The sequence below is a fragment of the Streptomyces kronopolitis genome (genome assembly GCF_050953795.1).
GTDB lineage: Bacteria > Actinomycetota > Actinomycetes > Streptomycetales > Streptomycetaceae > Streptomyces > Streptomyces kronopolitis_A.
Genome location: NZ_CP191850.1, coordinates 2,000,547 through 2,113,771 on the forward strand (window position 1 = coordinate 2,000,547; position 113,225 = coordinate 2,113,771).

General features: G+C 72.8%; 103 protein-coding genes and 1 riboswitch (2 of these 104 cut by a window edge). Of the genes, 43 read left to right on the forward strand and 60 right to left on the reverse strand.

What is annotated here, in order from left to right; genetic code table 11:
* From ACQP17_RS08730 to ACQP17_RS08745, 4 genes are all read left to right on the forward strand, one after another.
* Positions 1-76: the 3' end of a hypothetical protein gene (locus ACQP17_RS08730; RefSeq protein WP_006606380.1), read on the forward strand. The gene continues 158 nt to the left of window position 1, outside the view; only the last 76 of its 234 coding nucleotides appear in the window; its start codon lies off the left edge, out of view; it ends in the stop codon at positions 74-76.
* Positions 77-190: 114 nt separating this feature from the next.
* Positions 191-1,132 carry an SURF1 family cytochrome oxidase biogenesis protein gene (locus tag ACQP17_RS08735; protein WP_433855755.1) on the forward strand — a complete coding sequence of 314 codons (942 nt, stop codon included), beginning with the start codon at positions 191-193 and terminating at the stop codon, positions 1,130-1,132.
* Positions 1,133-1,186: 54 nt separating this feature from the next.
* A complete protein-coding gene (locus tag ACQP17_RS08740) occupies positions 1,187-2,971 on the forward strand; it encodes a glycoside hydrolase family 15 protein (RefSeq protein WP_433855756.1) in 1,785 nt (594 codons plus the stop codon).
* 4 nt (positions 2,972-2,975) lie between these two features.
* Positions 2,976-3,731, forward strand: a complete 756-nt coding sequence (locus ACQP17_RS08745; protein ID WP_433855757.1) for an SDR family oxidoreductase — start codon at positions 2,976-2,978, stop codon at positions 3,729-3,731.
* A gap of 46 nt (positions 3,732-3,777) precedes the next feature.
* On the opposite strand, the gene amaP is transcribed toward ACQP17_RS08745, so the two are convergent.
* From amaP to ACQP17_RS08770, 5 genes are read right to left on the reverse strand one after another with little or no spacing between them, the layout of a single operon-like run.
* Positions 3,778-4,383: an alkaline shock response membrane anchor protein AmaP gene (gene amaP, locus ACQP17_RS08750; protein ID WP_433855758.1), complete on the reverse strand. Its 606-nt coding sequence runs from the start codon at positions 4,381-4,383 to the stop codon at positions 3,778-3,780.
* A gap of 6 nt (positions 4,384-4,389) precedes the next feature.
* Complete coding sequence (locus tag ACQP17_RS08755; protein ID WP_433855759.1) at positions 4,390-5,067, reverse strand: DUF6286 domain-containing protein; 678 nt, start codon at positions 5,065-5,067, stop codon at positions 4,390-4,392.
* The gene (locus tag ACQP17_RS08760; protein ID WP_433855760.1) at positions 5,064-5,447 is read right to left on the reverse strand and encodes a hypothetical protein; all 384 of its coding nucleotides are present in this window, start codon (positions 5,445-5,447) and stop codon (positions 5,064-5,066) included. The genes ACQP17_RS08755 and ACQP17_RS08760 overlap by 4 nt, the downstream gene beginning before the upstream one ends.
* Before the next feature lie 3 nt (positions 5,448-5,450).
* Positions 5,451-5,648 carry a hypothetical protein gene (locus tag ACQP17_RS08765; protein ID WP_364884203.1) on the reverse strand — a complete coding sequence of 66 codons (198 nt, stop codon included), beginning with the start codon at positions 5,646-5,648 and terminating at the stop codon, positions 5,451-5,453.
* 36 nt (positions 5,649-5,684) lie between these two features.
* The gene (locus ACQP17_RS08770) at positions 5,685-6,143 is read right to left on the reverse strand and encodes an Asp23/Gls24 family envelope stress response protein (protein WP_433855761.1); all 459 of its coding nucleotides are present in this window, start codon (positions 6,141-6,143) and stop codon (positions 5,685-5,687) included.
* A 221-nt stretch (positions 6,144-6,364) separates the two neighbouring features.
* Here ACQP17_RS08770 and ACQP17_RS08775 point away from each other — a divergent pair, with 221 nt between their 5' ends.
* Complete coding sequence (locus ACQP17_RS08775) at positions 6,365-7,105, forward strand: hypothetical protein (protein ID WP_433855762.1); 741 nt, start codon at positions 6,365-6,367, stop codon at positions 7,103-7,105.
* A gap of 66 nt (positions 7,106-7,171) precedes the next feature.
* Here ACQP17_RS08775 and ACQP17_RS08780 read toward each other — a convergent pair whose 3' ends face one another.
* The 6 genes from ACQP17_RS08780 to ACQP17_RS08805 all read right to left on the reverse strand — a co-directional run bounded on the left by ACQP17_RS08780 (position 7,172) and on the right by ACQP17_RS08805 (position 14,491).
* On the reverse strand, positions 7,172-7,951 hold the full coding sequence (locus ACQP17_RS08780; RefSeq protein WP_364884195.1) for an enoyl-CoA hydratase/isomerase family protein: 780 nt from the start codon (positions 7,949-7,951) through the stop codon (positions 7,172-7,174).
* A 112-nt stretch (positions 7,952-8,063) separates the two neighbouring features.
* Entirely contained in the window at positions 8,064-8,285 is a 222-nt protein-coding gene (locus ACQP17_RS08785) for a helix-turn-helix domain-containing protein (RefSeq protein ID WP_006606369.1), read from the reverse strand.
* Positions 8,286-8,620: 335 nt separating this feature from the next.
* Positions 8,621-10,219: a ribosomal protection-like ABC-F family protein gene (gene abc-f, locus ACQP17_RS08790; protein ID WP_433855763.1), complete on the reverse strand. Its 1,599-nt coding sequence runs from the start codon at positions 10,217-10,219 to the stop codon at positions 8,621-8,623.
* A gap of 778 nt (positions 10,220-10,997) precedes the next feature.
* Entirely contained in the window at positions 10,998-12,452 is a 1,455-nt protein-coding gene (locus tag ACQP17_RS08795; protein ID WP_433855764.1) for a hypothetical protein, read from the reverse strand.
* Positions 12,453-12,609: 157 nt separating this feature from the next.
* Positions 12,610-13,737 (reverse strand): alpha/beta hydrolase, encoded by a 1,128-nt coding sequence (locus tag ACQP17_RS08800; RefSeq protein WP_433855765.1) that lies wholly within the window; start codon positions 13,735-13,737, stop codon positions 12,610-12,612.
* A gap of 85 nt (positions 13,738-13,822) precedes the next feature.
* Complete coding sequence (locus ACQP17_RS08805; RefSeq protein WP_364877245.1) at positions 13,823-14,491, reverse strand: class II aldolase/adducin family protein; 669 nt, start codon at positions 14,489-14,491, stop codon at positions 13,823-13,825.
* Between the two features lie 326 nt (positions 14,492-14,817).
* Here ACQP17_RS08805 and ACQP17_RS08810 point away from each other — a divergent pair, with 326 nt between their 5' ends.
* From ACQP17_RS08810 to cobC, 9 genes are all read left to right on the forward strand, one after another.
* Complete coding sequence (locus ACQP17_RS08810; RefSeq protein ID WP_433855766.1) at positions 14,818-16,134, forward strand: anion permease; 1,317 nt, start codon at positions 14,818-14,820, stop codon at positions 16,132-16,134.
* 22 nt (positions 16,135-16,156) lie between these two features.
* Positions 16,157-16,393, forward strand: coding sequence for a hypothetical protein (locus tag ACQP17_RS08815; protein WP_433855767.1), 237 nt, complete (start codon positions 16,157-16,159; stop codon positions 16,391-16,393).
* Positions 16,394-16,640: 247 nt separating this feature from the next.
* Positions 16,641-16,792, forward strand: a riboswitch (cobalamin riboswitch).
* A 136-nt stretch (positions 16,793-16,928) separates the two neighbouring features.
* Positions 16,929-17,924 carry a cobalamin biosynthesis protein gene (locus tag ACQP17_RS08820; protein WP_433855768.1) on the forward strand — a complete coding sequence of 332 codons (996 nt, stop codon included), beginning with the start codon at positions 16,929-16,931 and terminating at the stop codon, positions 17,922-17,924.
* Positions 17,925-17,982: 58 nt separating this feature from the next.
* Positions 17,983-19,590, forward strand: a complete 1,608-nt coding sequence (locus ACQP17_RS08825) for a cobyric acid synthase (protein ID WP_433855769.1) — start codon at positions 17,983-17,985, stop codon at positions 19,588-19,590.
* A 55-nt stretch (positions 19,591-19,645) separates the two neighbouring features.
* Positions 19,646-21,775 carry a putative cobaltochelatase gene (locus ACQP17_RS08830; protein WP_433855770.1) on the forward strand — a complete coding sequence of 710 codons (2,130 nt, stop codon included), beginning with the start codon at positions 19,646-19,648 and terminating at the stop codon, positions 21,773-21,775.
* On the forward strand, positions 21,775-22,371 hold the full coding sequence (cobO, locus tag ACQP17_RS08835; RefSeq protein WP_364877234.1) for a cob(I)yrinic acid a,c-diamide adenosyltransferase: 597 nt from the start codon (positions 21,775-21,777) through the stop codon (positions 22,369-22,371). The genes ACQP17_RS08830 and cobO overlap by 1 nt, the downstream gene beginning before the upstream one ends.
* Positions 22,372-22,396: 25 nt before the next feature.
* A complete protein-coding gene (locus ACQP17_RS08840; RefSeq protein ID WP_433855771.1) occupies positions 22,397-23,788 on the forward strand; it encodes a cobyrinate a,c-diamide synthase in 1,392 nt (463 codons plus the stop codon).
* On the forward strand, positions 23,785-25,257 hold the full coding sequence (locus tag ACQP17_RS08845) for a cobalamin biosynthesis protein (protein WP_433855772.1): 1,473 nt from the start codon (positions 23,785-23,787) through the stop codon (positions 25,255-25,257). The genes ACQP17_RS08840 and ACQP17_RS08845 overlap by 4 nt, the downstream gene beginning before the upstream one ends.
* Positions 25,258-25,259: 2 nt before the next feature.
* Positions 25,260-26,351 carry an Rv2231c family pyridoxal phosphate-dependent protein CobC gene (cobC, locus tag ACQP17_RS08850; protein ID WP_433855773.1) on the forward strand — a complete coding sequence of 364 codons (1,092 nt, stop codon included), beginning with the start codon at positions 25,260-25,262 and terminating at the stop codon, positions 26,349-26,351.
* A gap of 169 nt (positions 26,352-26,520) precedes the next feature.
* Here the strand turns inward: cobC and ACQP17_RS08855 are convergent, their stop codons facing one another.
* From ACQP17_RS08855 to ACQP17_RS08890, 8 genes are all read right to left on the reverse strand, one after another.
* Positions 26,521-27,588, reverse strand: a complete 1,068-nt coding sequence (locus tag ACQP17_RS08855) for an SCO1860 family LAETG-anchored protein (RefSeq protein ID WP_433859856.1) — start codon at positions 27,586-27,588, stop codon at positions 26,521-26,523.
* 229 nt (positions 27,589-27,817) lie between these two features.
* Positions 27,818-28,387, reverse strand: coding sequence for a hypothetical protein (locus ACQP17_RS08860; protein WP_433855774.1), 570 nt, complete (start codon positions 28,385-28,387; stop codon positions 27,818-27,820).
* On the reverse strand, positions 28,384-29,820 hold the full coding sequence (locus ACQP17_RS08865) for an ATP-binding protein (protein WP_433855775.1): 1,437 nt from the start codon (positions 29,818-29,820) through the stop codon (positions 28,384-28,386). Before ACQP17_RS08865 ends, ACQP17_RS08860 begins: the two co-directional genes overlap by 4 nt.
* Positions 29,817-30,509, reverse strand: coding sequence for a winged helix-turn-helix domain-containing protein (locus tag ACQP17_RS08870; RefSeq protein ID WP_433855776.1), 693 nt, complete (start codon positions 30,507-30,509; stop codon positions 29,817-29,819). Before ACQP17_RS08870 ends, ACQP17_RS08865 begins: the two co-directional genes overlap by 4 nt.
* A gap of 123 nt (positions 30,510-30,632) precedes the next feature.
* Positions 30,633-31,244, reverse strand: coding sequence for a GerMN domain-containing protein (locus tag ACQP17_RS08875; RefSeq protein ID WP_433855777.1), 612 nt, complete (start codon positions 31,242-31,244; stop codon positions 30,633-30,635).
* A gap of 82 nt (positions 31,245-31,326) precedes the next feature.
* On the reverse strand, positions 31,327-32,577 hold the full coding sequence (locus ACQP17_RS08880; RefSeq protein WP_433855778.1) for an acyltransferase family protein: 1,251 nt from the start codon (positions 32,575-32,577) through the stop codon (positions 31,327-31,329).
* Positions 32,578-32,687: 110 nt separating this feature from the next.
* The gene (locus ACQP17_RS08885) at positions 32,688-33,500 is read right to left on the reverse strand and encodes an SGNH/GDSL hydrolase family protein (RefSeq protein ID WP_433855779.1); all 813 of its coding nucleotides are present in this window, start codon (positions 33,498-33,500) and stop codon (positions 32,688-32,690) included.
* Positions 33,501-33,653: 153 nt separating this feature from the next.
* Positions 33,654-34,745, reverse strand: coding sequence for an amidohydrolase family protein (locus ACQP17_RS08890; protein ID WP_433859857.1), 1,092 nt, complete (start codon positions 34,743-34,745; stop codon positions 33,654-33,656).
* A 587-nt stretch (positions 34,746-35,332) separates the two neighbouring features.
* On the opposite strand from ACQP17_RS08890, the gene ectA reads away from it, so the two are divergent.
* From ectA to thpD, 4 genes are all read left to right on the forward strand, one after another.
* Positions 35,333-35,899 carry a diaminobutyrate acetyltransferase gene (gene ectA / locus ACQP17_RS08895; protein WP_364877214.1) on the forward strand — a complete coding sequence of 189 codons (567 nt, stop codon included), beginning with the start codon at positions 35,333-35,335 and terminating at the stop codon, positions 35,897-35,899.
* A gap of 136 nt (positions 35,900-36,035) precedes the next feature.
* Positions 36,036-37,304, forward strand: a complete 1,269-nt coding sequence (gene ectB, locus ACQP17_RS08900) for a diaminobutyrate--2-oxoglutarate transaminase (RefSeq protein ID WP_433855780.1) — start codon at positions 36,036-36,038, stop codon at positions 37,302-37,304.
* Positions 37,305-37,358: 54 nt separating this feature from the next.
* Positions 37,359-37,775, forward strand: coding sequence for an ectoine synthase (locus ACQP17_RS08905; RefSeq protein ID WP_006606340.1), 417 nt, complete (start codon positions 37,359-37,361; stop codon positions 37,773-37,775).
* A gap of 92 nt (positions 37,776-37,867) precedes the next feature.
* On the forward strand, positions 37,868-38,767 hold the full coding sequence (gene thpD, locus ACQP17_RS08910; protein WP_433855781.1) for an ectoine hydroxylase: 900 nt from the start codon (positions 37,868-37,870) through the stop codon (positions 38,765-38,767).
* Positions 38,768-38,894: 127 nt separating this feature from the next.
* On the opposite strand, the gene ACQP17_RS08915 is transcribed toward thpD, so the two are convergent.
* The 5 genes from ACQP17_RS08915 to ACQP17_RS08935 form a co-directional block, all read right to left on the reverse strand.
* The gene (locus ACQP17_RS08915; RefSeq protein WP_433855782.1) at positions 38,895-39,962 is read right to left on the reverse strand and encodes an alkene reductase; all 1,068 of its coding nucleotides are present in this window, start codon (positions 39,960-39,962) and stop codon (positions 38,895-38,897) included.
* A gap of 130 nt (positions 39,963-40,092) precedes the next feature.
* On the reverse strand, positions 40,093-40,581 hold the full coding sequence (locus ACQP17_RS08920) for a hypothetical protein (RefSeq protein ID WP_433855783.1): 489 nt from the start codon (positions 40,579-40,581) through the stop codon (positions 40,093-40,095).
* Positions 40,582-40,704: 123 nt separating this feature from the next.
* Positions 40,705-41,766: an aminotransferase class V-fold PLP-dependent enzyme gene (locus tag ACQP17_RS08925; RefSeq protein WP_433855784.1), complete on the reverse strand. Its 1,062-nt coding sequence runs from the start codon at positions 41,764-41,766 to the stop codon at positions 40,705-40,707.
* 87 nt (positions 41,767-41,853) lie between these two features.
* A complete protein-coding gene (locus tag ACQP17_RS08930) occupies positions 41,854-42,564 on the reverse strand; it encodes a class I SAM-dependent methyltransferase (RefSeq protein WP_433855785.1) in 711 nt (236 codons plus the stop codon).
* Between the two features lie 73 nt (positions 42,565-42,637).
* On the reverse strand, positions 42,638-43,099 hold the full coding sequence (locus ACQP17_RS08935) for a hypothetical protein (RefSeq protein WP_433855786.1): 462 nt from the start codon (positions 43,097-43,099) through the stop codon (positions 42,638-42,640).
* A gap of 227 nt (positions 43,100-43,326) precedes the next feature.
* Between ACQP17_RS08935 and ACQP17_RS08940 the strand changes: the two genes are divergently transcribed.
* Entirely contained in the window at positions 43,327-44,094 is a 768-nt protein-coding gene (locus ACQP17_RS08940; protein WP_433855787.1) for a helix-turn-helix domain-containing protein, read from the forward strand.
* A 147-nt stretch (positions 44,095-44,241) separates the two neighbouring features.
* Positions 44,242-44,913: a class I SAM-dependent methyltransferase gene (locus ACQP17_RS08945; protein WP_433855788.1), complete on the forward strand. Its 672-nt coding sequence runs from the start codon at positions 44,242-44,244 to the stop codon at positions 44,911-44,913.
* 254 nt (positions 44,914-45,167) lie between these two features.
* Here the strand turns inward: ACQP17_RS08945 and ACQP17_RS08950 are convergent, their stop codons facing one another.
* Complete coding sequence (locus ACQP17_RS08950) at positions 45,168-46,712, reverse strand: aldehyde dehydrogenase (NADP(+)) (RefSeq protein WP_433855789.1); 1,545 nt, start codon at positions 46,710-46,712, stop codon at positions 45,168-45,170.
* Between the two features lie 151 nt (positions 46,713-46,863).
* Between ACQP17_RS08950 and ACQP17_RS08955 the strand changes: the two genes are divergently transcribed.
* The 6 genes from ACQP17_RS08955 to ACQP17_RS08980 all read left to right on the forward strand — a co-directional run bounded on the left by ACQP17_RS08955 (position 46,864) and on the right by ACQP17_RS08980 (position 52,673).
* Positions 46,864-47,634: an IclR family transcriptional regulator gene (locus tag ACQP17_RS08955; protein ID WP_433855790.1), complete on the forward strand. Its 771-nt coding sequence runs from the start codon at positions 46,864-46,866 to the stop codon at positions 47,632-47,634.
* Positions 47,635-47,776: 142 nt separating this feature from the next.
* On the forward strand, positions 47,777-49,057 hold the full coding sequence (locus ACQP17_RS08960; RefSeq protein ID WP_433859858.1) for a sensor histidine kinase: 1,281 nt from the start codon (positions 47,777-47,779) through the stop codon (positions 49,055-49,057).
* A gap of 41 nt (positions 49,058-49,098) precedes the next feature.
* On the forward strand, positions 49,099-49,809 hold the full coding sequence (locus ACQP17_RS08965; RefSeq protein ID WP_433855791.1) for a response regulator transcription factor: 711 nt from the start codon (positions 49,099-49,101) through the stop codon (positions 49,807-49,809).
* A gap of 148 nt (positions 49,810-49,957) precedes the next feature.
* On the forward strand, positions 49,958-50,230 hold the full coding sequence (locus ACQP17_RS08970) for a GlsB/YeaQ/YmgE family stress response membrane protein (protein WP_329152244.1): 273 nt from the start codon (positions 49,958-49,960) through the stop codon (positions 50,228-50,230).
* A gap of 73 nt (positions 50,231-50,303) precedes the next feature.
* Positions 50,304-51,551 carry a TerD family protein gene (locus tag ACQP17_RS08975; protein ID WP_433859859.1) on the forward strand — a complete coding sequence of 416 codons (1,248 nt, stop codon included), beginning with the start codon at positions 50,304-50,306 and terminating at the stop codon, positions 51,549-51,551.
* Between the two features lie 276 nt (positions 51,552-51,827).
* The gene (locus ACQP17_RS08980) at positions 51,828-52,673 is read left to right on the forward strand and encodes a class I SAM-dependent methyltransferase (protein ID WP_433855792.1); all 846 of its coding nucleotides are present in this window, start codon (positions 51,828-51,830) and stop codon (positions 52,671-52,673) included.
* 54 nt (positions 52,674-52,727) lie between these two features.
* Here the strand turns inward: ACQP17_RS08980 and ACQP17_RS08985 are convergent, their stop codons facing one another.
* Both ACQP17_RS08985 and ACQP17_RS08990 read right to left on the reverse strand, forming a co-directional pair.
* On the reverse strand, positions 52,728-54,179 hold the full coding sequence (locus ACQP17_RS08985) for an alkaline phosphatase PhoX (protein ID WP_433859860.1): 1,452 nt from the start codon (positions 54,177-54,179) through the stop codon (positions 52,728-52,730).
* Positions 54,180-54,380: 201 nt separating this feature from the next.
* Positions 54,381-55,895: a hypothetical protein gene (locus ACQP17_RS08990; protein ID WP_433855793.1), complete on the reverse strand. Its 1,515-nt coding sequence runs from the start codon at positions 55,893-55,895 to the stop codon at positions 54,381-54,383.
* A 274-nt stretch (positions 55,896-56,169) separates the two neighbouring features.
* Here ACQP17_RS08990 and ACQP17_RS08995 point away from each other — a divergent pair, with 274 nt between their 5' ends.
* The 3 genes from ACQP17_RS08995 to dapA all read left to right on the forward strand — a co-directional run bounded on the left by ACQP17_RS08995 (position 56,170) and on the right by dapA (position 59,404).
* A complete protein-coding gene (locus tag ACQP17_RS08995) occupies positions 56,170-58,011 on the forward strand; it encodes an endonuclease/exonuclease/phosphatase family protein (RefSeq protein WP_433855794.1) in 1,842 nt (613 codons plus the stop codon).
* A gap of 126 nt (positions 58,012-58,137) precedes the next feature.
* Complete coding sequence (locus ACQP17_RS09000; RefSeq protein WP_167511565.1) at positions 58,138-58,287, forward strand: hypothetical protein; 150 nt, start codon at positions 58,138-58,140, stop codon at positions 58,285-58,287.
* 151 nt (positions 58,288-58,438) lie between these two features.
* A complete protein-coding gene (gene dapA / locus ACQP17_RS09005) occupies positions 58,439-59,404 on the forward strand; it encodes a 4-hydroxy-tetrahydrodipicolinate synthase (RefSeq protein WP_364877185.1) in 966 nt (321 codons plus the stop codon).
* Here the strand turns inward: dapA and ACQP17_RS09010 are convergent.
* The 12 genes from ACQP17_RS09010 to ACQP17_RS09065 all read right to left on the reverse strand — a co-directional run bounded on the left by ACQP17_RS09010 (position 59,316) and on the right by ACQP17_RS09065 (position 69,378).
* Positions 59,316-60,326, reverse strand: coding sequence for an EI24 domain-containing protein (locus ACQP17_RS09010; RefSeq protein ID WP_433855795.1), 1,011 nt, complete (start codon positions 60,324-60,326; stop codon positions 59,316-59,318). The genes dapA and ACQP17_RS09010 overlap by 89 nt on opposite strands.
* A 152-nt stretch (positions 60,327-60,478) precedes the next feature.
* Positions 60,479-61,492 (reverse strand): 2,3,4,5-tetrahydropyridine-2,6-dicarboxylate N-succinyltransferase, encoded by a 1,014-nt coding sequence (gene dapD / locus ACQP17_RS09015; protein WP_433855796.1) that lies wholly within the window; start codon positions 61,490-61,492, stop codon positions 60,479-60,481.
* 135 nt (positions 61,493-61,627) lie between these two features.
* Positions 61,628-62,167: a TetR/AcrR family transcriptional regulator gene (locus ACQP17_RS09020; protein WP_433855797.1), complete on the reverse strand. Its 540-nt coding sequence runs from the start codon at positions 62,165-62,167 to the stop codon at positions 61,628-61,630.
* Positions 62,167-62,487 (reverse strand): DMT family transporter, encoded by a 321-nt coding sequence (locus ACQP17_RS09025; RefSeq protein WP_364877177.1) that lies wholly within the window; start codon positions 62,485-62,487, stop codon positions 62,167-62,169. The genes ACQP17_RS09020 and ACQP17_RS09025 overlap by 1 nt, the downstream gene beginning before the upstream one ends.
* A gap of 127 nt (positions 62,488-62,614) precedes the next feature.
* Entirely contained in the window at positions 62,615-62,950 is a 336-nt protein-coding gene (locus ACQP17_RS09030) for a metal-sulfur cluster assembly factor (protein WP_364877175.1), read from the reverse strand.
* Positions 62,947-63,405, reverse strand: a complete 459-nt coding sequence (gene sufU, locus ACQP17_RS09035; protein ID WP_189099799.1) for a Fe-S cluster assembly sulfur transfer protein SufU — start codon at positions 63,403-63,405, stop codon at positions 62,947-62,949. The genes ACQP17_RS09030 and sufU overlap by 4 nt, the downstream gene beginning before the upstream one ends.
* Positions 63,406-63,459: 54 nt before the next feature.
* Positions 63,460-64,716, reverse strand: a complete 1,257-nt coding sequence (locus ACQP17_RS09040; protein WP_433855798.1) for a cysteine desulfurase — start codon at positions 64,714-64,716, stop codon at positions 63,460-63,462.
* Positions 64,713-65,477, reverse strand: coding sequence for a Fe-S cluster assembly ATPase SufC (sufC, locus tag ACQP17_RS09045; protein ID WP_336049433.1), 765 nt, complete (start codon positions 65,475-65,477; stop codon positions 64,713-64,715). The genes ACQP17_RS09040 and sufC overlap by 4 nt, the downstream gene beginning before the upstream one ends.
* 7 nt (positions 65,478-65,484) lie before the next feature.
* Positions 65,485-65,802 (reverse strand): non-heme iron oxygenase ferredoxin subunit, encoded by a 318-nt coding sequence (locus ACQP17_RS09050; protein WP_433855799.1) that lies wholly within the window; start codon positions 65,800-65,802, stop codon positions 65,485-65,487.
* On the reverse strand, positions 65,799-67,019 hold the full coding sequence (gene sufD / locus ACQP17_RS09055) for a Fe-S cluster assembly protein SufD (protein WP_364877169.1): 1,221 nt from the start codon (positions 67,017-67,019) through the stop codon (positions 65,799-65,801). Before sufD ends, ACQP17_RS09050 begins: the two co-directional genes overlap by 4 nt.
* Before the next feature lie 71 nt (positions 67,020-67,090).
* Positions 67,091-68,512, reverse strand: coding sequence for a Fe-S cluster assembly protein SufB (gene sufB / locus ACQP17_RS09060; RefSeq protein ID WP_364877167.1), 1,422 nt, complete (start codon positions 68,510-68,512; stop codon positions 67,091-67,093).
* A complete protein-coding gene (locus ACQP17_RS09065; protein ID WP_364877165.1) occupies positions 68,509-69,378 on the reverse strand; it encodes a helix-turn-helix transcriptional regulator in 870 nt (289 codons plus the stop codon). Before ACQP17_RS09065 ends, sufB begins: the two co-directional genes overlap by 4 nt.
* Before the next feature lie 300 nt (positions 69,379-69,678).
* On the opposite strand from ACQP17_RS09065, the gene ACQP17_RS09070 reads away from it, so the two are divergent.
* The 3 genes from ACQP17_RS09070 to ACQP17_RS09080 all read left to right on the forward strand — a co-directional run bounded on the left by ACQP17_RS09070 (position 69,679) and on the right by ACQP17_RS09080 (position 72,621).
* The gene (locus ACQP17_RS09070) at positions 69,679-70,641 is read left to right on the forward strand and encodes an ABC transporter ATP-binding protein (RefSeq protein ID WP_364877163.1); all 963 of its coding nucleotides are present in this window, start codon (positions 69,679-69,681) and stop codon (positions 70,639-70,641) included.
* Between the two features lie 88 nt (positions 70,642-70,729).
* On the forward strand, positions 70,730-71,518 hold the full coding sequence (locus ACQP17_RS09075) for an ABC transporter permease (RefSeq protein WP_433855800.1): 789 nt from the start codon (positions 70,730-70,732) through the stop codon (positions 71,516-71,518).
* Positions 71,519-71,619: 101 nt separating this feature from the next.
* The gene (locus ACQP17_RS09080; protein ID WP_433855801.1) at positions 71,620-72,621 is read left to right on the forward strand and encodes a COX15/CtaA family protein; all 1,002 of its coding nucleotides are present in this window, start codon (positions 71,620-71,622) and stop codon (positions 72,619-72,621) included.
* Here ACQP17_RS09080 and ACQP17_RS09085 read toward each other — a convergent pair.
* The 3 genes from ACQP17_RS09085 to ACQP17_RS09095 all read right to left on the reverse strand — a co-directional run bounded on the left by ACQP17_RS09085 (position 72,594) and on the right by ACQP17_RS09095 (position 75,183).
* Positions 72,594-73,640, reverse strand: a complete 1,047-nt coding sequence (locus ACQP17_RS09085) for an amidohydrolase (RefSeq protein ID WP_433855802.1) — start codon at positions 73,638-73,640, stop codon at positions 72,594-72,596. The two genes, ACQP17_RS09080 and ACQP17_RS09085, sit on opposite strands and share 28 nt — an antisense overlap.
* Positions 73,641-73,772: 132 nt before the next feature.
* A complete protein-coding gene (locus ACQP17_RS09090) occupies positions 73,773-74,153 on the reverse strand; it encodes a hypothetical protein (protein ID WP_433855803.1) in 381 nt (126 codons plus the stop codon).
* A gap of 46 nt (positions 74,154-74,199) precedes the next feature.
* Positions 74,200-75,183: a heme o synthase gene (locus tag ACQP17_RS09095; protein ID WP_433855804.1), complete on the reverse strand. Its 984-nt coding sequence runs from the start codon at positions 75,181-75,183 to the stop codon at positions 74,200-74,202.
* Positions 75,184-75,652: 469 nt separating this feature from the next.
* On the opposite strand from ACQP17_RS09095, the gene tkt reads away from it, so the two are divergent.
* The 5 genes from tkt to pgl are packed head-to-tail and all read left to right on the forward strand — an operon-like array spanning position 75,653 to position 82,263.
* Complete coding sequence (gene tkt / locus ACQP17_RS09100) at positions 75,653-77,773, forward strand: transketolase (RefSeq protein WP_433855805.1); 2,121 nt, start codon at positions 75,653-75,655, stop codon at positions 77,771-77,773.
* 34 nt (positions 77,774-77,807) lie between these two features.
* Positions 77,808-78,926 (forward strand): transaldolase, encoded by a 1,119-nt coding sequence (gene tal / locus ACQP17_RS09105; RefSeq protein WP_433855806.1) that lies wholly within the window; start codon positions 77,808-77,810, stop codon positions 78,924-78,926.
* A gap of 6 nt (positions 78,927-78,932) precedes the next feature.
* Positions 78,933-80,465, forward strand: coding sequence for a glucose-6-phosphate dehydrogenase (gene zwf, locus ACQP17_RS09110; RefSeq protein WP_433855807.1), 1,533 nt, complete (start codon positions 78,933-78,935; stop codon positions 80,463-80,465).
* A complete protein-coding gene (opcA, locus tag ACQP17_RS09115) occupies positions 80,462-81,484 on the forward strand; it encodes a glucose-6-phosphate dehydrogenase assembly protein OpcA (protein WP_433855808.1) in 1,023 nt (340 codons plus the stop codon). Before zwf ends, opcA begins: the two co-directional genes overlap by 4 nt.
* Entirely contained in the window at positions 81,481-82,263 is a 783-nt protein-coding gene (gene pgl, locus ACQP17_RS09120) for a 6-phosphogluconolactonase (protein ID WP_364877144.1), read from the forward strand. Before opcA ends, pgl begins: the two co-directional genes overlap by 4 nt.
* Positions 82,264-82,356: 93 nt before the next feature.
* Here the strand turns inward: pgl and pgi are convergent, their stop codons facing one another.
* The 12 genes from pgi to ACQP17_RS09180 form a co-directional block, all read right to left on the reverse strand.
* Entirely contained in the window at positions 82,357-84,012 is a 1,656-nt protein-coding gene (pgi, locus tag ACQP17_RS09125) for a glucose-6-phosphate isomerase (protein WP_433859861.1), read from the reverse strand.
* A gap of 288 nt (positions 84,013-84,300) precedes the next feature.
* Complete coding sequence (locus tag ACQP17_RS09130) at positions 84,301-84,636, reverse strand: RNA polymerase-binding protein RbpA (protein WP_006606296.1); 336 nt, start codon at positions 84,634-84,636, stop codon at positions 84,301-84,303.
* A gap of 155 nt (positions 84,637-84,791) precedes the next feature.
* Positions 84,792-85,028: a preprotein translocase subunit SecG gene (secG, locus tag ACQP17_RS09135; RefSeq protein WP_189099770.1), complete on the reverse strand. Its 237-nt coding sequence runs from the start codon at positions 85,026-85,028 to the stop codon at positions 84,792-84,794.
* Positions 85,029-85,168: 140 nt separating this feature from the next.
* Complete coding sequence (gene tpiA / locus ACQP17_RS09140) at positions 85,169-85,924, reverse strand: triose-phosphate isomerase (protein ID WP_433859862.1); 756 nt, start codon at positions 85,922-85,924, stop codon at positions 85,169-85,171.
* 38 nt (positions 85,925-85,962) lie between these two features.
* Complete coding sequence (locus ACQP17_RS09145; RefSeq protein WP_433855809.1) at positions 85,963-87,165, reverse strand: phosphoglycerate kinase; 1,203 nt, start codon at positions 87,163-87,165, stop codon at positions 85,963-85,965.
* A 113-nt stretch (positions 87,166-87,278) separates the two neighbouring features.
* Positions 87,279-88,283, reverse strand: a complete 1,005-nt coding sequence (gene gap / locus ACQP17_RS09150) for a type I glyceraldehyde-3-phosphate dehydrogenase (RefSeq protein WP_189099766.1) — start codon at positions 88,281-88,283, stop codon at positions 87,279-87,281.
* A 312-nt stretch (positions 88,284-88,595) separates the two neighbouring features.
* Positions 88,596-89,585: a DNA-binding protein WhiA gene (gene whiA / locus ACQP17_RS09155; RefSeq protein WP_018091880.1), complete on the reverse strand. Its 990-nt coding sequence runs from the start codon at positions 89,583-89,585 to the stop codon at positions 88,596-88,598.
* Complete coding sequence (locus ACQP17_RS09160; RefSeq protein ID WP_433855810.1) at positions 89,576-90,640, reverse strand: gluconeogenesis factor YvcK family protein; 1,065 nt, start codon at positions 90,638-90,640, stop codon at positions 89,576-89,578. The genes whiA and ACQP17_RS09160 overlap by 10 nt, the downstream gene beginning before the upstream one ends.
* Positions 90,637-91,581: an RNase adapter RapZ gene (gene rapZ, locus ACQP17_RS09165; protein WP_364877135.1), complete on the reverse strand. Its 945-nt coding sequence runs from the start codon at positions 91,579-91,581 to the stop codon at positions 90,637-90,639. The genes ACQP17_RS09160 and rapZ overlap by 4 nt, the downstream gene beginning before the upstream one ends.
* The gene (uvrC, locus tag ACQP17_RS09170) at positions 91,578-93,674 is read right to left on the reverse strand and encodes an excinuclease ABC subunit UvrC (RefSeq protein ID WP_433855811.1); all 2,097 of its coding nucleotides are present in this window, start codon (positions 93,672-93,674) and stop codon (positions 91,578-91,580) included. The genes rapZ and uvrC overlap by 4 nt, the downstream gene beginning before the upstream one ends.
* A gap of 416 nt (positions 93,675-94,090) precedes the next feature.
* Complete coding sequence (locus ACQP17_RS09175) at positions 94,091-94,942, reverse strand: hypothetical protein (protein ID WP_433855812.1); 852 nt, start codon at positions 94,940-94,942, stop codon at positions 94,091-94,093.
* A gap of 421 nt (positions 94,943-95,363) precedes the next feature.
* Positions 95,364-95,777, reverse strand: a complete 414-nt coding sequence (locus ACQP17_RS09180; RefSeq protein WP_433855813.1) for a Rieske (2Fe-2S) protein — start codon at positions 95,775-95,777, stop codon at positions 95,364-95,366.
* Between the two features lie 375 nt (positions 95,778-96,152).
* Between ACQP17_RS09180 and ACQP17_RS09185 the strand changes: the two genes are divergently transcribed.
* The gene (locus ACQP17_RS09185) at positions 96,153-97,199 is read left to right on the forward strand and encodes a LacI family DNA-binding transcriptional regulator (RefSeq protein ID WP_433855814.1); all 1,047 of its coding nucleotides are present in this window, start codon (positions 96,153-96,155) and stop codon (positions 97,197-97,199) included.
* Positions 97,196-98,194: a carbohydrate kinase family protein gene (locus ACQP17_RS09190; RefSeq protein WP_433855815.1), complete on the forward strand. Its 999-nt coding sequence runs from the start codon at positions 97,196-97,198 to the stop codon at positions 98,192-98,194. Before ACQP17_RS09185 ends, ACQP17_RS09190 begins: the two co-directional genes overlap by 4 nt.
* A gap of 135 nt (positions 98,195-98,329) precedes the next feature.
* Here ACQP17_RS09190 and uvrA read toward each other — a convergent pair whose 3' ends face one another.
* Positions 98,330-101,323, reverse strand: a complete 2,994-nt coding sequence (uvrA, locus tag ACQP17_RS09195; protein WP_433855816.1) for an excinuclease ABC subunit UvrA — start codon at positions 101,321-101,323, stop codon at positions 98,330-98,332.
* A 263-nt stretch (positions 101,324-101,586) separates the two neighbouring features.
* On the reverse strand, positions 101,587-102,321 hold the full coding sequence (locus tag ACQP17_RS09200; protein WP_433855817.1) for a TetR/AcrR family transcriptional regulator: 735 nt from the start codon (positions 102,319-102,321) through the stop codon (positions 101,587-101,589).
* A gap of 58 nt (positions 102,322-102,379) precedes the next feature.
* On the opposite strand from ACQP17_RS09200, the gene ACQP17_RS09205 reads away from it, so the two are divergent.
* The 3 genes from ACQP17_RS09205 (at position 102,380) to ACQP17_RS09215 (ending at position 105,477) form a co-directional block, all read left to right on the forward strand.
* On the forward strand, positions 102,380-103,939 hold the full coding sequence (locus ACQP17_RS09205; RefSeq protein ID WP_433855818.1) for an FAD-dependent monooxygenase: 1,560 nt from the start codon (positions 102,380-102,382) through the stop codon (positions 103,937-103,939).
* Between the two features lie 128 nt (positions 103,940-104,067).
* Complete coding sequence (locus tag ACQP17_RS09210; protein ID WP_433855819.1) at positions 104,068-104,811, forward strand: maleylpyruvate isomerase family mycothiol-dependent enzyme; 744 nt, start codon at positions 104,068-104,070, stop codon at positions 104,809-104,811.
* Between the two features lie 9 nt (positions 104,812-104,820).
* Positions 104,821-105,477 (forward strand): MBL fold metallo-hydrolase, encoded by a 657-nt coding sequence (locus tag ACQP17_RS09215; RefSeq protein WP_433855820.1) that lies wholly within the window; start codon positions 104,821-104,823, stop codon positions 105,475-105,477.
* A gap of 85 nt (positions 105,478-105,562) precedes the next feature.
* Here ACQP17_RS09215 and ACQP17_RS09220 read toward each other — a convergent pair whose 3' ends face one another.
* The 4 genes from ACQP17_RS09220 to uvrB all read right to left on the reverse strand — a co-directional run bounded on the left by ACQP17_RS09220 (position 105,563) and on the right by uvrB (position 111,913).
* Complete coding sequence (locus ACQP17_RS09220) at positions 105,563-106,546, reverse strand: TerC family protein (RefSeq protein ID WP_433855821.1); 984 nt, start codon at positions 106,544-106,546, stop codon at positions 105,563-105,565.
* Between the two features lie 214 nt (positions 106,547-106,760).
* On the reverse strand, positions 106,761-108,857 hold the full coding sequence (locus ACQP17_RS09225; RefSeq protein WP_433855822.1) for a TerD family protein: 2,097 nt from the start codon (positions 108,855-108,857) through the stop codon (positions 106,761-106,763).
* Positions 108,858-108,959: 102 nt separating this feature from the next.
* Positions 108,960-109,538, reverse strand: coding sequence for a TerD family protein (locus ACQP17_RS09230; RefSeq protein ID WP_364877110.1), 579 nt, complete (start codon positions 109,536-109,538; stop codon positions 108,960-108,962).
* A gap of 242 nt (positions 109,539-109,780) precedes the next feature.
* Positions 109,781-111,913 (reverse strand): excinuclease ABC subunit UvrB, encoded by a 2,133-nt coding sequence (gene uvrB / locus ACQP17_RS09235; RefSeq protein WP_433855823.1) that lies wholly within the window; start codon positions 111,911-111,913, stop codon positions 109,781-109,783.
* Between the two features lie 571 nt (positions 111,914-112,484).
* On the opposite strand from uvrB, the gene ACQP17_RS09240 reads away from it, so the two are divergent.
* Positions 112,485-113,225: the 5' portion of a glycerophosphodiester phosphodiesterase gene (locus tag ACQP17_RS09240; RefSeq protein ID WP_433855824.1), read on the forward strand. Its footprint extends 144 nt past the window's final position; the window shows 741 of its 885 coding nt (coding positions 1-741); the start codon lies at positions 112,485-112,487; the stop codon falls past the right edge of the window.

Sequence of the window (113,225 nt, forward strand, 5' to 3'; positions counted from 1 at the left end):
GGCCGACCAGAAGTGGTACTGCGGCGCCCACTGCGCCCGCTCCGACGGGAGGGTGGGCATCGTCGACCGGGTGTGAGCCGGCGGAGCCGGGGGCCCGGTAAGCCCGCGGGCGGGGGCCGGCGGGACCGCCCGGCGGACCCGGCGGCCCCCGCCGCCCCGGGGCCGGGGCGCCCCAGGTACCGTCGGAGCCGTGTACCGCTTCCTGTTGTCCCGGCAGTGGGTGATCGTCACCCTCGTGGCTCTCGTGCTGATCCCCGTCATGATCAAGCTGGGCTTCTGGCAGCTCCACCGCCACCAGCACAAGGTGGCGCAGAACCAGCTCATCGCGAAGAGCCTGGCGGCCCGCCCGGTCCCGGTCACCGACCTGACCGCCCCCGGCCGGACCCTCCCGCGGCACGACATGTGGCGCACGGTCACCGCCACCGGCACCTTCGACACCGCGCACGAGGTCGTGGTCCGCCAGCGCACCGCCGCCGACGAGCAGAGCATCGGCTACTACGTCCTCAGCCCGCTGGTGCTGGGCGACGGCCGGGCCGTGCTGGTCAACCGCGGCTGGATCTCGGCGGGCGACGACCTCACCAAGTTCCCGGACGTCCCGGCCGCCCCCAGGGGCAAGGTCACCGTGACCGGCCGGATGATGGCCGACGAGACCACCGCGTTCAGCGGGATCAAGGACACCAAGGGCCTGCCCCCGCGCCAGATCATGCTGATCAACAGCGAGGAGCAGGCGAAGCGGGTCGGCCGGCCGACCCTCGGCGGCTACATCGAGCAGACCGGGCCCAAGCCGGCCGGCGGCTCTCCGGAGCTGGTCCCCGAGCCGGACCACGACTCCATCGGCCCGCACATGGCGTACGCGGTCCAGTGGTGGCTGTTCGCGGCGGCGGTCCCGGTCGGCTGGATCATCCTCGTCCGCCGTGAGCGCCAGGACCGCGCGGAGGCCGCGGCCAAGGAGGCGCGGGAGGCCGCCGAGCCCCGCGAGAGCGACGACGCCGGGAACGGCGCGGACGGCACGGACGGCAACGGCGAGGACGGCCGGACCGGCGCATCCGACGAGATCGGCGAGACCGCCGGGACCGCCGAGCGCACCGAGGCCGCCGCCACCGGCGAGGCCCCCGCCGCCGCCCGCGGGTAGCCCGGACAGCCGCCCCACCGCGTAGCGCGGGCGCCGGGCGGGAAGATCCGAGGCGTGCATCCACATATCGAGGACTACGCGCTCATCGGCGATCTGCAGACCGCCGCCCTCGTCGGCCGCGACGGCTCCATCGACTGGCTGTGCCTGCCCCGCTTCGACTCCGGCGCCTGCTTCGCGGCGCTCCTGGGCGGCAAGGGCAACGGCCACTGGCGGGTGGCCCCCCGGTCCGAGGAGGCGACCGCGCAGCGCTCCTACCGCGGTGACTCGCTGATCCTCGACACGGTGTGGGAGACCCCCACCGGCAGCGTCCGGGTGGTCGACTTCATGCCGCAGCGCGACCGCGCGCCCGATGTCGTACGGATCGTGGAGGGCCTGCGCGGCAGCGTCGAGATGCGCAGCGAGCTGCGGCTGCGTTTCGACTACGGGCGGGTGGTGCCCTGGGTGCGCGCCGCGGAGGGTGCCCGGGTCGCGGTCGCCGGGCCGGACTCCGTCTGGCTGCGCACCCCGCCGCAGAGCAGCACCTACGGCAAGGACTTCAGCACCCGCTCGGACCTCACCGTCGCCGAGGGCGAGCAGGCCGCGTTCGTGCTGACCTGGCACCCCTCCCACGAGCCGCGGCCGACCCCGATCGACCCGTACACGGCGCTCCAGGACACCCTGGACGACTGGCACGCCTGGTCGGGCCGCTGCCGCTACAACGGGCCCTACCGCGAGGCCGTGATGCGCTCGCTGATCACCCTCAAGGCGCTCACCTACGCGCCGACCGGCGGCATCGTGGCGGCCCCCACCACCTCGCTGCCCGAGGAGCTGGGCGGCGTGCGCAACTGGGACTACCGCTACTGCTGGCTGCGCGACGCCAGCCTCACCCTGAACTCCCTGCTGTCCGCCGGCTATCTGGAGGAGGCCGGAGCGTGGCGGGACTGGCTGCTGCGGGCGGTGGCCGGCGCCCCCGACGATCTGCAGATCATGTACGGGCTGGCCGGTGAGCGGCGGCTGCCGGAGGCCGAGCTGCCGTGGCTGACCGGGTACTGCGACTCCGCGCCGGTGCGGATCGGCAACGCCGCCGTCGAGCAGCGCCAGCTCGACGTCTACGGCGAGGTGCTCGACTCCTTCCACATCGCGCGGATGGCCGGACTGCCGTCGGAACCGCACGCCTGGAGCATCCAGCGCGCCCTGACGGAGTATCTGGAGTCCACCTGGCGCGACCCCGACGAGGGGCTGTGGGAGATCCGCGGGCCGCGCCGGCACTTCGTGCACTCCAAGGTCATGGCCTGGGTCGCGGCCGACCGGGCGGTGCGGGCGATCGAGGCGAATCCGAGGTACGGCGGGGACGCCGACCGCTGGCGGGCGATGCGCGAGGACGTCCACCGCGAGGTGTGCGAGCGTGGTTACGACGCCGAGCGCGGCACCTTCACCCAGTTCTACGGCTCGAAGGAGCTGGACGCCGCGACCCTGCTGATCCCCCGGGTCGGCTTTCTACCCGCGGACGACCCGCGGGTGCTGAGCACCATCGACACGGTGCGCCGGGAGCTGACGCACGACGGGCTGGTCCGCCGCTACAGCACCGAGGGCGGCTCGGTCGACGGGCTGCCGGGCGGCGAGGGCACCTTCCTGGTCTGCTCGTTCTGGCTCGCCGACGCGCTCCAGCTGAGCGGCCGGCGCGACGAGGCCCGGGAGATGTTCGAGCGGCTGCTGGACCTGCGCAACGACCTGGGGCTGCTCTCCGAGGAGTACGACCCGGCGGCCGGGCGCCAGCTGGGCAACTTCCCGCAGGCCTTCAGCCACATCGGCCTGGTGGGGACCGCCTTCGGGCTCCTCGACGGGGAGACGGCAGACTAGGGCCATGGATCTCGGACTCACTGACCGGACGTACCTGCTCACCGGGGCGACCCGCGGTCTCGGCTTCGCCACCGCCCGTGCGCTGGTCGCCGAAGGCGCCCGCGTGGTCGTCACCGGCCGCACCGAGGAGAGCGCGGCCGCGGCCGCCGCCGAGCTGGGCGAACGCGCCCTGGGGGTGGCGGCCGACAACGCCGACGCCGGTGCCGCCGACCGCCTGCTGGCGACGGCCCGCGAGCGCTTCGGCCGGCTGGACGGCGTGCTCATCAGCGTGGGCGGCCCGGCACCCGGCAGCGCCGCCGACACCACCGACGCCCAGTGGCAGTCGGCCTTCGACTCGGTGTTCCTCGGCGCGGTGCGGCTGGCCCGGGCGGCCGCCGCCGAGCTGCCGGAGGGCGGGGTGATCGGCATGGTGCTGTCCGGGTCGGTGCACGAGCCGATCAGCGGCCTGACCGTCTCCAACGGGCTCCGCCCGGGGCTGGCCGGCTTCGCCAAGTCGCTGGCCAACGAGGTGGGGCCGCGCGGCATCCGCGTCCTGGGGGTGCTGCCCGGCCGGATCGCCACCGACCGGATGACCCAGCTCGACGCGCTCTCCGGCGACCCGGAGGCCAGCCGCGCCCGCAACTGCGCGGCCATCCCGCTGGGCCGCTACGGCACTCCGGAGGAGTTCGGCCGGACCACGGCGTTCCTGCTGTCGCCGGCCGCCTCGTACGTCACCGGGGTGATGGTGCCGGTGGACGGCGGGGCCCGGCGCGGCTTCTGACGCGCCGCCGGGGGCCGGCGCCTTCGCCCGGCGCCCCGGGCAGGCCCTAACTGACCCGCTCGGGCCGGTGCTTGACCGCACGCAGCCGGACCTCGGCCGGCAGCTGTTCGAGCCCGGCCGACCGGCGGGCGTGCGCCATCGCCTCGTGGGACAGCCGCCGCAGGACGGTTTTGGGGTCGGCGTGCGGGGTCAGCGCAAGCAGCCCCCGCACCCGGGGCGCGGTCCGGCGGCCGGTCAGCACCACACCGGCCCGGTCGACGCCGTCCAGGGACTCCGTCTCGGCCGCGAGGGCCGCCGCCAGCGCCCGCCCGCGCAGGGCGGCGCCCTCGCCGTCGCCGCTGTCGACGAGGATCTCCTGCAGCCGGTGGCGCCGCAGCTGGGACAGCAGCCACCACAGCATCAGCAGCACGAAGACGGCCAGGGCGGCGATGACGACCGGCCACCACCAGCCCTGCTGCGTCCAGCGGGTGCGGTCGCGCGCGGGGAGCAGCACCGCGCCGGGACCGTGCCAGGGCCAGCCGGCGGGCAGGTGGAGATGCCACTTCGCGGGCAGGCCCAGGCCGCCGAACAGCACCGCGGCGCCGGTGCCGCACAGCACCGCTCCGGCCAGACCGAGCAGCACCCGGTTGATCGTTCCACGCACCCTGTGCATCCGTACTCACCCCTTCTTCGGGCGCCGGACGCGCACCGTCAGACGCAGCCGGCGTGCCAGCCCGAGCTGTCGCAGCCCCTCGCCGAGGGAGACATCGAGGTCGCCGCGGACCTCGTCCAGCTCGCGGAAGTGGGAGACGGCCCGCGCTTTGGCCTTGCGGCGGCCGACCTTCATCCGTACGGACTGGACGCCCGCGACCTCCATGGCCCGGTCGCGCAGCACCAGCGCGGCGGCGGCCCGGTCCAGCCCGGCCCGGACGTCCGGTACCGACCGCCGCATCGGCAGCACCTGACGCAGCCCGGGGGTGACGGCCAGCACGAACAGCCAGCTGCCGAGGACCACGGCGAGCGCCGCGGCGCCCAGCACCCAGGGGCTGTCGAGCGGGCGGGTGGCCAGTTCATGGGCGAGGCGCCGGCGCCAGACCATCGAGGAGTGGTGGGCGCGCACCGCGGCCACGTCGTAGAGCAGCAGACCGGCGGCGGCCAGCAGCAGCAGCGCGACCACGGCGGCCGGCACCCGGCGGGCCGACCAGAAGCGCCCGTCGCGGCCGTCGTCGCCGGTGTCCGTCGCGGTCTCGTCCGGACCGGTCCGCGCCGCGCCGTCCGCCGGGTCCGTGGTGTCCTCGGTCTTGTCGAGCGTGGGCAGCCGCCGGGTGTCCGCCGGCCGTGCCTCGTCGTCGCTCATCGCACCCTCCCGCGGTCGGTACGGTCCAGCTGCGGTGAGTGCAGCCGCTCGACCTCCACCGCGACCTCGGGCACCGTCATGTTCGCCAGCGTCTGCACCCGCTCGGTGACCTGACGGCGCACCACACGGCTGTGCGCACCGATGTCGCAGGGGTAGCCCAGCTCCATGGCGATGCGCACCCGTGCCTCGCCGAAGTACTGCCGCTCCTCGCGCCGGTGCACGGTCACGGTCGCATGGGCGTCGGTCCGGTCCCGCGGCGACTCGCGGCGCAGTGCCTCCCGGGCCGCCTGGGCGGCGATCTTCGCCACCACCCGGTCCGCGATCCTGGTCGAGCCCCGCTCACCCGCCGCCACCGCGCCGGGCGGGGACACCGTCGTCACCCCTCACCGCCGCCGGTCGTCGCGGTCGCTGCTGCGCGGACGGAAGAACTCGCCGGCCTCCAGATCCCCGTCGAGGAATCGGCCGACCACGAACCCGATGACGCCCAGCGCCGCCACCAGGACGAAGGCGCCGAAGCCGCCGAAGTATCCGGCGAAGCCCAGCGCCATGCCGGCCAACAGACCGGCCACGGCCATGCTCATCGTGCGCTCCTTCGCTGCCGCTTGGGACGGACCCGGCTACTGGAGCCGCGGCTCACCCTCGTCATCGTCGTCCGCCTCGTCGGGGAGCTTCACATCGCTGACCGCGATGTTGACCTCGACGACCTCCAGGCCCGTCATCCGCTCCACCGCCGCGATGACGTTCTCCCGCACCGACCGCGCGACATCCGCGATGGCGACGCCGTAATCGACCACGATCTCCAGGTCCAGCGCGGTCTGCACCTCGCCGACCTCGGCCTTGACCCCGCGGGTGGCGGTCGCCGAACGGCCGCCGCCGGGCACCCGGTCGCGGACCGCGCCGAGCGTGCGGGCCAGGCCGCTGCCCATGGCGTGCACCCCGAGGACGTCCCGGGCCGCGAGTCCGGCGATCTTCTCCACGACACCGTCGGCGATGGTGGTCCGCCCACGGGTGGCGGGGTCGCCGCCGCCCCGCTTGGTCGGGGTCCGGGGTGCCACGTCCTGCTGGCTCTCGCTCATCGCCGTATGTCCCTTTCCGCCGGGAGAAGCGGTCCGCCCGCTCCGCTGCCCACAGTAGGTCCGGTTTGTCCGGATCGCTCCGGGGATGCGGCAGCGGAGTGCTCCCCACGACGCCGTCGGCACACCGCACCGCCGCGGGGGCCGGTCTGCGGCAGTGTGGGACGTGGACCGGGACGTGCCCGGAAGAGGTCCGGGGACCTGCCGGGAGAAGGGGTGACGCGGTGGCCGCGAACCAGTGGGCGCAGGCGGTACGGGCACAGCTCGACATCGGCCGGGTGCTGCCGCTCGGCGGACCCGCCGACGGCTCGTGGATCACCGAGCGGGCCGCCGCCGGGGCCCTGCTCAGGGCCGCCGGGACACCGGCCGGGGTCCGCCCGGGGACGCTGCGGCTGTCGGTCGCCGACCCCGGCCGTGCGCCGCAGCCGGCGGTGCCGGCGCCGCCTAGCGGGCTGCCGCCGGGCCCGCTGCGGATCGAGGCGGACTTCGCCGCCGCCGGTGACCGGCCGCTGCCCGCGGTCGCCGACCAGGTACGGGCGGCGCTGCTGGAGGCGTCGGTCCGGGAGCTGGGGCTGGTGGTGGGCGTGGTGGACCTGCGGGTCAGCGGGCTGCTGGACGGGGCCTCCGCGGAAGAGGCAGCCGGGCCGCCCGAGACACCGCCCGAACCGGCGGAGGGCCCGACCGCCGCGCCGGTGAAGGAAGGACGCGGCGGCGCGACCCAGGACGGAGCGGCCGGGATCGCCGCGCTCGTGCTGGGTGTCGACGGCGTCGCCCGGCTGGCACCCGCGCTCGGCCCGTCGCGTCCGGTGGCCCTCACCGGCGGGCATGCGCTGATCCAGCTGGCGACCGCGCCCGGCCACCGGGCGCTGGATGTCGCGGCCGCCGTGCGACGGACGGTGGCGAGCGCCCCGCCCGCGGTGTCGACGGTCGCCGTGCTGGTCACGGCGGTGGAGCAGCAGAACTGAGCACGGCCGGCCGGGGCGCCCGCGGGCACCCCGGCCGGCCGTGTCCCGCGCTCTTCGCGCCGGGCGCTACTCCCCCACGCCCGCCAGGTCGCGCAGCCGGCGTGCCTGCGCGGCCCGCTCGGCGGTGCGCTGCTCCTCGTAGCTGCGGCCCGCGGCACCGGCCAGCAGGGCTTTGGTCTCGATCACGGCGTCCCGCGGCGCGGCGGTGAGTGCGGCGGCCAGATCGGCCACCGCGCCGTCGAGCTCCTCGACGGGCACCACAAGATTGGCGAGGCCGATCCGCTCGGCCTCCTCGGCATGTACGAAGCGCCCGGTGGCGCAGATCTCCAGCGCCCGGGCATAGCCCACCAGCCCGACCAGCGGATGGGTGCCGGTCAGGTCCGGTACGAGGCCCAGGCTGGTCTCGCGCATGGCGAACTGGACGTCCGGCGCGACCACCCGCAGATCGCAGGCGAGCGCGAGCTGGAAGCCCGCACCGATGGCGTGCCCCTGCACGGCGGCGATGGACACCAGGTCGGTGCGCCGCCACCAGGTGAACGCCTCCTGGTACTCGGCGATGGTGTCGTCCAAGGCACTGTCCGTGCCGCGGGCGAGATCGATGAACGACGGCTCGCCGTCGAAGCCCTCGGGCGTGAACGCCTGACGGTCCAGACCCGCGGAGAAGGACTTGCCCTCACCGCGCAGCACCACGACCCGTACGTTTCCCGGCAGCAGCGAGCCCGCTTCGGCGAGCGCCCGCCACATGGCCGGAGACTGCGCATTGCGCTTGGCCGCGTTGGCGAGGGTCACCGTGGCGATGGCATCGTCCACGGTGAGTCGCACACCGTCCTTGTCGAGCAGGGTCATCAGCGCCTCCGAGTCAGCCAGCCGCACCTGCGTGCGTAAGTGACTGAACGGTAACCTCCCGGCCGGCGGCTTCACCGACCGGGGGGAGACCGTTGCACTCAAGGCGTGGCCGTCAGGCCGAAGCGGCCTTCTTGCCCCTCGTGGCACCGCCACGACCGCGCAGGACCACACCGGATTCGCTGAGCATCCGGTGCACGAATCCATAGGAGCGGCCGGTTTCCTCGGCCAGCGCCCGGATGCTCGCACCGGAGTCGTACTTCTTCTTCAGGTCTGCCGCGAGCTTCTCGCGCGCGGCGCCGGTTACCCGGCTGCCCTTCTTCAGAGTCTCGGCCACCCGTGCCTCCTCGTGGGAAGTGCGCTCTGGACTCTCATGATCACCCCTCCCCGGCTTCCTGGCCACCCATTCCGCAAGGTCTCTACGACATCCTTTGCCGTCGGACACCCCGCCGACCGGCCCGGAACGCCTGATTCCGACTGCCCGGAAGGCCCCCCGCGCCCGGATTTCCCCGAGAAGTGGCAGGTCAGGTGGTATGCGGCCGAAAAGGTGAGGGCCGGGCCCCATGGGCCCGGCCCTTCGCCGCAGGCTCGCCGGTGTACGAGCCGTTCTCACTCAGATGATGGATCACACATCGGCCGAATGATCCATACGGCATGATCCATCCGCCGCGGTCAGGCCAGCGCGACCAGATCCGCGTAGTCCTGGCCCCACAGGTCCTCGACGCCGTCGGGCAGCAGGATGATCCGCTCCGGCTCCAGCGCGTCCACGGCTCCCTCGTCGTGCGACACCAGGACCACCGCACCCGTGAAGGTGTGCAGCGCGCCGAGGATCTCCTCGCGGCTGGCCGGGTCGAGGTTGTTGGTGGGCTCGTCGAGCAGCAGGACGTTCGCGGAGGAGACGACCAGGGTCGCCAGGGCGAGCCGGGTCTTCTCGCCGCCCGAGAGCACCCCGGCGGGCTTGTCGACGTCGTCCCCGGAGAAGAGGAAGGAACCCAGCGTCTTGCGGATCGCGACCAGGTCCATGTCCGGGGCGGCGGAGCGCATGTTCTCCAGGACCGTGCGGTCGGGGTCCAGGGTCTCGTGCTCCTGGGCGTAGTAGCCGAGCTTGAGGCCGTGCCCGGGGCGGACCTCGCCGGTATCCGGGGTCTCGACGCCGGCCAGCAGCCGCAGCAGGGTGGTCTTGCCGGCACCGTTCAGACCGAGGATGACGACCCGGGAGCCCTTGTCGATGGCCAGGTCGACATCGGTGAAGATCTCCAGCGAACCGTAGGACTTCGACAGGCCCTCGGCGGTCAGCGGGGTCTTGCCGCAGGGCGCCGGGTCCGGGAAGCGCAGCTTGGCGACCTTGTCGGAGGCGCGCACCGCCTCCAGACCGGCCAGCAGCTTGTCGGCGCGCTTGGCCATGTTCTGCGCGGCGACGGTCTTGGTGGCCTTCGCCCGCATCTTGTCGGCCTGGGTGTTGAGCGCGGCGGCCTTCTTCTCGGCGTTCGCCCGCTCGCGCTTGCGGCGCTTCTCGTCGGCCTCGCGCTGCTGCTGGTAGAGCTTCCAGCCCATGTTGTAGATGTCGATCTGGGAGCGGTTGGCGTCCAGATAGAAGACCTTGTTGACGACGGTCTCGACCAGGTCGACATCGTGGGAGATCACGATGAAGCCGCCGCGGTAGGTCTTGAGGTAGTCGCGCAGCCAGACGATGGAGTCGGCGTCGAGGTGGTTGGTCGGCTCGTCGAGCAGCAGGGTGTCGGAGTCCGAGAACAGGATCCGGGCCAGCTCGACGCGGCGGCGCTGACCACCGGAGAGGGTGTGCAGCGGCTGGCCGAGGATCCGGTCGGGCAGGCCCAGGCTGGCGGCGATGGTCGCGGCCTCCGCCTCGGCGGCGTACCCGCCCTTGGTCAGGAACTCCGTCTCCAGGCGCTCGTACTTGCGCATGGCCTTCTCGCGGGTGGCGCCCTTGCCGTTCGCCATCCGGTCCTCGTTCTCGCGCATCTTGCGCAGCACGGAGTCCAGATCGCGGGCGGACAGGATGCGATCGCGGGCCAGCACGTCGAGATCGCCGGTGCGCGGGTCCTGCGGCAGATAGCCGACCTCGCCACCGCGGGTGACCGTGCCGGCGGCGGGGATGCCCTCCCCGGCCAGCACCTTGGTGAGGGTGGTCTTGCCGGCGCCGTTACGGCCCACCAGGCCGATGCGGTCGCCCTTGGCGATACGGAAGGAGGCGGACTCGATGAGAACGCGGGCGCCGGCACGCAGCTCAAGGCCGGAGGCGGTGATCACGGGAAAACTCCAGGGTCGGAAAGACGGCGGATTGGACGGACGGTCCGAGAGCGAGCTGCGCCGTCTAATGAACCCAAGGGAGAACTGCCATGGGAGGCAGTCTAACGAACCTCTGCAAGTGCTTTTCCTCCCACGTTTTTGTCTTTCCCGCCGCGGGTGGGGGTTTCTCGCCGTTTTGCCGGTCCGCTGCGCTTGGCCGGCTTCCCGCGTTGTCGGCCTTCCCGCCGTTGCGCCTGCCGGTCCGCTGCGCTTGGCCTCGGCCCCGTTTCTGCCCTTCCCGCCGTTGCGCCTGCGGCGGGCGGGTCCGCTGCGCGGGGCTGTTGGGTGCGGTGACGGACCTCCGGGGCCTGGTGTGTGGACTGCTTCGCTTTACGTCCACACACCAGGCCCCTCCGGCCCGCCCCCTCCCGTTGTGGGAGGGAAGGACGGCCGGTGGGGGTGAACGTAAGTGGTGCGGTGCACCTTGTCGGTCACGGTGAAACGGCCTGTGTACGCCCGCCCCCACCCACCGAAACTTCTCCCTCCCACGGGAGGGGACGGGCCGGAGGGGTCGGTGTGTGGGACGTAAAGCGAAGCAGTCCCACACACCGACCCCGGAGGTCCGTCACCGCACCCGACACCCACCGCCCGCCGCAGGCGCAACGGCGAGACGACACCACGGCGCCGCAGAAAACAACGTGGGAAGAACGGTCAAGCGCAGCGGACCGGCCCGCCGCAGGCGCAACGGCGACAAACCCCCACGGCGGGACAGCCGACAACGTGGGAAGACAGACAGCCGTCAAACCCCACCCGTGTGCACTTGGAAGGCCGCCCGTCGGACCGCCTTGGCCAGGGCCGGGTCGGGGTGGGCTGCGGCCAGGGCTACCAGTACCTGGACGGTGCGGGGGTGGCCCACGGCGCGGACCTCCTCCAGGAGGCGGGGGACGGAGCCCTGGACCGCCGAATCCAGGTGGCGGACCAGGAGTTGGGTCTCGCCGTGGTCGGCGACGGCCGCCGCCGTGTCGACCCAGAGCCAGGTCGACTCCTCGCGGGTGAGCACGTCGGGGGCGGTCTCCGGGTCGCCGCCCTCGTGCTCGACCAGCCACAGCAGGGCGTACGGGCGCAGGGCCGGCTCGTCGGCCGCGGCGCGGACGGCGGCCTCGGCCGGTGCGCCGACCGCCCGCAGCGCCTCGAAGGCCAGGCCGCGCAGCAGGGCGTCCTCGCCGCGGGCCACGGTCAGCAGTTCCTCGACGGCCGCGCCGACGGAGCGGGCGGCGAGCCAGGCGCGGTATTCGGTGCGGGCGGGTCCGGGGGTGAGGCGGGCGCAGCCCCGCAGCATGGCCTCGGCGGACTGTTCGATGTGGCCGGCCGGGCTCTGCGCGGCGACGCAGATCTGTTCCAGCTTGACCCACACCGACCAGTTGCCGAGCGGGGTCAGCTGCGCCTCGGACGCCTCGTGGACGGCCTCGTGGACGCCGTCCGGCGCCCCGCCCGGGGGCACCAGCGCGCCGACGATCCGCAGCGCGTCCAGCGCCCAGGCCAGCAGCTCGGCCAGCGACGCCCCCGCGGCGTCGTCGGCCGCGGCCGCGGCGTCGTCGGTGCCGCCGGGGGCGGGCTCCTGGCCGTAGGGGACCTCGCAGCGCTCGGTCCGCAGCTCGGCGACGCGCTGGTCCAGCATGTCCAGCAGCACCGGCAGCTGGACCGGCCCGGCCGACAGGTGCAGCAGGGACAGCAACTGGGGCAGCGCCTCGACGACTTCGGCGACCATCGCGGGGCCGGCTGCGGCCGGGGCGGGGCGGGCCAGCGACCAGGCGTCGAACAGTGCGACCCAGCCGCGCAGCACGGCGGTGTCGTCGCGGTCCCAGGCGCGCAGCCGCCAGCCGGGGCGGGCCAGGCCGTCGTGCAGTTCGACGAGTCCGGCGAGGCGGGCCCGGTCCCAGTCGACGCGGACCTGCCGCGGTGTCAGGCGCAGCGCCTCGGCGGCGCGTTCCACCGCCGCTTCCGGCAGTGCGCCGTCGGGGCCGGCGCGCAGGCTGCCGCCGGTGTTGCCGGCGCTGTCGGCCCACCGGGCGAGGCGGGCCGCGCCGGCCAGCACGGCGCGGGCCTGCCGGGCCAGCTCCGCCGGCGGCGGGGTGCCCTCGGGCGGGCGGGGCGCCGGGCGCTTGGTCCTGGTTGTCACCGCTCGGCGGGCGGCCGCAACCGGTTGACGGGGGACGAGTCGGAGCCGGGAGTCGCGCGGGGTACGGGACGTCACAGGAGCAGTGTTGCCGCTGGCGGCCCGAAAGCCCAATCGGAACCCCCTCGCGGCTCTCCCCGACCGTGCCATTGCACCGCCCCATCCCTGATGAGGGGAGTTGTCCCGCCGTATGCCCGGGCTTCACGCGGGCGGTGCCCGGCAGCGGGACCACGGGCTACATGAGAGGGGTGAGGAAGCGCCGCAGGGCCTCTTCGTAGTGCGAGGGGTCGGCGTTCCACATCGCGGCGTGCGGGGCATGCGGAACCGGCTGAAGCGTGATCAGGTCGCCACGGCGGGCGGCGAACGAGCGGGAGGCCGTCCAGGGGGCGATCCGGTCGTCGGGGCCGTGGAAGAGCAGGGTGGGGATGTCCAGCTCCGCCGGGTCGACGGCGTCGGCGGGCCGGTCCAGGGGTACCCCCGTGGAGCCCTCGGCGGCGCGCACCACCAGCGGCATCAGGGCGCGCGGGATCCGCCGGGCGCCGGCCAGCGCGCGGATCGTGGCGCCCCGGTCCAGGACCGGGGAGTCCAGCACGAGCCCGCTGATCCGGTCGCGCAGCGCGGAGCGGGTGGCGGCCCGCAGTGCCATGGTCGCGCCGGTGGACCAGCCGTGGAGGACGACGGCCTGGGCGCCGTAGCGGACGGCGTAGCGGATCGCCGCGTCCACGTCGCGCCATTCGGTGTCGCCGAGGTGGTGGATGCCGTCCGCGGTGCGCGGGGCACCGGGGTCGTTGCGGTAGGCCAGGTCGAGGACGGGCAGCCGGTGGCGGTGCAGGAACGGCATGACCACCATGGGGTGCTCGCGGGTGGTGCCGAGGCCGTGGACGGTGATCACCCAGGTGTCGCGGACGCCGGGCACGAACCACGCGGGGAGCGCGCCGAGTTCACCGGGGACGTCGACGTCGGCGTGGTCGAGGCCGAGGGCGTCCCGGGGGTTGCCGAGGTGCACCTGCGGGGTGAGCCGCATCCGGTGGCCCGGGCGCAGGGTGCCGTGGGTGACCCGCTCCAGGCGGCGGACGACCGCGTCGGCGGGGTGCGGGATGCCGTGGACGACCGAGCCGACGACCGCGTGGCAGCCGCTGCCGGTGAGTCCGTAGGTGCCGGGCCGCAGGGTCGCCAGGCTGCGGGTGAGGGCGATGCGGCTCTCGGTGGCGGAGTGCACGGTGAGCCGGGAGTCGCCCGGGAACGGCTGATCCGGCGAGGGTTTCAGGGCAGTGTCGCTGGCGTACCGGCCGACCGCCACGGCGGCCGCCCCGGCACCTATCACGGTGATGGCGGCCGCGGCCGCCGCAGTACCCAGGCGCACCTCACCAGTGTGCGCAGCGCCGCCGGGTGCGGCCACCCGGCGGCGGTCGTGCGGGTGAGGGGCCGGGCGGCCGGGCCGGCGGCGGTCAGTCCGTGCCGCGGCCTTGCTGCCCGTAGCCGCGCAGCCGGGCCGCGGCCGCGTCGAGCTGCCCGTCCGACAGCAGGCTCGGGGTGTGGCCCGGGACGGACTGGGCGGTGAGCCAGACGCGGCACATCCACTCCAGCTGGGCGGTGCGGTCCAGGGCCTCGCCGAGGCTGTCGCCGTAGGTCATGGTGCCGTGGTTCTGCAGCAGACAGCCGGTGCGGTCGCGGAGCGCGTCGAGCATGTGGGCGGCGAGTTCGTCGCTGCCGTAGAGGGCGTAGGGGGCGACGCGGACGGGGCCGCCGAGGGCCGCGGTCATGTAGTGGACGGGCGGGAGTTGGGGCACGAGGGTGGAGACGGCGGTGGCGTACGGGGCGTGGGTGTGGACGACGGCGGCGGCCGGGGTGCTGCGGTAGACCGCCAGGTGCATCGGGAGTTCGCTGGTCGGCCGGAGGGTGCCGATGATCTGGTGGCCTTCCAGGTCGACCGCGGTGAGGTCGCCGGGGCCGAGCCGGTCGTAGGGCACGCCGCTGGGGGTGACCAGGACCAGGTCCTTCAGGCGGCAGGAGACGTTGCCGGAGGTGCCGACGACCAGGCCGTCGGCGACGGTCCGGCGGGCGGTGGTGACGAGGTCGCTCCAGGCTGCGGCGAGGTGGTCGGGGTGGTCCGTCATGGGTCCTCCGGCGGCGGTGCGGCGAATACGGATGCGGCTGCGCGACACCGTACGAGCGGGCCGGGGCGTCGTGCACCGCGGCCCGCCGGACCGGGGTGCGCTCTCGCGGGTCACCGTGGCCTCGGCGGGGCGGTTGCCGCGTGCCCAACTGCGCGCGTGCACAGCATCCGCAGACCGCCAACGGGTGAGGCGGAAGTGACGGATGAGGTGCCTCCGCGTGAACAGTGCGGTGGTGTCATCACTCCGCCCGTCCCAGTTCACCTCCCGTTCACCCGATCTCCGTACGGTCCCAGCGACACTGACCTTCGAACTGATTGCCTGGGTGAATGGAACACATCACGCTTCTCATCGGGATCGTGATCGTCACGGCCTTGGTGTTCGACTTTACGAACGGCTTCCACGACACGGCCAACGCGATGGCCACCACCATCTCCACCGGGGCGTTGCGACCCAAGACCGCGGTGGCGATGTCGGCGGTGCTCAACCTCGTCGGTGCGTTCCTGTCCGTGGAGGTGGCCAAGACCATCTCCGGCGGGATCATCGACGAAGGCGCCGGCATCAGACCAGAAGTGATCTTCGCCGGACTCGTCGGCGCGATCGTCTGGAACCTGCTGACCTGGCTCGCGGGTCTGCCCTCCAGCTCCTCCCACGCCCTGTTCGGCGGTCTGATCGGCGCGACCCTGGTGTCCGTCGGCACCCACGGCGTGCACGGTGAGGCCGTGGTGATGAAGGTCCTGATCCCGGCGGTGGCCGCGCCGTTCGTGGCCGGTCTGGCCGCGATGGCGGCGACCCGGCTCACCTACCGGCTGACCCGCGACCGCGCCGAGGCGGACACCGCCAAGGGCTACCGCGCGGGCCAGATCGCCTCCGCCGCCCTGGTCTCCCTCGCCCACGGCACCAACGACGCCCAGAAGACGATGGGTGTGATCACGCTCGCGCTGATCACCGGCGGGGTCGTCGCCCCGCACGCCGACCCGCCGCTGTGGGTCATCGCCTCGGCCGGTCTGGCCATCGCGCTCGGCACGTACCTGGGCGGCTGGCGGATCATCCGCACGATGGGCAAGGGCATCACGGACATCCAGCCGCCGCAGGGCTTCGCCGCCCAGACCGGCGCCGCGGCCACCATCCTGGCCTCCTCCCACCTCGGCTTCGCGCTCTCCACCACCCAGGTCTGCTCCGGTGCCGTGATGGGCTCGGGCCTGGGCCGCAAGGGCGGCGTGGTGCGCTGGTCCACGGCCGGCCGGATGGTCGCCGCCTGGGGCCTGACGCTGCCGGCCGCCGGTGTGGTCGCGGCGGGCGCCGCGTTCCTCGCGGGGCAGGGCGACTGGGGCGTCGCGGCGGTGGCCGTGCTCGCGCTCGCCGTCTGCGGCGCGATCTGGTTCGCCTCCCGGCGCAAGCCGATCGACCACACCAACGTCAACGAGGGCACGGCGGCGGAGCCGGCCGGCGTGGTGACCACCGCGCTGCGCACGGTCTCCCCTCCCCCGGCAGGCCAGCCCGCATCGGCCGACGGCGCACCGGAGACCGCCGGGGTGCCCGACCGGGCGACCACCCCCGACGCCGCGGTGCCCGCCCAGCCGGCCGCCCCCGGCGCCACCTCCACCCCCGCTCCGCGCCGCAAGGCCGCGACGGTCCCCCGCTAGCCGTCCTCACCAAAGGAACCTCATGACCATCGATTGGGCAGCTCTCGGCCAGGTCTTCGGCGTCACCCTCGTGGTGACGGTCGGGATCGTGGGCCTGTTCACCGTCGGCATCGTCGGCGCGTCCCGCAGGCCGGCCCAGGAGGGCGTGGCGGTCGCGGTCGCCGCCCCGGGCGCCGGTGCGCGGGCAGGAGCGGTGACCGCCTTCGCCCTGTGCGCGGTGGCCGTGGCCTACGGCATCTATCTGATCGTCGCCGCCTGACGCAGCCGCCAGCGGCGGCACGAGGGCGGTCACGGACCCGGTGAGGCGTCCGGCGGGCACGGCATCAGCCGTCGTCCACCGGGCGCCTTTCCCGTGGGCTCCCGGCCGGCCGGCGGGTCATCGGCCTCGTGACGCCGGCCCGTGGCGTGGGCCACACCCCCGTCGCGGGGCAGCGTCGAAGGTCAAGGGTGAGTTGACGGGCATTCGCGGGGCGTGGTGGACTGCCGGGGCCATTCGGCGACAGCTGAGGAAGTCCGGTGCGAATCCGGCGCGGTCCCGCCACTGTCACCGGGGAGGGTTCCTCCAGCGAAGGCCACGGCCCCTCGCGCGCACGCCGGACGGCGGACGCGTCGGGGCGGGAAGGCCGGAGGACTCGCCGATCCGGGGAGCCAGGAGACTCATGTCGCCGTCACGTCGAGCCAGGGCGCGGACCCTGAGTGAGGACATACCGCCATGCCCGGCCGCCTGCCGAGATCCCCACTGCCCGCTGCCGCAGAGCCCGTTGGTGGGCACCCCGTAGCGACGGTGTGACCCGGTGCGCGGCGAACACGCGGGATATGCGTGCGGCGCGGTACTCGGCTTCCTCGGCGACCTCATCGCGGCGGATCCCCGGCGCGGCCATCCGGTGGCCGCCTTCGGCCGGGCCGCGGCCGCCGTCGAACGCTGCCTGTGGCGCGACCACCGCGGATCCGGTACGGCCCACGCCGTGCTGTGCGCGGGCGGTGCCGCCGCCGGTGCCGCACTGGCGCAGCGGGCCCTGCGCACCGCCGCCCCGGCCCCGTTGCGGGACGGCGCCCGGATCGCGCTGACCGCGGCCACGGTCTGGGCCGTACTGGGCGGCACCTCGCTCGGCCGGGAGGCGCGGGCCGTCGGCGGCGCGCTGGCGGCGGGCGATCTGGACGCGGCGCGGGAGCGGCTGCCCCATCTGTGCGGGCGCGATCCGCAGGCCCTGGACGGGCCGCAGATGGCCCGCGCGGTGGTGGAGTCGGTGGCCGAGAACACCTCGGACGCGGTGGTCGGTGCCCTGGTCTGGGGCGCGGTGGGCGGAGTGCCCGGACTGGTGGCGTTCCGGGCCGTGAACACCCTGGATGCAATGGTGGGGCACAAGTCGCCCCGGTACCGCCGGTTCGGCTGGGCCTCGGCCCGGCTCGACGATCTCGCCGGCTGGCCCGGCTCCCGGCTGACCGCCGCCCTCACCGTCCTCACCGGCCCCGGCCGGCGCGGTGCGCTGCGGGCCTGGCGGGCGGACGGCGGCGCGCACCCGAGCCCCAACGCGGGCCCCGTGGAGGCGTCGTTCGCGGGCGCTCTGGGGGTGCGGCTGGGCGGCACGCTGGCGTACGGCGGGCGGGTGGAACACCGTCCGGTGCTCAACGGCGGGGCGCGGAAGGTGGCGGTGGCCGACATCGAACGGGCCGTGCGGCTCTCGCGCCGGGTGAGTGCGCTGGCGCTGGCGGCGACCCTCGCGGCGCGGCCGGCGGCCGGCGCGGTGGTGCGGGCGGCGGTGCGGCGGCGTGCGGTGGGGCAGGGATGAGGCCTGCGGTGTGTCCGCCGGAGGGGCGGCGCGGGGGCCGGCACACGAGGAGGATCCGGTGACGTACGGGCAGCAGAAGGCGTCCGGCGGGGCGGTCGGCGGTGGCCTGTTGGTGGCCGGCACGACGTCCGACGCCGGCAAGAGCGTGGTGACGGCGGGGATCTGCCGCTGGCTGACCCGCCAGGGCGTGCGGGTGGCGCCGTTCAAGGCGCAGAACATGTCGCTGAATTCGTTCGTCACGCGCGAGGGCGCGGAGATCGGACGGGCCCAGGCGATGCAGGCCGCCGCGGCGCGGGTGGAGCCGACCGCGCTGATGAACCCGGTGCTGCTCAAGCCGGGCAGCGACCGCAGCAGCCAGGTGGTGCTGCTGGGCAAGCCGGTGGGTGAACTGAGCGCGCGGGGATACTTCGGGGAGGCCGGGGGGTCGTCCCCCGGGAACACGCCGTACGCGGGCCGCCGGGAGCAGTTGCTCGGCACGGTCACCGACTGCCTGGCGGAGCTGCGGCGCACCCATGACGCGGTGATCTGCGAGGGCGCCGGCAGCCCCGCGGAGATCAACCTGCGGCGCACCGACATCGTCAACATGGGCCTGGCCCGGGCCGCCCGGATCCCGGTGGTGGTGGTCGGCGACATCGACCGCGGCGGGGTCTTCGCCTCCTTCTTCGGCACCACGGCGCTGCTCTCCGCGGCGGACCAGGCGCTGGTCGCCGGGTATCTCGTCAACAAGTTCCGGGGCGACGTGACGCTGCTGGAGCCGGGCTTGGAGATGCTGCGCGGCCTCACCGGGCGGCAGACGCTGGGCGTACTGCCGTTCGCGCACGGCCTGGGCATCGACGAGGAGGACGGGCTGCGGGTGTCGCTGCGCGGCGCGGTGCGCGAGAGCGTGGTGGCGCCGCCGCACGGCAGCGAGGTGCTGCGGGTGGCGGTGTGCGCCGTACCGCTGATGTCGAACTTCACGGACGTGGACGCGCTGGCGGCGGAGCCGGGCGTGGTGGTGCGGTTCGTGGACCGGGCCGAGGAGCTGACCGACGCGGACCTGGTGGTGCTGCCGGGGACCCGGGGCACGGTCCGGGCCCTGGAGTGGCTGCGCGCCCGGGGGCTGGCGGACGCGGTCGCGCGGCGGGCCGCCGAGGGCCGGCCGGTGCTGGGCATCTGCGGCGGCTTCCAGATGCTGGGCGAACTCATCGAGGACGACGTCGAGTCGAAGGCGGGCACCGTCAAGGGCCTCGGGCTGCTGCCGGTGCGGGTGCGGTTCGCCGCGGAGAAGACCCTGGCGCGGCCGTCCGGCCGGGCGCTGGGCGAGCCGGTGGAGGGGTACGAGATCCACCACGGGGTCGCCGAGGTGACCGGCGGCGACGAGGCGTTCGTCGCCGACGAGCGGGGGCGCGCCCTGGACGGCTGCCGGTCCGGCTCCGTGTGGGGCACGCACTGGCACGGCTGCCTGGAGAGCGACGGCTTCCGCCGGGCCCTGCTGCGGCGGGTCGCCACGGACGCCGGCCGGGCGTTCGTGCCCGCCCCGGACACCTGTTTCGCCGCCCTGCGCGAGGAGCAGCTGGACCGGCTGGGCGATCTGATCGAGGAACACGCGGACACGGCCGCCCTGTTGCGGCTGATCGAGAAGGGGGTACCGGACGGGCTGCCGTTCGTGCCTCCCGGGGCGCCATGAGGGGTACCCGAGCGACGAATCCGGAGCCCGACGGCGACGTGGAGGACGACACAGCATGACAACCCCGCACGACACGACCCCGCAGTACCCCTTCACCGCGGTGGTGGGCATGGACGACCTGCGGCTGGCGCTGCTGTTGAACGCGGTGAGCCCCGCGGTCGGCGGTGTGCTGGTCCGCGGCGAGAAGGGCACCGCCAAGAGCACCGCGGTACGGGCGCTGTCGGCGCTGATGCCGGCCGTGGACGTGGTCGCCGGCTGCCGTTTCGCCTGCGCCCCGGCCGCGCCCGACCCCGGCTGTCCCGACGGTCCGCACGGCACGGGCGCCGCCGAGGAGCGCCCCACGCGGATGGTCGAACTGCCGGTCGGCGCCTCCGAGGACCGGCTGGTCGGCGCACTGGACATCGAGCGGGCCCTGTCCGAGGGCGTGAAGGCCTTCGAGCCCGGTCTGCTGGCGGACGCGCACCGCGGCATCCTCTACGTCGACGAGGTCAATCTGCTCCACGACCACCTGGTGGACCTGCTGCTGGACGCGGCCGCCATGGGTGCCTCGTACGTGGAGCGCGAGGGCGTCTCGGTCCGGCACGCGGCGCGCTTCCTGCTCGTCGGGACGATGAACCCCGAAGAGGGCGAGCTGCGGCCGCAGTTGCTGGACCGGTTCGGCCTCACGGTCGAGGTCGCCGCCTCCCGGGAGCCCGGTCTGCGGGTGGAGGTCGTGCGGCGCCGGCTGGCCTACGACGCCGATCCGGCCGGTTTCGCCGCGCGCTGGGCGGACGAGGAGGAGGCGCTGCGCCGCCGGATCGCCGTGGCCCGCGAGCTGCTGCCGGACGTGACGCTGGGGGACGCGCCGCTGCGCCAGATCGCCGCGACCTGCGCCGCGTTCGAGGTGGACGGGATGCGCGCGGACATCGTGATGGCGCGCACCGCCACCGCGCTGGCCGCGTGGGCGGGGCGGACCCGGGTCGAGGAGGAGGACGTCCGGCAGGCCGCGCTGCTGGCGCTGCCGCACCGCCGGCGCCGCAACCCGTTCGACGCGCCGGGCCTGGACGAGGACAAACTGGACCGCACCCTGGAGGAGTTCGGGGCGGATCAGGACACGGACGGGGACGACGATCCGGAGCCGGAGGGTCCGGACGACGGCCCCGGGGGCGGCGGGCCGGACGACGGCGGCCCGGACGGCGGCGGGTGCCCGCCGCGGGACGGCGGCCCGGAGGGGTCGGCCGCGGGCCCCGAACTCCCCCACCAGCAGGAGCGGGAGCCCCCCCGGGAACAGCCCGCGGCCCCCGAACAGGACGCGGAGGCGGGCCGGGCGCCGGAGCCGGCCGGGCAGAGCGCACCGGGCGCGGGCGGCGAGAGCGCCGCGGTCGGCGCCGCCGAGCCGTTCCGCACCCGGCGGCTGGACGTGCCGGGGCTGGGCGAGGGCGCGGACGGCCGCCGCTCGCGGGCGCGCACCGCGCACGGCCGGACCACCGGTGCCCGGCGCCCGCACGGCGCCCTCGGCAAGCTGCACCTGGCCGCGACCGTGCAGGCCGCGGCGCCGCACCAGCGGGTGCGCGGCCGCAGCGGGCCGGGCCTGGTGGTGCGCCGCGACGATCTGCGCGAGGCGGTGCGCGAGGGGCGGGAGGGCAATCTGGTCCTGTTCGTCGTCGACGCCTCCGGGTCGATGGCGGCCCGCAAGCGGATGAGCGCCGTCAAGGGCGCGGTGCTCTCGCTGCTGCTCGACGCCTACCAGCGGCGCGACAAGATCGGCATGATCACCTTCCGGGGCACCGGCGCCGAGCTGGCGCTGCCGCCGACGTCCTCGGTGGAGGCGGGCGCGGCGCGGCTGGAGCAGCTGCCGACGGGCGGCCGTACACCGCTGTCGGAGGGCCTGCTGCGGGCCCACGAGGTGCTGCGGGTGGAGCGGATGCGCGACGCCTCGCGGCGGCCGCTGGTGGTGGTCGTCACCGACGGGCGGGCCACCGGCGGACCCGAGCCGGTGGTGCGGGCCGCCCGCGCGGCCCGGCTGCTGGCCGGCGCGGGCACCGCCTCGGTGGTCGTGGACTGCGAGGCGGGACCGGTGCGGCTGGGGCTCGCCGGCGAGCTGGCCCGCGAGCTGCAGGGCAGTGCCATCACCCTCGACGAACTGCGCGCGGACAGCGTCTCCGCGCTCGTACGGACCGTGCAAGGCAACAGGAAGGCAGCGTAATGCCGCAGGGACAGCCGTCCGTCGTTCCCGACGACGGGCTCACCACCCGCCAGCGCCGCAACCGCCCGCTGGTGTTCGTCCACACCGGCCAGGGCAAGGGCAAGTCCACCGCCGCCTTCGGGCTGGCGCTGCGCGCCTGGAACCAGGGCTGGCCGGTCGGGGTGTTCCAGTTCGTGAAGTCGGCGAAGTGGAAGGTCGGCGAGGAGCGGGCGCTGAAGGTGCTCGGGGAGTCCGGCGAGGGCGGCACGGTCGCCTGGCACAAGATGGGCGAGGGCTGGTCGTGGGTGCAGCGTGACATCACCTCCAGCGAGGACGCGGCCCGCGAGGGCTGGGAGCAGGTCAAGCGCGATCTCGCCGCGGAGACCTACAAGCTGCTGGTGCTCGACGAGTTCGCCTATCCGCTGAAGTGGGGCTGGATCGACACCGACGAGGTGGTCTCGGCGCTGCGCGACCGCCCCGGCACCCAGCACGTCGTCATCACCGGCCGCGGCGCCCCGGAGGCGCTGCTGGACTTCGCCGACCTGGTGACGGACATGACCAAGGTCAAGCACCCGATGGACGCGGGCCAGAAGGGCCAGCGGGGGATCGAATGGTGACCTCGGCACACCGGGCGCGCACGGCATGAGCGGCGGCTCGATCCCCCGGCTGGTGATCGCCGCGCCGTCGTCGGGCGCGGGGAAGACGACCGTGGCGACGGGGCTGATGGCGGCGTTCACCGAGGCCGGGCTCACGGTCTCGCCGCACAAGGTCGGCCCCGACTACATCGATCCGGGCTACCACTCCCTGGCCACCGGCCGGCCCGGCCGCAATCTGGACGCGTTCCTGTGCGGCACGGACCGGATCGCGCCGCTGTTCCTGCACGGCGCGGCGGGCGCGGATCTGGCCCTGGTCGAGGGCGTGATGGGACTGTTCGACGGGGCCTCGGACCGGGGTGAGCTGTCCTCGACGGCGCAGGTCGCGAAGCTGCTGCGGGCGCCGGTGGTGCTGGTGGTGGACGCCTCCTCGCAGTCCCGGTCGGTGGCCGCGCTGGTGCACGGCTTCGCCTCGTGGGACCCGGAGGTGCGGCTGGCCGGGGTGATCCTCAACAAGGTCGGCTCGGACCGTCACGAACAGCTGCTGCGCGAGGCGATGGACTCCTCGGGGGTGCCGGTGCTCGGCGCGCTGCGCCGCGACGGACGGGCCGGCACACCCTCCCGGCATCTGGGCCTCGTACCGGTCGCCGAACGGCGGGCCGAGGCGGTGGAGTCGGTGGGCGAGCTCGCCGCACGGATCCGCGCGGGCTGCGACCTGCCGGCGCTGCTGGCGCTGGCGCACAGCGTGCCGGAGCTGCCGGACGTGCCGTGGGATCCGGCGGCGGAGCTGGCCCCCGCGGCGGGGACGGCCGCGCCCGCCGCGAGGCCGCTGATCGCGGTCGCCGGCGGCCCCGCGTTCACCTTCTCCTACGCCGAGCACGCCGAGCTGCTGGCCGTCGCGGGCGCCGACGTGGTGCCCTTCGACCCGCTGCACGACGAGGAACTGCCGCCCGGCACCCGGGGGCTGGTGATCGGCGGCGGCTTCCCCGAGGTCTACGCGCCGGACCTGTCGGCGAACGCGCCGCTGCGTGCGGCGGTGGCCGCGCTGGCCGCCTCGGGTGCGCCGGTGTCCGCCGAGTGCGCCGGGCTGCTCTATCTGTCCCGGTCGATCGACGGGAAGCCGATGTGCGGGGTGCTGCCCGCCGAGGCCCGGATGACCGAGCGGCTGACCCTCGGCTACCGCGAGGCGGTGGCGCTGGAGGACAACGCGCTGGCCGCGGCCGGGACCCGGGTGCGGGGCCACGAGTTCCACCGCACGGTGCTGGAGCCGGGGGCGGGCGCGGATCCCGCGTGGGGCCTGACCCATCCGGAGCGGCGGGTGGAGGGCTTCGTGACCGGCGGGGTGCACGCCTCGTATCTGCATGTGCACTGGGCCGCCGAACCGTCGCTGGCCGGGCGGCTGGTGGCGGGCGCCGCCCGGGTCGCCGCGGGCCGGGGATGAGCCTCCGGGCGGCGGGCGGGGCCGGCGCGGAGCCGCTCCGGCTCGCCGCCGGCGTCGGCGCCCGCCCCGGCGTCCCGGCCGGCGAGGTGCTGGAGCTGCTGGGGGCCGCGCTCGCCGCGGTGGGCGGCGGGGCCCGGGTCACCGCGCTGGCGACGGTGGTGGCCAGGGCGGCCGAGCCCGGTCTGCGCGCGGCGGCCCACCGGCTGGGCGTCCCGCTGCTCTCGTTCCCGGCGGCGGAGCTGGCGGCCGTACGGGTGCCGGAGCCGTCCGCCGTCACGGCGGCCGCGGTGGGGACGCCGAGCGTGGCCGAGGCCGCCGCGCTGCTGGCCGCGGGACCGGGCGCCGAACTCGTCGCCGGCAAGCGGAAGTCGGCGCCTCGGGGCCGACCGGCCGGGGCGACCTGTGCGCTCGCCGGGCCGGCGGTAACGGACAAGGGCGGACGTACCGCTGAGAGGGAGGGAGCGGCCGAAGCCCCCTCCCCGGCTGCGGATATCGTCATGACCTCGTCCCACCCGCCCCGTCCGTCCCGGCAGCAGCCGGCGGACGGCGGCCGTCGGCGGCCCGGCGCCCGACAGCACAACCACCGGCACCAAGGAGACCCAGTGACCACTCCTCCCGCACTGCTCATCGCCGGTCACGGCACCCGTGACGAAAGCGGCACCGAGGCCCTGCGCACCCTGGTGCGGGTACTCGGCGAGCGCCGGCCCGGCATCCCGGTCGCCTGCGGGTTCTTCGGCGCCGAGCAGGGACCACTGCCACTGGAGGAGGCCGTCGACGGGCTCGTGGCGCGCGGGGTGACCCGGCTCGCGGTGATACCGCTGCTGCTGGCCCCCACCGGGCCGGTGCCGGAGGCGCTGCCCGCGGTGCTGGAGCGGGCGGCGCAGCGCCACCCCGGCCTCGCGCACGCCTGCGACGCCCCGCTGGGGCCGCACCCCAAGCTGCTCGACGTGCTGGAGCGGCGGCTGGACGAGGCGCTGGGCGGCGGCGCCCGCAGGCCCGAGGACCGGGCGCGCACGACCGTGCTGCTGGTGGGGCGGGGCACCGCCGACGCGCAGGCCAACGCCGAGGTGGTGCGGGCCGCGCGGCTGCTGTGGGAGGGGCGCGGGTTCGCGGCCGTGGAGACCGCGTTCCTCTCCCGGACGGGCCCCGATGTGCCGGCCGGACTGGACCGGTGCCGGGTGCAGGGCGCCGCGGCGGGCGCCGGTACGGGCGGCCGGATCGTGGTGCTGCCCTACTTCTTCTTCCCCGGCGCGCTGTTGGAGCGGCTGCGGATGCAGACCGAGGGCTGGGCCGAGGCGCACCCGGGCACCGAGGTGCTCGGGGCGGGGGTGCTCGGCACGCCCGCCGAGCTGACCGAGGTCGTCATGGAGCGCTACCACGCGACGGTGGCGGGCGATCCGCTGCTGAGCGACGCCACGTGCGGGTGCCGGACGGCGGCGTCCGACGCCCCGCGGACCGGGGAGCGGTGACCGTGCCGACGCGCACCGGAGCCACCCGGCCCCCCTCCCCCGGCCCGGCCGCCCCGCCGCCCGAGCCCGACCTGCGCCATCACGGCGACGCCGAAGTGCGGGGCGCGGACGCCGCGCTGACGGATCTGGCGGTCAATGTCCGCACCGGCACTCCCCCGGCCTGGCTCAAGGCGCGGATCGCCGCGTCGCTGGACACCCTGGCCGCGTACCCGGACGGCCGGGCGGCCCGCCGGGCGGTCGCCGCACGGCACGGACTGCCCGTGGAGCGGGTGCTGCTGACGTCCGGGGCCGCGGAGGCGTTCGTCCTGCTCGCCCGGGCGGTGCGGGCCCGCCGGCCGGTCGTGGTGCATCCGCAGTTCACCGAGCCCGAGGCCGCGCTGCGCGACGCCGGGCACGCGGTCGGCCGGGTGTTGCTCGACGCCGGGGACGGCTTCCGGCTGGATCCGGCCGCGGTCCCCGAGGACGCCGATCTGGTCGTCGTCGGCAACCCCACCAACCCCACCTCGGTCCTGCACCCCGCCGGCGTGCTGGCCCGGCTGGCGCGGCCGGGGCGGACGCTGGTGGTGGACGAGGCGTTCATGGACGCGGTGCCCGGCGAGCGGGAGGCGCTGGCCGGCCGCACGGATCTGCCGGGGCTGGTGGTGCTGCGCAGCCTCACCAAGACGTGGGGGCTGGCCGGGCTGCGGATCGGCTATGTGCTGGCCGAACCGGACACCGTCGCCGCCCTGGAGCGGGCCCAGCCGCTGTGGCCGGTCTCCAGTCCCGCGCTGGCGGCGGCCGAGGCGTGCTCCGCGCCCGGGGCGCTCGCGGAGGCGGCGGAGGCGGCCGCGCGGATCGCCGCGGACCGGGACCATCTGCTGGCCCGGCTGGGCGCGTTCGGGCAGCTGCGGACCATCGCCCCGGCGGCCGGCCCGTTCGTGCTGCTGCGGCTGCCGGGCGCGGACGGGGTACGGGCCGCGCTGCGGGACCGCGGCTTCGCGGTCCGCCGGGGTGACACCTTCCCCGGCCTGGGCCCCGACTGGCTGCGGCTGGCGGTGCGGGACCGGGCCACGACGGACCGGTTCGCGGCGGCGCTGGGTGAGGTGCTGGCGTAGCGGGGCCGGGCCGCGGGCCGCTGCGGCAAGGCCCCGCCGGAACCCCGGCGGACCACGCGGCCACCAGGATCCCGGCGAGGGGTGAGGCGCGCCGTACGGGCCCGTACGGCGCGCCCCGGCCGTACCTCACACCGCTGCCCCCACAGCACCGGCGTGGTGTACGGGTCCGTCAGCCGCGGCCGCCCTGCGGGGCGGCGGCGCGGCGCCGGCGGGCGTAGCCGATCGAGCCGGCCCCGGCCGCGACCAGCAGGGCCGCGCCACCGGCGAGGTACGGCGTGGCCGAACTGCTGCCGGTCTCCGCGAGGTTCTCCTTGCCGGTCCGGGCCCCGGCCTGGTGCACCTCGGTGCCCCCGCCGGCCGGCTTGCTGCCCCCGCCGGACTGACCACCCGTCTGGCCACCGGACTGCCCGCCCGTCTGGCCACCGGTCTGGCCACCGGACTGCCCGCCCGTCTGACCTCCGGTCTGGCCGCCCGTCTGGCCACCGGACTGCCCGCCGCCGGTGCCGCCGTCGCCGGGGGCCTTGCCGCCCGGCGCGGTGCAGCCGGCCCGGACCAGCGTGACCCGGCCGTGCACCTCGGCGACGTTCAGCTGCAGCGGGTTGAGGGAGACCTTCAGCTCCAGCGCGGTGGCCGCGGCGCTCTTGGACGTGACGTGCTTCTGCGACAGGTCGAGTCGCACCTCGCCCACGCCCGGCACCTTGACGTCCGTCGTCCCGCCCGCCGTGAGCGTGACCTTCTTGCCGAGGACGCGGACGGGTCCGAGCACGTTCGACTCGGCGTGCGGCCGCCGCCCCGTCTCGCACACCGCTTTGGCGGTGACCTGCTGCGCCTCGATCAGGGGCCGCATCGGGGACAGCCCCGGCACCCGCACCGCGGCCCGCACCAGGTTGGCGTAGCCCTCGGTCCCGTGCCGGTCCGCGGTGCCCCGGGCGGTGGCGACATCGGCACGCAGCAGACTGAACGGCCTGCCGTGGTCGAGACGGTCGAGGCGGACGGTGAGCGCGGTCTTGGAGGCCGAGGCCGGGGCGTGGACCTCGTTGAGCACCGCGTTCAGCGGCACGTTGACCGTCTTGTGGAGCAGCCCGATGTCCAGGCCGGTGCGCAGCACGACCGCGTCGGCGGTGCCGCGGGCCGGGCCGTGGCTTCCGGTGGCATGGGCGGGCACGGCGCCGAGGAGGAGGGCGGGGCCGGCCGTGAGCGCGGTGGCAACGAAGGTCGCGGCGAGGCGTCGGGGCATGCCGGAGGAACGGGCGGGACTGGTGGACACGTGTGTGGAACCCTCACAGGAGAAATGGAGCCGCCGGCCGCGCCAATGGGGGACATCGCGCGGGCCGGCGACCTCGACCCGCACATCGTGTCGGCACCGGCGGTGAACAGGGAGCCACGCGCAGTCAGTTCACCCTATTAGGTGGTTTCCGCGCCTCTATTCGATTCGTTCGGCACGGGTGCCCGCCCCGCACCAGCCGTCACGGCGCCGGGGATCCGGTCCCGGTGGGGGCTCCGCTCCCGGTGCTCTCCGGGCTTCCCGGGGTCAGTACGCAGCGCCGGGTGTCCGTGGGACCGCCCGGCGCACGGCGCAGCCCCACTTCCACGTCACCGGTCGCCAGGCCGTCCGCCGCGCCCGCCGCGTCGGCGACCGTGCAGACCAGCTGGCGCAGCGCGGTGCGGCCGGTGCCCCATCCGGCGGGCACGAGGACGTCGACGGTGCCGCGCCGCTGCCCGGTGACGGTGGGCGCGGGGGCGCCGCGCGGCACGAAGGTGACCAGGCCGCGCGCCCGCTCGGCCTCGTCGGGGCCCTCCCGCAGGCGCTCCAGGGCGAGTTGCGGGGAGTCGGCGGGGCGGCCGAGGCGGGAGACGCGTTCGAGACCGAGGGGCGAGGAGAAGTAGACGTGCACGGCGTCCGCGGGGCGGACCGGGTCGCGCAGGCCGGTGGCCGGGGAGCCGGCCGGCGCCGGAGCGGTGTCGCCGATGCCGCAGCCGCCGAGCACCGCCAGCGCCGGCGCGAGCACGAGGAGGATCGCGGGACGGCGTCTCATGCCGGGTTCCTCGGCAGCGTCAGGGTGAACACCGTGCCCCCGCCGGGGGCGTGGGCGGCGGTGAGGGTGCCGCCGTGCAGCCGGGCGTTCTCGGCGGCGATGGCCAGGCCCAGTCCGCTGCCCTCGCTGCGGCTGCGGGCCGCGTCGCCCTTGGTGAAGCGGTCGAAGACATGCGGCAGCAGCTCCTCGGGGATGCCCGGGCCGCCGTCGGTGACGGTCAGCACCAGGGCGTCCTCGCCGGCCCGGGCCCGCAGCCGCACCGGCACCGAAGGGCCGCCGTGGCGCAGGGCGTTGCCGAGGAGGTTGGCCAGGACGACGTCGACGCGGCGCGGGTCGAGACGGGCCCGCAGGCCGTCCGGCACGGTGACCTCGACCCGGTCCTGCCAGTGGCGCAGCGCCAGGGTCTTGCCGACGAGTTCGCCGACGTCGATCTCGTCGAGGTGCAGCACGGCGGCACCGGCGTCGAACCGGGAGATCTCCATCAGGTCCTCGACCATGCGGGCCAGATGGCGGGTCTCGTCGGCGACCAGCGTCAGCGCCTCGGCGGTCTCCGGGTCCAGCCGGCCGGAGGCGGCGTCCTCGTCGAGCACCCCGGTCACGGCCGTCATCGCCGCGAGCGGGGTGCGCATCTCGTGCGAGACGTCGGCGGCGAACCGGCGGGCGCCGGCCTCCATGCGCCGCAGGGCGGTGGCATCGGCCTGCAGGGTCGCGGCCATGGTGTTGAAGGTGCGTCCCAGGTCGGCGAGTTCGTCGTCGCCGGTGACCGCGATGCGGGTGTCGAGCGCGCCTTCGGCCATCTTCTCCGTGGCGGAGCGCAGCTGCCGTACGGGGCGCAGCACCCGGCGGGCGGCGAGCAGCGCGGGCACCAGGGAGACCAGCACGACGGGCAGGACCCCGGCGCGGGCCGCGGCGACCAGCGAACTCACGTCGCGCTGTTCGGGAGCGAGCGAGAAGGAGGCGTAGACGACGAGTCCGGAGGGCCGCGCGGGGCGGTCGGCGGTGGCGACGGGCAGCGCGACGGCCAGCCGGGCCTGCCCGTCGCGGTGGAAGCGCTGCACGACGGCGCCGTCGGCCGAGGACGCAGCGCGGCGCAGCGCGGCGGGGACGGCGGGGGCCGGGGTGGTGGCGGCGACCGGCGGCCCGCCCCGGAAGGCGGCGGCGGTGCGCCAGTTGCGCGCGCCGCCGGCCCGGTCGAGCTGGAGGGTGAGGGCGCGCAGGTCCGGGTCGGTGGGCCGGGCGGGCAGGTCCGGGGCGAGGGAGCCGACCTGGTCGCGCAGGTCGTGCACGGCGCCGTCCTGGGCGCGGTCCAGGATCGCGGTGCGGGCCTGCTGGTAGGTGAGCGCGGCGGTGGTCAGGGCGCTGACCACGGAGACCAGGAGGAAGGCGACGACGAGCCGGGTGCGCAGGCCGCGGGGGATCGGGCGGCGCTTCACAGCGGGCCGAAGCGGTAGCCGAAGCCGCGCACGGTCTGGACGTAGCGCGGGCTGGGCGGATCGTCCTCGATCTTGGACCGCAGCCGCATCACACAGGCGTCGACCAGGCGGGCATCGCCGTAGTAGCTGTGTTCCCAGACCTGTTCGAGGAGTTGCTGGCGGCTGAAGGTCTGCTCCGGCGAGGCGGACAGGAACAGCAGCAGCTTGAGTTCCGAGGGCGCCAGCACCAGCTCCCGGCCGTCCTTGCGCACCCGCAGCCCGACCCTGTCGATGTCCAGGTCCCCGTAGGTCAGGCGCTGTTCGCGCGCCGGCGTTGCGGGCTGCGCGGGGGCCACCCGGCGCAGCACCGCGCGCATCCGGGCCTCGATCAGCTCACCGCTGGCGGGCTTGACGACGTAGTCGTCGGCGCCGGCCTCCAGGCCCACGACGACATCGATGTCGTCGCCGCGCGCGGAGAGGATCACCAGGGGCACCTGGCTGGTCTCGCGGATGCGCCGGCAGACCTCCAGGCCGCTCATGCCGGGCAGCATCAGGTCGAGCAGCACGATCTCCGGTGCGAAGGGCCCGAGCGCCTCCAGGCCGTCCTCGCCGGTGCCGACCGCCTCGGTCTCGTGGCCGCGGCGGCGCAGGCCCAGGGTGACGCCGCGGCGCACGGCCGGATCGTCCTCGATCAGCAGGACGCGTGTCATGTCCGTGCCCTCTCCTCTCCTGCGGTCGGCACCTCCGCCCCGGGTGGGACGGACGGTGGCACAGCTCTTTCTTCAGCGTGGTGCGGTGGCCGCCGGGACCGGGCGCACCGACGGCCGGGCCGGTCAGCGGCCGCCCGCGGGGACGGTGACGCCGGTCTCGTCGCAGGTCACCGCCCAGGAGTCCGCGGCGCCGGAGGGCAGCCCCGACTCGTGGACCCGTACGACCACGTCCACCGGCCGCTTCCCGCCCGGGATGCCCGGTGCCGCGGCGGCCGTGCACACCAGCTGGTGCACCGCGACCTGATCCAGCTCCGACACCAGCCAGGGCAGATAGAGATCGACCGCGCCTTGTGCCGCCTGGGCCCGGACCCGGTGTGTCCCGCCCGGCAGCGCCGTGACCAACCCGCGGGCCCGTTCGGCCGGGGTGGGACCGGCCAGCAGGGCGTTCAGCGCCGTCTGCGGTCCGGCGCCGGGCGGGGCGGGCCGGGTGACGGGCCAGGTGCCGTGCGCGGCGACGAAGTAGGCCCGCACGACCTTCCCGCCGGCCGTCCGCGCCCCGGCCGCGGGCGCACCGGCCGCCGAGGGCCCGGTGTCGGTGACCCCGCAGCCCGCGAGGGCCAGCACCGCGAGCAGCAGGGCAACCGGGACCGGCCACCCGCTCCCGCGACATGAGGTCCTGCGGCGGGTGTTCCGGTGGCGCGCGGCCCCGTGGTGCGCGGTACGCCTCAGCCGCATACCGCCACACCCCTTATGGTCTGCTTCTCCCGCATTCGCCCAGTCTCTCCCCGGTGCCGGGCCCGGCGGCCCGCGCCACCGCCTACGGCGACATCAGCCGCTGCACATCCACCGTTCCGGCCCCCGGCTGCGGCCGCGGCACGGCCGCCCACACCCCCACCGCCACGACGACCGCGGCGAGCAGCGCCACCAGCCCGCGGCGTCCGGTGGCCCACCGCGCCCGGAACCGCACCGGGTCCTCCACCAGCAGCTTCGACAGCACCGCGGCCACCAGCGACAGACCGATCGCCAGCACCGCACGCGCCCAGCCGCCCATGCCGAACACCTTCTGCGGCAGCAGCAGGAACACCGGCCAGTGCCACAGGTAGAGGCTGTACGACAGCTCCCCGAGCCGGCGCGGCACGGCGCTGCCCAGCGCCCGTCCGGTGGGCCCGCCCGGGGCCGCGGCGAGCAGCGCGATGAGCACGGCGGCGGCCAGCGAGTGCGCGAACAGCCCGCCCCGGAAGAGGCCGGGGGCGTTCTGGCCGCCGGTCAGCACCCAGGAGGCCACCAGCCCGCACACCAGCAGCGCGCACACCCCGTCGGCGACCGGGCGCGGGACGCGGGCGGCCAGCCGCCGCACGGGCGCGGTGGCCATCACGGCGCCGAGCAGCAGGGCGAAGGCCCGGGTGTCGGTGCCCTCGTACGCCCGCGTGGTGTCCACGGCGTTGCCGAACTGGAGCATGAGCGCCAGCGACCCGAGGGCGCCCGCACCGGCCAGCAGGGCGACCTGGCGCGGACCGCCCCGGCCGCGCCCGGCGACGGCGACCACCAGCGGCCACACCAGGTAGAACTGCCACTCGACGCCGATGCTCCACAGGTGGGAGAACAGGCGGGTGTCGGAGGCGTTGAAGTATCCGACCTGTTCGGCGATGAAGTGCCAGTTCACCACCTGTGCCGCGGCCCAGGGCGCGTCGTCGAGGGCGAAGCCGAGCAACGACGGCGGCCCGGCCGCCCAGGCCAGCAGCAGGGCCGCGGTGCCCATGACGGCCAGCGCCGGCAGCAGCCGCCGCGCCCGCCGGCCCCAGAAGGCGGGCAGGGCGATCCGGCCCCGCCGCTGCGCCTCCCCCAGCAGCAGCCCCGTGATCAGGAAGCCCGAGAGGACGAAGAACAGGTCGACGCCGAGGAAGCCGCCGCCCAGGTACCCGGCGTGGAACAGCAGCACGGCGGCGACGGCGAGACCGCGCAGCCCGTCGAGCGGGGCGAGGTGGGCCCGGCCGGGAGTGCGCCCCGGGCGCGGGCGGCGGTGCGCGGCGGGAGCGGGAGCGGTGGGCGCGGGAGGGGAGTGAGCCATGGCGGAGTCCTCGGCGGACCGGTGGCCGGTGCGGCCGCCCCGGCGGGTCCACCACGTCGGGAGGGGCGGGGAGACGGTGCGCCGGACACCGGCGCGGGGACCCGAGGGGGTCAGTCGCACTTGAGCTGCGCGTACCGCTTGTCCCCGGTCCAGGAGCCCTGCGCCCACTTGTCGGGCGCGGCCGGGGTGAAGCCGTACTGCTTGCCGAGCCGCTCGGTGAACCACTTGGCGAAGGCGGCCGAGCCCTGCTGGCAGGAGTGGATGCCGTCCGGGGAGCGCCGGGCCTGCTTCCCGGCGCGCTCGGTGCCCCACAGCGGCGTGGTGTCGACGAAGTGGACCTTGCCACCGCTCGCGTCGGCGACCGCCTTGGCCGCCTCCGGCGCGCTCTTGATCGCACCCTCGTACTTCTTGTAGAAGTCATCGATCTTGAACGGCGGGGCGGAGACGAGGTCCAGCTCGGCACCGGCGTCCCGTGCGGTCTTCGCGAGCTTCTCGTACGAGGCGCGCTGCTGCGCGGGGGTGCCCCAGTCGTAGCTGGTGAGCTGGTAGGCGATCACGTCCGGATGGAACGAGGCGAGGTTCTTCTTCAGGTCCTGCCACGTGCCCTGGGCCATCGGGCCGGCCATCTTGTCGCCCTCGACGACCGTGCCGCCGCCGTCGGAGGACATGTTCTTGAAGCGCTGGCCGCTCGCGGTGAGCGCCGCCTCCAGGGGCGGGGCCTCGGCGCCGGCGATGGAGTCACCCATCCACAGCACCTTCTTGCCGGCCTTCTGGTGCCCGGAAGCGTCCGCCGTCCCGCCGCCGGAGCCGCCGCAGCCGGCCAGGGCGGCACCGGCGGTCACGGTGACCAGGGCGAGGGCCGCGAGGGCGGCCGGGCGCCGGTGACGGGGAGGGGTGCGACGAGGTCTGGTTTCGGTGTCCATGCCCCCACGAAACCAGCGGAAATCGCCGGTCAGCGGGGTCGTCATCGGTTGCTCACACGACGGGGATCAGGCCGTCATGCGACCGGGTCCCGCCGGCCCGGGGGCGGGACCGCCCCGAATTCGGTGACGGTCCCGCCCCGGGCCGGGCCCTGCCTAGCCCACGACCTCGCCGCGCAGCACCACCCGGCGGGGCGCGGCCAGGACCCGTACGTCCTCGCGCGGGTCGCTCCCGTAGACCACCAGGTCCGCGGAGGCGCCCTCGGTGAGGCCGGGGCGGCCCAGCCAGTCCCGGGCGCCCCAGGTGGTGGCCGAGAGGGCCGCCACGGCGGGCAGACCGGCCCGGGTCAGCTCGGCGACCTCGTCGGCGACCAGGCCGTGGGCGAGCGCGCCGCCGGCGTCCGTGCCGGCGAAGACGGGCACCCCGGCGTCGTAGGCCGCCCGCACGGTGTCGTAGCGGCGTGCGTGCAGGCGCCTCATGTGGGCGGCCCAGCGCGGGAACTTCCCCTCGCCGCCGTCCGCGAGCCGCGGGAAGGTGGCGATGTTGACGAGCGTGGGGACGATGGCGACGCCGCGCTCCGCGAACAGCGGGATGGTGTCCTCGGTGAGCCCGGTGGCGTGCTCGATGCAGTCGATGCCGGCCTCGACGAGCGGGGCGAGCGAGTCCTCGGCGAAGCAGTGGGCGGTCACCCGGGCGCCGAGCCGGTGGGCCTCGGCGATGGCCGCCTCGACCGCGCCCCGGGGCCAGCAGGACTCCAGGTCGCCGGTGGAGCGGTCGATCCAGTCGCCGACGAGCTTGACCCAGCCGTCGCCGCGGCGGGCCTCCCGGGCGACGTAGGCGACCAGGTCCTCGGGCTCGATCTCGTGCGCGTAGTTGCGGATGTAGCGCTTGGTGCGGGCGATGTGGCGGCCGGCGCGGATGATCCGGGGCAGGTCCTCGCGGTCGTCGATCCAGCGGGTGTCGGAGGGTGACCCGGCGTCCCGGATCAGCAGGGTTCCCGCGTCACGGTCGGTGAGCGCCTGTTTCTCGCTGGTGGGGTCGTCCACCGGGCCGTGCGCGTCGAGGCCCACGTGGCAGTGCGCGTCGACCAGGCCGGGCAGCACCCAGCCCGTCACGGTGGTGGCATCCCGTGCCATGGCCGGCCGGTCGTAGGTGACCCGGCCACCGACGACCCACAGCTCGTCGCGGACCTCGTCCGGCCCGACGAGAACCCTCCCCTTGAGGTGCAGCACCGCACCTTCACTCATGGACGTCATACCGGCACTTTAGGCGCCGCGGGCGGGTGGGCCGAGGGCCCTGCCCCCACCGGCTTCCGGGACATTCGGGCCGCCGGTTCCCCCGGAACCCGGTAATTTCGCCGCGCCTTTGCTCCCGGGCTCTGCGTACAGGCTCCGTATACGTTCCGTGGCCGGATTCCCGAAAAGCTTCCCGCCCGTTCTCCACGGGCCGGGGACATGATCTCGCGCCGGATCTTCGGGGTCTTGTCACGAAGCCGTCACTCAGGTTTCGATGGGCCTTACGCCACATCTTCCGGCGGCGAATTCCCCATTCCCTCACGTACAGCTTCCCGTATTCTTCTGCCCGCTTTTCTGCACCTCAAACGCCATGATTTTGCACGCGCCAAGTACCGTAATTCGGACGCGTCTCGTCGGTGTTACGGAGCTGTGACCGACTACACACCGTGTCCGTTTCGCCCCGAACATCCCGGTCAAATCGTGACATCTTGCGGCGACATCGCGCACCCGGGCGCCCCCGCGCGATAACACACCTTCGCCGCTTCCGTAACCCCTGCCCGCGATGCAATTTCCTTTTTCCCTGGGTAAATTTAATTTCCATGACCGCCGCACAAGCAGACCATGCAGGTGCCCGAAGCGATTTCAGAGAATTTCCGGAGGGCTTCAAGCTCGACACCCCACGAGTGGAGGACGGAGCCGCGATCTGGCGCATCGCCCGCGACTCCAAGGCGCTGGACCTCAACTCCTCCTACAGCTACCTCTTGTGGTGTCGCGACTTCGCCGCCACCTCCGTCGTCGCCCGCGACGCGGAGGGCGAGCCGGCCGCCTTCGTCACCGGATACCTCCGCCCCGAGCGCCCGGAGACGCTCGTCGTCTGGCAGGTAGCCGTCGACGACGCGCACCGCGGACAGGGGCTGGCGGCCGCACTCCTGGACGGGCTCACCGCCCGTGCCATGGAAGAGCTGGGCGTGCGTTTCGTCGAGACCACCATCACCCCCGACAACGCCGCATCCAACCGGTTGTTCGCGTCCTTCGCCGAGCGGCACTCGGTGCCGATCGAGCGGGAGGTGCTCTTCGACGCAGGGCTGTTCCCCGAGCAGGGCCACGAGCCGGAGGTGCTGCACCTCATCGGCCCGTTCCCGCCACCGGCCCGCTCAGGGCGCTGACGAACCCCAGGACCGCTCGGCCCCGCGCCGCAGCGGCCCGTGCGGGATCCGGCACCACACCCCCACCACCCTGCCGGCACCGCCCAGCCCCACAGACTTCCCATCCTTCTCGCCACTCATCTCCCAGGAGCATGCTGTGACCATCACCCAGCCCGATCTGAGCGTCTTCGAGACCGTGGAGTCGGAGGTCCGCAGCTACTGCCGTAGCTGGCCCACCGTCTTCGACCGTGCGCAGGGCAGCCGCATGACCGACGAGGACGGCCACACCTACCTCGACTTCTTCGCCGGCGCCGGCTCGCTGAACTACGGCCACAACAACCCCGTACTCAAACGCGCTCTGATCGACTACATCGAGCGGGACGGGGTCACCCACGGCCTGGACATGTCCACCACGGCCAAGCGGGCGTTCCTGGAGTCCTTCCAGAACATCATCCTGCGGCCGCGCGACCTGCCCTACAAGGTCATGTTCCCGGGCCCGACGGGCGCCAACTCCGTCGAGGCCGCGCTGAAACTGGCGCGTAAGGTCAAGGGCCGCGAGTCGATCGTGTCCTTCACCAACGCCTTCCACGGCATGTCGCTGGGCGCCCTCGCCGTCACCGGTAACTCCATGAAGCGGGCCGGCGCCGGTATCCCGCTGGTGCACGGCACCCCGATGCCGTTCGACAACTACCTCGACGGCACCTACCCGGACTTCCTGTGGTTCGAGCGGCTGCTGGAGGACCAGGGCTCCGGCCTGAACCGGCCCGCCGCCGTGATCGTCGAGACGGTCCAGGGCGAGGGCGGCATCAACGTCGCACGCGCCGAGTGGCTGCGCGCCCTGTCGGAGCTGTGCGAGCGCTGGGACATGCTGCTCATCGTCGACGACATCCAGATGGGCTGCGGCCGTACGGGTGCCTTCTTCTCCTTCGAGGAGGCGGGCATCGTGCCGGACATCGTCACCGTCTCGAAGTCCATCAGCGGCTACGGCCTGCCGCTCGCGCTCACCCTGTTCAAGCCCGAGCTGGACATCTGGGAGCCCGGCGAGCACAACGGCACCTTCCGCGGCAACAACCCGGCCTTCGTCACCGCCGCCGCGACGCTGGACACCTACTGGGCCGACGGGCAGATGGAGAAGCAGACTCTCGCCCGCGGTGAGATCGTCGAAGCACACCTGAAGGCGATAGCCGAGGAGCACCCCGAAGCCATCGCCGAGTACCGCGGCCGCGGTCTGGTGTGGGGCCTGGAGTGCAACGACAAGCCCCTGGCCGACAAGATTGCCAAGCGCGCCTTCGAGCTGGGTCTGCTCATCGAGACCTCCGGCCCGGAGAGCGAGGTCGTCAAGCTGCTCCCGGCCCTGACGACCACCCCCGAGGAGCTGGACGAGGGTCTGCGCATCCTCGCCCGCGCGGTCCGCGACTGCGCCTGATCGGCCCAACGGCCCCAGAGATCCTTACCGTTCCACAGAAAGGCACCCCGCACCGTGATCGTCCGATCCCTCCAGGACATCGAAGGCACCGACCGCCACGTCAAGGCCAAGTCCGGCACGTGGGAGAGCAAGCGCATCGTGCTCGCCAAGGAGCGCGTCGGCTTCTCCCTGCACGAGACCACCCTGTACGCCGGTACGGAGACGTCGATGTGGTACGCGAACCACATCGAGGCCGTACTGTGCGTAGAGGGTGAGGCCGAGCTCACCAACGACGAGACCGGCGAGAAGCACACCATCACCCCGGGCACGATGTACCTGCTCGACGGACACGAGAAGCACACCATGCGGATCAAGAAGGACTTCCGCTGCGTCTGCGTCTTCAACCCGCCGGTCACCGGCCGTGAGGACCACGACGAGAACGGCGTCTACCCGCTGCTGACCGAGCCCGACCCGGAGCCCGAGACGGTCTGAGGCGTCACACCCCCGCCTGCCCCGTCCGGCAGATGAGGAAGGCCTGCACGACGTAAGCCAGAGCCCGTACGAGAGGAGAGGAAGGCAACACCATGACCACCGCACCCGAGCGCACCGCCGACCTGTACCCGACCCGTGGGACCGCAGAGGTCATCACCCCGCGGAAGGACCCGGTGGTGTGGTCGCAGCCCGGAGCGGCCGGCCCGTTCGCGCCGTCCGAGCTGAGCGACTTCGAACGCGACGGCTTTTTCGCCATCGGGGAACTGCTCACGGCGGAAGAAGTCGCGGTGTACCGCGCCGAACTGGACCGTCTCGTCCTCGACCCGACGATGCGCGCCGACCCGCGCTCCATCGTCGAGCCGAAGTCGGGCGACGTACGGACCGTGTTCGAGGTGCACAAGATCAGCGAGGTGTTCGCCAAGCTGGTCTCCGACCCGCGTGTGGTCGGTCGCGCCCGGCAGATCCTCGGCTCGGACGTCTACGTCCACCAGTCGCGGATCAATGTGAAGCCGGGCTTCGGTGCCACCGGCTTCTACTGGCACTCGGACTTCGAGACCTGGCACGCCGAGGACGGTCTGCCGAACATGCGCACCGTGTCGGTCTCGATCGCGCTGACGGAGAACTACGACACCAACGGCGGGCTGATGATCATGCCCGGGTCGCACCAGCACTTCGTGGGCTGTGAGGGCGCGACGCCGAAGGACAATTACAAGCGGTCGCTGCAGATGCAGGACGCGGGCATCCCGTCGGACGACGTGCTGACGAAGATGGCGGACAAGCACAGCATCCGCCTCTTCACGGGCAAGGCCGGCTCGGCGACCTGGTTCGACTGCAACGCCATGCACGGCTCGGGTGACAACATCACGCCGTACCCGCGCAGCAATGTCTTCATCGTCTTCAACAGCGTGGAGAACGCGGCGGTGGAGCCGTTCGCGGCGCCGGTCCGGCGCCCGGAGTACATCGGGGCCCGTGACTTCACCCCGGTGAGGTAGGCACGGTGGGGTAGGCACGGTGGGGTAGGCACGGTGGGGTAGGCACGGTGACACCGGTGGCGCGGCCGTCGCACAGCAGGGTCTGTGCGGCGGCCGCGCCGTGTGTGCGGTGCGCACCGGCCGCGCCTCAGCCCTCCAGCGTCGGGTAGTCGAGGTAGCCGGAGTCGTCGCCGCCGTAGAAACTCTCCCGGTCGGGGGTGTTGAAGGGGCCGCCGCTCGCCAGGCGGCGGGGCAGGTCGGGGTTGGCGAGGAACAGCGCGCCGAAGGCGAGGAGGTCGGCCTCGCCCCGCTCGACGAGCGGCAGCTCCTCGGGGCCGGTGGGCCGGCCGTCGGTCGCCGGGTTGAGCAGGAACGTCCCGCCGAAGCGGGTGCGCAGCCGGCCCAGCAGCTCCGTGTCGGGCACGTCGCAGGTGTGCAGATAGGCCAGGCCCAGCGGGGCGATGGCGTCGATCAGCGTGGTGTACGTGGCCTCGGGCGCCGGCTCGTGGATGTCGTTGAAGGTGTTGCCGGGCGAGAGGCGCAGGCCGGTGCGGTGCGCGCCGACCGCGGCGGCGACGGCCGTGACGACCTCGATGGCGAACCGGGCGCGGGCCTCGTCGGAGCCGCCCCACTCGTCGGTCCGCAGGTTGGCGTTGGGCGCCAGGAACTGGTGGACCAGATAGCCGTTGGCTCCGTGGATCTCCACCCCGTCGAACCCGGCCGCCATCGCGTTGCGGGCGGCGTCCGCGAACCCGGCGATGGTCTCGGCGATCTCCTCGCCGGTCAGTTCGCGCGGGGTGACGAAGTCCTTGAGGCCCTCGTGGGTGAAGCCCTGGCCGGCCGCGGCGACCGCGGAGGGCGCCACCGGCAGCTGTCCGCCGGCCAGCAGCACCGGGTGGCCGATGCGGCCGCCGTGCCACAGCTGGGCGAAGATCCGGCCGCCCGCGGCGTGCACCGACTCGGTCACCTCGCGCCAGCCGTCGACCTGTGCGGCGGTGTGCAGCCCGGGGGTGAGCGGGTAGCCGCGGCCGATCGGCGCGGTCTGGGCGGCCTCGGTGATGATGAGGCCGGCGGAGGCCCGCTGGGTGTAGTAGCGGACCATGGACGGGGTGGGGACGCCGTCGGCGGTGGCGCGGTTGCGGGTCATCGGCGCCATGACGAGGCGATTGGCGAGCGGGATGCCCGCGAGGTCCACGGGGTCGAATGCGGTGGTCACTGAGAGCCTCTCAACTACTGCTCGGAACAGGTCCGTTGCCCATTACATCAGTATCGGCGTCCGAGTCCGCGGCCGGCAATCACCGGCCCCCGGTGGCAGGTGCCGAAGGCGCCGTCCCCGGGTCCCCCGCTCACTGGTGCCGGACCGGCGGGCAGTAGCCGGTCTTCTCGCCGATGCTGTTGATCTCGACGTTCGGGCGCGCGTCACCGGCGTAGTTGATCTGGTCGGTGCAGCTGGTCCCCGGCTTCTTGGGAGTGCCCGCGGGCTTGTCGCCCTTCTGCGGCGCCGGGCAGTGGCCGGTCCGCTCGCCGATGCCGTTGATCTCGGCGTTGGACCGCGTGTCGCCCGCGTAGTTGATCTTGTTGGTGCAGCTCGTCCCGGACTTTCCCGCGGTGCCCGTCGGCGCCCCCTTGGCGGAGTTCCCGGAGGTCTTGGCCCCGGAGGAGGACGAACCGCCGGTGGCCTGGTCGGAGCCCGCGGAGTGGGTCGCCCGGGCGGAGGAGGCGGGTGCGGAGGCGTCGTTGCCGCCGCCCTGGCAGGCGGTGAGCCCGAGCGCGGCGACGGTGAGCACCATGGCGGCTGCGGCCTTGCGGGCCTGGCGGAGGGTGGTGTGCGACATGTTCTTCCCGTTCTGTCCGGTACTGCGGGCTCGGCAGAACAAGACTGTCGGCAGCCGCTGATGATCCACCGCCGTCCGGCTGACGCCCCGCTGATGTCCGGGCCGGGGCCGCCGAGGACGCCCCTAGCCCAGCAGCGACAGCAACCGCTCCACGTCGTCCGTCGAGTTGTAGAGGTGGAAGGAGGCGCGGAGCAGTCCGCCGCGTACCGCGATCCGCACCCCCGCCTCGGTCAGCCGGTGTTCCGCGTCCGCGAGACCCGGCGTGGAGACGATCGCCGAGCCCGGTGCGGGCACCGGCGTCAGGCCCCGCTCGGCCAGCCCGGCGCGGTAGTGGGCGGCGAGTGCGGTGTTGTGGGCGTGGATGGCTTCGACGCCCAGCTCCTCGAGGAGGGCGAGGGACCGCGCGGCGCCGACGTAGGAGTAGTGGGCATGCGGCTCGTCGAAGCGCCGGGCGGTGGCGGCCGGTTGGATCGGGCCGTAGTTGGACGCGCCGGGGTCCTCGCCGGCGACCCAGCCCGCGTGCGGCGCGGCCGGCCACGGCGTGCCCGCCCCCAGCTCCCCGCCGAAGGCCATGAAGGTCGTGCCGCGCGGGCACAGCAGCCACTTGAAGGCGCCGGCGACGACGAAGTCGAAGTCCGCGGCGGGCAGCGGCAGCCAGCCGGCGGCCTGGGTGGCGTCGAGGTAGGTGCGCGCCCCGTGGGCCCGCGCGGCGTCGCGGATCGCCGCCAGGTCGGCGATCCGGCCGTCGACGGACTGCACGGCGCTGAAGGCGACCAGCGCGGTGCCGGGGCGCACGGCGTCGGCGAGCGCCGCCAGCGGCGCGGTGCGCAGCGTGAGGCCCGGGTGGGCGGCGAAGGGGTTGACCAGGGAGGAGAAGTCGCCCTCGGGCACCAGCACTTCGGCGCCCGCCGGGAGCGAGGCGGCGACGAACCCGGACTGCACCGCGACCGAGCTGCCGACCGCGACCCGCTCGGCGGGCACGCCCATCAGCCGGGCGAAGGCGGCCCGGGAGGCGGTGGCGGCGCCGAAGTAGTCGCGGCCCATGGTGCCGTAGGAGGCCGATTCGTCGAGGGCCGCACGCAGCGCGGCGGCGCTGCGTGCGGGCAGGAGCCCACTGGAGGCGGAGTTCAGAAAGGTCGTCTCGGGCGCGAATTCCGCCCCGCCGAGTGGCGCACGTCGCTGCATGCCCCCACTGTGCTCGGTGCGCACGGCCCCGTCCATGACGCGGGGCCCGTATCCCGCCACGGGGGCCTCCGGGGGCGGGAATACAGGTCAGAGCATGTTCGCCTTCTGCTGGCTTGCGCGCACCCCGCGTACCCCGCGTACCAGCAGCGTTCCGATGCGACGCTTGCCTTCACAAGGAGCAGGCAGGATCTCAGCCGTCACACTCTCGAAATCGTGTTCTTTCCACATCGCCGCCCACCTCTCCGGCGGATAGTCCCAGCGCTTCACCACTGCGGGATCCTCGTCCGGGCCGCGTGGGATGTAAGACGCCTGGCAGCCATAGCAGCCCTCGACTGCGGGATGTTGCGACATGGCGAACACACCGCCCGGGGCGAGCCTGTCGTGAACGGCAGGGAGCATCAGCCCGGGGTCGGTGAAGTAAGCAGCCCCGAAGACTGAGTAGACGGCGTCGAACATCACCGGCGAGTCTGCGAGGAAGGTCACTGCCTCGCCCTGGTGCAGTTCCATCCCGCTCACGTCGGACCAGCGTTCCCGAGCCTTGCCAAGCTGCGCGGGAGACAGGTCCACACCCACCGCTCGCATTCCCAACGTGGCAAGGTGGGCGAGGTTCCCGCCGGACCCGCATCCGAGGTCGAGCACCCGCTTACCGGCTGCCACGGCGAGCACCTCGGCGCCGGGACCGTGGTCGGCATGCTGAGTCCAGTTGAACCACGTCGTCTCGCCCTTGGCGTTCGTGGCGCGCCGCTGGGGCTTGGTCTGCGAGTAGGTGTCCCATGCAGCACTGCGGGTGTCTGACACTTGGCTCTCTCTGTCTCGTTTCACGGCGGCCGCCACCCGACGTGTCCGGCGGGCGGCGACCTCACGCACGGGATTACTTCTTCACTGGGCTGTCGGTGCATCCAGCGTGGCACTGCGAGCACTCCGCCGCGCCCATACCAGGCCAGAACTCGGCATCGACGGTGAATCCGAGTGCCGTGATCGCTGCTGTGGCAGCCGCCATCGCGCTCCTTCCCCCCTCGGGGTCTGCTCCGCCTTCGGAGTCGTCCGGGACGTGGTGGATGTAGTCCACGCCGAGCGCTCGGGAGAAGGCGAGGTACGGGACGCTACGCCTGAGGAACCGGTGCCAGAACAGATCCACGCGCAGCGAGGGTGTCAACGGTTCGTTGGTGGCTGTGCTGGTGGCGAGAAAGGCCACCAGCTGGCTCACGCCACGCTCGCCCATCTCGTCCGTGAGGTCGGGCCAGTCCTTCCGTACGTCCCTGATGAGCAGGGCACGCACGTCCGGGCTGATGAGGTTCAAGACCTCTGCCGGTTGGTCCTGGGTGATCGTCACGTCTGTTCCTTCCCATTCGGGTAGTGCGGGACCTGGAGGTGCGTCACAGGCGCTTGCTCGTCCTCCGTGCTCGGCTGCCTCGCGACGCCTAGATGTTGCTCTCGCGGGTGCGACACAGCGACGGCCGAAGAGACGTCACCTGGGCGTCACTCGGAGGGACGTCAGTGACGCCTCAGAGGGCGTCAATTGGGTGTCATTGGGCAGTGGTTCGGTCTAGCTTTGACGTCATGACGACGACCGCCGCGATGCCGAATGATGTGCTGCGGGCCGTACGTATCGGCCTGCGCATGAGCCAAGACGACTTTGCCAAGGCCATCCGCCGGGCAGGCGCAGAAGTAGGAGAGCCCAACGACGCATCCAAGCGTCTGGTACAGCGCTGGGAGGCGGGGACGAGCAAGACACCCCGGGGTGTGTACGCGAGGGCGTTAGAGCGGGTTACGGGGCGTCCGGTGGAGGCTTTGGGCTTCACCTTGCCGGTACCGATGGCGAGAGTCCACGCAGACAAGGCAGGAGGGCATGACATGGACGCTGGAACAGGCGGGATCGCCTCTGCCGCAACGAGCGCACAGAGGGGCGACGGGACGTTCTCCGGAGTGTGGATCAGTCGGTACGAGTTCTACTCGTCCAGCCGGGGCGAGACGTACGAGGGCAAGCACCATGTCGTGGTCGTCCAGCATGGCAACCGGCTGACCGCGCAGAGCCTGCCGGGCGCGTCCAGCAACCCGGACAGCCCGCTCACGCTGGACCTGACCGTTGACCGAAACGTGGTCACCGGGTCGTGGGTCGAGCAGACGGCAGCGGACGGCTACTACAACGGCGCCCGGTACCACGGAGCCATTCAGTTGCTTGCGGAGCCCACCGGGCGGCGCATGGCCGGGAAGTGGGTCGGGTTCGGGAAGGACTTCGACGTGAACACCGGGCCGTGGGAACTGCGCCTGGTCGACCGGTCCACCAGCAAGGCGACGTTGGAGCGGTACAGCAGTCCACCCGAGTGAGACCCCGGCCCGCATGACAGCTCCGTCATCTCAGGCGATGTCGGACCAGATTTCCACACGCATGGGACGGCTGACTTTCCTCGTGACGGATGTGCGTGGGGGAAAACCATCCGTGGCACGCCCCTATTCCGGGGGTAGCGTCCGGGCATGACCTCGCCACAGGGATTCCTCGGCTTCTGGGAGACGACCGGGTCCGCCAAGACCTTCACGCATCCCCTCGATCCGGCGCTGCTGGAGGAGTACGTGCCGCGCGACGCGCGGGTGCTGGACTACGGCTGCGGTTACGGGCGGCTGACCGCCGAGCTGGCCGGGCGGGGGTACCGGTCGGTGCGCGGGGTGGACGTGTCGGCGGCGCTGATCGCCCGGGGGCGGCGGGAGCATCCGGAGCTGGATCTGCTGCGGTGGGGCGGGTTTCCGCTGCCGTTCGAGGACGGGTCGTTCGACGCGGCACTGCTGTTCGCGGTGCTCACCTGCGTGCCCGGGGACGCGGACCGGAGCGCGATCGCCGGGGAGCTGGGGCGGCTGGTGCGGCCGGGTGGGGTGCTGTATCTGAGCGATGTGCCGTTGCAGGGCGACGCGTTCCACCAGGAGCGGTATCGGCTGTGTGCGGAGCGGTACGGGACGTACGGGGTGTTCGGGACGCCCGACGGCGGGGTGTTCCGCCACCATCCGCCGGAGCTGCTGCGGCAGACGGTGCGTGCGGCGGGCTTCGCGCTGCTGGCGGAGCGGCGGGGGCCGGTGCCCACCATGGACGGGCTGACGGCCGAGCGGGTCCAGCTCGTCGCCCGCAAGGAGCCGGCGGTGGCCGACACCCCCTAGGGCGCGTCCGCAAAGTCCCGCCTGGCTCGCGGCGCCTGGCACACACGCTCTCCCCCACGCCTGAACGGCGCGGGGGAAGAACCCCCACCGTTGTCGGGATCGTCCGCGTAGGCCCACTACGAGGACGACCCTCCGCCTTGCGAGCGCGCTCGGCACCCACCGGCTGAATGAGGAGCCGAGACGCAGCGAGCGCAGTGCACCGGACGCCGCGAGCCCCGCCCTCCGGGCGGACGGCGGGACTTTGCGGACACCCCCTAGACGCCCTGCGCGCCGCCGTCGACCCGGCGCGGGAGGCCGAGCGGGTTGTCCTCGCGGAGTTCGGGCGGCAGCAGGGCGGGCGGGGTGTCCTGGTAGGCGACGGGGCGCAGCCAGCGTTCGACGGCGGTGCCGCCGACGGAGGTGGCGGTGGAGGTGGTGGCCGGATAGGGGCCGCCGTGGTGCTGGGCGGGGGCGACCGCGACCCCGGTGGGCCAGCCGTTGACGACCACCCGGCCGGCGAGCGGGGTGACCGCGGCCAGCAGCCGGGCGCCGCGCCCCGTGCCGTCCGTGCCGGCGCTCTCCGCGTCACCCAGGTGGAGCGTGGCGGAGAGGTTGCCGGGGAGCCGGGCGAGGACAGCGGCGATCTCGGCCTCGTCCGCGTAGCGGGCGACGACGGTGACCGGGCCGAAGCACTCCTCCAGGAGGAGGTCGTGGGGCCCCTCGGTGGTGAGGCGGGCCGCCGGGACGGTGAGGAAGCCGGCGCTGACGGTGTGCTCACCACCGGCGCCCGGGGTCACCGGGGCCGCGACGTCCGCGAGCCCGGCGCGGCTGCCGATCCCGTCGAGGAACGCCTGGCGCATCCGGTGGTCGAGCAGCACCCCGGCCTCGCTGTTGCTGACCGCGGCGGTCAGCGCGGTCACCAGCCGCTCGCCCGCCGGCCCGGCGGGCACCAGGACCAGGCCGGGCTTGACGCAGAACTGGCCGACGCCGAGCGTCATGGATCCGGCGAGTCCGGCGCCGATCTCCTCGGCGCGCTCCCCGGCCGCGGCCTCGGTGATCACCACGGGGTTGAGGCTGCCGAGTTCGCCGTGGAAGGGGATGGGGTGCGGGCGGGCGGCGGCCGCGTCGTAGAGGGCACGGCCGCCGCGGACCGAGCCGGTGAAGCCGGCCGCGGTGATCAGCGGGTGGCGCACCAGGTCGATACCGGCCTGGAAGCCGTGCACCAGGTGCAGCACGCCCTCGGGCAGCCCGGCCTCGGCGGCGGCGCGGCGCAGCAGCGCGGCGCACAGCTCGGAGGTGGCCGGGTGGTCCGGGTGGGCCTTGACGACGACGGGGCAGCCGGCCGCCAGGGCGCTGGCGGTGTCGCCGCCCGGCACCGAGAAGGCGAGCGGGAAGTTGCTGGCGGAGTAGACGGCGATCGGGCCCAGCGGGATCTTGTAGCGGCGCAGGTCGGGCCGGGGCGGGGCGAGCGCGGGGTCGGCGTGGTCGATCCGTACGTCGAGGAACGCGCCCTCCTGCACGAGGTCGGCGAAGGCCCGCAACTGGTAGGTGGTGCGGGCGAGTTCACCGGTGAGCCGGCCGGGGCCGAGCGCGGTCTCGGCGTCGGCGGCCTCGATGACCGCCTCGCCCGCCTCGTCGAGCAGTGCGGCGGCACGGCGCAGCAAGGCGGCGCGCACGGCGCGGTCGGCGAGCGCGGCGCGGGCGGTGTGCGCTGCCCGCACGACGGTGTCCACCTCGTCGGCCGTGGCCTCCACCGCCACCTGTTCCCGCTGCTTCCCGGTACGGGGATCGACACTCCAGACCGGAGCTGCTGCTGCCACCGTGCTTTCCTCCCGGGCGATGCCGTGCCGAGTCGGTCGGAGACGTTCCGCTTTCGCTCAGCCCTCCGGACCGCGTTCGCTATGCTGAACAGCGTCCCGGATCATGAACAACTGGGACTCTATGGCGGCCGGAACAGGGGGGTCAAGGCCGATGTCAGCTGCCGATACCGGTGGATCACAGGTCAAATCCGCGGTGCGGACGGTGGAGTTGCTCGAATACTTCGCGGGCCGCCCCGGACTGCACAGCCTGACGACCGTCCAGGAAACCGTCGGCTATCCGAAGTCCAGCCTCTTCATGCTGCTGCGCACCCTCGTCGACCTGGGCTGGATCGAGACCGACGCGAGCGGCACCCGCTACGGCATCGGCGTCCGCGCGCTGCTGGTCGGCACGTCCTGCATCGACGGCGACGAGGTGGTGGCCGCGGCCCGTCCGGCGCTGGACCGGCTCGCCGAGGACACCGCCGAGACCCTCCACCTCGCCCGCCTCGACGGCACCCACGTCGTCACCCTGGCCACCCGCCCCTCGCCGCACCACCTGCGCCCCTTCACCCGCGTCGGCCGGCGGCTGCCCGCCCACTCCACCGCGCTGGGCAAGGCCCTGCTCGCCACGCACCCCGACGACCAGGTGCGGGCGCTGCTGCCGCCGGTCCTGCCCGGGCTGACCGAGCACACCCTCACCGACCGCGAGGAGCTGATCGCCGAGCTGCACACGGTCCGCGCGCAGGGCTACGCGGCCGACCACGAGGAGAACACCCTGGGCCTGCGCTGCTTCGGCGTCGCACTCCCCCACCGCGCACCGGCCCGGGACGCCCTCAGCTGCTCGGTGCCGGTGGCCCGCCTGACCCCGGCCCACGAACAACTGATCAAGACCGCCCTGTGCGACGCCCGCGATCGCCTGACCCCGACCCTCCGGCAGCGGTGAACCGCCGGGGGCGCTCTCGACGACGGACGGCCCTCCCCCGTGCGGCGGGGGCGGATCGTCCCCGGGGCCGAGGCGCACGGCTCGCGGCGGCGGAAGACTGACGGCCATGAGACTTCCGACCGGACGGGGCGCCGTACGCCGTATGCGGGGCCCCGCCGTGCGGACGATCGGGCGGCGCTGGGTCCATCTGGTCCTGGGCGGCGCGCTGTTGATGCCGTTCTTCCTGCTGGTCTCCGTCTTCCTGCCGCCGTTCGCGGAGGACAGGGGCCCGCTGGGCTCCGCCGGCCGGCAGTTCACCGACCTCGGCTGTGCGCTGCCGCTGGCCGCCCTGGCCGCGCTGCTCTTCCCGCTGGTACGGCCGCTGGAGGTGCACACCGTCCGGTCGCTGTGCGGGGTGCGCGCGGAGCTGCTGGCCGAGGGGCCGGCCCTCTCCTGGGCGGCCCGGCGGCGCACCGCACTGTGGTTCGTGGCGCATCTGCTGGCCGGCGTGATCGTCAGCGGGATGTCGCTGGCCGCGCCGCCGGCCGCCGCCCTGCTGCTGGCGCTGCCGTTCTCCCCCTCCTTGCAGCACACCGAACGGGGCTTCCCGGAAGCCCTTCACGGGGCGCTGGGCCCGCCGGCTGGGCTGGCGCTGCTGTCGCTGGCGGCCGGCACCACGTGGCTGGCCGGGATGCTGCTGGCACGCGCGGCCCCGGTGCTGCTGGGTCCCACGCCCGCCGACCGGCTGGCCGCCGCCGAGCACCGGACGGCCGACCTGGCGTCCCGCAACCGGCTGGCCCGCGAACTGCACGACGCGGTCGGGCACGCCCTGAGCGCGGTAACCCTCCAGGCCGGCGCGGCCCGACGCGTCCTGGAATCGGACCCGGAGTTCGCCCGGCGGGCGCTGTCCGCCATCGAGGAGACCTCACGCACGGCGGTCGCCGAGCTGGACGCCGTCCTGGGCCTGCTGCGCGAGGAGGACGGCGATGACCCGGCCGCGCCCGCGCCCACCCTGAACAGCCTGGAGGCGCTGCTCGGCCGGACCCGGGCGGGCGGCGTCCCCGTCGAGGCGACGGTCGAGGAACGGTGTACGGGGCTGCCGCCGGTGGTCTCGCGGGAGGCCTACCGGATCGTGCAGGAAGGGCTCAGCAACGCCCTGCGGCACGCCGGGCCGGTACCGGTCCGGCTGTCCGTGGGGGTGGCGGACGCACAGGTGACGATACGGATGGCGAACCCACTGCCCGGGGCACCACCGGAGGCGTCCGGGCCGCCGGCCGGCCGCACCGCCGGGGCGGCCCGTACGGGCGGCGGCCGCGGGCTGCGGGGCATCGCCGAACGCGCCCGGCTGCTCGGCGGCAGGGCGAGTGCCGCCGCCGAGGACGGCGTCTGGCGGCTGACGGTCCGGCTCCCGCTGACGGACGCCGGGCCGGGGACACACGCATGAGGAGCCGGCCAACGGACGGCCGGGAACAGGGGGAACGGGGCATGACCACCGCGCGGAACGACGGACGGCCGGCCGGTGACGGGGAGCCGCCCCGCCCGCTGCGCATCGTCCTCGCCGACGACGAACAGCTGGTCCGCGGGGCGCTGCGCGCGATCCTGGGCGCCGAGGACGGCATGGAGGTCGTGGGCGAGGCGGCGACCGGCGCCGAGGCGGTGCCGCTGATCCGGGAACTGCGCCCGGATCTCGTGCTGATGGACGTCCGGATGCCGGAGATCGACGGGATCCGGGCGACCGAGCAGGTGCTCGCCTCGATGTCCGCACCGCCGCGCATCATCGTCTTGACGACCTTCGAGAACGACGCCAGTGTCTACGCGGCCCTGCGGGCCGGTGCCGGCGGCTTCCTCCTCAAGCGCTCCGGCGCCGAGGAACTGGTCCAGGCCGTACGGCTGGTGGCGCGCAGCGACTCGCTGCTGTTCCCGGCGGCGGTGCGCCGGCTGGCCGCCCGGCACACCGGGGAGCGGGCGGCCGACGAGGCGGTGCACACACCACCGGACCGGCTGTCCGGGCGGGAGCGTGCGGTGCTGCGGCTGATGACCGCGGGCCTGACGAACGCGGAGATCGCCGAGCGGCTGGGGGTGGGGCCGGCCACGGTCAAGACCCATGTGGCGGGCGTGCTGGCCAAGCTCGGGGTGCGGGACCGGACGCAGGCGGTGATCGCCGCGTACGAGTGCGGGTTCGTCCGGCCGGGGTGAGGACGGTCCGGCGAGCGAGCCCCACCGGGCGGCCCTCCCCCGCACCTGACCTGCTCACGTGCCCCCCGCCACGTCGCGGAACCCCTGCCGCCCGGGTGGCGTCCTGATCTGTGTACCAACCCCTCCGCGCAGGAACGAGGAACGCATCATGGGCATCGTCAGCTGGCTCGTACTCGGGCTGATCGCCGGCATCATCGCCAAGGTCCTGCTGCCGGGCCGGGACCCGGGCGGGATCGTGGGGACGACCCTGATCGGCATCGTGGGTTCCTTCCTCGGCGGCTGGCTCTCCACCAAGTTCCTGCACCGCCCGATACCCAAGGACTTCGGCGAACCCTCCATGTGGATCGCCTCGGTCGCCGGTGCCCTGGTCCTGCTGATCGCCTACCGGCTGCTGTTCGGCAACTCCCGCGCCCGCAGGTGACCGCCGACGGCCGATCGGCCGCAGGTAATGGAACCGCAAAGGCGGGCCGATCGTTGAGCCCGGCATGACCGCTATGACTCCTGGCTCGAACCTCCCGCTCAGCGCCGCGCGGGTGGCGGTGGACGTCACCGCCCCCGTGCGGCTGGACGTGTCGGGACTGCTGCTGGCCGCCGACGGCAAGGTCCGCTCCGACGACGACTTCGTGTTCTACAACCAGCCCTCCGCGCCGGGTGTGACGCACTCCGCGGCGGCCGGCGGCGGTGACACCATCACGGTCGACACCGCAGCGGTGCCCGAGGGCATCGAGAAGATCGTCGTGACCGCGAGCCTGGACACCCCCGGCGCCACCTTCGCCGGCACCGAGCCCACCGGCACGGTCCGCAGCGCGGACGACGGCGGTGTCCTGGCCTCCTTCACCCCGCCGCGGCTGGGCACCGAGACCGCGCTGGTGCTCGTCGAGATCTACCGCCGGGGCGGCGGGTGGAAGGTCCGCGCGGTCGGCCAGGGGTACGCCAACGGCCTGGCGGGGATCGCCACCGACTTCGGCGTCAGCGTGGAGGAGCCGGCCGCGCCCGCCACCCCGCAAGCACCCGCCGCCCCGCAGGCGCCGCCCGCGCCGCCGGCCCCCGCCGCCGGGTGGGGCCCGCCGACCGGCGCCCCGGCCCCGGTCGCCCCGCCGCCCGCCGCCGCGCCGGCGGCCCCGGCTCCCGCGCCGTCCGCCCCGGCCGCGGCTCCCGGCACCGGCAAGATCAACCTCGACAAGGGCCGGGTCAGCCTGCAGAAGAACCAGACCGTCTCGCTGGTCAAGGGCGGCCGTCCGATGCTCAGCTCGGTCCGGATGGGCCTGGGCTGGGAGCCCGCCTTCCGCGGCAAGAGCATCGACCTGGACGCCTCCGTCATCGCCTACGGCCCGGACCGCAAGAAGGTCGACAACTGCTTCTTCGGCAAGCTGATGATCCTGGGCGGCGCGATCCAGCACTCCGGCGACAACCTCACGGGCGAGGGCGCCGGCGACGACGAGTCGATCACCGTCCACCTCGGCGGGCTGCCCCCCGAGGTGACCGGCCTGGTCTTCGTCGTGAACTCCTTCTCCGGCCAGAAGTTCTCCGACGTCGCCAAGGCGTACTGCCGCCTGCTGGACGCCCAGAGCGGGGAGGAGCTGGTCCGTTTCGACCTCACCCATGCCGAGCCGCGCACGGGCGTCATGATGGCCAAGCTCGTTCGGCAGTATTCGGGTGAGTGGGACATGACCGCGCTGGGCGAGTTCGTCGACGCCCGCACGGTCCGCGGCATGACCAAGCCGGCCGCCCAGGCGCTGTGAGGCGGGGGCCGTCCGGTGCGCGGACGGCCCCGCCCCGCAAGGTCTCCCGCCCCGCGCCCCGGGGCGGGACCGTCCGCGGCGGCGATGCGGCATGACGACCCGTCAGGGTCCGTGCCCGCGGCGCGCCTTCCCCGGTGCCGGAGCGCTCCGGGCCGAGAATCGTGCCGTCCGTATCCGTACCGCCGGGCGCCACCGCATCCGGTCCGCCGTCCGCCGCGCCCCGGGATCGCGCCCTCCCCCGCCCCGTCCCCGCACGGCACGCACGAGGAGCGTTCGATGACACAGCAGCCGTCCGCCGGTCCCCCGGACCTGCCCGACCGGGTCGTGGAGGTCTACGGCGCACTCGACCTCAGCACCGTCCCCGCCTTCGCCGGCGGCTTCATCAACTTCGGCTACTGGGCGGACCTGACCGGGCCCGCGGACCGGCCGCTGACCGAGGCCGACCGGGTCCGCAGCGAGCAGGACCTCTACCGCCTGGTGCTTCGCACCTTCGCACCGGCGCGGGGCCGCACCGCGCTGGAGGTCGGCTGCGGGCGCGGGCTGGGCTGTGCGCTGGCGCTGCGGGAGTTCGGCCTGGGCACGGTCATCGGGCTGGACGCGCACCCCGACCAGATCGCCCGGGCCAGGGAGGCGAACGCGGAGCTGCTCGCCGCCTCCCCGGACTCCGCCGGCCGGCTGGAGTTCCGCCGGGGCGCGGCGCAGGACCTCCCGCTCCCCGACGACAGCGTGGACTGCCTCTTCTCCGTCGAGGCCGCGCAGCACTTCCGCGATCTGCCCGCCTTCGCCCGGGAGTCGGCGCGGGTGCTGCGCGCGGGGGGCCGGCTGGCGCTGACGACGTTCTTCGCCCGCACCCCGGCCGCCGCCCGCGCGCTGCCCGAGCTGCTGCCCCCGTACGCCGACGGCCTGGACGTGCCGCACGTGGTCGACGAGGTCGCAGCAGAGCTGTCCGCCGCGGGCCTGCGCCAGGTCGGCGTCCGGCCGATCGGCGAGGGGGTCTGGGAGCACTACGACCGTTACATGGCCCAGCAGCCGCAGCTGCGCGACGAGTGGCCGCGCCGCTATCTGACGGCCTACGAGACCGGTCTGCTGGACTACTACGTCCTCACCGCGACCGCCGGCTGAGGCCCGCCGCCCGCTGCGGACAGGGGCCTCGCCGTCCGGTCGCGCACGGGTCGGCTACCGCTGCCGGCGGTGCCGCTTCCACGGGCCGGTGATGGCCAGCATGATGCCGGGCTCCTGGATGTTGGCGAACAGCGTCCGCCCGTCCGGGGAGAACACCGGGCCGGTGAACTCGCTGAACTCCGGCTTGTCCGCGGTGCCGATGTTCAGCTCGTTGCGGGCGACGGGGTAGGTCCGGCCGTCGTCGGTGGCGCCGAAGAGGTGCTGCACGCCCTCGCCGTCCTCGGCGATGATCAGGCCGCCGTAGGGCGAGACGGTGATGTTGTCGGGGCCGTCCAGCGCGCCGTCCCGCTCCGGGTCCGGGTTGACACCCAGCAGCACCTTCAGGGTCAGGGTCCGGCGCCGCGGGTCGTAGAACCACACCTGCCCGTCGTGCGCCACCGGGCTCTCGGCACGGGCGTAGGACGACACGACGTAGGCGCCGCCGTCCGCCCACCACAGGCCCTCCAGCTTGCGGGCGCGGGTGATCTCACCGTCCTTGAACTGCTTGCGGACCGACACGGTCCGGGCGTCGCGGTCGGGCACCTCGACCCAGTCGACGCCGTAGACGGTGCCGGCCTTGGTGGCGCGCGAGAGGTCGTCGACGAACCGGCCGCCGGAGTCGAAGCACTTGAAGGCCTCCAGCACGCCCGCGCCGGCGGCGAGGGTGCGCAGCCGGCCGGGGCCGTGCCGGAAGCCGTGCGGCGGGGTCCAGCGGTAGAAGAGGCCGTTGGGGTCGGCGGCGTCCTCGGTCAGGAAGAGGTGGCCGCGCTTGGGGTCGACGACGACGGCCTCGTGGGCGTACCGGCCCAGCGCCTTGATCGGCCGGGGATGCCGGCCGGCCACGAGGTCGTGCGGGTCGACCTCGAAGACGTAGCCGTGGTCCTTGGTCATGCCGTGCTCGCCGGCCTTGTCCTCGGTCTCCTCGCAGGTGAGCCAGGTGCCCCAAGGGGTGGTGCCGCCCGCGCAGTTGGTGGAGGTACCGGCGATGCCGACCCGCTCGCCGACCGGGCTGCCGTCCTTGGCGACCTCGACGACGGTGCAGCCGCCGGCCGCCGCCGGGTCGTAGACCAGCCCCTCGGTCAGCGGCACCGGGTGCGGCCAGTCGGCGCGCGGGCCCTTCAGCTCGTGGTTGTTGACGAGCAGGGTGGTGCCGCGGTGGCCGGCGAAGGTGCCGGTGCCGTCGTGGTTCGAGGGGGTGGACTCCCCGCTGTCGAGCGTGGTGACGCCGGTGCGGGTGATGATCCGGTACGAGAACCCGGCGGGCAGGGCGAGGATGCCCTCGGGGTCGGGGACCAGCGGGCCGTAGCCGGCGCCGTGCCCCTGCGGCGTGCCGTCACAGTCGGCGTCCGGCAGTTCCTCGGCGAGGGCGCCGGGCGCGCTGGCCAGTACCCCGGCGCTGCCTGCCAGCGCGACTCCCGCACCGGCGAGGGCGGAACGCGTGGCGAAGTCTCTTCGAGTGAGCGGCATTGTCATCTCCACGATGGCCGGAATCGTCTCCCCTGGGACCTGCGCCGCACACGTTTCCGCGCGCCGTCGAACTCCAGTTGAACGCCGCGCGACATCCAGGAAGCAGTTGGGGCCGGTCCGGCGGACCGGGGCCGGGCGGGCCCTGATCCGCCGGACCGGCCCCCGCGGTGCGTCACGCACCGCCCGGCCGTCCGGCGCTCGTCAGTCCGACTGCCGCGAGCGCGCCTTGAACGCGGCCTTGCGGGCCTCCTTGGCGGCCTTCTTGTCCGGGTGCAGCCGGCCCATGGCCTCCAGGACGTCGGCGGTGGCCGGGTGGTCCACCCGCCAGGCCGTCTCGAAGAAGCCGCTGTGCTGGTCGGTCAGGCCCTGGATCAGCTCGCGCAGCTCGTCGGCGGCCTCCTCGTCGGCGCTGTCGAGCTGCGCCGCGATGGTGTCCACCGTCAGCCAGAAGATCATCTCCTGGGACGGCTCGGGGATGCCGGGCAGCGCCCGCTCGGCGAGCCAGACCCGGGCCAGGCCGCCCAGCTGCCGGTCGTCGAGCACCGCGCGCAGCGCCTCCTCGGCGTCCGGGGAGACCAGCGAGAGGGTCTGCTGGGTGGCGAGCCGGCGGCGCGGGGCGTCCTCGTCGTCGCCCCGGGCCGCGTCGAGCAGGTCCCGCGCGGCGTCCAGCGGCGCCCGGGCGGCCAGCCACCGCTCGGACTCGGCCTGGGCGAGCGGCTCGGGGTAGTCGGGCAGCGCCGCCAGGAGGACGTCGGCGCCCTTGTCGGTGAGGTCACCGACGGCCGGGGCGTCCACCCCCGCGTCCAGCATCCGGGCGCGGACGGCGTAGACGCCGAGCGGGGTGAGGCGGACCAGGCCGTAGCGGGAGACGTCCTCGTCGGTCAGCTGCCCGTCGCCGGGGGTGGCCGGCGCGGCGTCCGGCCGGACCGTCTCGCCGTCCTCGTCGAGCTCCTCGATGAGCGCCTCGTCGACGGGCTGGTAGGCGACCAGGCCGATCGGCTCCAGCACCCGGAACTGGTCGTCCAGGCGCATCATCGCCTCGGAGACCTCTTCGAGGATGTCGTCGGTGGGCTCGTCCATGTCCTCCGGGACGATCATGGAGGCGGCCAGCGCGGGGAGCGGAACCGCCTGACCGGGGTCCTCGCTGAGGGCCGTGAGCAGGTAGAGGTTCCCGAGGATGCCGTCCAGCAGCTCGGCCTCCTCCTCCGGGTTCCAGTCGATCGCGTCCAGGTCCAGCTCGCCGCCCTGGGTGAGCTGGTCGGCGAGGTCGGACAGGTCGGGGGCGGCCGCGTCGGCGAGCACGGTCTCCATGCCGCCGAGCCAGATGTCGAGGACGTCCTGCGGGCTGCCGGAGGTGAGCAGGTTCAGCTCCTCGCCGGGGGTGGCGGTGCCGGCCGCGGCATTGTCGGGCAGGTCGGTGCCGTCCTCGCCGTCGGGGGCCTCCTCGATCTCCACGAGTCCGGTGTCCACGGCCAGCTGCCAGGCCTCGGCGGTGTACGCCGGGCCGTCCTCGTCGCCGGCCAGGCCGAGGTGCTCGGTGGCGGCGGCCAGCGGCTCCTGGAGGATCTCGCCGCCCACCCCGACCGGGACGCCCCGCTCGGCCCAGCGGGCGAGCTGTGCGGCGCGGGCCATCAGCGGGGCGCTGAGTGCGTCCCGGGCCAGCTCCGCTTCGGAGTGCAGCCGCACCGGCGGCAGGGTGGGACGGTCTGCGGACATCGGGTGCTCAGCTCCTCGGACGGACTACGGCTGGGGGTGCTCCTCCAGCTACCGCTCGGGGGACCCCCACCCAGCGGCGGCTGGGGTGTGCGCCGCCCAAGCGTAGACGGAATTCTCCGGATCTCGGACGGTTCACCCCCGCGACCCCCACCGGTCACCGGAAGAGGCTTGACAACTCCCGTGCGCACACAAGAGATTGACGCGCGTAGCGCGCCGGTTACCGCTCCGTAGGCCCGCTGCACCGACCACCCCCCATCACCCCTCGGAGGCATGCATGCCGTCCCGTCGTTCGCTCCGCAGGCCCCTCGCCCTCAGCGCGGTGGCCTGTGCCGCCCTGGCCGGCGGACTGCTCACCACCACGCAGTCCGCCTCCGCGGCCGGCACCCGGATCCACGACATCCAAGGCAGCACCCGGATATCCCCGCTGGCCGGGCAGGAGGTCAGCGAGGTGCCGGGCACCGTCACCGCGATCCGCTCGTTCGGCTCCGCCCGCGGCTTCTGGGTGCAGGACCCGCACCCGGACAAGAACCCCGCCACCAGCGAGGCGGTCTTCGTCTTCACCGGCAAGGAGACGCCGAAGGTCGCCGTCGGCGACTCGATCACGTTCTCCGGCACGGTCAGCGAGTACTACCCGGGCGGCAAGGACGCCGGTCTGCAGTCCGTCACCGAGATCACCGGTGCGAGCTGGAAGACGGTCTCCTCCGACGCCCCGCTGCCGGCCGCCTTCAAGCTCAACGCCGCCTCGGTGCCGAATCGTTACGCCCCGTCCGCCGGCAGCGACAAGAGCATCGAGTCGCTGAAGCTGCGCCCCACCTCGTACGCCCTGGACCGCTACGAGTCGCTGGAGGGCATGCGGGTCGCGGTCTCGGGCGCCCCGGTCGTCGGCCCGACCAACAGCTACCACGAGCTGTGGGTGACCGCCGAGCCCCGCCACAACCGCACCACCCGCGGCGGGACGCTCTACCGCTCGTACGCGGACCCCAACGGCGGCCGGCTCAAGGTGACGTCGCTGATCCCGTTCTCGCAGCAGCCGTTCCCGGTGGCCGACGTCGGCCAGGCGCTGACCGGCACCACCGCCGGCCCGCTGGACTACGACAACTTCGGCGGCTACTCCCTCCAGGCCACCGAGCTGGGCAAGGTCACCGACCACGGCCCGGCGCCGGAGACCACCCGCAAGCAGAAGTCCGACGAGCTGGCGGTGGCCACGTACAACGTCGAGAACCTCTCCCCCGCCACCCCGCAGGCCAAGTTCGACCGGCTGGCCAAGGCGCTGGTGACCAACCTGTCCGCCCCCGACGTCGTGGCGCTGGAGGAGGTCCAGGACGACAGCGGCCCCAAGGACAACGGGGTGGTGACCGCCGGGGAGACCCTCAAGAAGCTGACCGACGCCATCAAGGCGGCCGGCGGCCCGGCGTACGAGTCGCGGCAGATCGACCCGGTCAACGACAAGGACGGCGGCCAGCCCGGCGGCAACATCCGCACGGCGTTCCTGTTCAACCCCGACCGGGTGTCGTTCACCGACGTCAAGGGCGGCGACGCCACGACCCCGGTGAAGGTGGTCGGCGACCACGCCAAGACCACGCTGTCCGCGTCCCCCGGCCGGATCGCCCCGGCCGACGAGGCGTGGAAGGACAGCCGCAAGCCCCTCGTCGGCCAGTTCTCGCTGAAGAGCCGTCCGGGCAGCCGCGTCTTCGTGATCGCCAACCACTTCAACTCCAAGGGTGGCGACCAGGGGCTGGACAGCCGATTCCAGCCGCCGACGCGGAGTTCGGAGACCCAGCGCACCGGCCAGGCCAAGCTGGTCAACGGCTTCGTCAAGGAGCTGCTGGCCAAGGACCCGAAGGCCGGCGTCGTGGTGGCCGGTGACCTCAACGACTACCAGTTCTCGCCGGCCCTGAAGGACCTCACCGCCGGCGGGGTGCTCACCGACCAGGTCAAGCGACTGCCGGCCGCCGAGCGGTACGGCTACGTCTACAGCGGCAACTCCCAGGTGCTGGACCACATGCTCACCACCCGCCCGCTGACCAGGGCCGACTACGACATCGTGCACATCAACGCCGAGTACGCCGACCAGGCCAGCGACCACGACCCGCAGGTGCTGCGCATCCGCCCCTGACCCCTGCGGCAGGTCACCCCGCGTCATCCTCCCGTCACCCGTCCGGCTCACGTCCGGGGGCCGACCGCCGCGGGGGGTGCGGTACTGGGCACGTAAGAACAATTCGGCGAGACATAGGGAGTCACCATGCCGAAGTCCCAGAACCGAAAGTCGGGCAACAAGGACCGTGCCGCCGAGCGGCGCGCCGACCAGCGGAAGCCGAAGTCGTCGGAGGAGTCCGCTTCCGAGCGGACCCAGGACCTGAAGCGTTCGCGGAATGGCCTGACTGACGCGTGATGGGCCTGTGATGCCCGAGCGGCCGTCGCACCGAAGGTGCGGCGGCCGTTCCGCGTTCCCGGCCGCCGCCGGAAACCTCGCAGCATTGCTTAACGAATTACCCAGAACAACTCACTGGACGTGAAATATGAGGCGCCCCCAGACTCCTGGCATGACCCCCCTCACCCACCCCCTCACCCCCCGTGCGGCCGCGCCGCCCTTCGGCCGCACGGCGACCGCCATGGTCACTCCGTTCACCGCCGACGGGGAACTCGACACCGACGGCGCACAGCGGCTCGCCACCCACCTCGTCGACGACGGCGGCTGCGACGCCCTGGTGCTGAGCGGCACCACCGGGGAGTCCCCGACGACGACGGACGCCGAGAAGGAGAGCCTGCTGCGGGCCGTCGTCGAGGCCGTCGGGGACCGTGCGAAGATCACCGCCGGGGTGGGCACCAGCGACACCCGGCACACCGTCGCACTGGCCCGCAGCGCCGAACGGGCGGGCGCGCACGGCCTGTTGGTGGTCACGCCCTACTACTCACGGCCCACCCAGGAGGCCGTCACCCAGCATCTGCGGACGGTCGCGGACGCCACCGGGCTGCCGGTGATGCTCTACGACATCCCGGGCCGCACCGGCACCGCGCTGAGCGCCGCCACCCTGCTGCGGCTGGCCGCCCACCCGCGGATCGCGGCGGTCAAGGACTGCGGCAACGACCTGCTGAAGTCGGCGAAGGTGCTGGCCGCGACGGGCCTGGCCTACTACGCGGGCTGCGACGAGCAGATCCTTCCGCTGCGCGCCCTCGGCGGCGCCGGGTGCGTCAGCACCGCCGGCAACGCCGCGCCGCGGGCGGTGTGCGCCGTCCTGGACGCCTATGACGCCGGGGACACCGCCGCGGCGGCCCGCCGGCAGCTCGCCCTGGTTCCGCTCATCGAGGCGGTGACCGGCGGCGAGACACCCGGCACGGTCACCGCGAAGGCGCTGCTGAACCACCTCGGCCTGCCCGCTGGACCGGTCCGCGGACCGCTGCTGCCCGCGGACGCCGCGCTCACCGACCGGCTGGTGGACGCCCTGCGGACGACTCTGGACCGGACGGCGGATACGGATACCGCGGTGCCTGCGGCTGTCCCTGGTTAGGCGGGAAGGGCGCAGGCGCCGGCCCGAAGCCGCCCCGCGCACCCGGCTGCCCGGGCGCGCCGCCGTACGGTGCGCCGGGGCCCTGCTGCCCGGAGGGCGCGCCGGCCGCGGACCGGCCGTGGGGCGGGTCCCCGGCCCGGTCGGGGCCGGCCGCGGGCTCGTCGCGGTCCGGGGCCGGCTCAGTGCCGTCCGGCACCAGGTCCCGCACCAGCAGCGTCGCCCCGGCCACCGCGCCCGGCATCAGCACCACCGCGACGAAGGGGATCAGGAACAGCAGGACGACGGGGGTGCCGAAGCCGACGGCGAGCCCCTTGCGCCCGCGCAGCAGCCGCAGCCGCTCGCGCACCGGGACCTCACGGCGCTGCATCGCCACCGAGGTCAGCTCGACGGCGAGGAAGAAGCCGGAGACACAGAAGCCGATGGCGGGGATCACGGTCTGTCCGAGGAACGGCACGAAGCCGAGGAAGAACAGCAGGACGCCGAAGCCGGCGGCCCGCAGCAGCACATGCACGCTGTCACGCAGCGCGATCCAGATCTCCTGCCACAGCGGCCGGTCCGGGTCCGGCGGACAGTGCCCCTCGGACTCCTCGACGGCCCGGGACAGCGACTCGTAGAAGGGGTCCCCGATCAGGAGGGTGACGGCGGTGAACGTCAGCACCGACAACGTCAGTCCGCCGGCGAACAGCAGCGCCACGAACACCCCGCGCAGCAGCCCCTGCCAGGGCTCGCCCCAGCCGTCGGCGAACGGCGTCGCCCAGGCCGCGAGGTCGCCGGACCACAGGGCGAGCGCGGTGAGCACCCCCGCGTACAGCACCAGGGCGATCAGCGCCGGGATCAGTCCGAAGCCCCACCAGCGGCCGTGCTGGGCGACCCAGCGCTGGCCCCTGCCCAGATACCGTATCCCCGCTACAAGATCACGCATGGCGCACAGCCTATCGGCGCCCGTCCGGGAGCGGGACGGCGGTGGACGGCGGCGCGGACCGCGACGGGCCGCGGGCGGCGGCGCCGACGGCCCGGCGGGGAGTCCGCCGGGCCGTCGGGGAGTCCGCCGGGCCGTCGGGGCGTGGTCCGCGCTCAGTTGTGGCTGTGCAGGACCTCGTTGAGGCCGCCCCAGGTCGCCTTGTTCGGGCGGGCCTCGACGGCGCCGGTGGTGGAGTTGCGGCGGAAGAGGATGTTGTCCGCGCCGGACAGCTCCAGGGCCTTGACGATCTGGCCGTCGGGCAGGGTGACCCGGGTGCCCGCGGTCACGTACAGACCGGCCTCGACCACGCACTCGTCGCCCAGCGCGATCCCGATGCCCGACTCGGCGCCGAGCAGGCAGCGCTCGCCGACCGAGATGATCTGCTTGCCGCCGCCGGAGAGGGTGCCCATGGTGGACGCGCCGCCGCCGATGTCGGAGCCGTCGCCGATGACCACACCCGCGCTGATCCGGCCCTCGACCATGGAGGTGCCCAGCGTCCCGGCGTTGAAGTTGACGAAGCCCTCGTGCATGACGGTGGTGCCGGCCGCGAGGTGGGCGCCCAGGCGCACCCGGTCGGCGTCCGCGATCCGCACCCCGGCGGGCGCGACGTAGTCGGTCATCCGCGGGAACTTGTCGATGCTGGTGACCATCAGGTGCAGGCCCTCGGCGCGGGCGTTGAGGCGCACGGTCTCCACCTGGTCGACGGCCACCGGGCCCAGCGAGGTCCAGGCGGCGTTGGCCAGCAGGCCGAACACGCCCTCCAGGTTCTGCCCGTGCGGCTTGACCAGCCGGTGGCTGAGCAGGTGGAGACGCAGGTAGGCGTCGTGCGCGTCCAGCGGCTTGTCGTCGAGGGAGGCGATGACCGTACGGACGGCGACGACCTCGACCTGGCGGACCGGGTCGGGACCGATCGCCTTGAGCACGGTGGCGCCCAGCAGTTCGGTGGCGCGCGCGTCGTCGAGGCGCTCGGTGCCGGCCGGGCCGAGGTCCGCGGCGGACGCGGCGACCAGCTCGGGCGCCGGGAACCAGGTGTCGAGAACGGTGCCGTCGGGGGTGACGGTGGCGAGCCCGGCGGCCACGGCGCCGGTCGTACGGGAAGAAGCAGCGGAAACAGCAGCATCGGTCATGCTCGAAACCTAACCGGAGGGCGCCCACCGAGGCGAACCGGTCTCACCGAACGGCCCGGCGCCCCACCGGCCCCACGGACCGCACGGGCACCGGCCGCCCGCCCGCCGCACCCGGTCACCTCGCCGGCGGTCCGGTCAGCTCAGCACCCCGGCCAGCCCGTCCCGCACCACGGCGGGCTCGAAGGGCGCCCCGGTCAGCAGATGCTGCAACAGCAGCCCGTCGGCGAAGGCCACCACGGCGCGCGCGGTCCGCTCGTCCCCGATCCGCCGGCCGAGCAGCCGCACCATCTCCTCCAGGCACTCGGCGGCGATCGGCCGCACCGCCGCGTGCCGCAGCGCGGCCAGATACAGCTCGTACTCCAGCTCCACCCGCGAGCGGTCGCCGGCCAGGGTGTCCGCCACCAGCCGCGCGACCTCCTCGGCCAGCGGCACCGCCGGATCGAGCCGGTCCACCCAGCGCGCGAAGTCGGCCAGCCACTCGCCGTTGACCTGCCGCAGCGCGGCGCTCAGCAGCTCGTCCAGGGTCGCGAAGTGGTATGTGGTCGAGCCGAGCGGCACATCCGCCGCGGCGGCCACCGACCGGTGGCTGAGCCCGGCGATCCCGCGCTCCCCGACCACGGCGATCGCCGCGTCGATGATCCGCTGCCGCCGGCCGGGGTCGTGGCGCCTCGGCATCAGTGCGCCCCGCCCAGATTCAGCACCACGACGCCGGCGATGACCAGCAGCACCCCGAGGATCTTGAGCGCACTCGTGCTCTCCCCCAGGAACACCATCCCGATCGCGGCGATCAGCGCCGTGCCGGCCCCGGCCCAGATGGCGTACGCCGTCCCGACGCTCATCGACTTCAGCGCCTGCGCCAGCAGCACGAAGGCGAAGACATACCCCACCCCCGTGCACACCGACGGCCACAGCTTGCTGAAGCCGTCGCTGTACTTCATCGCGGTGGTCGCGAGCACCTCGGACAAAATCGCGCCGGCAAGCGTCAGATAGGCCATGCGTACGAGCGTACACAACGTTGCGTACGGGCGTACACATCCCGCGCCATCCACCCCGAAGACAGCACGACGGCCGTGTCCGCCGGTGGTGACCGGCGGACACGGCCGTCGTGCTCGGGGGATCCCGTCAGACGTTGAAGCCCAGCGCGCGGAGCTGCTCGCGGCCGTCGTCGGTGATCTTGTCCGGGCCCCACGGGGGCATCCAGACCCAGTTGATCTTCAGTTCGCTGACGATGCCGTCCGTGGCGGACCTCGCCTGGTCCTCGATGACGTCGGTCAGCGGGCAGGCCGCGGAGGTCAGCGTCATGTCGATGGTGGCGATGTTGGCGTCGTCGATGTGGATGCCGTAGATCAGCCCCAGGTTGACGACATCGATGCCCAGCTCGGGGTCCACGACGTCGTACAGCGCCTCGCGGACCTCTTCCTCCGAGGCCGGCTTGGTGGTGGTCGGGGTGTCGGTCATGCGGTCTTCGCCTCCTCGGAGAGGGCCTTGGCCGTGGCGTCCTTCCAGGCCATCCAGCTGAGCAGGGCGCACTTCACGCGCGCCGGGTATTTGGAGACACCGGCGAACGCCACCGCGTCCTCCAGGATCTCCTCCATCGCGTCATCCGGCTCCACCTGGCCCTTGGACTGCATCAGCTCCAGGAAGGTCTCCTGGATCTTCTGCGCGTCTCCGAGGGGCTTGCCCACCAGGAGCTCGTTGAGCACCGAGGCGCTGGCCTGGCTGATGGAGCAGCCCTGCCCCTCGTAGGACACGTCCGCGATCGTCGCGCCGTCGAGCCGCACGCGCAGCGTGATCTCGTCACCGCAGGTGGGGTTGACATGGTGCACCTCGGCGTCGCCGTCCCGAAGACCGCGCCCGTGCGGGTGCTTGTAGTGGTCCAGGATGACGTCCTGGTACATGGAATCCAGCTTCACGGCTCAGTCAGTCCTCGTCCTCATCCGCTGTGCTTGGTAACCGGCTGTCTCTGTCTAACCGAAGAAGTTGCGGACGTGCTCCAGGCCCTCGACCAGGGTGTCGACCTCGGCCGGGGTGGAGTACAGATAGAACGACGCTCGCGTGGTCGCAGGAATTCCGTAGCGCAGGCAGACCGGCCGTGCGCAGTGGTGGCCCACCCGCACCGCGATGCCCTGCTCGTCCAGCACCTGGCCCACGTCGTGCGGATGGATGTCGCCGAGCGTGAAGGAGAGCGTCGCCCCGCGGTCCTCGGCCGTGCTCGGGCCGATGATGCGCAGGTCGGGGACCTCCAGCAGCCGCTTGACGGCGTACTCGGTGATCGCGTGCTCATGCGCGGCGATGTTGTCCATGCCGATCGAGGTGAGGTAGTCCACGGCCGCGCCGAGGCCGACGGCCTGGGCGATCGGGGGCGTACCGGCCTCGAACTTGTGCGGCGCGGGCGCGTACGTCGAGGAGTGCATCGAGACGGTCTCGATCATCTCGCCGCCGCCGAGGAACGGCGGGAGGTCCTCCAGCAGCTCCTGGCGGCCCCACAGGACGCCGATGCCGGTCGGGCCGCACATCTTGTGGCCGGTGAAGGCCACGAAGTCGGCCTGCAGCGCCTGGACGTCCAGCACCATGTGCGGGGCGGCCTGCGAGGCGTCGATGCAGACCAGCGCGCCGACCTCCTGGGCCCGGCGGATGATCGTCTCGACCGGGTTGACGGTGCCCATGATGTTGGAGACCAGCGTGAAGGAGACGATCTTCGTCTGCTCGGTGATGATCTCGTCGATGTTGGACAGGTCGAGACGGCCGTCGTCGGTGATGCCGAACCACTTCAGCTTCGCGCCGGTGCGCTGCGCGAGCAGCTGCCACGGCACGATGTTGGAGTGGTGCTCCATCTCCGTGATGACGATCTCGGTCTCACGGTCCACCCGGTAGGGCTCGTCGGCCCAGCCGAGCATGTTGGCCACGAGGTTGAGCGACTCCGAGGCGTTCTTGGTGAAGATCACCTCGTCGCGGCTCGGCGCGTTGATGAAGGCGGCCACCTTGTCGCGGGCACCTTCGTACAGCGCCGTGGCCTCCTCGGCGAGCACATGCACGCCGCGGTGGACGTTGGCGTTGTGACGTTCGTAGTAGGCGTTCAGGGCGTCGAGGACCTGGCGCGGCTTCTGCGAGGTCGCCGCGTTGTCCAGGTACACGACCTTCTTCCCGTCGTGGATCTGACGATCCAGGATGGGGAAGTCCTTACGGATCGCCTCGGTGTCGAGGAGGCCCGGCAGCTGTGTCACGCGGTTGCGCCACCCTTCGTGTACTCCTCGTAGCCCTCGGCCTCCAGCTTGTCCGCGAGCTCGGCGCCACCGGACTCGGCGATGCGGCCGTTGGCGAAGACGTGGACGTGGTCGGGCTTGATGTAGCGCAGGATGCGCGTGTAGTGGGTGATCAGCAGGGTGCCGACCTCGCCCGTCTCGCGGACGCGGTTGACGCCCTCGGAGACGGTGCGCAGCGCGTCGACGTCCAGACCGGAGTCGGTCTCGTCGAGGATCGCGATGGCCGGCTTCAGCAGCTCCAGCTGGAGGATCTCGTGGCGCTTCTTCTCACCGCCGGAGAAGCCCTCGTTGACGTTGCGCTCGGCGAAGGAGGGGTCCATCTGGAGCCGCTCCATGGCCTCCTTGACCTCCTTGACCCACAACCGCAGCTTGGGGGCCTCGCCGCGGATCGCGGTCGCGGAGGTGCGCAGGAAGTTGGAGACCGAGACGCCGGGCACCTCGACCGGGTACTGCATGGCGAGGAAGACGCCGGCGCGGGCGCGCTCGTCGACGGACATCTCCAGGACGTTCTCGCCGTCGAGGGTGACGGTGCCACCGGTGATCGTGTACTTGGGGTGACCCGCGAGAGAGTAGGCGAGCGTCGACTTGCCGGAGCCGTTGGGGCCCATGATGGCGTGCGTCTCGCCCTGCTTCACGGTCAGGTCGACACCCTTCAGGATCTCGCGCGGGCCGTTCTCGGCCTCGACGGAGACGTGCAGGTCGTGGATCTCAAGCGTTGCCATGGGGAACTCAGGACTCCTGGGTGACGGAGACGAGCACGTCGTCCCCTTCGATCTTGACGGGGTAAACGGGGACGGGGCGCGTCGCGGGAAGGCCGCTCGGCTTGCCGGTGCGCAGGTCGAAGCTCGAACCGTGCAGCCAGCACTCGATCGAGCAGTCCTCGACCTCCCCCTCGGAGAGGGAGACGTTGGCGTGCGAGCAGATGTCGTTGATCGCGAACACCTCGCCCCCGGTGCGGACCAGGGAGACGGGCGTGCCGTCGAGTTCCACCCGCTTGGGGGTGTCCTCCTCCAGCTCGCTCAGCGCCGCCGCGCGTACGTAGCTCATGCCGCGGACGCTTCCAGCTCGGCCTCGATCTTGCTCATCAGACGCTCTTCGACGTCCGGGAGACCGATCTGCTGGACCAGTTCGGCGAAGAAGCCGCGGACGACGAGCCGGCGGGCCTCGTCGGCCGGGATGCCGCGGGCCATCAGGTAGAACAGCTGCTCGTCGTCGAAGCGGCCGGTGGCCGAGGCGTGTCCGGCGCCGACGATCTCGCCGGTCTCGATCTCCAGGTTGGGGACCGAGTCGACCCGCGCGCCGTCGGTGAGGACGAGGTTGCGGTTGAGTTCGTAGGTGTCCGTGCCGGTGGCCGAGGCCTGGATGAGGACGTCGCCGATCCAGACCGCGTGGGCGTCCTGCCCCTGGAGCGCGCCCTTGTAGACCACGTGCGAGCGGCAGTTGGACGCCTCGTGGTCGACGAAGAGGCGGTGCTCCTGGTGCTGGCCCTGCTCGGTGAAGTACAGACCGTAGAACTCGGCCTCGCCGCCGGGGGCCGCGTAGGTGACACGCGGGTGCAGCCGGACGAGGTCGCCGCCGAAGGTGACCACCACGGACTTGAAGCTGGCGTCCCGCCCGACGAGGGCGTTGTGCTGGCCGACGTGGACGGCGTCGTCGTCCCAGTCCTGGACGGAGACGACGGTCAGCTTGGCGCCGTCACCGAGGAGGTACTCGACGTTGGCGCCGAGCACCGCGTCGCCGGTGTGGTCGATGACGACGACCGCCTCGGCGAACGCGCCGAGTTCGACGACCTGGTGGCCGAAGGTCGTACCGCCCTCACCGTGCACGGTGATCCGGATGGGCTCGGTCAGCACGGTCTCCTTGGGGACCGAGACCACCGAGGCCTTCTCGAAGGAGCTGTACGCCTGGGCGGCGACCCGGTCCACGGGCTTGCCGGCCTTGCCGACCCGGGGGTCGGAGCGGTCGACCAGCTGGTGGGTGACGCCCTCCGGAGCCGTGATGTCGATCTTCAGGTCGGGACCACCGGCCACGGCGCTGCCGTCGTGCAGGCCCTTCAGGCGCGCGAGGGGCGTGAAGCGCCACTCCTCCTCGCGGCCGTGCGGCACCGGGAAGTCCGCCACGTCGTAGGACGGCGGGGCGCTCATCCGGGTGGCGACGGTGGACTCCGCGGCCACCGCGAGGGCGCCCGTGGTCGTGGATCCCGCCGGTGCGGGTCCCCCCGCCCGAGCGGTGCCGGGAGTGGGGGAGTTCTGAGCCTCAGCCATGGCTGTCGTCTAGCTCGCTTTCTTGAAGAGGACGCTGCCTCGTGAATCCGTTGCTGCCCGGTGGCCGGGGGTCAGCCGACCGCGCCTTCCATCTGCAGCTCGATCAGCCGGTTGAGCTCCAGGGCGTACTCCATCGGCAGCTCCCGCGCGATCGGCTCGACGAAGCCGCGCACGATCATCGCCATGGCCTCGTCCTCCGACAGGCCGCGCGCCATCAGGTAGAAGAGCTGGTCCTCGCTGACCTTGGAGACGGTCGCCTCGTGGCCCATGGAGACGTCGTCCTCGCGGACGTCGACGTAGGGGTAGGTGTCCGAGCGGGAGATGGTGTCCACCAGCAGGGCGTCACACAGCACGTTGGACTTGGAGCCCGCCGCGCCCTCGCCGATCTCGACCAGACCGCGGTAGGAGGTGCGGCCGCCGCCTCGCGCCACCGACTTGGAGACGATGTTGGAGGAGGTGTTCGGCGCCATGTGGACCATCTTGGAGCCGGCGTCCTGGTGCTGGCCCTCGCCCGCGAAGGCGATGGACAGGGTCTCGCCCTTGGCGTGCTCACCCATGAGGTAGACCGCCGGGTACTTCATCGTCACCTTGGAGCCGAGGTTGCCGTCGACCCACTCCATGGTCGCGCCCTCGTAGGCGACGGCGCGCTTGGTCACCAGGTTGTAGACGTTGTTCGACCAGTTCTGGATGGTCGTGTAGCGGCAGCGGCCGCCCTTCTTGACGATGATCTCGACGACCGCGGAGTGCAGCGAGTCGGACTTGTAGATCGGCGCCGTGCAGCCCTCGACGTAGTGGACGTAGGCGTCCTCGTCGACGATGATCAGCGTCCGCTCGAACTGGCCCATGTTCTCGGTGTTGATCCGGAAGTAGGCCTGCAGCGGGATGTCGACATGGACGCCCTTGGGCACGTAGATGAACGAGCCGCCGGACCACACCGCGGTGTTCAGCGACGCGAACTTGTTGTCGCCGACCGGAATGACCGTGCCGAAGTACTCCTGGAAGAGCTCCGGGTGCTCCTTGAGCGCGGTGTCGGTGTCCAGGAACAGGACGCCCTGCGCCTCCAGGTCCTCACGGATCTGGTGGTAGACGACCTCGGACTCGTACTGGGCGGCGACACCGGCGACCAGGCGCTGCTTCTCCGCCTCGGGGATGCCGAGCTTGTCGTAGGTGTTCTTGATGTCCTCGGGCAGGTCCTCCCAGGAGGCGGCCTGCTGCTCGGTGGAGCGGACGAAGTACTTGATGTTGTCGAAGTCGATGCCCGACAGGTCGGAGCCCCAGTTCGGCATGGGCTTCTTGTCGAACAGCTTCAGGCCCTTGAGACGGAGCTTGAGCATCCACTCCGGCTCGCTCTTCTTCCCCGAGATGTCGCGGACGACGGCCTCGGAGAGCCCGCGCTTCGCCGAAGCGCCGGCCACGTCGGAGTCGGCCCAGCCGTATTCGTACTTGCCCAGGCCCTCGAGCTCAGGGTGAGCAGTCTCCGTGGGGAGCGTCATGCGGGGTTCCTCCCGGCCGTGCTGGCGGATGCGGTGGTGGTCTTGGTGGTACGTGGCGTGCGGTGAGCGGCCTTGCCGGCGCCGGCCTTCGGGACGAAGGTCGTGCACACCCCGTCGCCATGGGCGATGGTGGCCAGCCGCTGTACATGGGTCCCGAGCAATCGGGAGAAGACCTCGGTCTCCGCCTCGCACAGCTGCGGGTACCGCTCGGCGACATGGGCGACCGGGCAGTGGTGCTGGCAGAGCTGTTCACCGAGCTGGGGGTTGGGCGCGCTGCGCGCCGTAGCAGCGTACCCGTCCGCGGTCAATGCCTTCGCCAGGGCTTCGGTACGGGCCTCCGGCCCGGCTGCCTCGACCGCCGTGCGGTAGTTCTCGGCCTGGGCGGCGAACCGGGCGCGGGCGAACGCCGCGACGGCCGCCTCGCCCTCCTCGCCGCCGCCCGCGCTCTGCGCGATCCAGCGCAGCGCGTCGGTGGCGAGCTGGTCGTAGGCCTGGTCGAAGGCGTCCCGTCCGCAGTCGGTGAGGGCGAAGGCCCGGGCCGGACGGCCGCGGCCGCGGGTGCCGTAGACCCGCTTCTCGCGGGGCTCGACGACGCCGTCGGCGGCCAGCGCGTCCAGATGGCGGCGGACGGCCGCCTGGGTCAGCTCCAGCCGGAGGGCCAGTTCGGCCGCGGTGGAGGGACCGTGATCGAGAATGGAGCGGGCGACCTTGTTGCGGGTGCCCTGCTGTTCGTCGTGCGGCGCCGCGGGGGGCACGGCGCCGGTGGCGCGGCCCCCGACCTGCTCGGTCTGCTCGGGCGCGGAGGCGGCCGGCCCGGCGGCGTGCTCGGCCGCGGGCCCTTCCTGGTCCTCGCTCGCGTATTTCACAACGCCATTGTTGCGTAATTCGGCGAAGCGAGACAAGCCTCACCCGGACCACGGACGGGTGGCCTCTATCACTTAGGCTCACCTAATTCAAGTACCTCCTGAGCACCTCGAAAGCCCCCGCGACCTGCGAGGCGACGGAATCGGCGGACCGTGGCGGACCAGGGTCGAAAGGGGCGCGAGAGGGCGCACGGGCCGGCGGAAATAGTGCGGCCGCACACCCCCGGATTGCGTACCCCGGCGCCTTTCGGCACCGATGCCCCCACTGATGAGCGCCCCGCCACTCTCCGTAGACTGCCCGGCATGCCCAGCACCTCTCCGGGGGGCGTCCCCCGGCCCTCCGGCCGAGAGCCCGCCGTCGAGGTCGTCGGCCTGGTCAAGCGCTACGGCCCCAAGACCGCCGTCGACGGACTGGATCTGACCGTCGAGCGCGGCGGGGTGACCGCCGTGCTCGGCCCCAACGGCGCCGGCAAGACCACCACCGTCGAGACCTGCGAGGGCTACCGCCGCCCGGACGCCGGCCGGGTCCGCGTGCTGGGCCTGGACCCGGTCGCCGACGCCGCGGCGCTGCGGCCGCGCATCGGCGTGATGCTCCAGTCCGGCGGCGTGTACGCGGGCGCCAGGGCCGAGGAGATGCTGCGGCACACCGCCACCCTGCACGCCGACCCCCTCGACGTGGGCATGCTCATCGAGCGACTCGGCCTGGGCAGCTGCGGACGGACGCCCTACCGGCGGTTGTCCGGCGGCCAGCAGCAGCGCCTGGCGCTGGCGATGGCCGTGGTCGGCCGCCCCGAACTGGTCTTCCTCGACGAGCCGACGGCCGGGCTGGACCCCCAGGCCCGCCGCGCCACCTGGGACCTCGTCCGCGAGCTGCGCGCCGACGGCGTCAGCACGGTGCTGACCACCCACTTCATGGACGAGGCCGAGCAGCTCGCCGACGACGTGTCGATCATCGACGGCGGCAAGGTGATCGCCCGGGGCACCCCGGACGAACTGTGCCGCGGCGGCGCCGAGAACAGCCTGCGCTTCACCGGCCGGCCGGGCCTGGACATCGCCTCGCTGCTCAAGGCGCTGCCCGCGGACAGCGCCGCCGCGGAGCCGGTCTCCGGCGTCTACCGGGTGCACGGCAAGGTCAACCCCCAACTACTGGCCACCGTCGCCTCCTGGTGCGCCCAGAACGGCGTGATGCCCGACGCGATAGCCGTCGAACGGCACACCCTGGAAGACGTCTTCCTCGAGCTGACTGGCAGGGAGCTGCGCGCATGAATCAGGGCTGCACGACATTCGGCCGGGGGTCCGGGGGTCGCCCCCCGGGAAGGCACAGCCTCGAGCTGACGGGCAGGGAGCTGCGCGCATGACCACCACCGAAACCGGCGCCGCCACGGGCACGTTCGCCCCCAGGCCGGGCGCCGCGCCGCTGCCCCGGATGATCCGGGCGCAGGCGGCGCTGGAGACCCGGATGCTGCTGCGCAACGGCGAGCAGCTGCTGCTGACCGTCGTGATCCCCACGCTGCTGCTGGTGCTGTTCTCCGCCGTCGACATCGTCGACACCGGGGCCGGCAAGCCGGTGGACTTCCTCGCGCCGGGCGTGCTCGCGCTGGCCGTGATGTCCACGGCGTTCACGGGCCAGGCCATCGCCACCGGCTTCGAGCGCCGCTACGGCGTCCTCAAGCGGCTGGCCGTCTCCCCGCTCCCCCGCTGGGCGCTGATGACCGCCAAGACCTGCGCGGTGCTGGTCACCGAGGTTCTGCAGACCGTGCTGCTGACGGCGATCGCCCTCGCGCTGGGCTGGTCCCCGCACGGCGGCCCGGTGCCGGTGGTGCTGCTGCTCGTCCTGGGGACGGCCGCCTTCTCGGGGCTGGGTCTCCTCATGGCGGGGACGCTGAGGGCCGAGGCGACGCTGGCCGCCGCCAACCTGGTCTTCCTGCTGCTGCTGGTAGGCGGCGGGGTGATCGTGCCGCTCACCAAGTTCCCGGCGGCCGCGCAGTCCGTCCTGCAGTTCCTGCCCGTCTCGGCCCTGTCGGACGGCCTGCGGGACGTCCTCCGGCACGGCGCCGGGATGCCGTGGACCGACCTGGGGATCCTCGCCGTGTGGGCGGTCCTCGGGCTGGGCGCGGCGGCGAAGTTCTTCCGCTGGGAGTAGCCGGGGAGCGCGGGGCCGGGCCACCGCACCGGGGGCGACCCGGCACGGCGCCGGGACCCCCTCGTGAAAACTTGCACAAAGCCCGTCCTACGATGTCTCCCGTGCCGAACACGCTGAATCCCCTTGAGCTGATCGCCCGCCGCTGGCAGCCGTCCGCGGCCTTCGTGCGGCGGGCCGCGCTGGCCGCCGTCGTGATGGCCGTGATCATCGTCGTCACCGGCGGCGCGGTCCGGCTCTCCCAGTCCGGGCTGGGCTGCTCGACCTGGCCCAAGTGCACCCCGGACAGCCTGACGCCGACCGCCGCCATGGGCATCAACGGCCTCATCGAGTTCGGCAACCGCATGCTGACCTACGTGCTGTGCGCGGTCGTCGGCCTGTTCATCATCGCCGCCCGCGCCCGCCACCCCCGGCGCCGCCCGCTCACCCGCCTCGGCTGGGCGCAGTTCTGGATCGTCATGAGCAACGCCGTCGTCGGCGGCATCACGGTCCTCACCGGCCTCAACCCGTACATCGTCAGCGCGCACTTCCTGGCCTCCACGGCACTGCTCACCGTCGCCGTGGTGACCTGGAAGCGGGCCGGCGAGGGCGACGGGCAGCCGCGTGACCTGGTGGCCCGCCCGGTGCGGCAGCTGGCGTGGCTGCTGGTGGCGGCGTCCGGCGCGCTCACCGTCATCGGCACGGTCGTCACCGGCGCGGGGCCGCACGCGGGCGACGCCCGCAAGGTCCACCGGATCGCGGTGGACTGGCAGGAGATCACCCAGCTGCACGTCGACTTCGTCTACGTCGTCATCGGCCTGACCGTCGCCCTGTGGTTCACCCTGCGGGCCGTCAAGGCGCCGGCCGCCCCCCGCCGCGCGGTCCTGGAGCTGTTCGTCTGCCTCGCCGCGCAGGGCGTCATCGGCTACGTCCAGTACTTCACCGGCCTGCCGGCGATCGTCGTCGGGCTGCACATGCTGGGCTCGGCCCTGGTGTGGATCTGTGTGCTGCGGGTGGCCATGTCGCTGCGCGACCGCGGTCCGCTCCCGGAGGGGGAGCCCGGGGCCACCGCCCCTGACGCGCACGAGGTGTCCGGCCCTCAGCCGGCCGCCGCGTCCAGCCGGTAGACCCGGCGCGCGGTCCCCGACCCCACCATCTCCGTGATCCGCCGCCCGTCCGCGGCGCCGCACAGCCCCTCGTCGGTCCACTCCCGTACGAGCCGGCCCATGGCGCGCAGGAAGAACCGGGCGGCGGTGACGTACAGCTCGGGCAGCCCGCGGGCGCCGGAGGAGAACAGCAGCTTGCCGAACGGCGCCTGACCGAGCGTGTCCTCGGGGCGGGGACCGGCATCGGCGTACACATGGGCGTGCAGCGCGGCGAGCTGCGCCGCCCGCCGGTGGTGCGGCGCGGCCGGCAGCAGCACGAGATCCGGGCCGGTGCCGGCCGTGGCCCGCAAGAACGCCACCAGGGGCGCGGGATCGGGGCAGTGCAGCTGCACCGGCAGTCCGGTCGCCACCGCGCTCCACAGCAGGTGCCGCAGCAGGGCGGGCTCACCGAGCCGCTCCCCGGGGCGGCGCCCGCGCAGCCAGCGGTCCGCGGCACGCCGTACCTCGCCGGCCTCGGGGGCGCGGCCGTCGCACCGGGTGGCCCCGGAGGCGAAGGCGGTGGCGTGCTGGGCCGCACCGTAGAGGGCCTCGGCGGTGTAGCCGAGGAAGGCGTCGACGCTGCCGGAGGTGTCGGCGATCTGCTCGGCGAGCGGTTCGAGCCGGACGACCTCGTGCGCGGGGGCCTCGGCGGCGGTGGCGAGTTCGGTGACCGAGGTCAGGTCGCCGGGGGCGCCGGCCGCCAGCAGGAACGTGCCGATGCCGCAGCCGCGCAGCAGCATCCGTCCGGCGCGGAAGGCCCCGACCTCGCGTCTGCGGGCGAGGTAGCGGGCCGGCGGGCAGTGCGGTTCCAGGCCGAGCAGCGGGGGGCACCAGCGGCGTATCGCCAGGCCGGTGACGGTGTCGAAGTAGCTGGTGCCGGCCGGCGCCGGGCCCTGGGCGCCGACCGCGGCGGCGAGGTGGGTCTCGAAGGAGCCGAGGCCGAGCTCGCCGTGCACCGCGCCGTGGCTGTACTGATCGATGAGCGGTGGAGATCCGTCCATCCGCCCTCCTCGCCGTGAGCCCGCCGGGCGGCACGAGCGCCGCGCCCGGTGGGCCTAACGGACGGAGGGGTGGCGAGGTAGCGGGCTCCGCTTCCGGCGTGCGCTCCGGCGCACGGCGCCCGGGCCCGGCCGTCAGGCGTTGGCCGGGCCGCCCACCTGGATGCCCGCCATCCGGGACCACTCGTAGCGGCCGGTGCGGACCTTGGCGGCGAGATCGCCGTCGAAGTCGTCCTGGAGCGTGAGGCCGGCGCTCCCGGCGGCCGCCTTGGCGGTGTCCATGTCGTCGGCGACGAGGTTGCCCCACTCGCCGTTGGCCCCGACGAGGGCGATCCGGATGCGGCCGCGGCCGATGTGCGCGAGCTGGCCCTCGGCGCTGCCGCCGTGGGTGGTGGCGAAGGCGCGGATCTCGCGGGCCAGTTTGGCCGCGCGCCGGCCGGTCCGCTTCCCGGCGGCCGCGCCGCCCGCCGTCTCCACCTGCTCGTCCGCCTGCTGGGTGTCTGCCATGAACAGCATGCTACCCGCGAGTACGGCCCTTTGTGCGGGTGATCCGCCACACCCTCTAGCGGAGGAAGGGGTCCACGGCGACGGCGACGAACAACAGGGACACATAGGTGATGGACCAGTGGAACAGCCGCATCTCCTTGAGCTTGGCGCCCGTGATCCCGGCCTTGGCGCGGGCCTGTAGGCCGTGCGCCTCCTTGAGCCAGAAGGCGCCGCAGAGGAGGGCGACCGCGGTGTACAGCCAGCCGGTGTAGCCCAGCGGCTGGAGCAGCAGGGAGACGCCGACCATCACCCAGCTGTAGGCGACGATCTGGCGCGCGACGACCTTGTTGCCCGCGACGGCCGGCAGCATCGGCACCCCGACCCGCTCGTAGTCCTCCTTGACCTTCATCGACAGCGGCCAGTAGTGCGGCGGCGTCCAGAAGAAGATGACGAGGAAGAGGATCACCGCGGCCCAGGAGAACGAGTTCGTCACCGCGGACCAGCCGATGAAGACCGGCATGCATCCCGCGATGCCGCCCCAGACGATGTTCTGGGTGGTGCGCCGCTTGAGGATCATCGTGTAGACGACGACGTAGAAAAGCAGCGCTCCGAGCGACAGCGCCGCCGACAGCGGGTTGACGAAGTACCAGAACCAGGCGGTGGAGCCGACCGCGAGGGCGGTCGCGAAGACCAGGCACTCACGGGGCGAGACCATGCCGGTGACCAGCGGCCGCTGCGACGTGCGGTCCATCAGCGCGTCGATGTCGCGGTCGAGGTACATGTTGAAGGCCGCGGCGCCGCCGGCGGAGAGGTACCCGCCGACGCAGGTCGCCAGGACCAGCCACAGATCGGGCACCCCCTGGGCCGCCAGGAACATCACCGGCACCGTGGTCATCAGCAGCAGCTCGATGACCCGTGGCTTCGTCAGCGCCACGAAGCCCTTGACACGGGCCCCGAACGGCCGGTCACCGGGACTCGCGGAGACCTCAGAGGGCTCGCCCACTGCCTGGACGGCGTGGGCGGTACCCCCACCCGCAGGACGGGATTCGACGGCCGTCACGCACACCCCTGGAAGTAACATCAGCGGCCTCTGCCGCAGAAGAGATAAGGCCTGCAAGCTCCTTCGGCGGTCTGGACCCGTCGGGGAAGGGCTTGCGCGTACCACGCCACTTTAGACGTTGGCCATACGGCGATCTTCGCGGGGGTGGGCTCGTGTTGGGCACCGGGCACCGGCCGCCCGGGCGCCGGGGCCCGCCGTCGCACCCGCTCCCTCCCCTGCGTTCGGGAGGCGGACCGGACCGGCGCCCGGCAGTCTGGTGGTACGGCCGCCCGGTCCGGGCCGGGAATGCGCCGGGTGCCGATGTGGTTGCCCGAAGCGACTGCCACGACGCCCCGCACCGACCGACTGAGCGCCGGAAACGTCGACTGAGCGTCGAAAAGACGCACGCACTTGCGGGGGTAGGCTCGACACCGCCTGGCGGACATACCGTCCGCGGCATTCGACATGTGGAGAGGAGCCCTGACGCAGGGTGAGCACCAAGCCGACCACCACAGATCTCGAGTGGAACGAACTGGACCAGCGGGCGGTGGACACCGTTCGTGTCCTGGCCATGGATTCCGTGCAGAAGGTCGGTAACGGCCATCCGGGTACGGCCATGAGCCTGGCCCCGGCCGCCTATCTTCTCTTCCAGAAGCTGATGCGGCACGACCCGGCGGACGCGAACTGGACCGGTCGCGACCGGTTCGTCCTCTCCGCGGGCCACTCCAGCCTGACGCTCTACATCCAGCTCTTCCTCGCCGGCTACGGCCTGGAGCTGGACGACCTGAAGGCGTTCCGGACCTGGGGCTCGAAGACCCCCGGCCACCCGGAGTACGGCCACACCACCGGCGTGGAGACCACCACCGGCCCGCTGGGCCAGGGTGTCGCCAACGCGGTCGGCATGGCGATGGCGGCACGCTACGAGCGCGGCCTGTTCGACCCGGAAGCCGCCGAGGGCACCTCCCCCTTCGACCACACCATCTACTGCATCGCCGGTGACGGCTGCCTCCAGGAGGGCATCTCCGCCGAGGCGTCCTCCACCGCGGGCCACCAGAAGCTCGGCAACCTCGTACTGCTGTGGGACGACAACCACATCTCCATCGAGGGCGACACCGAGACCGCGGTCTCCGAGGACACCCTCAAGCGTTACGAGGCCTACGGCTGGCACGTCCAGCGCGTCGCACCGCTGCCCAGCGGCGACCTCGACCCGGTCGGTCTGGCCCGGGCCCTGGAGGCCGCGAAGGCCGAGACCGGCCGCCCGTCGTTCATCGCGATGCGCTCGATCATCGCCTGGCCGGCCCCGAACGCCCAGAACACCGAGGCCGCGCACGGCTCGGCGCTGGGTGACGAGGAGGTCGCGGCCACCAAGCGCGTCCTGGGCTTCGACCCCGAGAAGTCCTTCGACGTCGCCGACGAGGTGCTGGGGCACACCCGTGGCGCCCTCGACCGCGGCCGGGACGCCAAGAAGGAGTGGGAGAAGTCCTTCGCCGCCTGGCGCACCGCCAACCCGGAGCGCGCCGCGGACTTCGACCGGATCGCCGCGGGCGAGCTGCCCGAGGGCTGGGAGGAGCACCTCCCGGCGTTCGAGACCGGCAAGGCGGTGGCCACCCGCGCCGCGTCCGGCAAGGTGCTGCAGGCGCTCGGTGCCGTCATCCCCGAGCTGTGGGGCGGCTCCGCGGACCTCGCGGGCTCCAACAACACCACGATCGACAAGACCTCGTCGTTCCTGCCCGAGGGCAACCCGCTGCCGGGCGCCGACCCGTACGGCCGCACGATCCACTTCGGCATCCGTGAGCACGCCATGGCCGCGGAGATGAACGGCATCACGCTGCACGGCAACACCCGGGTCTACGGCGGCACCTTCCTGGTGTTCTCCGACTACATGCGCAACGCCGTCCGGCTGTCCGCGCTGATGCACCTCCCGGTGACGTACGTGTGGACGCACGACTCCATCGGTCTGGGCGAGGACGGCCCGACCCACCAGCCCGTCGAGCACCTGGCCTCGCTGCGCGCCATCCCGGGCCTGAACGTCGTCCGCCCGGCCGACGCCAACGAGACCGCGATCGCCTGGCGCGAGATCCTCAAGCGCTGGACGAAGGAGTACGGCGTGGGGGCCCCGCACGGCCTCGCGCTGACTCGCCAGGGTGTGCCGACGTACCCGGCCAACGAGAACGCCGCCAAGGGCGGTTACGTGCTGTTCGAGGCCGAGGGCCCCGACGGCGGGGACGCCGCACCGCAGGTCGTGCTGATCGGCACCGGCTCCGAGGTGCAGCTCGCCGTCGCGGCGCGCGAGCAGCTGCAGTCCGAGGGCGTCGCCACCCGTGTGGTGTCGATGCCGTCGGTCGAGTGGTTCGAGCAGCAGGACCGGGACTACCGCGAGAGCGTGCTCCCCCCGGCCGTGAAGGCCCGGGTCGCCGTCGAGGCCGGCATCGGCCTGACCTGGCACCGCTACGTCGGCGACGCCGGCCGCATCGTCTCCCTGGAGCACTTCGGTGCCTCGGCCGACGCCAAGGTCCTCTTCCGCGAGTTCGGGTTCACCCCGGACGCGGTCGCGGCCGCCGCCCGGGACTCGCTCGCCGCGAGCACCGGTGCCGACGCGACCGCACGCTGACGCCCGTACACGACACGTAGGAGATGCAAAACCCATGACAGACGCACTCAAGCGCCTCTCCGACGAAGGCGTAGCGATCTGGCTGGACGACCTGTCGCGCAAGCGCATCACGTCCGGCAACCTCGCCGAGCTGATCGACCAGCAGCACGTCGTCGGTGTCACCACGAACCCGTCGATCTTCCAGAAGGCGATCTCCTCGGGCGACGGCTACCAGCAGCAGGTCGCCGACCTCGCCGCCCGCAAGGTCACCGTCGAGGAAGCCATCCGCATGATCACGACGGCGGACGTCCGCAACGCCGCCGACATCCTGCGGCCGGTCTTCGACTCCACCGGCGGCCAGGACGGCCGGGTCTCGATCGAGGTCGACCCCCGCCTGGCGCACAAGACCGGTGCGACCATCGCCGAGGCCAAGCAGCTGGCGTGGCTGGTGGACCGCCCGAACACGCTGATCAAGATCCCGGCCACCAAGGCGGGCCTCCCGGCGATCACCGAGGTCATCGGCCTGGGCATCAGCGTCAACGTCACGCTGATCTTCTCGCTGGAGCGCTACCGCGAGGTCATGGACGCCTACCTCGCGGGCCTGGAGAAGGCCAAGGCCGCGGGCCTGGACCTGTCCCTGATCCGTTCGGTGGCGTCGTTCTTCGTGTCCCGGGTGGACACCGAGATCGACAAGCGCCTGGAGAAGCTCGGCACGGACGAGGCCAAGGGCCTCAAGGGCAAGGCCGCGCTGGCCAACGCCCGACTGGCCTACCAGGCGTACGAGGAGGTCTTCTCCTCCACGCGCTGGGCCGCCCTCGACAAGGCCGGCGCCCACAAGCAGCGCCCGCTGTGGGCCTCGACCGGCGTCAAGGACCCGGCCTTCAAGGACACGCTGTACGTGGACGAGCTGGTCGCCCCGGGCACGGTCAACACCATGCCGGAGGCCACCCTGGAGGCCACCGCGGCCCGCGGTGAGATCACCGGTGACACCATCCGCGGCCGGTACGACACGGCCCAGGCGGACCTCGGTGCGCTCGCGAAGCTCGGGATCTCGTACGACGATGTCGTGCAGCTCCTGGAGGACGAGGGCGTGGAGAAGTTCGAGGCCTCCTGGACCGACCTGCTCAAGTCGACGGAGGCGGAGCTCAAGCGCCTCGCTCCCTCGGAGGGCTGATCTCCTTTGTCCGATGCAAGCGGAGCCAACCCGCTTCGTGACCCCGCAGACCGACGGCTCCCGCGTATCGCGGGGCCGTCGGGTCTGGTCATCTTCGGCGTCACGGGCGATTTGTCCCGTAAAAAGCTGATGCCCGCGGTGTACGACCTGGCCAACCGTGGTCTGCTTCCGCCCGGTTTCTCCCTCATCGGGTTCGCCCGTCGTGAATGGGAGCACGAGGACTTCGCGCAGGAGGTGTACGAGGCGGTCAAGCAGCACTCCCGTACGCCGTTCCGCGAGGAGGTCTGGCAGCAGCTGGTCCAGGGCTGCCGTTTCGTCCAGGGCACCTTCGACGACGACGAAGCCTTCGAGACGCTCAAGCAGACGATAAGCGAGCTCGACAAGGCCCAGGGCACCGGCGGCAACTTCGCCTTCTACCTCTCCGTGCCGCCGAAGTTCTTCCCCAAGGTCGTCCAGCAGCTCAAGAAGCACGGGCTGGCCGACCAGAAGGAGGGCTCCTGGCGCCGCGCGGTCATCGAGAAGCCCTTCGGCCACAACCTCCAGAGCGCCCAGGAGCTCAACCGGATCGTCCACGACGTCTTCCCGACGAACGAGGTCTTCCGGATCGACCACTACCTGGGCAAGGAGACGGTCCAGAACATCCTGGCGCTGCGCTTCGCCAACACGATGTTCGAGCCGCTGTGGAACCGCAGCTATGTCGACCACGTCCAGATCACCATGGCCGAGGACATCGGCATCGGCGGCCGGGCCGGCTACTACGACGGCATCGGCGCGGCCCGGGACGTCATCCAGAACCACCTCCTCCAGCTGCTCGCGCTGACCGCCATGGAGGAGCCGGCCTCCTTCGAGGCGGACGCGCTGGTCGCGGAGAAGACCAAGGTGCTGGGCGCGGTCAAGATCCCCAAGGAGCTCGGCAAGGAGACCGTCCGGGGGCAGTACGCGGCGGGCTGGCAGGGCGGCGAACAGGCCGTCGGCTACCTGGAAGAGGACGGCATCGACCCCAAGTCGAAGACCGACACCTACGCCGCCGTCAAGCTGCGGATCGACAACCGCCGCTGGGCGGGCGTCCCGTTCTACCTGCGCACCGGCAAGCGGCTGGGCCGCCGGGTCACCGAGATCGCGGTGGTCTTCCAGCGCGCCCCGCACTCCCCCTTCGACCACACCGCCACCGAGGAGCTGGGGCAAAACGCCCTGGTCATCCGGGTGCAGCCGGACGAGGGCGTGACCGTGCGGTTCGGATCGAAGGTGCCCGGCACCTCGCTGGAGGTGCGCGACGTCTCGATGGACTTCGCGTACGGGGAGTCCTTCACGGAGTCCAGCCCCGAGGCGTACGAGCGGCTGATCCTGGACGTCCTGCTGGGCGACGCGAACCTCTTCCCCCGGCTGGAGGAGGTCGAGCAGTCCTGGCGCATCCTCGACCCGATCGAGGAGTACTGGGACAAGCACGGCAAGCCCGCGCAGTATCCGGCGGGCACCTGGGGTCCCACCGAGGCGGACGAAATGCTCGCACGAGACGGACGGAGCTGGCGCCGGCCATGAAGATCGATCTGACCGAAACCACAGCCAGCAAGATCAACAAGGCGCTGGTCGAGGGCCGCCGCGCCGTCGGCACCCCCGCCATCGGCATGGTGCTCACCCTCGTCATCGTCACCGACGAGGAGAACGCCTACGACGCCCTCAAGGCCGCCAACGAGGCCTCGCGGGAGCACCCCTCCCGCACCCTCGTCGTCGTCAAGCGGGTCAGCCGGTCGCCGCGCGACCGCGCCAAGGCACGCCTGGACGCCGAGGTGCGGGTCGGCACGGACGCCGGCACCGGCGAGACGGTCATACTCCGGCTCTACGGCGAGGTGATCGACCACGCCCAGTCCGTGGTGCTGCCGCTGCTGCTGCCGGATGCCCCGGTGGTGGTCTGGTGGGCGGTGAACGCCCCTCTGGACCCAGCCAAGGACCCGCTCGGCGCGCTGGCCCAGCGCCGGGTCACCGACGCCTACGCCGCCGAGCAGCCGGTACGGGAGCTGTCCGCCCGCGCGGAGACCTACACGCCGGGCGACACGGACCTGTCCTGGACCCGGATCACGCCGTGGCGCTCGATGCTGGCGGCGGCGCTGGACCAGGAACCCTGCACGGTCGCCTCGGCCGAGGTCGAGGGCGAGGAGTTCAACCCCAGCTGCGAGCTGCTCGCCATGTGGCTGGCCGACCGGCTGAAGATCCCGGTCAGCCGCAAGGTGTCGGCCGGCCCCGGCCTGACCGCCGTCCGCATGGACTCCAGCATCGGCTCGATCGTGCTGGACCGCCCGGACGGTTCGCTGGCCACGCTCTGCATGCCGGAGCAGCCCGACCGTGCGGTGGCGCTCAAGCGGCGCGACACCTCCGAGCTGCTCGCCGAGGAGCTGCGCCGGCTCGACCCGGACGACATCTACGCCGCCGCGCTCAAGTACGGCGTGGACCGCCTCGGCACGGGCAAGGACTCCGCCCCGGCGGACGCGGAGCCGGCCGGGAGCGCCTCGGCCAAGCCCGCGGCGAAGAAGGCGCCCGCGAAGAAGGCAGCCGCCAAGTGAGTGCTCCGCAGGTCGTCGTCCACCGCGACAAGGAGCTGATGGCCAAGGCGGCCGCGGCCCGGCTGATCACCAAGATCGTGGACGCCCAGTCCGCCCGGGGCTCCGCCTCGGTGGTGCTGACCGGCGGGCGCAACGGCAACGGGCTGCTCGCAGCCGTCGCCGAGGCGCCCGCCCGGGACGCGGTGGACTGGTCCCGGCTCGACCTGTGGTGGGGCGACGAGCGTTTCGCCCCGGACGGCGACCCGGAGCGCAACCACACCCAGGCCCGGGAGGTGCTGCTGGACAGCGTCCCGCTGGACCCGGCCCGGGTGCACCCGATGCCCCCCTCGGACGGCCCGTACGGCAATGACGCCGATGCCGCCGCCGAGGCCTACGCGGCCCGGCTCGCCGCGGCCGCGGGACCCGAGGACCACGGCCCGGTGCCGTCCTTCGACGTCCTGCTGCTCGGCGTCGGCCCGGACACCCATGTCGCCTCGCTCTTCCCGGAGCTGCCCGGGGTGCGCGAGCAGGAGCGGACGGTGGTCGGGGTGCACGGTGCACCCAAGCCGCCGCCGACCCGGGTCTCGCTGACCCTGCCCGCGATCCGCGCGGCACGGGAGGTCTGGCTGCTGGCGGCGGGCGCGGACAAGGCCAACGCCGCGGCCATGGCCCTGTCCGGGGCCGGCGAGGTCCAGGCCCCGGCGGCCGGTGCCCGCGGCCGCAGCCGGACCCTGTGGCTGCTGGACGAGGCCGCCGCGGCGCAACTGCCGCGCGGGCTCTACCCGCCGGCGTCGGCCTGACCGGCCCGGCCCCCGTCCCGCCGAAGGCCCCGCACCCCTCAAGGGTGCGGGGCCTTCGGCGTCAGCGCCGCCCGCCGTCGGGACGCGGCGGGATCAACGCCCGCGCAGTGCGCGGTACCTGGCGACCAGACCGGCCGTCGAGGCGTCCAGCCCCGGTACCTCGGCGCCCTCGGTCAGCGCGGGCTCGACCCGCTTGGCCAGGACCTTGCCCAGCTCCACGCCCCACTGGTCGAAGGAGTCGATGTTCCAGACCGCGCCCTGGACGAACACCTTGTGCTCGTAGAGCGCGATCAACTGGCCCAGCACGGAGGGGCTGAGCTCCTTGGCCAGGATGGTGGTGGTGGGGCGGTTGCCCGGGAAGGTCTTGTGCGGGACCAGTTCCTCGGCCACGCCCTCGGCGCGCACCTCGTCCGGCGTCTTGCCGAAGGCCAGCGCCTGGCCCTGCGCGAAGAGGTTCGCCATCAGCAGGTCGTGCTGCGGCACGAGACGGGGCTGCAGATCGGCGACCGGCTCGGCGAAGCCGAGGAGGTCGGCCGGGATCATCTTGGTGCCCTGGTGGAGCAGCTGGTAGTAGGCGTGCTGGCCGTTGGTGCCGGGCGTGCCCCAGACGACGGGCCCGGTCTGCCAGGTGACGCGCTGTCCGTCACGGTCCACCGACTTGCCGTTGGACTCCATGTCCAACTGCTGGAGGTAGGCGGTGAACTTGGAGAGGTAGTGGCTGTAGGGCAGCACGGCATGGGACTGGGCGTCCCAGAAGTTGCCGTACCAGATGCCCAGCAGGCCCATCAGCAGCGGGGCGTTCTCGTGCGCCGGGGCGGAGCGGAAGTGCTCGTCGACGAGGTGGAAGCCCGCCAGCATCTCGCGGAAGCGCTCGTGGCCGATCGCGACCATCAGCGACAGGCCGATGGCGGAGTCGAAGGAGTAGCGGCCGCCGACCCAGTCCCAGAACTCGAACATGTTGTCCGGGTTGATGCCGAACTCGGTGACCTTCTCGGCGTTGGTCGACAGCGCCACGAAGTGCCGGGCGACGGCGTCCGCCCCGTCCACGCCCAGCCCGCTCAGCAGCCACTCGCGCGCCGAGGTGGCGTTGGTGATCGTCTCGATGGTGGTGAAGGTCTTCGAGGCGATGATGAACAGCGTCTCGGCCGGGTCCAGATCACGGACCGCCTCGTGCAGGTCGGCGCCGTCCACGTTGGAGACGAAGCGGAACTGCATGTCCCGGTGGGTGTAGGCGCGCAGCGCCTCGTACGCCATCGCCGGGCCCAGGTCGGAGCCGCCGATACCGATGTTGACGACGGTCTTGATGCGCTTGCCGGTGTGGCCCTTCCAGTCACCCGAGCGGACCCGGTCGGCGAAGGTGCCCATCTTCGTCAGCACGGCCTGCACGCCGGGGACGACGTTCTCCCCGTCGCTCTTGACGACCGCCGAGCCGGGCGCGCGCAGCGCGGTGTGCAGCACGGAGCGGTGCTCGGTGATGTTGATCTTCTCGCCGCGGAACATCGCGTCCCGCAGCCCGGCCACGCCGGTCGCCGAGGCCAGTTCGCCCAGCAGCCGCAGCGTCTCGTCGGTGACCAGGTGCTTGGAGTAGTCCAGGTGCAGATCGCCCACCTGGAGGGTGTAGCGCTCGGCGCGCGCCGGATCCCGCTCGAACAGCTCGCGCAGATGCACCTTCCCCAGCTGCTCGCGGTGCTTGCTCAGCGCGGTCCACTCGGGCAACTGGTCGAGCCTGCTGCGGCCTTCTGCGTTCATCTCGGACATCTGCCTTCTTCGTCTCGTAGCGGCCCCGCCGTCTCCCAACCTAATTGATCAGCGCACGGTGGGGGGCACCTCACCACTCGAGCGAAGCCGGGAGGGGAGGAAGGCATCCGTCCGCCGCCGGACGGGGCGGTGTCGAGGGGCTGAAGAACCGGTGTCGGCGCACGCGGGGGGCCGCGCCGGGAGCGCTCTCCCGCGGCCCCCCGGGGGCACATACGCGGCCGGCCCGGCCGGAGGGCGTGCTGCCCTCCGGCCGGGCCGGCCGGTGTGTGTACGGGTCCGTCAGATCTCGCCGCGGAGCTTGGCGAGCGCCTCCGCGAGGATCGCCTCACCGTCGGCGTCGCTGCGACGCTCCCGGACGTAGGCGAGGTGGGTCTTGTACGGCTCGGTGCGCGGCGGGTCCGGCGGGCTGTCCCGGTCCTTGCCTGCCGGGAAACCACAGCGCGGGCAGTCCCAGGTGTCCGGAACCTGCGCGTCGCCGGCGAAGCTGGGCTGCGTCTCGTGCCCGTTGGAGCACCAGAAGGAGATGCGGGTGCGCGGCGCGGACTCGCCGCGCTCGGCCTCCCCCATCGGCCCCGCCCCGACCCGACTTCCTCGGATCGCGTTGCCACTTGCCACGGTCGTAACTCCCTGCGTAATGGTGCTGCACAGCCTCTCGCAGCAGCTGCGCTGCGGAACGCCCCAGTCTACGTAAGGCCCAACGCGCGTCCAGTGGCTGGAGTTACCCGTCCGAGGACGCCACCCTCATGATAGGCCGCGTCTCCGACGCCTCGTCAGTTGCCGAGCTTCATCAGGATGCCGAGCACGACGATGCAGGCGAACCACAGCAGCGCGATCACGATGGTGATGCGGTCGAGGTTACGCTCGGCGACCGAGGAGCCACCGACCGAGGACTGCATGCCGCCACCGAACATGTCGGACAGGCCGCCGCCCTTCCCCTTGTGCATGAGCACCAGCATCATCAGCAGCAGGCTGAAGACGATGAGGGCGATCGAGAACCCGATGACCACGGCTGGACCAACTCTCTAGGACTGACGGACGGACGAATGGATCAGTGTCTGTGAAGCTTATGCTGCGGGGCCGGGGCGGCGCTGCTGCACCGGTCCCGGCCCCGACAGGGTACGACGAGGGTTCCCCCTCGTCATAGCCGCTACTGGTCGCGGAAGCGGACGATCTTCACGAATTCGTCCGCGTCCAGCGCCGCGCCGCCGATCAGCGCGCCGTCGACGTCGGGCTGCGCCATGATCGCGGCGACGTTGCCGGACTTGACCGAGCCGCCGTACTGGATGCGGACCTTGTCGGCCAGCTCCTGGCTGTAGAGCTCGGCGAGGCGGCCGCGGATGGCCCCGCAGACCTCCTGCGCGTCCTCGGGGGTGGCGACCTCGCCGGTGCCGATGGCCCACACCGGCTCGTAGGCGATCACGATCGTCTCGGCCTGCTCGGCCGGGACGTCCGCCAGACCGCCGTCGACCTGGGCGAGGGTGTGCGCGACCTGGTTGCCGGCCTTGCGCACGTCCAGGCCCTCACCGACGCACAGGATCGGGGTGATCCCGTTCTTGAAGGCGGCCTTGACCTTGGCGTTGCAGATCTCTTCGTTCTCGCCGTGGTACTGGCGGCGCTCGCTGTGGCCGACGGCCACGTACGCGCACTTGAGCTTGGCCAGCATCGGGCCGGAGATCTCGCCGGTGTAGGCACCGGACTCGTGCGCGGAGATGTCCTGGGCGCCGTACTTGATCTTGAGCTTGTCGCCGTCGATCAGCGTCTGCACCGACCGCAGGTCGGTGAAGGGCGGCAGGACCGCGACCTCCACGGCGTCGAAGTCCTTGTCGGCGAGGGCGAAGGCGAGCTTCTGGACGTGGGCGATGGCCTCCAGGTGGTTGAGGTTCATCTTCCAGTTGCCCGCCATCAGCGGGGTACGGCCGTCGTTAAGAGCAGTCACGGTGTTCAGTCCTCCAGAGCGGCGAGGCCGGGGAGCGTCTTGCCTTCGAGGTATTCGAGGCTGGCGCCGCCGCCGGTCGAGATATGGCCGAAAGCATTCTCGTCGAAGCCCAGCAGCCGGACCGCGGCGGCACTGTCGCCGCCGCCGACGACGGTGAAGGCGTCCGAGTCCAGCAGGGCCTGCGCGACGGCCCGGGTGCCGCCCGCGTAGTCGGGGTGCTCGAAGACACCCATCGGGCCGTTCCAGAAGACCGTGCCCGCGTCGGCGAGCTTCGCGGCGTAGAGCTCGCGGGTCGCGGGGCCGATGTCCAGGCCCTCCTTGTCGGCCGGGATGCCGTCCGCGGCGACGGTGTCGGGGTGCGCCGGGGCCTTGGTCTTCAGGTCCGGGAACTCGGCCGCCACCAGGACGTCGACGGGCAGGACGAACTCCACGCCGCGCTTCTCGGCCCGTGCGAGGTACTCCAGGCAGGCCGGGACCTGGTCCTCCTGGAGCAGCGAGATGCCGACCTCGTGGCCCTTGGCCTTGAGGAAGGTGTAGGCCATCCCGCCGCCGACCAGGATCCGGTCGGCCTTCTCGATCAGCTGGTCGATGACGGCGAGCTTGTCGGAGACCTTGGCACCGCCGAGCGCGACGACGTAGGGGCGCTTGACGTCCTCGGTGAGCTTCTTCAGGACGCCGACCTCGGTGGCGATCAGGTCGCCGGCGGCGTGCGGAAGGCGCTTCGGCAGGTCGAAGACGGAGGCGTGCTTGCGGTGCACGGCGCCGAAGCCGTCGCCCACGTACAGGTCGGCGAAGGCGGCGAGCCGGTCGGCGAAGGCGCCGCGCTCGGCGTCGTCCTTGCTGGTCTCGCCCGCGTTGAAGCGCAGGTTCTCCAGCACGGCGACCTGGCCGTCCGCCAGCGCGGCGGTCACGGAGGCGGCGGACTCGCCGACCGTGTCCGTCGCGAACGCCACGTCCCGACCGAGGAGTTCACCCAGCCGCTTCGCCGCGGGGGCGAGCGAGAAGGCCGGGTCCGGAGCACCCTTGGGGCGGCCCAGGTGCGAGGCGACGATCACCCTGGCGCCGCGCTCGACGAGCTTGGCGATCGTCGGGACGACGGCGCGGATCCGGCCGTCGTCGGTGATGGTGGTGCCGTCCAGCGGCACGTTGAGATCAGCGCGGACAAAGACGCGCTGTCCGGCGACCTGAAGGTCGTCGATCGTCTTCATGAGGAAGTGACTCCGTTTGCGTAGGTCGGTCACGGGACGGGGCCCGTACGACGCATTTTTGCGCCCTACGAGCCCCGTCCTCACATCTCGGTACCCCCGGTGTCAACCAGAGATCAGAGCTGGCCGCCGACGAAAGTGGTCAGATCCACCAGGCGGTTGGAGTAGCCCCACTCGTTGTCGTACCAGCCCACGACCTTGACCTGCTTGCCCTGCGACATCGTCAGCTTCGAGTCGAAGGTGCAGGAGGCCGGGAAGTTCACGATGTCCGAGGAGACGATCGGGTCCTCGGTGTACTCGAGAATGCCCTTGAGCTGGCCCTCGGCCGCCTTCTGGAAGGCGGTGTTGATCTCGTCCTTGGTGACCTCGCGCTCCAGCTCCAGCACCAGGTCGGTGACCGAGCCGGTGGGGACCGGCACGCGCATGGCGATGCCGTCCAGCTTGCCCTTGAGCTGCGGGAGGACCAGGGCGGTGGCCTTGGCGGCACCGGTCGAGGTCGGGATGATGTTCTCCGCGGCGGCGCGGGCGCGGCGCAGGTCGCTGTGCGGGAAGTCCAGGATCCGCTGGTCGTTGGTGTACGCGTGGACCGTGGTCATCAGGCCCTTGACGATGCCGAAGTTCTCGTCGAGCACCTTCGCCATCGGCGCCACACAGTTGGTGGTGCAGGAGGCGTTGGAGATGACGTGGTGCTGGGCCGCGTCGTACTTGTCCTGGTTGACGCCCATCACGATCGTGATGTCCTCGTCCTTGGCGGGCGCGGAGATCAGGACCTTCTTGGCGCCGGCCTGGAGGTGCTTGGCGGCGTCGGCCTTCTTGGTGAAGATGCCGGTCGACTCGATGACGATGTCGGCGCCCAGCTCCGCCCAGGGGAGGTTCGCCGGGTCACGCTCGGCCATCGTCTTGAAGGTCTGGTTGCCGACGGTGATGGTGTCGTCGGTGTGGCTGACGTTCTGCTTGAGGCGACCCAGAATGGTGTCGTACTTCAGCAGGTGCACCAGAGTGGCGTTGTCGGTCAGGTCGTTGACACCGACGATCTCGATGTCCGCACCCTGCTCCAGGAGCGCGCGGAAGTAGTTGCGACCAATGCGGCCGAATCCGTTGATGCCTACGCGGATCGTCACGAACCGATCTCCTCGTTAGGTACGCCGATGAGTTACCGGCGAGCTGTATGGGCTGTCCCCGACCGCCTCCGACCCTACCCCCAATAAGAGACGTACGTGACATTGACAAACGGGCCTCCGATACCTCAAACGAGCAGTCCCGGCCGCGCACTTCATCGGCTGTTCCCGCCGGTCAAACGGGCTTTCGCCCCCTCAAACGAGCACCCCCGGCCGCGCCCTTCGAGGCTCGCTCGCGCCGGCCCCCGGTAACACAGTTCCGGGAGTGACACAAGGGCATCAGGGAGCAGCCGGGGGTGTAGGCGGCGCGGGCGGTCAGCCGACCATGCCCTCCGCGAGTTCCTCGGTGAGGTTGGATTCCGTGCCGGGAATGCCGAGGTCCTGCGCCCGCTTGTCGGCCATCGCCAGCAGCCGGCGGATCCGGCCCGCGACGGCGTCCTTGGTCAGCGGCGGATCGGCGAGGGCGCCCAGCTCCTCCAGGGAGGCCTGCTTGTGCTCCATGCGCAGCCGGCCGGCCGCGGCGAGGTGCTCGGGGACCTCCTCGCCGAGGATCTCCAGGGCCCGCTGGACCCGGGCGCCCGCGGCGACCGCGGCGCGCGCCGAGCGGCGGAGGTTCGCGTCGTCGAAGTTGGCCAGGCGGTTGGCGGTGGCGCGCACCTCGCGGCGCATCCGCCGCTCCTCCCACGCGAGCACCGACTCGTGCGCACCGAGCCGCGTCAGCAACGCGCCGATGGCGTCACCGTCACGGACGACGACGCGGTCCACGCCGCGCACCTCGCGGGCCTTGGCGCCGATGCCGAGCCGGCGGGCGGCGCCGACCAGCGCGAGCGCCGCCTCGGGTCCGGGGCAGGTGACCTCCAGCGACGAGGACCGGCCGGGCTCGGTCAGCGAGCCGTGGGCCAGGAAGGCCCCGCGCCAGGCCGCCTCGGCGTCGCAGGTCGCGCCGGAGACCACCTGTGGGGGCAGGCCCCGGATCGGGCGGCCACGGCCGTCCACCAGGCCGGTCTGCCGCGCCAGCTGGTCGCCGCCGGCCACGACCCGTACGACGTAGCGGCTGCCGCGCCGCAGCCCGCCGGGGGCCATCACCACCAGGTCGGAGCTGTGCCCGAAGATCTCCAGGATGTCCTTGCGCAGGCGCCGGGCGGCGATGCCGGTGTCCAGCTCCGCCTCGATCACGATGCGTCCGCTGACCAGGTGCAGACCGCCCGCGAACCGCAGGATCGACGAGACCTCCGACTTCCGGCAGCAGGTCCGGGTGACGGGGAGCCGGGAGATTTCATCCTTCACCGCTGCCGTCATCGCCATGGGCCGATCCTTCCATGCATCCGAAAAATACGGTCGTACGCGGCTGCCAGCAGCTCCGGGTCGTGCCGGTCGGGGGCTCCCCCGGCGCTCGACCGGGCGTCGTCTCCTCGTGCGGCGACCGCCGCCAGCTCGACCTCGCTGCCGACCAGCTGCTTTGCGGCAGCGGTCAGGCCTTCGGCGTCGGGCACGGCGGCCTTGTCGGCCAGCACCACGTCGAAGGCGAGTTTAGGGGCGTGTCGGGCCAAAACCTCCAAATGACGCTGCGGGGAGAAGCCATCGGTTTCGCCCGGTTGGGGCGCAAGGTTGAGCGAAAGGACCTTTCGGGCCTTGGTCTCCTCCAGCGCTTCGCGCAGCTCGGGCACCAGCAGATGCGGGATCACCGAGGAGAACCAGGACCCGGGGCCGAGCACCACCCAGTCGGCGTCGCGCACGGCGGCGACCGCCTCGGGCACGGCCGGCGGCTCCTCCGGGACCACATGGACGGATTGCACCTCGCCGCAGGTCAGCGCGACGGTGGCCTGCCCGCGGACCGTGGTGATCTCGTCCGGGCGCGCCGCGTCGTGCCCCTTGACCTGGGCCTGGAGCTCCAGGGGGACCGCCGACATCGGCAGCACCCGGCCGTGCGCGCCGAGCAGCTTGCCGACCAGGTCGAGCGCCTGGACATGATCGCCGAGCTGCTCCCACAGCGCGACGATCAGCAGATTGCCCACCGCGTGGTCGTGCAGCTCCCCCTCGCTCTGGAATCGGTGCTGGATCACCCGCGACCAGGTCTGGCCCCAGTCGTCGTCGCCGCACAGGGCGGCCAGCGCCTTGCGCAGGTCGCCGGGCGGCAGGACGCCCAGTTCGTCGCGCAGCCGGCCGCTGGAGCCGCCGTCGTCGGCGACCGTGACCACGGCCGTCAGATCACCGGTGATCCGGCGCAGCGCGGTCAGCGAGGCCGACAGGCCCATGCCGCCGCCGAGCGCGACCACCTTGGGGGTGGCGCCCTTCGTCGTCCGCCCGCTGGGCACGAAGCGGCGGACCCGGCGCAGCCGCGGAGGGGTACGCCCGCTCACTCGCGCCCCATGTCGCGGTGGACGATGACGGTTTCCACCCCTTCGGAGACCAGGCGGCGGCCGAGCTTCTCGGACATCGCGACGCTGCGGTGCTTGCCGCCCGTGCAGCCCACGGCGATGGTCACATAGCGCTTGCCCTCGCGGCGGTAGCCCTCCGCGACGATCCGCAGCAGCTCGGCGTAGCCGTCCAGGAACTCCTTGGAGCCGGGCTGGCTGAAGACGTAGCCGGAGACCTCGTCGTTGAGGCCCGTGAAGGGGCGCAGCTCGGGGACCCAGTGCGGGTTGGGGATGAAGCGGCAGTCGATGACCATGTCGGCGTCGACCGGCAGGCCGTACTTGAAGCCGAAGGACATGACCGTGGCACGCAGTTCGGGGACCTCTTCGCCGGCGAACTGGGCGTCCATCTTGGCGCGGAGTTCATGGACGTTGAGGCTGGAGGTGTCGATGACCAGGTCGGCGTCGCCGCGCAGCTCACGCAGCAGATCGCGCTCGGCGGCGATGCCGTCGACGATCCGGCCGTCGCCCTGGAGGGGGTGCGGGCGGCGCACCGACTCGAAGCGGCGCACCAGGGCCTCGTCGGAGGACTCCAGGAAGACGATGCGGCGCTTGACGTTCTGCGCGTCGAGGGTGGCCAGCGACTCCTTGAGGTTGGCGAAGAACCGGCGGCCGCGGACGTCGACGACGACCGCGATCCGGGCGACGTTGCCCTGGGAGCGGGCACCCAGCTCGACCATCGGCGCGATCAGCTCGGGCGGGATGTTGTCGACCACGAACCAGCCGAGGTCCTCCAGGCACTTCGCGGCCGTGCTGCGGCCGGCGCCGGACATCCCGGAGATGATCACCAACTCGGGGATCGCGGCGCTCTCGCCCTGGTCGGTCGTGCCCGTGTTCACCTGTGCACCGTCTCTCTCGGGTTCCTGCGCTTCGTGCGGTGTGCTCATCGTTCCTGCCCCCGTTCTGCCGACAACGCGGCCGGTGGGACCCCGTCGTCTTCAATGATCTCTCCTGTGGCGGTGTTCACCGCGGGGGCGGACGGTGCCGCCCCGGCCAGCGCCGCGGCGACCGTCTCGGCGGTCTTGCGGCCGACGCCCGGGACCTCGCAGATCTCCTCGACCGTCGCGGCCCGCAGCTTCTTCAGCGAGCCGAAGTGCTTGAGCAGCGCCTGCCGGCGGGTCTCGCCCAGCCCGGACACGGCGTCCAGCGGCGAGGCCTTCAGCCGCTTGCCGCGCTTGGTGCGCTGATACCGCAGGGCGAAGCGGTGCGCCTCGTCACGGACGCGCTGGAGGAGGTAGAGGCCCTCGCTGCTGCGCGGCATCACCACCGGGTCGTCGTCCCCGGGCAGCCAGACCTCTTCGAGGCGCTTGGCCAGGCCGCAGACGGCGACGTCGTCGATGCCGAGCTCGTCCAGGGCCCGGCGGGCGGCCGCGACCTGCGGGGCGCCGCCGTCGACGACCACGAGCTGGGGCGGGTAGGCGAACCGCTTGGGGCGGCCGTCCTCGTCGACCGGGCGGCCGGCGCCCGGCTCCAGGGCGCCGTCGCTCTCCCCGGGAGCCCCGGCCTGCGCGGGCGCGTCGCCGGCGGGCTCCTCCGTCCACTCGCCGGACCGCTGCTTCTCCTGGAGATAGCGCCGGAAGCGGCGGGCGATGACCTCGTGCATGGACCGGACGTCGTCCTGGCCCCGGCCGTGCCAGACCTGCTCGTCGCCGACCCGGCCCTTGATCTGGAAGCGGCGGTATTCGCTCTTGCGGGCGAGGCCGTCCTCGAACACCACCATGGAGGCGACCACATCATCGCCCTGGAGGTGGGAGATGTCGAAGCACTCGATGCGCAGCGGCACCGAGTCCAGGTCGAGGGCCTCGGCGATCTCCTCCAGCGCGCGGGAGCGGGTGGTCAGGTCGGAGGCGCGCTTGGTCTTGTGCAGCGCCAGCGCCTGCTGGGCGTTGCGGCCGACCGTGGCCATCAGGTCCTTCTTGTCGCCGCGCTGCGGGATCCGCAGCGAGACCTGGGAGCCGCGGCGGTCGGAGAGCCACTGCGCGACCGGCTCGACGGGCTCGGGCAGCGCCGGGACCAGGACCTCCTTGGGGACCGCGTCGCCCCGCTCCTCGCCGTAGAGCTGCTGGAGGGCGTGCTCGACGAGGTCGCCGGTGGTGACGGCCTCGACCTTGTCGGTGACCCAGCCGCGCTGGCCGCGGACCCGGCCGCCGCGGACGTGGAAGATCTGGACGGCGGCTTCGAATTCGTCCTCGGCGACGGCGATCAGGTCGGCGTCGGTGGCGTCGGCGAGCACGACGGCGCTCTTCTCCATGGCCCGCTTGAGCGCCCCTATGTCGTCCCGCAGCCGGGCGGCGCGCTCGTACTCCATCTCCTCGGCGGCCTCCTGCATCCCCCGCTCCAGGCGGCGGAGGTAGGCGCCGGTGCGACCGGCCATGAAGTCGCAGAATTCCTCGGCGAGTTCACGGTGCTCCTCGGCGGAGACCCGCCCGACACAGGGGGCCGAGCACTTGCCGATGTAGCCCAGCAGACAGGGACGGCCGATCTGGGCGGAGCGCTTGAACACGCCGGCGGAGCAGGTGCGCACCGGGAAGACCCGCAGCATCAGATCGACGGTCTCGCGGATGGCCCAGGCGTGGCCGTAGGGGCCGAAGTAGCGCACGCCCTTCTTCTTGGCGCCGCGCATGACCTGGACCCGGGGGAACTCCTCGTTGAGGGTCACCGCCAGATACGGATAGCTCTTGTCGTCGCGGTACTTGACGTTGAAGCGGGGGTCGAACTCCTTGATCCAGGTGTATTCGAGCTGGAGCGCCTCGACCTCGGTGGACACGACGGTCCATTCCACGGCGGCGGCGGTGGTGACCATCGTGCGGGTACGCGGATGGAGGCCGGCCAGGTCCTGGAAGTAGCTGGCCAGGCGCTGGCGCAGGCTCTTGGCCTTGCCGACGTAGATGACCCGGCCGTGCTCGTCGCGGAACTTGTAGACCCCCGGCGAGTCGGGGATCTGTCCCGGCTTGGGTCGATAGCTGCTGGGGTCTGCCATGCCCACCACCCTACTGACCACCACCGACAATCACGGCGCCCCGGCCACTGCGCGCTGGCCCCGGCGGGCCACGGTGCGACAGCCCCGGCCGGGGCCACGGTCCGGTGGGGTTCAGGGGGGCGGGTGGAGCGGGTGGAGCGGGTGGTGGCAGGGGGTGACGGGTGGTGGTGGGGGGGTGCGTGGTGCGGTCGCGGTGGAGACGGGGGGGTCGGTCGTTCCGGGCGGGCCGGGACGCGCGAGGCGGTGGGCCGGGGCCCCGGTCCGCGGGGCGGGCGGTACGCGTCAGCGGGTCTGCGGGCGCGGGTGACCGGCGGCTGGCGGGCGAAGAGCGTGACGCCCCGTTAGCAGTCCCCTACGGGCCGGGCTCACCCGTCACTTGGGGCCGCCCCCTTCTCCGGTAGCGGCGAGACCCCGGCTCAGTGGCTGTACCGGCGGCGCAGTGCCACTCCGGCGGACAGCCCCAGGGCGAGCAGCGCGGCGGCGGCCGCCACGGTCGAGGCCGCGGCCACCGGGAAGGAGTCGCCCGCCAGCGCCGTGGCCTCCAGGGGTGCCCCGCGGTGACGCCGCCCGGCGGCCTGCCGCCGGTGGCCGCCGGCCTCGGCGCGCTCGTCGTACGCGGAGCCCGGGGCCTTGTCGCCGTAGGCCTTCGCCACCCGTGTGCGGTAAGCGGCGACGGTGGTGCCGTGCGCCCCGACGGCCGCGCGGGCGCCGGCGTCCAGCGGCTCGATCCGGTCGCCGTGCTGGACGTACCAGGCGTCGATCCGCGGCTCCCGGAAGACCGTGCCGCCCTGGGCCCGCGCGCCCCCGGGTGCGGCGTAGCGGGTCGCCTCGTCACCGCCGGTGATGTCGACGACCTTCCAGGCACCGCCGCGCTCGGCGGTCCACACCGAAGCGGTGCGGCCATCGGCGGCCACCGCTTTGGTGGCGAGGAATTCCAGTCGGGCAACCGGGGCCGCGGACCGCCCGTGGACGAAGTCCGGTGACAGGCCGTACACGGGAACGGGGCGGCCGTCGAGGCGTGGGGCGGCCTGCGCGGCCCCGGCGGCGCCGCGCCGCCGCTCCGTGGCGAAGAACCGGGCGAGCCGGTCCAGGGCGGCCGGGGCACCGGCCGCCGCACGGGCGGCGGCGAGACTCGCCCGGGCCGGGGCCCGGGGCGCGGGAGCGGGCGCGGCCGGTGCGGTGTGCGGGGCGAGGCCGATGAGGGCGGTCGCGACCGCCCCGGTGGCGACGGCGCGGCAGGCGGTGCGGACGGCGGTGCGCTTCGTCATGGCCTCAAGGCTCCTCTCCCGTACGGGGAGTGTGTCCAGGGGAAGGAGTTGCCGTTCGCGTAGTAGCCGAAATCGTCCCAGTGGTGGCGATTATTGGTCATCCGGAGATCACCCCGGTAGGCCCAATTGCGTTCCGTGTCATATCCGTACATCACATGCATGTGGCCACCGCCGGAGGACCACCGGATGCGCGTCCTCGCCGGATACCCGACGCCGACCTCCCTCCGCGCAGCACCGCGGTGGGGTCAACTACACGTGGGGGTAAGGGAGTTCGTGCAGGTAGGCAAGTCTCTGCGGGAGCGCTCACCGAACGCGGCCTCACCAACAGCAGGGCCGGCCTCGTTACCCGGCGACCACGGCACCCCGAGTCGCGGCGGCGGGTGCGCGCGGCCGGGGAAGGCAGGAACGACAGACGAGCGCCTCAGCCCGCGATCAGTTTGCCGTTCTTGGCCTTGACCGGGACCTCGGGCAGCGGGTCGGCCGCCGGCCCCTGGAGGACCTGGCCGGTGGTGACGTCGAAGCGGCTGCCGTGGCAGGGGCAGCTGCCTTCCTTCTTCTCGACCTCCGACAGGATGCAGCCGGCGTGGGTGCACTTGGCGCTGAAGCACTTGTACGTGCCCTTGGCGGGCTGCGACACCACGAGACGGTCCTCGCGGTAGAGCTTGGCGCCGCCGACCGGCACCTCGGCCGCCGCCCCGAGTTCCACCGGCCGGTCGGGCACCGCCGAGGCGTTCGCACCCGAGTCCCCCGGCGAACAGGCGGTCAGCCCGAAGCCGGCGGCCCCGGCGAGCGCGGCGCCCCGCAGCACGGTGCGGCGGGCGGGTGGCTGGCTCATGGCTGCTCCGGAGGGGACGTCGTCGTGGCGGGCGGCTGACGACGATACCGGCACAGGCCGCTCCGCTTCCGGCCGGGCCGGACCTCGCGCGACGGGCCCCGGTGCCCCCACCCATGGCCGGGCCCTGACCACACGACGTACGGCGGGCAGTGGGCAGCGCGTACGCACCGGCGGGGGTCGGGCCGGCGATCTCACCGCCCCGGGCAGGCGGCAGGGGCCTCGTCCATGAGGTCTTCACAGAGGGCCACCCGCTCTACGTAAGCGCTTACGTAAGCGTTTACGTTTGCCCTCTCGGCTCGTAGGGTGGGCACCTCGCGGATCGGGACCGCGCCAGGAGCGGCCCACGGGCGCCGCACGTACGGGAGAGAGCACCGGATGACGACGATGGCGGATGTGGCGCGGCACGCGGGGGTGTCCGTCGCCACGGTCTCGCACGTGCTGAACGGAACGCGGCCGGTGCGCCCCGCTACCCGTACCGCGGTGCTCACCGCCATCGACGCGCTCGGCTACACCCACAACACCCTGGCCCGCTCCCTGGTCACCGCCCGCACCCGCTCGATCGGCCTGGCGGTCTCGGCGATCAGCAACCCGTACTTCACCGAGATCCTCCAAGGCGTCGAGGCCGGTGCCCTGGCAGCCGGCCACAGCCTGCTGCTCGCCGATCCGCACGACGACCCGCACCACGAGCGCACGGTCGTCCAGCTGCTGCACGAGCGGCGGGTGGACGGCATGATCGTCGCGCCGTCGGCGCAGCCCGCCGAGACGGTGGCGTATCTGGCCCGGCACGAGGTGCCCACCGTCTTCCTGGACCGGCTGGTGGGCGACGGGCACGACCAGGTGTGCGCCGACAACACCGGCCCGGTGCGGCAGCTGGTGGAGCACCTGGCCGACCGGGGGCACACCCGGATCGGCCTGGTGGCCGGGCTCCCCGGCCTGAGCACGACCACCGAGCGCGTCCAGGGCTACCGCGAGGGGCTGCGCGCCCGGGGGCTGCCGTTCGCCCCCGAACTCCTCGCGAGCGGCAACTCCGAGGCGACGGGCGCCCAGGACGCCACCCGGCGGCTGCTCGACGCGGCGGGGCCGCCCAGCGCGCTGGTCACCGCCAACAACGCGATGACCATCGGCGCGCTCCGGGCGCTGCGCGAGCGGGGCCTGGAGGTGCCCCGCGACATCGCGCTCGCCTGCTTCGACGACTTCTCGTGGGCGGACCTGTTCACGCCCCGGCTCACCGTGATCGCCCAGCCCAGCAGGGAGATCGGGGCGGCGGCGGTCCGGCTGCTGCTGGCGCGCCTGGAGCAGCCGGACCGGCCGCCGCGCACCGTCCGCCTCCCCTGCGCCTTTGTGCACCGCACCTCGTGCGGCTGCCCCGAACCCGCCCCGGCCGCGTCCCCGGCCGCCCAGGAAAGGAACCGCACCCCGTGATCGTCGTCGCCGGCGAGGCACTGATCGACCTCGTCCCCGGTCCGCAGCAGCCCTCCCCGGACCAGCCGGGCGGGGAGGACGCCGCCCCTACGGACGGCCTGCTTCCGGCGCTGCAGCCGCAGCGCGGGGGCGGCCCGTACAACACCGCGGTCGCGCTGGGGCGGCTGGGTTCGCCCACCGCGTTCTGCTCCCGCGTGTCCACCGACGCCTTCGGTGCGGCGCTGCTGCACGGGCTGCACCGCAGCGGTGTGGACACCTCGCTGGTGCAGCGCGGCGGTGAGCCGACCACCCTGGCCGTGGCCGACATCAGCCCGGACGGGTCGGCGGGCTACGGCTTCTACGCCGAGGGCACCGCCGACCGGCTCTTCGCCCTGCCGCCGGCGCTGCCCGATACGGTCCGTGCGCTGTCCCTGGGCACCTGCTCGCTGGTGCTGGAACCGGGGGCGAGCGCCTATGAGTCCCTGCTGCGCCGCGAGGCCGGGCGGGGTGTCTTCACAGCGCTGGACCCCAATATCCGGGCCAATCTGATCCCCGAGCCGGACGCCTACCGGTCCCGCTTCCGCTCCTGGCTCCCCGACCTCGCCCTGCTGAAGCTGTCGGAGGAGGACGCCTTGTGGCTGGCGGGAGCCGAGGACACGGCGGACGGCGGCCGGGAGGCGGTCACCGCGGCGGCGAAGGAGTGGCTGCACGAGGGGCCCGCGGCGATCGTCCTGACACACGGCGGGGACGGTCTGACGGTGCTGACGCGAGACGGCGGCGCGCTGTCGGTCCCCGGCGAGCGGGTCGAGGTCGTGGACACCATCGGCGCCGGTGACACGGTCAACGCCGCCTTGCTGCACCGTTTGGACGCCCATGGCGCCCTGTCGTACGACGCCGTCTGCGCGCTCGGCGACGACGACTGGCGCGACATCCTGCGGTTCGCCGCCCGCGCGGCCGCCGTGACCTGCTCGCGCGCGGGCGCGCAACCGCCGTTCGCGGCGGAGGTGGCGGGGTAGGGCCGGCCACAGGAGACGGCCGCGCAGGCGGCGCTGCGGGCGCTCATGGGGCCCGCAGCCCTGTACCGCGACGGGCCGCCACCGCCGCTCCTGGGAGTGCGGTGACGGCCCGTTTCGGGGACGTGCTCGCCGGGGTCAGGTCCGGCGGGCCCGCGCCGTCGACTTCGTGGCGGCGGTCTTCTTGGCCGCGGTCTTCTTCGCGGCGGCCTTCTTGGCGGGAGCCTTCGCCGCCGCGGACTTCCTGGCCGCCGGCTTCCTTCCGGACGCCGCCGGAGCGGCATCGCTGACGCGGTCGCCGAGGATCTCCCGCAGGAACTTGCCGGTGTGGCTGGCGGGGATCGACGCCACATCCTCCGGGGTGCCCTCGGCGACGACCAGACCGCCGCCGTTGCCGCCCTCGGGGCCCATGTCGACGACCCAGTCCGCGGTCTTGATCACATCGAGGTTGTGCTCGATGACGATCACCGTGTTGCCCTTGTCGACCAGCCCGGACAGCACATTGATCAGCTTGCTGATGTCGTCAAAGTGCAGACCGGTGGTCGGCTCGTCGAGGACGTAGACCGTGCTGCCCGTGGAGCGCTTCTGGAGTTCGCTGGCCAGCTTGACGCGCTGCGCCTCACCGCCGGAGAGCGTCGGCGCGGACTGCCCGAGCCGGACATACCCGAGGCCGACCTCGTGGAGCGTCTTGAGGTGCCGGGCGATGGTGGGCACCGCCTCGAAGAAGCTCAGCGCCTCCTCGATGGGCATGTCCAGCACCTCCGCGATGGACTTGCCCTTGTAGTGGACCTCCAGCGTCTCCCGGTTGTAGCGCGCCCCGTGGCAGACCTCGCACGGCACGTACACATCCGGCAGGAAGTTCATCTCGATCTTGATGGTGCCGTCGCCGGAGCAGTTCTCGCAGCGGCCGCCCTTGACGTTGAAGGAGAAGCGCCCCGGCAGATAGCCGCGGACCTTGGCCTCCATCGTCTCCGCGAAGAGCCTGCGGACGTGGTCGAAGACGCCGGTGTAGGTGGCCGGGTTGGAGCGCGGGGTGCGGCCGATCGGCGACTGGTCGACATGCACGACCTTGTCCACCAGATCGTCGCCGGCGACCCGGGTGTGCCGGCCCGGCACCGACTTGGCGCCGTTCAGCTCACGCGCGAGGTGGGTGTAGAGGATGTCGTTGACCAGCGTCGACTTGCCGGAGCCGGAGACGCCGGTGACGGCGGTGAACACCCCGAGCGGGAAGGAGACGTCGATGTCGCGGAGGTTGTTCTCCTTCGCGCCGTGCACCGTCAGCCGCCGTGCCGGGTCGGCGGGCCGCCGGATGTCCGGGGTCGCGATGGACTTCTTGCCGGACAGATACTGGCCGGTGATCGACTCCTTGGTGGTCAGCAGCTGCTTCATCGGGCCGCTGTGCACGACCTTGCCGCCGTGCTCACCCGCGCCCGGGCCGATGTCCACGACCCAGTCGGCGATCTTGATGGTGTCCTCGTCGTGCTCCACGACGATCAGGGTGTTGCCCATGTCGCGCAGCCGCACCAGGGTCTCGATGAGCCGGTGGTTGTCGCGCTGGTGCAGACCGATCGACGGCTCGTCGAGGACGTAGAGCACGCCCACCAGGCCGGAGCCGATCTGGGTGGCGAGCCGGATGCGCTGCGCCTCGCCGCCGGAGAGGGTGCCGGCCGCGCGGTTCAGCGAGAGGTAGTCCAGGCCGACGTCGACCAGGAACTTCAACCGCTCGTTGACCTCCTTGAGGACCCGCTCGGCGATCTTCTTCTCCCGCGCGTCGAGCGTCATCTCCCGCAGGAAGTCGGCACAGTCGCTGATCGACATGGCCGCGACCTCGGCGATCGACTTCTGCTGGACCGTGACGGCCAGGACGATCGGCTTGAGCCGGGTGCCCTCACAGGTCGGGCAGGGCACCTCGCGCATATAGCCCTCGAAGCGCTCCCTGCTGCTGTCGCTCTCCGCCTCGGAGTGCCGCCGCTTGACGAACGGCACGGCTCCCTCGAAGGGGGTGGTGTAGGCCCGCTGGCGGCCGTACCGGTTGCGGTAGCGCACCTCGATCTGGGTCTTGTGGCCGTTCAGCAGCGCCTTCTTGGCGCGGGCCGGCAGCCCCGCCCAGGGCATGTCCGTACGGAACCCGAGGGCGTCGGCCAGCGCGCCGACCAGGCGGCCGAAGTACTCCTTGGTGTGGCCGTGCGACCAGGGGTGGATCGCGCCCTCGTCGAGGGAGCGGTCCTCATCGGGGATGATCAGCTCGGGGTCGACCTCCATGCGCGTGCCGATGCCGGTGCAGTCCGGGCAGGCGCCGAAGGGCGAGTTGAAGGAGAAGGAGCGGGGCTCCAGCTCCTCGAAGGAGAGGTCGTCGTAGGCGCAGTACAGATGCTCCGAATACATCCGCTCGCGCTGCGGGTCGTCCGCGTCCAGATCGACGAAGTCGAGGATGACCATGCCGCCGGAGAGCCCGAGGGCGGTCTCGACGGAGTCGGTCAGCCGGCGCTTGGCGGTCTCCTTGACCGTGAGGCGGTCGATGACCACCTCGATGGTGTGCTTCTCCTGCTTCTTCAGCTTCGGCGGCTCGGAGAGCTGGATCGTCTCGCCGTCGACCCGGGCGCGGCTGTAGCCCTTGGCCTGGAGGTCGGAGAAGAGATCGACGAACTCGCCCTTGCGCTCGCGCACCAGCGGGGAGAGCACCTGGAAGCGGCTGCCCTCGGGGAGTTCGAGCACCTTGTCGACGATGGCCTGCGGCGACTGCCGGGCGATCGGCCGCCCGCACTCGGGGCAGTGCGGCTTGCCGATACGGGCGAAGAGCAGGCGGAGGTAGTCGTAGACCTCGGTGATCGTGCCGACCGTCGAGCGGGGGTTGCGCGAGGTCGACTTCTGGTCGATCGACACCGCGGGGGACAGGCCCTCGATGAAGTCCACATCGGGCTTGTCCATCTGCCCGAGGAACTGCCGGGCGTAGGAGGAGAGCGACTCGACATAACGCCGCTGCCCCTCGGCGAAGATCGTGTCGAAGGCGAGCGAGGACTTGCCCGACCCGGAGAGACCCGTGAAGACGATGAGGGAGTCGCGGGGGAGGTCGAGCGAGACGTTCTTGAGGTTGTGCTCGCGAGCGCCACGGACGATGAGACGGTCGGCCACGCCGGTCGGCACCTTTCTTGGAAGGGGGCGGGGGCCGCGGCCCCGCGTCCGCCGCGCGGTGGGTGAGCAGAGGCGACGGAGCGGAAGAGCCCCCGCCCCAGGGTAGGGGGCCCGCCGCGGCACTGTTGTCGGGATGCCACGCACGAGCCTATAGCACGCGCATTCGATTTTGAGAGGCCGCAAGCCCTCTTCACCCGAACGTGTGGCGGCCGCACAATCTTCCCGCCCCGCCCGCACGCCCGTACGCTGCGGAAACGCCCCCGTCAGGCGAGGTCGGGCAGCGCCCGCTCCAACGCGTCGAACGTACGGCGCAGCACCTCCGCCTGTTCAACGGCCACCTCGTCCACGGGGTCACCCTCGAGCTGCCGGGCCAGCGCGCGGGCGCCGGCCGCCCGCACCCCCGCGACGATCAGCGCCGCGGCCAGCCGGGCGTCGTGACCGGGTCGACCGGGCTCGCCGGACTCGTCGCCCGCGGCCTCCGCGAGCGCCCCGGCGAGGTCATCCTCGATCTCCTCGAGCGCCTCGCGGCCCCGTGCCCGCAGCGCCGGGGACTCCACCACCGTGCGCCAGAAGTGCCCGAACCCCTCCCCCACCGCGGACAGCGGATGCCGCTCCGCCACCAGCCCGAGCACCAGCGCGCGCAGCGCGGCGAGCGGCGAGCGGTCCGCGCCGCGCTCCCGGACGGCACGGGTGATCAGCTCCCGCGCCTCGGGGATCCGGTCCAGGAAGAGGTCCTCCTTGCGCGGGAAGTAGTTGAAGACCGTCATCGTCGAGACCTCGGCGGCGCGGGCCACCTCGGCGACCGTGACGTGGTCAAAGCCGCGCTCGATGAAGAGCAGCGTGGCCTCGCCGGAGATCCGCTGCCGGGTCTGCAGCTTCTTGCGCTCGCGCAGCGTCAGCCGCCCGTCCTCCCGGGTGAAGCCGCTCTCCCCCCGCGGGCCGCCAGCCCGCTCCCCGTCCGCCGCCCGCGCGCCGCCGCGCCGCTCCTCTTCCGCCATGGCCGGAATTCTAACTAATTTTTAGCCGGCATAATTTTTTAGTGACTACACTCATCGCATGCATCATGACGCAGACGTAGTAGTGGCAGGGGGCGGCCCGGTGGGGCTGATGCTCGCCTGCGAACTCGCACTGGCCGGTGTCCCGGTCGTCGTCCTGGAACGGCTGACCGAGGTGGACACCACGATCAAGGCGGGGGCGATCAACACCCCCACCGCCGAGGCCTTCTACCGCCGCGGGATGCTTCCCGCACTCGCCGAGGTGCAGCGCGCCGCCTTCGGGAAGGTCGACTCGTTCCTGCGCGCACACCGGGGGGCCGGTGCCTCCCCGGTGCGGCCGGCGCCGAAGTTCGCCGGACATTTCGCGGGCATCATGCTGCGCGGCGACCTGCTGGACGTCTCCGACCCGGACTTCGACGGCCCCGGGCCCGCCGGCGAGGTCGGACTCGTGGCACAGGCCGACCTGGAGCGGCTGCTCCAGGCCCGGGCCACCGCGCTCGGGGTGGAGCTGCGCCGCGGCACCACCCTGACCGGGTTCGACGCCGACGCTGACGGTGTGCACGTGCACACCTCGCGCGGATCGCTGCGCGCCGGCTGGCTGGTGGGCTGCGACGGCGGCCGCAGCACGGTGCGCCGGCTCGCCGGTTTCCCCTTCCCCGGCACCGCGCCCGAGATCACCGGCCGGCAGGCCCTGGTGGAGCTGACCGGCGCCGAGTCGCTGGGAACCGGGTGGCAATGGACCGAGACCGGGACATACGCCCACGGCCCGTTGCCCGGCCGGCTGCTCACCGTGGAGTTCGACGGGCCGCCCGGGGACCGCGAATCGCCCGTCACCGCCGAGGAGTTGGAGGCCTCCCTGCGCAGGGTGTCCGGGGTGCCGGACGTGCGGATCCACAAGGTGCTCACGGCGACCCGGTTCACCGACAACGCGCGTCAGGTGCCCGACTACCGCTCGGGGCGGGTGCTGCTGGCCGGTGACGCGGCCCATGTGCACGCGCCGTTCGGCGGCCAGGGACTGAACCTCGGCATCGGCGACGCGCTGAACCTCGGCTGGAAGCTCGCCGCCACGGTGCGCGGAGGGGCGCCGGAGGGGCTGCTCGACTCGTACACGGCCGAGCGGCACCCCCTGGGCGCGTGGGTGCTGGACTGGACCCGGGCCCAAGTGGCGCTGATGCGGCCGGAGTCGCATGCCCGGGCGCTGCGCGGGGTGATCGCCGAACTGACCGGCACGACCACCGCCACCACCTTCTTCGCCAAGAAGATCTCCGGCGTCCAGCAGCGCCTCGACCTGCCCGGCGACCATCCGCTGACCGGTCGCAGCGCCCCCGATCTGGAGTTCTCCGACGGCACCCGGCTCGCCGACCAGCTCCACGAGGGCCAAGGGCTGTTGCTCGACCTCACCGGGGACGGCGACGTGCTCCGGCACGCGGCGGGATACGGCTCCCGGATACGGCTGCTGCGCACGGACTGCCCCGGGCGGCCCGGTCTGGCCGGCCTCCTGGTACGGCCGGACGGCTGCACCGCCTGGGCGGCGGACTCCCCGGGCCGGCCTGACACCGGCGCCGAGCTGACGGCCGCGCTCCGGCGCTGGTTCGGCACACCGGACGATGGGGTGGCCTGACCGCCCCGGGCGGCGTGGGCGGCCCGGCCGTCACGCGCCGCCCGGGGAGGGCCGACACGCTCGGGCGTACGCCCCGATCGGCGCACGGCGCACTCCCGCCCGCGCCCCGGCGGCGCTAGCGTCGGACCATGACCCTCAACCTGCCTGACTTCCCCCGCGATGTGGCAGCCGTCCGCGAGGCCACCGGTCGGCTCATGGCGTCGGTGCGCACGCTCGACGACGCGGCGCTCGCCGAGCCGTCGCTGCTCGCCGGCTGGACCCGCGGCCATGTCCTGGCCCATCTGGCACGCAACGCGGACGCCCTGGGCAACCTCCTGACCTGGGCGCGGACGGACGTCCGGACGCCGATGTACGCGAGCCCCGAGGCGCGCGAGAACGACATCGAGCAGGGCGCCGCCCGCCCGTTGGCGGCACAGCTGGCGGATCTGGAGGAGACCGCGGCACGCTTCGACGCGGCCATGGAGGCGCTGCCCGAGGCGCGCCGGCCGTTCGAGGTCGAGATGCGCAACGGCGTCGTCGAACGGGCCGACCGGCTGCCGATGCGCCGGCTGACGGAGGTGGAGCTGCACCTTGTCGACCTCGGCATCGGCCACACCGTCGACCAGCTGTCACCCGCCTTCGTCGACAGCGAACTGGCCTTCTTGTGCGCGGTCAAGTTCGCGGACCGCCCGGAGCTGCCCGCCCTGGAGCTGCGGGCCGACGAGGGCGGCCGGTGGCGCACCGGCCGGTGGGAGACCACAGCGGGCGGCGAGGCCGCGCCGGTGGTCGTGACGGGCCCGGCGACCGCGCTGGTCGGCTGGCTCACCGGACGCGGTGACGGCGGCAAACTCGACAGCCATGGCTCCGGCCTGCCCGCCGTACCGCCGCTTTAGAGTGGTCCCATGGGCTACAGCGGAGCAGTGAAGGTCGGCGGACCGGCCGACGTGCACGAGCTGACCGACCTGATGATCTCGAAGGTCGCGGTCGGTCCGATGAACAACAACGCCTATGTGCTGCGGTGCCGGGCGACCGATGAGCAGTTGCTGATCGACGCGGCCGCCGAGCCGCGCACTCTTCTCGCCCTGATCGGTGACAGCGGTATCTCCTCCGTGGTCACCACGCACCGGCACGGTGACCACTGGGGCGCGCTGCGCGAGGTGGTCGGGGCGACGGGTGCGCGGACGTACGCCGGGCGGTACGACGCCGAGGGCATCCCCGTGCCCACCGAGGTGCCGGTCGACGACGGCGACACGATCACCGTCGGCCGGGTCGAGCTGACCGCGCGTCATCTGGTCGGGCACACCCCGGGCAGCATCGCGCTGGTCTACGACGACCCGCACGGCGCGCCGCATCTGTTCACCGGGGACTGCCTGTTCCCCGGCGGCGTCGGCAACACCTTCGGCAGCGCCGAGAACTTCGCCCGGCTGATCGACGACGTGGAGCGCGAGCTGTTCGACCGGCTGCCCGACGAGACCTGGGTCTATCCGGGCCACGGCAACGACACCACGCTCGGCGCGGAGCGCCCGCAGCTCGCGCAGTGGCGCGAACGCGGCTGGTAGGCGCGAGGCGGCAAACGGACGGCGCCCGGTCCGCTCCCCCTCGGAGCGGGCCGGGCGCCGTCGTGGCATCCGGGCGGACGGCGGCTCAGACGCCGCTGTCCTCCTTGACCGCCGCCTCGCCCTCCGCCTGCTTCTTCGAGGCGCGCAGGCTGGTGATCGTGGTGACAATCAGCACGGCGCAGATGACGCCCAGCGAGACCGGAATGCTGATCTCCGGAACGGGCACCCCGGACTCGTGCAGCGCGTGCAGCACCAGCTTGACCCCGATGAATCCCAGGATGATCGACAGGCCGTACGAGAGGTGGACCAGCTTCTTGAGCAGTCCGCCGATCAGGAAGTACAGCTGCCGCAGACCCATCAGGGCAAAGGCGTTGGCGGTGAAGACGATGTACGGATCCTGGGTCAGGCCGAAGATCGCCGGGATCGAGTCCAGCGCGAAGAGGACGTCGGTGGTACCGATCGCCAGCATGACGATCAGCATCGGCGTCATCAGCCGGCGGCCGTTCTCGACGATGAACAGCTTGGTCCCGTGGTAGGTGTCGGTCGACGGGAAGCGCTTCTCGACCATCTTCAGGAAGCGGTTCTCCTCGAACTCCTCGTCCTCCTGCTCGGCGCGCGCCTCCTTGATGAGCTTCCACGCGGTCCAGATGAGGAACGCGCCGAAGAGGTAGAACACCCAGGAGAAGTTGGCGATGATCGCGGCGCCTGCGCTGATGAAGCCGGCCCGCAGCACCAGCGCGATCAGCACACCCACCATCAGCACCCGCTGCTGGTAGATCGCCGGGACCGCGAACTTCGCCATGATCAGGACGAAGACGAAGAGGTTGTCGACGCTCAGGGACTTCTCGGTGATGAAGCCCGCGAAGAACTCACCGGCCGGTGCGGTGCCGCCGAACAGCAGCAGCCCGAGGCCGAAGAGCGCGGCGAGCGCGATCCAGACACCGGTCCAGATTCCGGCCTCCTTGAGGGAGACCTCGTGCGGTTTGCGGCCACCGATGAAGAAATCGGCGGCGATCAGGACACACAGACCAAGAATGGTCAGTGCCCACAGGGTCGGGGAAACGTCCACTGCTCCTCCGGCAGATTCGTACGGCACTCACAGCGTCGTCGCTGCCGGAGGTCTCTTCCACCCCGCCGCCCCTCGAGGGGCGGGACCGACGCCCCGGGATCTCGTCACACTCGCAATCCGTGATGACGGGTACGTCGCGTAGGAATACTCCCCTCCGCACAAGGAAGCGTAAAGGAATCCCAATGAATAGTAAAGAGAAAGGTAAAGCCGCAGCTCAGGGCAGGCGCCGCGCGGCTGCGGCCCGCTCCAGCGTCTGCCGCACCACCTGACTTCCCTTGGGCGCGAGCAGGGGTTCGTACGTCCAGGCATGGCCGACCCAGGGATCGGCGAGGTGGGCGTCGGGGACCGGAGTGAGCCGCAGCAGGGAGCGCCACAGCGGGTCCAGCACCGGGCCGTGCTCCCGGGCCTGGGCGCGGTCGGCGACGATCAGGAGGTGCACCCCGACGGCCGGCCCCTCGTCGGCCAGATAGCGCAGCCGGGTGAGCGCGCGGTCGTCGAAGCCGTACGGGAAGTCGTGCACGATCAGTAGCTGGTCGGCGGGGTCGAGGTCCGGCGGCAGCGCGTCGGCGGCGCGGTGGCGGACGGCCAGCTGCATCAGCTCGACCCGCCGCGTCAGGTCGTCCAGGACCGAGGCGACGCCTCGGGCGCCGGGCACCGGGAGGGCAGGCAGCACGCCGCTGTCCACCAGGGGAGCGAGCGTGGGCGCCGCGCTGCCGGCCGGGTCGATGACCTGGACCGCGAAGCCGCCGGGCGGGTGAACGGCGAGCAGCCGGGCGGCGATCGCGACGGCACTCTCCATGGCCAGGCGGCGCAGCGCGGCCTCGTCGGGCGGCCCGTCGGTGAGCGCGCTGCCCAGCTCCCGCCGGCCGACCTCCCGCTCGGGGTCGGGGCGAGCGCCGTGGGGCTGGGCAGGGGGCCCGCTGTCGATCCACAGCCCGCGCTCCAGAGGGAGCCGGACGAGCATGGGAATCCGCAGGTCCGGGGCCTCCGGGAGGTGCAGATCGCCCAGGCGCAGCGCCATCGGCGGCTCCTGGGAGGCGTGGTGGTGGCCCTGCCATACGGGGCTGTCCCAGCGGGCGAAGGCCGGCGGCAGGGCGGGCTCCACGACCTCCGACTCGGCCGTGAGCTGGCCCAGATCGCGGTCGAGGGCGGCGCGTGCCCGGGCCAGGAGGGTGGCGTGCCGGTCGCGGGCGGTGGCACGGGCGGCGTCGGCGGCCGTACCGAGGCGGTGGCGCGGGTCGGCGAGGACCTCGTCGAGCTCCGTCTCCAGACGGGACCGGGCGAAGTCGGCGGCGCTGCGGTAGGCGGCGACCGAACGGGCCAGATCCTCGAACATGCCCCAGGCCTGGTGGTAGAGCCGCTCCTCCATGCTCCAGCCGACGGCGTCACCGGCCACCGGGACCGGAGGGCCGTCGGGCGGGGCGGAACCCCCGGGCCGGGTGGGGCTGTCGGCCGGCGCGCTCGGTGCGGGCGCGGGGGACGGGGCCGGGTCGGGGGGTGCGGGGGTGGTGCGGCGACGGGGGTGCCGGTAGTCGACGGGGGTGCCGGCGGGCGGGGTGGTGGGGGCTGCCCCGGCTTCGGCTCCGGGGGCCGGTGCGGCTGCGGGGTCGGTTCCCGGTGCGTGCACCGAGGCTGCCGGGGCGTCGGATGTCGCGCGGTGCGCGGGGGACGGCCGGTCACCGGTGGGCGGGGCGGCCGGGACACCGGGCCGTTCGGCGCGGGCCGTCGCCACGGGGGTGGGCGCGGGGAGCGCGTGGGCCCGCCCCCAGCCGACCGCCCGCTCGATCTCCGCGGCCAGTTCCGCCGCCTGCGACAGCCCCTGGTCGTGCAGCAACTCCGGGAGGCCACCCTCGTAGCCCTGGCCCACGGCGCGCACCTTCCAGGTGCCCTGTCTGCGGTAGAGCTCCACGGCGACGACGGCGGACTCGGGGCCCAGGCCGGTCAGGGTGTAGCGCACGAGGGCGGTGCCGTCGGGGCCGGTGACCGCGACGGAGGGCGCGGCGGCCGCCCCGAAGGTGGCCGGCGCGCCGGGCCCGCCGGGCAGTGCCAGCAACACGCCGACCCGGTGGACGGTCTCGGGCAGCGCGTCGAGATCCATCGCGATGCGGTGCTCGGCGGCCGCCTGACCGGGTACTTCGACACCGCTACGACGGGGCGCGCCCGGATGCGCCACCGCCTCGGGGCCGGTGAGCCTGCCGTCCGCGTCGCCGAGCGTGACCCCGGCGACGACGGGACCGCCCGCCGTCACCCGGATCTCCACCCGCGTCCGGTCCAGCGGATGGTTCTGCCCCCGGACCAGCTCGGCCGTCATCGGTCTTCCCCCTGCTCGTCGTGGCGCGTTCCGGGCCCGGCCCCGGGCGGGGCCGGAGCGCCCGGGGCGGCGCGGTCCGGTGCGCGCTGCCGCGGTGGGTGGCTACAGGTGCGGCAGGATCGCCGGCACGAGGTCCTGGAAGGTACGGCCGACGGAGGGCTCACCGATGGCGGTCATCTGCCAGCCGCTGCCCACCCGGTGCACCTTGGACATGACCTGCGCGGTGTAGTCGCCGCCGCCCGTGAGGGTGTAGCGGGCCAGCTCCTCGCCGGTGGTCTCGTCCACCAGACGGCAGAAGGCGTCCTGCACCTCGGCGAAGGTCTGGCCGGTGAAGGAGTTGACGGTGAACACGATCTGGTCGATGTGCACCGGCACCCGCGCCAGGTCCACCACGATCGCCTCGTCGTCACCGCCCTTGCCCGCACCGCCGACCAGGTTGTCGCCGGTGTGCCGGACCGCGCCGTCGTCGCTGGTCAGGTGCTGGAAGAAGACGACGTCTATGGGCTTCTTCTCGGCGAACAGCACCGCCGAGGCATCGAGGTCGATCTCGCTGGTCCGCCTTCCGAACAGCCCGCGGCGCGGCGCCGAACGCCATCCCAGCCCCATCCGCACCGCGGTCAGGCTTCCTCCGTCGGACTTCTCCAGGCTGATGCCCTGTCCCTTGGACAAATTGACCGACACGTGCCGTCCCCTCTCTGTACTGTCCCCGCCCAGCTTTCCGGCGGCCCCTTCGACCCTATGCACGCCGACGTGCCGACGACGGCTGCGGCCCGCCTTTTGTGGCGCTTCTGCAACACACCGGGCGCCGCCGGGCACCCGCCGTTCACTTGCGGTGATGCGCCGCCGCGACGGCTGCGGCCCGACCCGGACGGACCGGCCGGGCGCCGCCCCCTGCGCACTCGCCCCCGGCTGACGCCGCCCCCCTACTTCACCCCGGCCTCCCGCATCTGCCGCAGCTCCTTCTTCAGTTCGCCGACCTCGTCACGGAGCCGGGCGGCGACCTCGAACTGCAGCTCGGCCGCGGCGGCCCGCATCCGCTCCGTCATCTCCTCGATGAGTTCGGCCAGTTCGGCTGCGGGGCGGTCCGTCAGCGCCGCCGCGTCCTTGCCGCCCTTGCCCTTCGCGGCCTTGCCACCCAGCGCCGGGACCGGTGCCTTGCCCTTGCTGTCCTTGGTCTCCGTGCCCTGGCGGTACCCCGTGCCCAGCAGCTCACGGGTGTCGATCTCCTCCCGGGCGATGGTGGCGACGATGTCGCCGATCTTCTTGCGGAGCGGCTGCGGGTCGATGCCGTTCGCCTTGTTGTAGGCCAGCTGCTTCTCCCGGCGGCGATTGGTCTCGTCGATGGCCTTCTCCATCGCCGGGGTGACCTTGTCGGCGTACATGTGCACCTGGCCGGAGACGTTGCGCGCCGCGCGTCCGATGGTCTGGATGAGCGCCGAACCGGACCGCAGGAAGCCTTCCTTGTCGGCGTCGAGAATGGCCACCAAGGAGACCTCGGGGAGGTCGAGGCCCTCCCGCAGCAGGTTGATGCCCACCAGGACGTCGTACTCGCCGGCCCGCAGCTCGCGCAGCAGCTCCACCCGCCGCAGGGTGTCCACGTCGCTGTGCAGATAGCGGACCTGGATACCGAGCTCGAGGAAGTAGTCGGTGAGGTCCTCGGCCATCTTCTTGGTGAGGGTGGTGACCAGGACGCGCTCGTCCTTCTCGGTGCGCGCGCGGATCTCGTGCACCAGGTCGTCGATCTGGCCGTCGGTGGGCTTGACCACCACCTCCGGGTCGACCAGGCCGGTCGGACGGATGATCTGCTCCACGAAGCCGTCCCCGCGGGCCAGCTCGTACGGGCCCGGGGTCGCGGACAGATACACGGTCTGCCCGATGCGCCCGAGGAACTCTTCCCACTTCAGCGGCCGGTTGTCCATGGCCGACGGCAGCCGGAAGCCGTGTTCGACGAGGGTGCGCTTACGGGAGGCGTCGCCCTCGTACATGGCGCCGATCTGCGGGACCGTGACATGCGACTCGTCGATGACCAGGAGGAAGTCGTCCGGGAAGTAGTCGATGAGGGTGTTGGGCGCGGAGCCGGGCTCGCGGCCGTCCATGTGCATGGAGTAGTTCTCGATGCCCGAGCAGGAGCCGATCTGACGCATCATCTCGATGTCGTAGGTGGTGCGCATCCGCAGCCGCTGGGCCTCCAGCATCTTGCCCTGCTTCTCCATGCTGGCGAGGCTGTCCGTCAGCTCGGCCTCGATCCCGGCGATGGCCCGCTCCATGCGCTCCGGCCCCGCGATGTAGTGGCTGGCCGGGAAGATGTACAGCTCCTGGTCGTCGCTGATCACCTCGCCGGTGAGCGGGTGGAGGGTGGACAGCGCCTCGATCTCGTCGCCGAACATCTCGATCCGCACGGCCAGCTCTTCGTAGACCGGGAAGATCTCGATGGTGTCGCCCCGCACCCGGAAGGTGCCGCGGGTGAAGGACACGTCATTGCGGGTGTACTGGATGTCGACGAAGCGGCGCAGCAGCTGGTCACGGTCGAACTCGTCGCCGACCTTCAGCGGCACCATCCGATCGACGTACTCCTGCGGCGTACCGAGGCCGTAGATGCAGGACACCGAGGCGACCACGACCACATCCCGCCGGGTGAGCAGCGAATTCGTGGCGGAGTGGCGCAGCCGTTCGACCTCCTCGTTGATGGAGGAGTCCTTCTCGATGTACGTATCGGACTGCGGGACGTACGCCTCGGGCTGGTAGTAGTCGTAGTAGGAGACGAAGTACTCGACGGCGTTGTTCGGCAGCAGTTCGCGGAATTCGTTGGCGAGCTGGGCCGCGAGGGTCTTGTTGGGCGCCAGGACGAGCGTCGGGCGCTGCAGCTTCTCGATCATCCACGCGGTGGTCGCCGACTTTCCGGTGCCCGTGGCGCCCAGCAGGACGACGTCCTTTTCACCCCCGCGGACGCGCTTCTCCAGCTCGGCGATGGCCGTCGGCTGGTCGCCGCTGGGCTGGTAGGGGCTGACGACCTCGAAAGGTGCCACCGTGCGTTCGATCTTCGATACGGGCCGCATGGGATCCACCGTACGACCCTGCACTGACAATCGAGGCGAGTAGCGCTCTGAGCTGCATTTTTGTGGGGTGAGGCGAGCGTTTGGGGATGCCCGGCAGGGCCGGCCGGAGCGGGCGGCGGACGGTGCGGGGGTCCCCGCAGCCCTGCCGAGGAACGCCGTGGGGGCAGGGACCGCGCATCCGGCGGCCGCCCCGGCCGGGACCGGTCATACCGCGGGCCGGCCTGGTGATCGTCGGGGGCGTGTCCGCGAGCCGGCCGCGCCGGTCCGGCCTGCGGGGCGTTCGACCAAAACCGTTCAGAAGCACGACGGGTGACGCATCATCGGTCAAGATGCGCGGATGCCCTGGCTCCGGCAAGTTGGACGGCGTCGGAGCGTACCTCCGTCGCAGGTCTGATCCGGGCACCCTGCGACGGCGCGACGCTCCGGACGGGAACACCCGCCGCTTCCCGTTCAGCACCCGGCCACCGCACCACCGCCCTCCGCTCCCTCCCGGCTGCGAGCCTCTGTCCGTCCGACCCCGGTACACGTCACTTCACGTCAGTTCACGTCCATGACGTCACGAGGAGTCCGTATGCGTATCCGCCCCGTCGCCACTGTTGCCGCCGGTGCGCTCCTGGGTCTGTCCGCGCTCGCCCTCTCCCCGGCCGCCCAGGCCGCGCCGCACGGACACCCTCCGGTGACGGTCGCCCACCGCGGTGCCGCGTCGTACGCCCCCGAGAACACGCTCGCCTCGATCGACGCCGCCGCCCGGCTCGGGTTCGAGTGGGTCGAGAACGATGTCCAGCGCACCAAGGACGGCGAGCTGGTCATCCTCCACGACAGCTCGCTCGCCCGGACCACCAATGTCGAGCAGGTCTTTCCCGGCCGCTCCCCGTGGAACGTGTCGGACTTCACGCTCCGTGAGATCGAGAAGCTGGACGCGGGCAGCTGGTTCGGCGCGAAGTTCAAGGGGGAGCAGGTGCCGACCCTCGAGGACTACATGGACGAGGTCGAGCACAACGACCAAAGCCTGCTGATGGAGCTGAAGTCCCCCGAGCTCTACCCGGGCATCGAGCGGGAGACCCTGCGGGAGCTGCGCAGCGAGGGGTGGCTGAACAGCGCGCATCTCAAGGACCGGCTGGTCATCCAGAGCTTCAACGCGGACGCCATCAAGACGGTGCACACCCTCCAGCCGGAGGTCAGGACGGGCTACCTCGGCAATCCGTCCGTCGCCGACCTCCCGAAGTACGCGAAGTACTGCGACCAGATCAACCCCGTCCACACCGTGGTCACCCGGGACTACGTGGCCGCCGTCCACGGGCTGAAGGGCCCG

Excerpts from the sequence above, each read along its gene's own strand:
- ACQP17_RS08855 (WP_433859856.1), bottom strand. The coding sequence starts at position 27,588 with ATGCCCCGACGCCTCGCCGCGACCTTCGTTGCCACCGCGCTCACGGCC.
- ACQP17_RS08985 (WP_433859860.1), bottom strand. The coding sequence starts at position 54,179 with ATGCCGCTCACTCGAAGAGACTTCGCCACGCGTTCCGCCCTCGCCGGT.
- dapD (WP_433855796.1), bottom strand. The coding sequence starts at position 61,492 with ATGACCGATGCTGCTGTTTCCGCTGCTTCTTCCCGTACGACCGGCGCC.
- tpiA (WP_433859862.1), bottom strand. The coding sequence starts at position 85,924 with ATGGCGGGCAACTGGAAGATGAACCTCAACCACCTGGAGGCCATCGCC.
- ectA (WP_364877214.1), top strand. The coding sequence starts at position 35,333 with ATGACCGCCGCACAAGCAGACCATGCAGGTGCCCGAAGCGATTTCAGA.
- ACQP17_RS09070 (WP_364877163.1), top strand. The coding sequence starts at position 69,679 with ATGCCCAGCACCTCTCCGGGGGGCGTCCCCCGGCCCTCCGGCCGAGAG.
- whiA (WP_018091880.1), bottom strand. The coding sequence starts at position 89,585 with ATGGCGATGACGGCAGCGGTGAAGGATGAAATCTCCCGGCTCCCCGTC.
- ACQP17_RS09090 (WP_433855803.1), bottom strand. The coding sequence starts at position 74,153 with ATGCTGTTCATGGCAGACACCCAGCAGGCGGACGAGCAGGTGGAGACG.
- pgi (WP_433859861.1), bottom strand. The coding sequence starts at position 84,012 with ATGAACGCAGAAGGCCGCAGCAGGCTCGACCAGTTGCCCGAGTGGACC.
- ACQP17_RS08745 (WP_433855757.1), top strand. The coding sequence starts at position 2,976 with ATGGATCTCGGACTCACTGACCGGACGTACCTGCTCACCGGGGCGACC.
- uvrC (WP_433855811.1), bottom strand. The coding sequence starts at position 93,674 with ATGGCAGACCCCAGCAGCTATCGACCCAAGCCGGGACAGATCCCCGAC.
- ACQP17_RS08975 (WP_433859859.1), top strand. The coding sequence starts at position 50,304 with ATGACTCCTGGCTCGAACCTCCCGCTCAGCGCCGCGCGGGTGGCGGTG.
- ACQP17_RS08980 (WP_433855792.1), top strand. The coding sequence starts at position 51,828 with ATGACACAGCAGCCGTCCGCCGGTCCCCCGGACCTGCCCGACCGGGTC.
- ACQP17_RS08990 (WP_433855793.1), bottom strand. The coding sequence starts at position 55,895 with ATGTCCGCAGACCGTCCCACCCTGCCGCCGGTGCGGCTGCACTCCGAA.
- ACQP17_RS08870 (WP_433855776.1), bottom strand. The coding sequence starts at position 30,509 with ATGACACGCGTCCTGCTGATCGAGGACGATCCGGCCGTGCGCCGCGGC.
- ACQP17_RS08995 (WP_433855794.1), top strand. The coding sequence starts at position 56,170 with ATGCCGTCCCGTCGTTCGCTCCGCAGGCCCCTCGCCCTCAGCGCGGTG.
- ACQP17_RS08920 (WP_433855783.1), bottom strand. The coding sequence starts at position 40,581 with ATGTCGCACACCACCCTCCGCCAGGCCCGCAAGGCCGCAGCCGCCATG.
- ACQP17_RS09030 (WP_364877175.1), bottom strand. The coding sequence starts at position 62,950 with ATGACCGACACCCCGACCACCACCAAGCCGGCCTCGGAGGAAGAGGTC.
- ACQP17_RS08755 (WP_433855759.1), bottom strand. The coding sequence starts at position 5,067 with ATGAGCGACGACGAGGCACGGCCGGCGGACACCCGGCGGCTGCCCACG.
- ACQP17_RS08815 (WP_433855767.1), top strand. The coding sequence starts at position 16,157 with ATGACCATCGATTGGGCAGCTCTCGGCCAGGTCTTCGGCGTCACCCTC.
- ACQP17_RS08885 (WP_433855779.1), bottom strand. The coding sequence starts at position 33,500 with ATGGACACCGAAACCAGACCTCGTCGCACCCCTCCCCGTCACCGGCGC.
- ACQP17_RS09010 (WP_433855795.1), bottom strand. The coding sequence starts at position 60,326 with ATGCGTGATCTTGTAGCGGGGATACGGTATCTGGGCAGGGGCCAGCGC.
- ACQP17_RS08875 (WP_433855777.1), bottom strand. The coding sequence starts at position 31,244 with ATGCGGCTGAGGCGTACCGCGCACCACGGGGCCGCGCGCCACCGGAAC.
- ACQP17_RS09185 (WP_433855814.1), top strand. The coding sequence starts at position 96,153 with ATGACGACGATGGCGGATGTGGCGCGGCACGCGGGGGTGTCCGTCGCC.
- ACQP17_RS08765 (WP_364884203.1), bottom strand. The coding sequence starts at position 5,648 with ATGAGCATGGCCGTGGCCGGTCTGTTGGCCGGCATGGCGCTGGGCTTC.
- ACQP17_RS08945 (WP_433855788.1), top strand. The coding sequence starts at position 44,242 with ATGACCTCGCCACAGGGATTCCTCGGCTTCTGGGAGACGACCGGGTCC.
- ACQP17_RS08925 (WP_433855784.1), bottom strand. The coding sequence starts at position 41,766 with ATGCAGCGACGTGCGCCACTCGGCGGGGCGGAATTCGCGCCCGAGACG.
- opcA (WP_433855808.1), top strand. The coding sequence starts at position 80,462 with ATGAAGATCGATCTGACCGAAACCACAGCCAGCAAGATCAACAAGGCG.
- ACQP17_RS08880 (WP_433855778.1), bottom strand. The coding sequence starts at position 32,577 with ATGGCTCACTCCCCTCCCGCGCCCACCGCTCCCGCTCCCGCCGCGCAC.
- ACQP17_RS09145 (WP_433855809.1), bottom strand. The coding sequence starts at position 87,165 with ATGAAGACGATCGACGACCTTCAGGTCGCCGGACAGCGCGTCTTTGTC.
- ACQP17_RS09020 (WP_433855797.1), bottom strand. The coding sequence starts at position 62,167 with ATGCCGAGGCGCCACGACCCCGGCCGGCGGCAGCGGATCATCGACGCG.
- dapA (WP_364877185.1), top strand. The coding sequence starts at position 58,439 with ATGACCCCCCTCACCCACCCCCTCACCCCCCGTGCGGCCGCGCCGCCC.
- ACQP17_RS08860 (WP_433855774.1), bottom strand. The coding sequence starts at position 28,387 with ATGAGACGCCGTCCCGCGATCCTCCTCGTGCTCGCGCCGGCGCTGGCG.
- ACQP17_RS08840 (WP_433855771.1), top strand. The coding sequence starts at position 22,397 with ATGAGCGGCGGCTCGATCCCCCGGCTGGTGATCGCCGCGCCGTCGTCG.
- ACQP17_RS08955 (WP_433855790.1), top strand. The coding sequence starts at position 46,864 with ATGTCAGCTGCCGATACCGGTGGATCACAGGTCAAATCCGCGGTGCGG.
- amaP (WP_433855758.1), bottom strand. The coding sequence starts at position 4,383 with ATGCACAGGGTGCGTGGAACGATCAACCGGGTGCTGCTCGGTCTGGCC.
- rapZ (WP_364877135.1), bottom strand. The coding sequence starts at position 91,581 with ATGAGCACACCGCACGAAGCGCAGGAACCCGAGAGAGACGGTGCACAG.
- thpD (WP_433855781.1), top strand. The coding sequence starts at position 37,868 with ATGACCACCGCACCCGAGCGCACCGCCGACCTGTACCCGACCCGTGGG.
- ACQP17_RS08780 (WP_364884195.1), bottom strand. The coding sequence starts at position 7,951 with ATGACCCTGCTCGACAAGGACGGTGTGCGACTCACCGTGGACGATGCC.
- uvrB (WP_433855823.1), bottom strand. The coding sequence starts at position 111,913 with ATGCGGCCCGTATCGAAGATCGAACGCACGGTGGCACCTTTCGAGGTC.
- ACQP17_RS09205 (WP_433855818.1), top strand. The coding sequence starts at position 102,380 with ATGCATCATGACGCAGACGTAGTAGTGGCAGGGGGCGGCCCGGTGGGG.
- sufD (WP_364877169.1), bottom strand. The coding sequence starts at position 67,019 with ATGGCTGAGGCTCAGAACTCCCCCACTCCCGGCACCGCTCGGGCGGGG.
- ACQP17_RS09225 (WP_433855822.1), bottom strand. The coding sequence starts at position 108,857 with ATGACGGCCGAGCTGGTCCGGGGGCAGAACCATCCGCTGGACCGGACG.
- ACQP17_RS08830 (WP_433855770.1), top strand. The coding sequence starts at position 19,646 with ATGACAACCCCGCACGACACGACCCCGCAGTACCCCTTCACCGCGGTG.
- ACQP17_RS08845 (WP_433855772.1), top strand. The coding sequence starts at position 23,785 with ATGAGCCTCCGGGCGGCGGGCGGGGCCGGCGCGGAGCCGCTCCGGCTC.
- ACQP17_RS08770 (WP_433855761.1), bottom strand. The coding sequence starts at position 6,143 with ATGAGCGAGAGCCAGCAGGACGTGGCACCCCGGACCCCGACCAAGCGG.
- ACQP17_RS08970 (WP_329152244.1), top strand. The coding sequence starts at position 49,958 with ATGGGCATCGTCAGCTGGCTCGTACTCGGGCTGATCGCCGGCATCATC.
- ACQP17_RS08805 (WP_364877245.1), bottom strand. The coding sequence starts at position 14,491 with ATGACGGACCACCCCGACCACCTCGCCGCAGCCTGGAGCGACCTCGTC.
- ACQP17_RS09210 (WP_433855819.1), top strand. The coding sequence starts at position 104,068 with ATGACCCTCAACCTGCCTGACTTCCCCCGCGATGTGGCAGCCGTCCGC.
- ACQP17_RS09025 (WP_364877177.1), bottom strand. The coding sequence starts at position 62,487 with ATGGCCTATCTGACGCTTGCCGGCGCGATTTTGTCCGAGGTGCTCGCG.
- ACQP17_RS09175 (WP_433855812.1), bottom strand. The coding sequence starts at position 94,942 with ATGACGAAGCGCACCGCCGTCCGCACCGCCTGCCGCGCCGTCGCCACC.
- ACQP17_RS09000 (WP_167511565.1), top strand. The coding sequence starts at position 58,138 with ATGCCGAAGTCCCAGAACCGAAAGTCGGGCAACAAGGACCGTGCCGCC.
- sufC (WP_336049433.1), bottom strand. The coding sequence starts at position 65,477 with ATGGCAACGCTTGAGATCCACGACCTGCACGTCTCCGTCGAGGCCGAG.
- ACQP17_RS08965 (WP_433855791.1), top strand. The coding sequence starts at position 49,099 with ATGACCACCGCGCGGAACGACGGACGGCCGGCCGGTGACGGGGAGCCG.
- sufB (WP_364877167.1), bottom strand. The coding sequence starts at position 68,512 with ATGACGCTCCCCACGGAGACTGCTCACCCTGAGCTCGAGGGCCTGGGC.
- ACQP17_RS09200 (WP_433855817.1), bottom strand. The coding sequence starts at position 102,321 with ATGGCGGAAGAGGAGCGGCGCGGCGGCGCGCGGGCGGCGGACGGGGAG.
- ACQP17_RS08940 (WP_433855787.1), top strand. The coding sequence starts at position 43,327 with ATGACGACGACCGCCGCGATGCCGAATGATGTGCTGCGGGCCGTACGT.
- ACQP17_RS09085 (WP_433855802.1), bottom strand. The coding sequence starts at position 73,640 with ATGGACGGATCTCCACCGCTCATCGATCAGTACAGCCACGGCGCGGTG.
- ACQP17_RS09050 (WP_433855799.1), bottom strand. The coding sequence starts at position 65,802 with ATGAGCTACGTACGCGCGGCGGCGCTGAGCGAGCTGGAGGAGGACACC.
- ACQP17_RS08810 (WP_433855766.1), top strand. The coding sequence starts at position 14,818 with ATGGAACACATCACGCTTCTCATCGGGATCGTGATCGTCACGGCCTTG.
- tal (WP_433855806.1), top strand. The coding sequence starts at position 77,808 with ATGACAGACGCACTCAAGCGCCTCTCCGACGAAGGCGTAGCGATCTGG.
- cobO (WP_364877234.1), top strand. The coding sequence starts at position 21,775 with ATGCCGCAGGGACAGCCGTCCGTCGTTCCCGACGACGGGCTCACCACC.
- ACQP17_RS09180 (WP_433855813.1), bottom strand. The coding sequence starts at position 95,777 with ATGAGCCAGCCACCCGCCCGCCGCACCGTGCTGCGGGGCGCCGCGCTC.
- ACQP17_RS08960 (WP_433859858.1), top strand. The coding sequence starts at position 47,777 with ATGCGGGGCCCCGCCGTGCGGACGATCGGGCGGCGCTGGGTCCATCTG.
- ACQP17_RS08890 (WP_433859857.1), bottom strand. The coding sequence starts at position 34,745 with ATGAGTGAAGGTGCGGTGCTGCACCTCAAGGGGAGGGTTCTCGTCGGG.
- ACQP17_RS09075 (WP_433855800.1), top strand. The coding sequence starts at position 70,730 with ATGACCACCACCGAAACCGGCGCCGCCACGGGCACGTTCGCCCCCAGG.
- ACQP17_RS09215 (WP_433855820.1), top strand. The coding sequence starts at position 104,821 with ATGGGCTACAGCGGAGCAGTGAAGGTCGGCGGACCGGCCGACGTGCAC.